Below are 112,897 nucleotides of genomic sequence, written 5' to 3'. Positions count from 1 at the left end.
TTTTACTTCAGTTCGCCGCGCCTTTCGCGCCGCCAACCACCCTGCCAACCCCGCAACCCTTGTCCCGCCTGCTTTGCAGCGCGGTAGTTGTGTTGCGAGGGGGCGAATCTTAAGGGAGCCCCTCGGCCATGGCAAGCGTTTTCTGAAATTTCTTCAGAGCGGTTTGTGACGCTGTGATGAAGCCGGCTGCCGAGCCCCGGCGCAGGGCAGCTTCCGCGTGGCTGCAATCTATTAGAATCAACGGATGCCTGACCTCTCCATCTACCAGCCCTCGCGCCAGCCGGCCAACACGCCCTGGCACCTGGATGCGCAAGCGCTGGCCGACGCACTCTCCCGCCCCATCGTCTTTGTCGACCTGGAAACAACCGGCGCCGACGCCACCCGGGACCGCATCACCGAGATCGGCGTGGTGGAAGTGGGGCCGGACGGTATTGTCGAATGGGATACCCTGGTCGATCCCGGGATCGGCATCCCACCCTTCATCCAGCAACTGACGGGTATCACCGATGCCATGGTGCGCGGCAAGCCAAGCTTCGAGTCGCTGGCGGAGAGCCTGGCGGAGCGGCTGCAGGGCAAGCTCTTCGTCGCCCATAACGCACGCTTCGACTATGGCTTTCTCAAGAATGAATTCCGCCGCGTTGGCGTGACGTTCCGCGCCGACGTATTGTGCACCGTGCGCCTCTCGCGCTCGCTGTTTCCGTCGGTGGCGCGGCACGGCCTGGATGCCTTGATCGCCCGGTTCGAATTGCAGCCCAAGGGCCGGCACCGGGCCCTGGCCGATGCCGAACTGCTGTGGCAGTTCTGGCAGAAGATCCACGAGCTCTATACGGTCGATCTGGTCGAATCGGCGGTGCGGTCCCTGGTCAAGCGCGCAAGCCTGCCCGCCGGCCTGGAGGAAACCGCCCTGGATGACGTGCCCGATACCGCCGGTGTGTATCTCTTCTACGGCGACCAGGATATGCCTCTCTATATAGGGAAGAGCATCCACCTGCGCCAGCGCATTGGCGCGCACTTTTCCAGCGATCATCGCGCCGCCCTGGAAATGCGGCTGGCGCGCGCCGTGCGCCGGGTGGAGTGGCGGGAGACTGGTGGCGAAGCGGGAGCGCTGCTGCTGGAAGCGCACCTGATCAAGACGCTGCAACCACTGCACAACCAGAAGCTGCGGCAGACTGCAGGGTTGTTTTCCTGGGAACTGGCGCCCGGGCTGAGCGCGCCTATGCTGCGCTCGGATCGCGACACGGATTTCAGCCGCCACCCTAACTTATATGGCGCCTTTCCCAGCCGGGCGAGCGCCGAGGCGCGCCTGGCCGAACTGGCGCAAGCCCATCAGCTTTGCCAAGCCGCGCTCGCCCTGGAAAAGACGGTGCGGCGGGGCCTGCCCTGCTTCGCCCGCCAGCTGCACCGTTGCCTGGGGGCATGCACGGGCGACGAATCGCTGGCGTCGCACCGCGAGCGTGCCGTGATGGCCCTGGCGGACCTGTCGCTGCGGCCCTGGCCTTTCGCGGGTGCCGTGGCGTGGCGCGAGCAGGATGGCGCCAAGGCGTGGTGGCATGTGCTCGAGGACTGGTGCTACCTGGGCACCGTGTCCACGCTGGATGAAGCAGCCGGCCTGTTGTGCGCGCCCGCACGCTTCGACCCGGACACCTACCAGATCCTGGCGCCCAGGCTGGCGGCTTTGCTGGCCAGCGCCGTGCCGCTGGAACACGTCCGGCAATTCGAGCTTCAGGCGCCCTCGATGCCGCGGCGCGAAACGCAGCGGACAGCCCCCGTATCCCCAACCGGCACACGCCGGCGCCGGCCATCCAGCCCGGACCAGCAAACCCTGTCCTTCTTCGAGCACTAGTAGTACCCCAAGGCGGAGCGAGACCATGGCCAAGCAAAGCGACTATCTCAGCCTCGGCATCGATATCGATCTGCCTGCCGCCACCGTCTCCGCCTTCCTTGCGGTCCCCGAGAACTATCCCCGCTGGGCCAGCGGGCTAGGGGAGCTGTCGCAGCAGGCGGATGGCACCTGGTCAACGCTCACGCCCCAAGGCCCGATGCAGGTCCGGTTCACGCCCCCCAACCCCTATGGCGTCGCCGACCACTATGTGCAGCCGGCGCAGGGCGAGGAAATCTATATCCCGATGCGCGTGATCGCCAATGGCGACGGGGCCACCCTGCTGTTTACCTTGCTGCGCAGTCCGGGCGTCAGCGATGCCCAACTGCAAGCGGACGCGGAGTGGGTCCGGCGCGACCTTGCCGCATTGAAGGCGTTGCTCGAACAGCGGTAGTGCTCCTGGCCGGCTATCCTCAAACCGCTCAAGCCAAAACGGTATACCAAAATCGCAAAAGACGCGCCCTATCAAGGTGCGCATCCTCCGCGCGGACTCGCTTTCCAGCGCCGAATTTGTGCCGCTTTCTGTTGCATTGCACCAGAAAGCGGCGGTTCGCGGCGGTCTGAATATTTGCCTTGCCCTCTGCAAATCAATGAATATAGTATACCGAATTCGCGGAATCCCGACAGCCCCCAATCCCGTGCCTCGTTGGCAAGGGACCCCACAAAACGGAGCGCCAGCGTGACGCGGCAAGATATTCCAACGACCGATGTCCAGCAGCCAGAAGGGTGTTTCCTGCCCTTGTGGGAAGCCGCCGAGCTACTGGCCAAAGGCCATGCCAGCGCGCAAGACCTAGTGAACTGGTGCGAAGCCGCCTATACCGCCTCGCACCACGAGATCAACGCCATCATCCTGGCGGATTTCCCCAACGCCCGCGCCGCGGCCAAGGCCAGCGACGAACGCCGCCGTCGTGGAGCGCCGCTTGGCGATCTGGACGGCATCCCCTTCTCCATCAAGGAGTCCTTCGACGTAGCCGGCTGGCCCACCACATGCGGCAGCCCGGCCCAGCGCGGCAACATCGCGGCCAACGACTCCGCTGTCGTCGAGCGTTTGCGCGCGGCCGGCGCCGTACTGCTGGGCAAGACCAATGTGCCGATCGGGCTGCGCGACTGGCAAAGCTACAACGCCGTCTACGGCACCACCCGCAACCCGCATGATCCGGGCCGCACCCCTGGTGGCTCGTCCGGCGGCAGCGCCGCGGCGGTCTGCGCTGGCATGAGCTTCTTCGACGTGGGCTCCGACATCGGCTCCTCGCTGCGCAACCCGGCGCATTACTGCGGCGTGTTCTCCCACAAGAGCAGCCACGGGCTGGTGCCGCTACGCGGCCACGGCATCGGCCACGGCTATGGTGAGCAGGAGATCAACGTGGCGGGCCCGGTCGCGCGCAGTGCGCGGGATCTCGAACTGCTGCTGCACGCACTCGCGGGGCCGGACGGCAGCGACGCACTGGCCTATCGCCTGGCGTTGCCGCCCTGTGACAAGCACACGCTGGCCGACTTCCGCGTCGCCGTGCTATCCAGCCATCCGCTTTGCGAGGCCGACACGGAAGTCAGCGACGAGATCGAAAGGCTGGGACGCTGGCTGGAGAGCCAGGGCGCGCAGGTACGGTGGAATGCCCGCCCGGACTTCGATGCCGCAGCCCTGTGGCACGCCTATGTGCTGATGCTGCGGGCGACGACGTCGATCCATATGGATGACACCAGCTTCGACACCGCGCTGGCCCATGCCGCCGGCGCCGCGCCCGAAGACCATAGCTATGCGACGCTGCAATTCACGGGCGCCGGCATCCGGCATCGGCAATGGCTTCAACTGCAGCAGGCTCGGGCCACCTTCGCGCAGTCCTGGCAACGTTTCTTCGGCGAGGTGGACGTGCTGCTTTGTCCGGCCGCCGCCACCACGGCCTTTGCCCTGGACGAGGCGGGCGAGCCGTGGCAGCGCACGCTCCAGGTCAACGGCCGGGCGCAACCGCTCACCAGCCAGTTGTTCTGGGCCGGGCACTCCGGCCTGTGCGGCCTGCCCTCGACGGTGGCACCGGTCGGCCCGGGCCGCGGCGGCCTGCCGGTGGGGGTGCAGATCGTCGCCGGACGCTTCGCCGACCTGACCTCGCTGCGTTTTGCCCAGTTGCTCGAAGCAGCGGGTTTTGCCTTCCGGCCACCGCCGGTCCAGTCCCTCAAGGTGCCACGCGCCCCGGCGCGATAACAAAACCAACGCACCGCCCCCCAATTCGAAACGATTCGAAGGAGAGATCATGTTCGCCTGGTTCAAGGATTTATCGACAATGGAGCGCAAGGGCTTTTACGGCGCGTTCCTCGGTCATGCGGTCGACGTGTTCGACTTCATGATCTACTCCTTCCTGATTTCGACCCTGCTGACCCAGTGGGGCATGAGCAAGTCGACCGCCGGCGCCATCGTCACGTGGACCCTGGTGTCTTCGCTGGTGGGCGCCATCGGTGCGGGCATCCTGGCCGACCGCTACGGCCGGGTGCGTGTGCTGCGCTGGACCATCGTGGTGTTCGCCGTGGCCTGCTTCCTGTGCGGACTGGCCAGCACGCCCGAGCAGTTGCTGGTCTTCCGGATGCTGCAGGGCCTGGGCTTTGGTGGCGAATCCTCTCTGTGCATGGTGCTGGTGACGGAGATGATCCGCAACCCCGCGCACCGCGGCAAGTATTCCGGCTTCACCGCCAGCAGCTATTCCTTCGGCTGGGGCGCGGCGGCGATTGCCTACGCCATCACCTTCAGCCTGTTCCCGGCTGAAACCGCCTGGCGCGTCTGTTTCTTCCTGGGCATCCTGCCGGCGCTGGTGGTGATCTACCTGCGCCGCAACCTGGAAGAGCCGGAGGTCTTCATCAAGAGCCAGGCCGAACGCGCCGCGGGCGGTGCGGCCGATGCCCCTTCCGCATGGCAGCAACTGGCGCGCCTGGGCCGCCGGCCGTTGCTGGGCAAGACGCTGTTGTGCAGCCTGTTGTCGGGCGGCATGCTCGGCGCCTACTATGCGATTGCCACCTGGCTGCCAACGTTCCTCAAGACCGAGCGCGGGCTTTCCGTGTTTGGCACGAGTTCCTACCTGGCGATGACCATCTTTGGCTCCCTGGTGGGTTATGTGGCGGGCGCCTATGCCACCGACCGCTGGGGCCGCCGCCTGACCTACATCGCCTTTGCCGCGGGCGCCTTCGTCATGGCGCTGGTCTATATGGTGATCCCGGTTTCAAACACGTCGATGCTGTTCCTGGGTTTCCCGCTCGGCGTGCTGATGCAAGGCGTGTTCGCCGGCATCGGCGCCACCATCTCGGAGTCTTATCCCAACGACATCCGCGCCACGGGCTATGGGGTGTCATACAACATAGGGCGCGTGATCGGTTCGCTCTTCCCGCTGACGGTGGGATGGCTGAGCACCGGCCGTACCTCGCTGCCGCTGGCCATCGCCATCGTCGCCGGCGTGGGCTACATGATGGTGATGGGCGCCGCCTTGCTGCTGCCGGAAACCAGGGGCATGGATCTCGGCCAGGCCGGAGGCGGCGACAACCCGCACGAGCCGTCCGCGGACGCGGACAAGATCGTGCTGGCGCCTTCTGTGGGCAAACCCGCATAAGCGGCGCCGGGTTGCTTGCGGCGGGGCGGGGCGCTGGGATAGTCTGCGCAGAGGGGGTTGCCCCCTCTGGAGCCGCCATGTCCGCTGTCCGCCGTCTCGCCGCCTCTCCTCGTTTCCTGCTGACACCATTGGCCGCCATCGCCCTGGGCGGCTGCGCGAGCGTCGAAGAATCCGCCATGCAGCGCGTGCTGGCTTCCTGGAAGTCGGCGCCGATCGAGCAGGCCAAGGCCCAGTGGGGCCCCCCGCAGGCGGTGCAGGCCGTGCCGGGCGGCACCGCTTACCTGTGGACCGAGGAAGTGCCGCCGGCTCGCGCGCCGGGCAGCGGCCCGCGCGATGCGCGCGCGCCCACGTCGCCCGAACCATTGCAGACGCCAGGCCAGTGCCAGCGCCGCCTGATCGCCGGCCCCAACGGCATGGTCATTGGCGGCGACTGGTCAGGCAACGCCTGCTGCCTCACCACCATGGTCGGCCGCTGCGGCGCGCTGGTCAGGAACAGTACCGGCAGCTGAGCAGCGGCCGCGCGCGGCGCACACCGATCTGGTGCATGCATCGCACCGCGCATGACCCAACATGCACCATGGCTATCCGGCGGCGCCAGCCAGCATGTGCAGTCTCTTGCCGTGGGTGTTGGCACAGCTCTTGCTGAACAACCTGTCGAGTAGAAGCGGTTAACGCCGACGCGTTCCCCAAGCGGGCAAATGCGTACCGGCGTGGGACATTGCTCTCGCGACCATTTGGTCGCACGCCCAGTTGCCTCGCCAGGCGAGACATCCGGGCGTTTGGATCCGGTCACAAGGCCGGGACGAGAGAAAAGAGAGCGCCCACGATGTCCCTCATCCTCAAGCCCTTATTCCATTGCGCAGGCGCATTGCGCGGCAATCCCTCCGCTCGCGTTGCGCCAGCGCATGACCATGCGCGGCGCACGCTCGCCGGTGCCACCCCGCCTGTTGCAGCCCTCGCCAGCATTTGCCCCACACCTGTCCGCCAAGGAGCCCCCATGAAGACGCCCTCCCCATTGCGCCGCCTGTTGATCGCCGGCGCTTGCGCCATGCTCACGTTCGCGGCCGTCCCCGCCACCGCGCTGGCCGCCGACAAGGTGACCTTCCTCACTTCCTGGTATGCCCAGGCCGAACACGGCGGCTTCTACCAGGCCGTGGCCAAGGGCATCTACAAGAAATACGACCTGGATGTCACCGTCCGCATGGGCGGCCCGCAGGTCAACGGCATGCAGATCCTCACCAGCGGGCAGGCCGATTTCCTGATGGGCTACGACTTGCAGGTGTTGAAGGGCGTGGAGCAAGGCGTGCCCGTGACCACCGTAGCAACCTCCTTCCAGACCGACCTGCAAGGCATGATGACCCATGAGGACGTCAAAAGCCTGGCAGACCTGAAAACCCGCACGGTGCTGGTTTCCACCTCCGGACGCACCACGTGGTGGCCGTGGCTCAAGGGCAAGTACAAGCTCGAAGAATCCCAGTCCCGCGTCTACACGTTCAATCTGCAGCCCTTCTTCGCCGACCCGCATTCGGCGCAGCAGGCCTATGCCTCGTCAGAGGTGTTCTCGGCCAGCAAGGCCGGCGCCAAGACGCGCTTCTTCCTGTTTGCCGACGATGGCTATCCGCCCTATGGCACCACCATTGTCACCATGCGGAAAACCGTCAAGGAGAAGCCGGACGTCATTGCCCGCTTCGTCAAGGCGACCATGGAAGGCTGGAAAAGCTACCTCGCGGACCCCGCCCCTGCCAATGCGCTGATCAAGCAGGAGAACCCGAACATGAAGGACGACCAGCTCGCCTGGGGCGTGGACAAGCTCAAGGAGTACCGCATGGTGAGCGGCGGCGACGCGGCCCGCTACGGCATCGGCGTGATGACCGATGCGCGCTGGCAGAAGACGCGCGACTTCATGGTCGGCGCCGGCCTGCTCAAAGCCGATACCGACTGGAAGCAAGCCTACACCACGCAGTTCGTGAAGGACCTGAAGATCATGCCCTGATGCCGTGATGCCGTAACGCACTGCGCGGCACCGCTGTCCGAGATCAAAGATCACCCCCCATACAAGGATTCTGCAATGCTGGTCACTCAACAACCCGTCCTGCGCCGCTTCTGGTACGCCCTGATGCCCATCGCCATGCTCGACGACGGCCCCAGGCCCTTCACCCTGCTGGGCGAAAACCTGGTGCTGTGGAAAGGTGCCGACGGCAAGCCCGCTGCCCTGCAGAACCGTTGCTGCCACCGCACCGCCCGTCTCTCCAAGGGCTGGGTCAACGACCGCGGCGACATCGTCTGCGGCTACCACGGCTGGGAATACAACTGCGCCGGCGCCTGCGTGCGGATTCCGCAGGCGCCGGATAACGCCATCCCGTCTGGCGCGAAGGTGCAGGCCTATCACGCGCAGGAAAAGTATGGCTACGTCTGGGTGGCGCTGGAAGATCCGCTGCAGCCCATCCCCGATTTTCCGGAGGATGGCGATCCCGCTTACCGCCGCATCTTCCAGTTCTACGAGAAATGGAACACCAGCCCGCTGCGCGTGATGGAGAACGCCTTCGACAACTCGCACTTCAGCTTCGTGCACCGCGCCAACTTCGGCCTGTCCGAACAGCCCAAGCCCGAGAAGTACGACTTGCAGGCACGCGAATGGGGCTTCGAGGCCGAGACGCTGGTGCCGATCCGCAACATCGAGGCCGGCCACCGCGTTACCGGCACCACCGAGCCGATCACGCACCGGCATATGTTCAACCGCTGGGACCTGCCCTTCACGCGTCGCTTTGGTTGCATCTATCCGGCCAGCGGGCGCCACCACATCATCTACAACTGCGCCACGCCGATCGACGACAAGAGCGTGATGCTGTCGCAATGGCTGTACCGCAACGACAGCGAGGAAGACTGCTCGACCCAGGAACTGATCGACTGGGATGCGCCCATCGTCGGCGAGGACCGCGAGATCCTGGAAGCCACCGACTACGACGCCTGCGTCGACACGCGCCGCCGCGTTGAATTCCACATGGAGTCCGACAAGCCCGGCCTGTTGATGCGCAAGATGCTGATGGCGCTGTTCACGCAGCACGGTGAGAAGGAAGCGTTCCGCATTCCCGTGGTACGCGGCTGAACCGGGTAGCCCCGCACAGACTCAATACGGAGACCGTCATGAGCGCCCTCTTTCGCAGTGCCATGCAGACCCCAGGCCCGGGCCCCGGTGGCATCGTGTCCGGCATCGCCCGCGATGCCGGCGCGCCCCTGCTGCTCGCCAACCAGGTCGAGAAGACCTACCCCAACGGCACCGTGGCGCTGGAACGCGTCAGGCTGGCGATCAAGCCCGGCGAGTTCGTCTCGCTGCTGGGCCCGTCCGGCTGCGGCAAGAGCACCTTGCTCAAGCTGTTTGCCGGGCTGGAAACGCCCTCGGCGGGACATCTGCGCTGGTGGGGCAATCCTGCCCTGCCCACCGCCTCCGATGCCGCCGGGCGCACGCTGGCGATGGTGTTTCAGGAAGCCACCCTGATGCCGTGGGCGCGCGTGGCCGACAACGTGCGGCTGCCGCTGGACCTGGCACGCATGCCGCGCGCCGAGGCCGGCGAGCGCGTCCAGCGCGCACTGGCGCTGGTGGGACTGGGCCGCTTCGGCACGGTCTATCCGCGCGAATTGTCCGGCGGCATGCAGATGCGCGTGTCGATCGCGCGGGCACTGGCGACCAACCCCGATCTGCTGCTGATGGACGAACCCTTCGGCGCGCTCGACGAGTTCACCCGCAACAGGCTCGATGCAGACCTGCGCGCGCTGTGGGCAGAACGCGGCCTCACCGTGGTCTTCGTCACGCATAGCATCTACGAGGCGGTCTACCTGTCGAGCCGGGTGGTGGTCATGGCGGCGCGTCCGGGCCGGGTGATCGCCGATGTGACGATCGAAGGCCCCGAGACGCGCGACGAAGCCTTCCGCGTCTCGCCCGCCTTCATGCAGTACTGCGCGCAGTTGTCGGCGCTGCTCACGCAGGCCAACACCGGCATCGATCCGGACGCACACCCGCGATAACCAGGAGCCCCTCCATGAATCCCCCGCTACTGTCGCGCCCCGCCGTACAGCGCGTGGCCGCCCCGCTTGCCGTCGGCGCGCTGCTATTGCTGGCGTGGCAAGGCATCTGCACGGCGCTCGCCGTCCCCGCCTACCTGGTGCCCACGCCCGCCGCCATCGGCCATGCGCTGGTGGAAGACTGGAGCCTGCTGTCCGGCTCGCTGTGGGTGACGCTGCGCATCACGATGCTGGCGTTCGCGCTGGCGGTGGTGGCCGGTACCGCCGCGGCCTTTGTGTTCGTGCAAAGCCGGCTGATCGAGGCCAGCCTGTTTCCCTATGCCATCCTGCTGCAGGTAACACCGGTGGTGGCGATCGCGCCACTGATCATCATCTGGGTCAAGGAGCCGACGCTGGCGCTGGTGATCTGCGCCACCATGGTGGCGGTGTTCCCCATCATCTCCAACACGGTGCTGGGCCTGCGCAGTGTCAACCCCGGGCTGCTCAACCTGTTCCGCATCAACCGCGCGAGCCGCTGGGACACCCTGCGCCGGCTGCGCATCCCGAGCGCGCTGCCGTACTTCTTCGGCGGGCTGCGCATTTCGTGCGGGCTGGCATTGATCGGCGCGGTGGTGGCGGAATTCGTGGCGGGCACCGGGGGCACCGGCGCGGGCCTGGCTTACCAGATCCTGCAAGCGGGTTTCGCCCTCAATATCCCGCGCCTGTTCGCCGCCCTGTTCCTGATCACGGTGACGGGCGTCGCGCTGTTTGGCGCAATGGTGGTGATATCGCGCATGGCGCTGTCCCACTGGCACGAAAGCGAGCTCGCATGAAGCCGAACCCCACCATCCTGATCCGCAACGCCACCGCCATCCTCACCGGCCTTGCCGGCGCGGGCGAGCGCCATGCCGGGCCGGACCTGCGCGTGGCCGGCTGCACCATCGAAGCCATCGGCCGGCTCGACCCGCGCCCCGGCGAGCAGGTCATCGACGCCACGGATTGCGTGATCTACCCGGCTTGGGTCAACACCCATCATCATCTGTTCCAGTCGCTGCTCAAGGGGGATCCGCCGGGGCTGGACCTGACGCTCACGCCCTGGCTGGGCGCCACGCCCTACCGCTTCCGCGGCGCCTTCGACGAAGCGTCCTTCCGGCTTGCGGCCCGCATCGGCCTGGTGGAACTGGTGCGCAGCGGCTGCGGCACCGTCGCCGATCACAACTATCTCTACTATCCGGGCATGCCCTACGACAGCTCGGCCATCCTGTTCGAGGAGGCCGAGGCGCTGGGACTGCGCTTTGTCCTGTGCCGCGGCGGCGCAACCCGCACGAGGCAGCTCGAAATCGACCTGCCGCAGGCGCTCCGCCCCGAAACGCTCGACCAGTTCCTGGGCGATTGCGAGCGGCTCACCGCGCGCTACCACCAGGCCGCGCCGGACGCGATGCGCCGCGTGGTGATGGCACCCACCACGCCGCTCTACTCGATGTCGCCCAACGAATTGCGCACCAGCGCGCGCACCGCGCGCCAGCTGGGCATCCGCCTGCACAGCCATTTGTCGGAGACAGTGGAGTACCAGAACGCCGCGTGGGAAAAATACCAGACCACGCCGGTGGCCTTCTGCGGCGAGCACGAATGGCTGGGGCCCGATGTGTGGTTCGCCCATCTGGTCAAGCTGGGCGCCGGCGAAATCCGCCAGCTCGGTGCCACCGGCACGGGCATTGCGCACTGCCCGCAGAGCAATGGCCGGCTGGGCAGCGGCATCGCCGATATCCCGGCGCTGGAAGCCGCAGGCGTGCCAGTGTCGATCGGCGTGGACGGTGCCGCCTCCAACGAAGCGGCCGACATGATTTCGGAAACACATGCCGCCTGGCTGCTGCAGCGCGCGCGGCGTGGCCACGGCGCGCTGCCGCGCGCCGAAGGAGGCAGCCATGAGGGCGGCGCCGATGCCGCGCGCGTGGAGGACGTGGTGCGCTGGGGCACGGCCGGCGGTGCGGCCGTGCTTGGCCTGGATGCGGTCGGCACGCTGCAGCCGGGCAAGGCGGCCGACCTTGCCGTCTACCGCCTCGACGACCCGCGCTGCTTCGGCTTGCACGATCCGGCCATCGCGCCGGTGGCCAGCGGCGGGAGGCCGGCGCTGCGCGCGCTGCTGGTGGGCGGGCGCGTGGTGGCAGAGCACGACGCGATTCCGGGCCTCGACCTTGCGGAGCTTGGCGCGCAGGCGCGCGAGGCGGTGCGGCGCTTGCAACAGCGCGCGGCGGAGCTTGCCGCCTGACAGGAGGCGGCGTTCACGCCGGAGCCGGACGCGGGCCGACATAGGCCGCGCGCGGCCGGATCAGCTCGTCATCGGAGCGCTGCTCCAATCCGTGCGCGATCCAGCCGACCGAACGCCCGAGCGCAAACAGGCCGAAGGCCGCGCCGGGCGGAAGGCCCAGATGCCTGCGCAGCGCCACCAGCGCGAAATCGATCGATGGCCGCTGCCCCACCAGGGAAAAAGCGACGTCGATCAGTGCCTGCCATTCGGGATGATGCGGGAGTATCCGCGACAGCAGGCCAATGGCCCGGATATCGCCGGCAGGATAGAGGTGATGGCCAAAACCCGGCAGGCCCTCGCCGCGGGCGAGCCGCTCGCGCAGCTTTGCGGCGGGCCGGAGGTCGCCCAGCTCATCCCAGAGTGCCTCCACGCGCGCCGTTGCACCGCCGTGCCGGCCGCCGGTCAGCGCGGCCAGGCCAGCCACCACCGAAGCGCGCAGGCTGGCGCCGGTGGACGCCACGCAGCGGGCCGTGAAGCTCGACGCGTTCAGCTCATGGTCGGCGCATAGCACCAGCGCCATGCGGATCAGCGCCGCACCCTCGTCGTCCACCTGCCAGGCACTGGCGCACTGCCGGTGCACGGGGGTGCTGGCGGGCGCCGTGCCCAGCAGGCAGGCGGCCAGCAGCCGCACCAGGACGCCGCAGCCCGCGGCAAGCCGCTCCGGCGATGCCTGCCACTGCGCGGTGGGGTCGTCCTCGCTGGCGATGGTGAACAGGGGCAACAGCGCCTCCTCGCAGCGTTGGCCGGCGAAGGCCGCCTGCATCGCGGCAAGGTGCGCCGGCGGCGATGGCGGCACGGCGCCAAAGGCGGCCTCCACAGGACATTGCCAAAGCCGCGCCGCCACCGCTTCCACCGTGTCGGATGCGGCGAGCGCCACGGCATTGTTGCCGCGGTAGTAAAGCTGCCCGTCCTCGATCAGCGTGATCCGCGATTCCAGCACCGGCAAACCCCAGTTCAACGTGGCCTTGGCCACTTCGCGGGGCTTGCGGCCGCGCGTGCGCTGGCCCGCCAGGCGCTCCACGTCCTCCGCGAGATAGCGGCTTTCGCGATGGGTTTCCCCGTCGTGCGCGTGCAGCAGGCCGCGGCTGACATAGGCGTAGAGCGTCTGGCGGGACACGCCAAGCGCGGCGGCGGCTTCGCCGGAACTCAGGTAGCGGGACATGGCGGTCCAAGTGGAAAGGAGCAACTAGTTGATTAAGATAATCAATATTGACTATTAAGACAAGAAGCCTATCCTGCAAAGCACTTAGCCGCTGACCCACCACCGAACGACAAGCGAGAGCCGTCATGCCAAACCCCGAATACTCCCCGCCATCGGCCCCGAACACGGCGAAAGCAGGCACCAACTTCCTGGGCGAGATCTGGCAGGGCATGCACGGTGACGCCGCCTGGCCCGAGCACGTCGCCATGACCGGTACGGGCAACCTGCCGTCGGTCTTTCCGGTCACCCCCCTGGCCACGGCGGCCGTCGGCGCCGCCGGGCTCGCCGTTGCCGGATTGATCCACCAGGCGCACGGACGGATGCCGCGGGTCGAGGCGGACCAGCGGCTGGCATCGCTGTGGTTCGGCACTTCGCTGCGGCCGCAAGGCTGGGAACTGCCGCCGCAATGGGATGCCGTGGCCGGCGACTACAGGGCGGCCGACGGCTGGATCCGGCTGCACACCAACGCCCCGCATCACCGCGACGCCGCCCTCGCGGTGCTCGGCGTGCCGGCCGACAAGGCGGCGGTCGCTCGGGCCGTCGCGCAATGGGAAGCCAGCGCCCTGGAAACCGCCATCGTCGGCAACGGCGGGTGTTCGGCAGCGATGCGTACGCAGGCGGAATGGGTGGCACATCCGCAGGGAAGGGCCGTCAACAGCGAACCGCTCCTGCACTGGACGACCCACGCCACCGGCGACCGGCCGGACTGGGCCATTGCGCCGGACCGCCCCTTGCGCGGCATTCGCGTGCTGGACCTGACCCGGATCCTGGCCGGCCCCGTCGCCACCCGCTTCCTGGCCGGATTTGGCGCCGATGTTCTCCGCATCGATCCGCCCGGCTGGGAAGAGCCCGGCACGGTTCCGGAAGTCGTTCCCGGCAAGCGTTGTGCCCGGCTCGACCTGAAAAACGCGGCGGACCGGCATGTGCTTGAGCGGCTGCTAAGCCAGGCCGACGTACTCGTGCACGGCTACCGGCGCGAGGCTCTGGCGCGTCTTGGCCTGGACGCGCGGCGGCGCAGGGAGATCAATCCCGGACTGGTAGACGTGTCGCTCGATGCATATGGGTGGACCGGTCCGTGGACAGGCCGGCGCGGCTTCGACAGCCTGGTGCAGATGAGCACCGGCATTGCCGATGCGGGCATGCGCGCCGCGGGGCTGGACCGCCCCGGGCCGCTGCCCGTGCAGGCGATCGATCACGCGACTGGCTACCTGATGGCGGCAGCGGCAGTGCGCGGTCTGGCGCAGCGCATCGCCACAGGCGCCGGCTGCGAAGTGCGGGCATCGCTGGCGCGCACCGCGCATCTGCTGGTGTCGGGTAGCGCCACGCAGGGCGAAGCAGCGGCGCTGGCAGCCGAAACGCCTGCCGATCTGGCGAACACCGTGGAGGAAACCGCATGGGGACCGGCGCTACGCATCAAGCCGCCGGTCATGGTGCAGGGCGCACCGATGCACTGGGAGCGTCCGGCGGGGCGGCTGGGCACCTCGCCTGCGCAGTGGTAGCGGGCGTCTCTCAGGCAGCCTTGCTGCGCAGCCGGAGCATGCCCAGGCCAAGGGCGACAAAAGCGCCACCGGAAATACGGTTGAACAGCCGCACGCGGCGGACATCGGAAAAACCGCGCTTCATGCCGCGCGCCACCAGCACATAAAAGGTATGCGACAGCAAGGTGCAGACGGAGAAGGTCGCGGTCAGTACCAGGAACTGCTCCAGCACCGGTGCGTTGCGCGTCAGGAACTGCGGGAACAGTGCCGAGAAGAACAGGATGCTCTTCGGATTGGTCACGGCCACGAGCACGCCGTGGCCGAAGAGCCGCATCGACGCACGCAAGCCCGTGGCCTGGCCGGGCCGGTCGACCACGGCGAACGCATTCGCGCCGCTGCGCCACTGCTTCACGCCGAGATAGATGAGGTAAGCCGCGCCGAGCACTTTCAAGGCGATAAATGCCGCGGCGGAACTGGTCAGCACCACGCCGAGGCCGGCCATGGCGACCGCCGACACCATGAACACCCCGGCGGCATTGCCAAAGGAGCCGAGCATGGCTCGCGATGGTCCCACCGACACGGAATTGGACACCGCCAGCAGCACCGCCGGGCCAGGCGTAAACGCCATGAACAGCGAGACGCCGCAAAAGACAAGCCAGTTGGACAAATGCATTTCCGCTCCTTGAAAGAGCTCCGGATGTTAAACCGGAATTCGCGCAACCGCATTCACCCCGACCGGCGTAGTGTCTTGGAGCGGCCACCTGCGCTTAGTCGATCTTCGCGCCCGAAGTCTTGATCACCTGTCCCCAGCGCTTCTGCTCCGCGGCAATGGTCTGCCCGAATGCGTCCGGGCCCTGCCAGGCTGCCTCGGCGCCTTGCTGCTCCAGCTTGGCGCGGGTGTCGGCCTCGCCCAGTACCGTCTGCAGCGCGCCCGACAGCCTGGCCACCACGTCCTTGGGCGTGCCGGCCGGCGCCAGCATGCCGTAGAAACCCACCACCTCGAAGTTCTTCAGCCCGGCCTCTTCCATGGTCGGCACATCGGGCAACGCGGGAGAACGGTGCTTCGAGGTCACCGCCAGCGCCCGCACCTTGCCGGCCTTGATGTACTGCGTGAAAAGCGGGATCGAATCGGCCATCATCTGCGCCTGGCCGCCCATCACGTCGGTCAGGGCCGGGGCGCTGCCCTTGTAGGGAATGTGGACAATGAACGTGCCGGAGGCCTGCTTGAACATCTCCGGCATCAAATGCGAGATGCCGCCGTTGCCACCTGAGGCAAAATTGAGCTTGCCCGGATTGGCGCGCGCGTAGGCGATGAACTCCTTGAGGTTGCGCGCCGGCACATTGTTATTGACCACCATCACCAGCGGAATCAGCGCGGTGCGGGCCACGGGTGCGAAATCCTGGGGCATGGCGTACGGCAGCTTGGGATAAAGCGAGCCGTTGATGGCCATCTGGCCGGTATTTGCCAGCAATAGCGTGTAGCCATCCGGTGCCGCCTTGGCGACAGCGTCCGAGCCGATATTGCCGGCCGCGCCGGCTTTATAGTCCAGCACCACCGACTGGCCCAGGATAGGCTGGAGCTTTTCGGCCAGGATGCGCGCGTGGGTGTCGACCGGGCCGCCCGGCGGAAAGCCCACCACCAGGCGGATCGGCTTTTCCGGCCAGGCGGCGGCGGCGGGAGCCGCGCCCAGAGCCAGTGGCAATGCGGCGCAGGCCAGCAGGCCGGGCAGGAATCCCATATTTAGTGTGTACTTTGTCATTTCGTCATTTCTCCTCGTATATATTGCGGCCTTGCCTTGCACGGCATCGACCGCCGCCGGCGCCGGCCTGGCTCGTGACCGGACACCCGATATTGTGACGTTTTTATTACATCAGGCCATGCCAGAGACCCTTGCCCGGGCTTATGATGCCCCTGCCCAGCCGCACCGGCAGGTCAGCCAACGTGCAGCCGGCATACCAGCCGATGGCCTGGCGCCGCATCAGAGCCAGGGACTCAGCCAAGGAAAGCCAACGTGAATCCAACCAACCGAGCGACCAATCGGGCCGTCGTCCTGTTTTTGTGGGCGGCGCTTTACTTCTGCTCCGGCTATATCTCGCACAAGCTCAATGGCCCGTTCTCAGCCACCGGCTATATCTGGCTGCCGGCCGGCGTGACCGTGGCCGCATTCATGCTGACGCCGATGCCGCGCTGGCTGGCGGTGGGGCTGGCCTTCTTTGCCGCGCAGATGCTGCTGGGCTGGGTGGAGGGACGCGACACCTTGCGGCTGATCCTGTTCTCGCTCGACGAAATCGGCAGTGCCGCGCTGGCGGTGGCGCTGGTCAGGCGCACGCACTTCTCGCTGGAAGGGCTGGCCTTCGTGCGCGGGCTGCTGATCGCCGGGGTGGTCAGCAGCGCCGTCAGCGCCGCGATCGGCGCGGGCTGGTTCACGATCATGCAGGACGTGCCGTTCTGGCGCACCGCGCGCGTGTGGGGCGCCGCCGACCTGGTGGGCGTGCTGATCGTCACGCCGGTACTGGCCGGCTGGTCGCGTTTTCGCGCCATGCGCTCAGGCGGCATGAGCGGCGGCGATTTCCTGTTCGGCCTGGGCGCCTTTGCCGCGCTGGTGCTGACCACCTTCTTTATCTTCGACAGGGAGATCCTGGCGCCGGTACCGAGAGGCGTGCTCTTTGCGCTGACCTATATCCCGTTGTTCTTCGCCGCGGTGGTGACGCTGCTGTGGGGAGGCCGGGGCGGTTCGGTGGCGGTGGCGATCCTGGCGCTCTTCGTGCTGGTCAATACCGGCCAGGGCGATGGCCCGTTCGCGGAAAGCGCGGCTCACCACGGCCGCTCCCTGCTCGAAGCCCAGCTCTACCTGGCCGTGGCGGCGTTGCTGACGCTCCTGATCAGCACGCTGCGCACCAGCCGGGAGCAGCTGCACGCGCAATCGGCACGGCGCCAGAACGATGTCACGCTGGCCCTGGCAGCCAGCAACCAGTTGGTCTACTGCCTGGACCCGCGCAGCGGCACGCTGCGCTGGAGCGGCGACGTGGAACGCACGCTGGGGGTACGCGAGGATACCTTCGCCAGCCTCGACGACGTGCTGGCCCACGTGCACCCCGACGACCGTGCCCAGGTACGCAGCCGCTGGCTGCGCGAGAGCGACGGCGAGAACCGCACCGACCTGCAGTTTCGCCTGATGCTGCCGGCCGGCGACTGCACCATGGTGCTCGATATGAGCGGCCCGCTGCTGGACGGCGACGAGTCCGTGGCCGTCATCGCCGGCGCATGGCGCCTGCAGGGCGCGGCCATCTTCGAGGAGCGCGACGCAGCATGACGGCTCCCAAGAGCGGCGGCACCGGTGCCCTGCTCATCCACGGCCTGGGCGGCACGCAGTTCGACCTCGGCCCGATGCACAAGGCCCTGCGGCGCGCCGGGGTGGAAACCCACGCGGTGACGCTGCCCGGCCACGCCGGCCGACCCGAGGACCTGGTGCCGGTGCGCGCCGAGCAATGGCTCGACACGGTCACGCAGGCCTACGACGAACTGGCCGCGCAATACGAGACATTCCATGTCATGGGCATGTGCCTGGGCGGCCTGCTGGCCCTGGCACTGGCCGAGCGCCGCCAGCACCGCAAGGGCCGGCTGGTGGCACTGGCCGCGCCGGTATATATCGACGGCTGGTCTACCCCCTGGTACCGCGCGCTGCGGCACGTGGTCTACCACATCCCCACGCTGCCCGCGCGCATGCGGGTGGAGGAAGATGAACCGTTCGGCATCAAGAACGATCTGGTGCGCGCCATCGTCAAGGCCAAGTTCGAGCGCGGCGACAACTTCCACTACCGCTGGGTGCCGCTGGCCTGCATCCGCCAGGTCGACCGGCTGCGCGGCTGGGTGCTGCGCGGCGCCCACCGCATCGCCTGCCCCACGCTGGTGGTGAATGCCCGCGAGGACGAGCTGACCAGCCTGCGCTCCGCCGACTTCCTGGACTCGGCGGTCCCCGACGTGCGCAAGGTGGTGGTGGAAAACAGCTATCACATGATCTGCGTGGACAACGACCGCGAGCAGGTGGTCAGCAGCGTGCTGGAGTTCCTCGGGTTCGATCCGGCGCAGGCGCGCCGCCCCGCGCGCGCCAGGGTCGAAGTGCCGATGAGCGAGGAAGCCGTCGCCGCGGTGGTCAACGAATACCTGCAGGCCCTTACCAGCGGCCACTTCGAGGCCATCTTCCCGCTGCTGGAGCCCGGCGTGCGCTGGCGTCACCACGGCGAGCATCCGCTGGCAGGCAGCTACGACGACCGCGACGCGGTGATCGGCATGTTCGCCAGGCTGCAGGCGCTGGCCGGCAAGACGGTGCGCATCGCCGTCACCGCGCCGCCGCGCATCGAGGGCAGTACCGCGGAAATCGACCTGGAGGCCTCCTCGGTCATGGACGGCGAAGCGCGCCACAGCCAGGGCACGCAAACCCTGCGCATGCGCAATGGCCGCATTTCGGCGGTGACTTTCCGGCCAAGCGATAGCACCGTAGCCGCCGCCGAAGCGCTGCCCGCGCCCGCGGGCTAGAACACGCGGCCCAGCTGCAGGTAGAGGTTCCACACGCCCTGCGGCGCCGCGGCAAAGCCGAAGTACAGCGGGCCGATCACGCTATTGCCGCCGATAAACAGGCTGGCACTGGTCTTGAACGGCCCGTTGCCGAAATTCCGGCGCCGCAGCCAGACATCGCCCGCCTCTAGGCTGGCGCCCACCACGGTGGTGCGCAGGCCCGGCAGGATGAACTCCCGCAAGTCGTTCAGGTAGGTCACGCGGCCGTACAGCAGGTAGTTGCCGGAAAACTGGTCTTGCGCATAGGCGGAAAGATGCTGGAAACCGCCCAGCGTAAAGCCCAGGCCGCCGCTGAAGCTGCTGTCGCTGCGATGGTCGCCATAGGTAACCGCGGCCTCGGCTGCCAGGTTCAGGGTGTGGCGGCCATAGCTGGTGGCCCACAGTGCCTTCGCATGGGCATCGTTGAAACGGTTGTCGGCGCCGCCGAAAGCCAGCTCGTTGGTCGCCAGCAGGTAGTAGCCTGTGCGCGGGAAGAGCGGATCGTCGAGCTGGTCGATGGTGAGCTGGGCACGCACGGTGGGCTGGCGCACACGGGCGTAGGGGAACAGCCGGCTGTTGCCGATGGGCAGGTTATAGACGGGCGAGTAGTAGACCTGTTGGTAGTTCACGCCCGCCCGGAACTCGCCCAGCCGGCCCAGCGGCACGCCCAGGTCCAGGCCCGCGACGGCGGTCTCGATCTGGTAGGCGGTGATCGGCTGGGTATTGCGGTTGGGCGCGCTGTCGCCATAGAGATCGATGTGCTTGCGCCCGTATTCCGCGTAGGGAGCGAGATAGAAGCCGAGCCGGTCGAATACCGGCTGGCGCAACTCGGTGTGCCACCTGGCCTGCTTGCTGCCCAGCACGATGTCATTGCGCCACTCCAGCCCGCCTTGCGTGAGCCACGGATAGCGATGCCCCAGTTGCAGGTTGAACACGCCCTGGCCATTGAAGGTGGTGGACACGCCAAAGCCGAACAGCAGGAACTGCGGACCCCAGGATTTCTGCTGCGCGTCGACCTTCAGCACATTGCGGCCATCCTCGGTGACGAGCTCCTGCGTCACGCTTTCGAAATCGCCCGATGTGGAGAGCTGCGCCATCTCGCGGTTAAGCGTGACCCCGTCGTAGTTGTCGCCCTCGTTCACGCCCAGGTATTTGCGAATGAAACTTGGCGGGATGCGGCCTTGCGACTGGATCTGGATGGCATCGATACGCACCGGACCCGCCATCGTCCCGGCTCCCTTGCGGGCCGCCAGGTGGGCCTGCCAGGCGTCGGCCGGCATCGCCAGCGACGCCAGCCGGGGCTCGGCCGCCAGCACCGCGTTCCAGCCGCCCTGGATGCCATCGTTGGCGCGCGAGAAGTCGGTGAAGGAAAGGTCGCCCAGCTGGGGCTCGATCAGCACGTCGCCCCGCCTGAGCTGCCCCTTCTGCGCACCCACGTTCTGGTTCATCAGGATGGTGACCATCTGTTGCGTCACCGCCGCCGGCGAGTCCAGGCTGTCGGGGTCGTCCAGCGGCGAAGCGATATTGACCGCGATGACCACATCCGCGCCCATGTCGCGCGCCAGTTGCACCGGCAGGTTGCTGACCAGCCCGCCGTCGACCAGCGTGCGCCCGTTCACCTTGATCGGCGCGAACAATCCCGGCACCGCCACGCTGGCGCGGATGGCGCGCGGCAGCGAGCCATGGTCGAGCACCACCGGGGCCCCCGTGCCCAGGTCGGTGGCAATGGTGCGAAACGGCGTCGGCAGCTTGTCGAAGCTGGCTTCGGCCGGCACCTGCACCGTCCAGTTCTGCAGCAGCGCCAGCAGGCGGTTGCCCTGCACCAGGCCGGTGGGCAGCTTGATCTTGCCGTCGCCGTAGCCGGCCGAGATCCCGATCGGGTATTGCAGGTCGTCCTCGCGCTGCGATTGCGGCAGTTCGGCACGCTCGTTGCGGTCGAAAGCGATATCGCTCAGGTTGATATGCGACAACCGCGCCTCCAGCTCGTCGGCCGACAAGCCGCTGGCGTACAAGCCGCCCACCACCGCGCCCATGCTGGTGGCGGCGATGCAGTCGATCGGCACCTGCATCTTCTCGAGCGCCTTGATCACGCCGATATGCGCATAGCCGCGCGCGCCGCCCCCGGACAGCACCAGGCACACGCGCGGGCGATGGCCCGGCGCGGGCGCGTCGGCAACGCCGGGTATGGCGGCGGATTCGACGGCATGTTCGGCGACATGCCCGGCGGCCGGAGCGGACTGCGGCGCCACGGCGAGCGCCGCGGCCAGGGCCAGCAGCACCGGGAGCACCGGATAACCGCGCACCAGCGAGCGCAGGCGGCAGGCAACGCGTGAAAGATAGCGGGACATGGACAAACCGCGGCAAAACGGGACAAGACGGTGAAATCGCCGCGCAGATGTGGCGGGGAAGGACGTCACGATAGGGCAATTGCCCGAGCTTGAACAGCAGCGCATGCACCGGGAAAGTGCCGCGATTCCAACACTTGCGCCAGCACCCGCCTCGCTGCCGCGCGGCAGCAAGGCGGAGTGCGCCCCGGCGCACAGCCTGGCAAGGGCGTCAAATGTATGCCGGATACAACAAAAGGAGCCGCTGGCAAGCCCGCCAGGGCCCCGTGCGCCGCCTCAGTGCTCCGCCGCAGCCTCCCAGCTGCCGGTTTGCGCCACCCACGGCGACATAGCCTCGAACTGCCAGCGCAGCGGCAGCACCCCCGAGCGCCTCACCACGCGCTCCACATGCAGGCGCACCAGCCGCTCGGCACCGTCAAAGCGCTCGACCTCCGGGCCTTCCCAGACGATTTCGCTGTGCCCGCTCAGGTGCAGCAGGCCGCCGCGCTCGAAATCCGGTACCAGCAGCCCGGCGCGCGGGTTGGCCACAAGGTTGCCAACGGTATTGAAGTAGTTGTTGCCGTTGAAATCCGGAAAGGTCACGGTCCGGGCGCCGTCGACCCGGACAAAGCCCGGCTTGCCGCCCCGGTGCGACACGTCCGCCCCGCCGCTGTGGCCAGACGCGGCATCGTGATGATGGGTGGCGATAAAGATCGTGTCGGCAGCGCGCAGCGCCTCCACAGCCTTGGTATCCAGGGCGTCGCCGTGCCACACGGCAGCGGTCCCGCTCTCGTCCGCGCCGGCCTCGCGCCAGTGCCGCAGCTGGATGTAGCGCGGGCAATTGCCGAAGCTCTGCTCCACCGCCACCGTCAGGCCGGTCTCGTCCTCCGCCGCAATGCGGCCGTTCATGCGGTTGCGGCGGCGCGTATGCAGCTCGATGCCGAGCAGGCCGATGTGGGCGCCGGCGCCCAGGGCATGCGCCAGCGGATCGTCCGCCAGCGGCCGCGCGGCAATGCGCAGGTGGTCGGGATCCGGCGCCTGCATAAAGCCCGGCGCGCCGCTCAGCACGGTGGCCCAGGGCATGCCCGCGGCGTCCACGGCCCCCACCACCACGAACGGCAACTGGGCGAAGAACAGGCGATGCTGCTCGGGCATGGCGGGCCGGACCACTCGCCGTCCGGCCACCTCCATCTTCTCGCGGCTGCCGGCGCGCTGCTGCACGGCCTGCTCCCCGGCATGAAAAGGCGATTCGGCATGCGGCCATCCTTGCAGGTCCATTTCATCCTCCTTTGCGGTGCGGTGCGGTGCGGGGCGGGGCGGGGCGGGGCGGGGCGGGGCGGCGCCTAAGCGACAGCCGCGAGGCCCACCGCCGAAACAGGCATCGGCACGAACCCCGGCAGCGCCTCCATCCTGTGCAGCCAGGCGCCCAGCGCGGGATACGGCGCCAGCGAGACATTGCCCTCCTCGGCACGCGCGATATAACTGTAGGCGGCCACATCGGCCAGCGTGGGCGACGCGCCGGCGAGGAACGGCGCCGCGGCCAGGATCGGCTCCATCACCGCGAACAGCCGCTGCGCGCGCGCAATGGCGTCATCGGCCGCCACCGGGGCACCGAACAAGGTTGCCAGCCGTGCCCGGGCAGGCCCGAAGGCGATCTCGCCCGCCGCCACCGACAGCCAGCGCTGCACCGCTGCCGCGCCCACCGGATCGCGCGGCAGCCAGCGGCCGTCGTCGTAGCGCATGGCCAGGTAGACCAGGATGGCATTGGAGTCGGCCAGCACGGTACCGTTGTCGTCGAGCACCGGAACCTGGCCAAAGGGGTTGAGCTTGAGAAAGGGCTCGCGGCGATGCTCGCCGCCCCGCAGGTCAACCTCCACGAGGCGGTACGGCAGTCCCAGCAGCGACAGCAGCAGGCGCACCCGGTGTGCGTGGCCGGACAGAGACATGTGATAGAGCACCAGCGGCTCGGCGGGGGGAGCGATCGTGGTGCTATCTGGGGGCGTGGCGGACATCTCGGTTCCTGGTGGTTGGGGGGATGAAGGTCATTCTGGGCGCCTTCCAGGATGCAATAAATGGGGCAGAATGCAGTTGACTACTCCATAAACCGTAGTAATGTGACACGCATGGACAAACTCCGCGCCATGCAGACTTTCGTCAAGGTGGTCGACGAAGGCAGCCTCACCGCTGCCGCCAGCGCCCTGCACACTTCCCTGCCGGCGGTGGTGCGCACGCTCGCCGCGCTGGAGGCGGAACTGCAGGTCCGGCTGCTCAACCGCACCACGCGCCGCCAGTCGCTCACCGACGAAGGGCGCACCTACCTGGATAGCTGCCGCCGCATCCTCGCCACCATCGACGAAGCCGAGGCCGTGCTGAGCGCGCGCCATGTCGAGCCGACCGGACAACTGGTACTGACCGCGCCGGTGCTGTTCGGCCAGATGCACGTGGCGCCGGCGGTAACCCGCTTTGTGCAGCGCTACCCCGCGGTGCACTGCCGGATGGAGTTCAGCGATCGCGTGGTCAACCTGCTGGAGGAACAGATCGACGTGGGCGTGCGCATCGGCCCGCTCGCGGACTCGACGCTGGTGGCCCGGCAGGTCGGCCGCATCCGCCGCGTGGTGGTAGCCACCCCGGACTTCCTGCGCGAGCATGGCGTGCCCGCCCACCCCGACGCACTGAGCCATGCCAGTTGCGTGCGCTTCATCGGCAATGCGGCGCACTGGTGGACTTTCCAGCAGGAAGGCCGCCCCTTCTACGTCGCCGTCAGCGGCAATCTCGAATTCAACCAGACGGCGCCCGCGGTGGCGGCCTGCGCCGCCGGCGCGGGCTTCGGGAATTTCCTGTCTTACCAGGTGGCGCCGCTGGTGGCCGAGGGAAAGCTGCGCATCGTGCTGGAAGCATTCGAGCAGCCGCCCTGGCCGCTGTCGCTGATCTATCCGAACGCGCGGCTGCTGCCGGCGCGCACGCGCGTTTTCGTGGACTGGATGAAGGACGAGCTGAGCCCGCAGTTCGGCTGAGGCGACAGCGCGTCCACGCCACGCCTTATTCGAGCTTGATCCCCGCCGACCTGATCAGCGGCCCCCACTTCGCCACCTCGGCATCGATAAACCGCGCGAACGAAGCACTGTCGCCCGCCTCCGGCTGCAACCCCAACCCGAGCAGCTTGCTGCGCATCTGCGCATCGGCCAGCACCGCGTTGGCATCGCGGTTGAGTTGCTGCACCACGGCCGCCGGCGTGCCGGCGGGCGCCATCAGGCCGAACCAGCCGTATCCGACCACGCCGGGAAATCCCTGCTCGCCAAACGTGGGCGCGTCCGGATAGACCGGCGTGCGCTGCTCCGCGGACACCGCGATCACGCGCAGCTTGCCGGCCTTGATAAACGGCAGCGCGGTGGTGATGGCGGTCAGCGTGGCATCGACCCGGCCGGCCAGCAGCTCGGTGTAGGCGGTGGAGTCGCCCCGGTAATGTACGTTGAGGCTCTTGAATTTCGCCTGGGCCGCAAAGAGTTCGGCGGTCAGGTGCGGGCCCGAGCCGACGCCCGGCGAGGCGAAAGTCACGCCGTCCTTCTTCTCGCGCGCCATGCGCACAAAGTCGGCCACCGTGCGCACCGGCGAATCGGCGTTGACGATCAGGAAGACCGGCCCCAGCACGCGCGGCCCCACGGCGACGAAATCCTTGTGGATGTCGTAGTGCTGCGAGAGTCCCGCGGCGGCATTGATGGCAAACGGCGCCGCCACCCACAGCAGCGTGTAGCCGTCCGGCGTAGCGCGGGCGAGCTGCTCGTTGGCCACGCGCGTGCCGGCGCCGGGCTTGTTCTCCACCACGAACTGTTGCTTGTACTTCCGGCTGAGCCCTTCGCCGAGCAAACGCGCCGAGATGTCGTTGGAACCACCGGGGCCGTAGGGCGAAATCAGGCGCACCGGGCGCGACGGATAGTCCTCGGCATGCAGCGGCGTCAGCATGGTGCCGCCCGCCGCGAACACCAAGGCGTTGCACGCCGCCTTGAGCACGCGCCGCCTTTGCGGATCCGGCTTCATGATGGCTCCCCGGCCGAACCCGCGCCAGCCAGCGGACGGATTGGCGGATAGACGAAGGTCTTGTCGAGATGCGCGGGCTGCGGCACGTACAGCCGCAGCGTCACGTAGAACGGGCCCGCGGGCGCCGGCAGCCAGTTGCCCTCGGCTGCGGGATCGGCCGGCGGCGACGCCGACAGGCGCAGCCGCAGGCTGCCGTCGGCGTCGTAGCGCAGGCTCGGCGAGCGGTCGCCCAGCGAGTAGCGTCCGAGCGCGTTGTCCACCAGCATGCAGTCGGTCTTGTCGTACATGGTGAGCGACCAGAACGCGCCTACCTGTGGCAGCGCATCCGCGGCAAAGGCCAGTTCGTAGCCGGCGCGGCCATCCAGCGGTGCGCCCTCGCTGTCGCGATCGGCCATGACGTACATCGCCTCTTCCACGCCAAGCGCGCCAATATAGTTGCGCGCTACCAGCGCGCGCTCGGCAAAGCGCGCGCCGAACGATTCGCGGATTTCCACCGGCAGGGTCCAGCCACCGCCAAGCTCGGAGGGCAGCGGCGCCGCCAGTTCGGCGAGCACCTCCTTGATCGCGGTGCCCAAACGCGCCAGCACGGCGTCGCCAGGCGCGGACCCGCCGCAATCCGCGCCGATGCCGGACTGCGCGAAGCCTGCCACCAGCGCGGCTTCGGCCGCCGGCGGCGGACTCTCGCGCAACGCCTGGTTGACCACTTCAGCGTAGCGACGCGGATCGCCCAGGTGCTCGCCCGGCTGCATGCCGACATCGAAGGGCCGCGCGGCGGGCGCGCCTTCGAGCGTGCTCAGGCGAAACTGGTCCTGCAGCGCGTGCACGGCCGGCAGGTCGGCCTCGCCGTCCACCAGCACGCGGCCGAGCAGCCAGACCGCGTCGGTCGGGCAGGCGATTGCGGTGGCACCCGCCGGCACGTCGCCGTGCCAGCGCGGACCATGCAGCAGGAAGCGCCCGCGCCCGTTGCCGGTGGTGCGGGTGCCGATGTAGCCGAAGGGGTTGGTATAGAAGTCGAGCAGTCCGAGCACGTAGTAGCGCCCTGCGCTGTCGGGCACGTCCAGCAGCAGCGGCCCTTGCGACAGGTCGAGCCAGGCGTTGCTGTAAAGCGTGTCGTTGTTGGGCGTGACCACCTGGCGATGCTGCGGGCCGAGCAACTGGCGGGTGTGGATGAAATGATTGATCCAGCGCACCGTGGCATCGGGCTGCGGCGCGGCGAAGGCACCCGCGCTGTTGCGGCGCGGACAGGTGGCGGCACGCATGCGCGCCATCTCGTAGAGTGGCAGCGTGTAGCGCACCGCATCATGGGCGGGAGTGGCGGTTCCGGTACGGGTCATGGTGGCTTCCATTGCAGGCTCCTATCAGTCGATGCGGCGCACGGCCGGGATGGTGTACTGGCCGTCCAGGAACGACCGGGCCGGATGGTAGAGCCGCAGGATCAGGTAGAACGGCCCCGCGGGCGCGGGCAGCCAGTTGTCCTCCTGCAGCGGGCGCGCATGCGAGATGGGAAGCACCAGGCTGCCGTCCGCCTCCATGCGCAGGCCCGGCGTGCGATCCCCCACCGCGTAGCGCCCGATCTCGTTGGCGCTGAAATAGCGGTCCTCGCCATACAGCGATACCGACCAGAATGCCTGCGCGGGCGGCACCATGCCGGGTGCGAAGCGCAGTTCGTAGCGGTGACGGCCATCGAGCGGCTGGCCATCGGCGTCGAAATCGGCCATGGCGTAGATCGCCTCGTCGGCACGCAGGGCGCCGAGCCCCTTCATCGCGGTGCAGGCGCGCTGCAGCCAGTCGTCGCCGTACATGCCGAGCTTCAGGCTGTAGCCCCAGCTCTTGCGGCCCTGGCTGCGCGTATGCGCCTCGATCACCGCCATGGCCTGCGCGTAGGCGCTCTCCAGCCCGGCCACCACGGCCGGGCGCAATGCCGCCAGGTCGGTCTCGTCTTCCAGCCGGATGCCCGCTTTGCGCAGCAGGGTCAGCAGGCCGAGTTCCTCCGCCGCCGGCGGAAACTCGCGCAGCGCATTGAAAAGGTTGTGGAAGAAGTCCAGCGCGGGCCGGCCGCTGTCGCGCCATTGCGCCACGCAGCGCGGGCGCGCGGCGCCCGGCGTGCGGGTGAGCGCGAAGCCCTGCTCGAAAGCACGCGCCGCCGGCAGGTCCTGCGGCCCCTGCACCAGCACGCGGCCGAGCAGCCAGACCAGCGAGCTGGGGCATTGCACCGCGTGCTTGCCGCTGGCCTGCTCGCCCGGGCCGGTCAGCTCGATCTCGCCGCCTTCGGCAGCGACGTTACGCGGGCCCAGGTTCTCGAAGTTGTTGGTGTGGACGTCGAGCAGCTCGATCACGTAGTAGCGCCCCGCGTCGGGCAGCGGCGGAATGCGCAGCGTCACCGGGCCCTCGGCCAGGTTGATCCACCCGCAGAAGTACAGCAGGTCGTTGGCCGGGGTGACGATGTCGCGGTCCTCGTGCGTCCACTGGCGCTCGCTGGCCGACAGGGCATTCATCGGCGCGCGGCCGTAGCCCGTGGCCGCGTCGACCGAGGTCTGCAGGCGGCAGGTACGCAGCGTTTCGATCAGCGCGTAGCCATAGATCGCGAGCGGAAAGGCCGCGCCGGCGACGAGGGCCTGCTGCGGGCTGGCGTGGGTTGCCGGGGCGAGGGGCGGATTCATGTTCATGCGTTTGGCTCCTGACGATGTTATTCGAGCGCGGCACCGCTCGTCTTGACGAGGGCGGCCCAGGCGCGGATGTCTTGCTGCATTTGCGCGGCAAAGGCGGCGCGCGGCTGCTGGGTGAAGCGCATGCCCAGCGTTGCGGCCTGCGCCTGCATGGCGGGCTCGGCCATGATGGCGTCGACGGCGTGCTCCAGCCGGTCGACGATGGCCGCCGGCGTGCGGGCCGGCGCGAACAGCGCGAACCAGCTATCGATGCGGAACGGCACGCCGGACTCGGCGAAGGTCGGCACGTCGGGCAGCGCCACCGAGCGCTCCGATCCGGTGACCGCCAGCGCCCTGACCTTGCCGCTGCGGATCAGCGGCAAGGTGCCGGCCAGGTCGGACATGGCCACCGGCAGCGTGCCGCCCATCACGTCGGTCAGCATCGGGCTGACACCCTTGTACGGGATATGGCGCAGATGGATGCCGCTGCTCACGTTCAGGCTCTCGCCGGCCAGGTGGCCGCCAGAGCCGGGTCCCCAGGAGCCATAGGCCAGGTCCGCGCCGGGACGCCTGGCCTGCGCGATCAGCGCCGGCAGGTCCTTGCCCGTGAAGGCCGGGCCCGCCACCAGCACATTGCCGCCGTAGGCGAGGCGCCCCACCGGCACGAAATCGCGCACGGGATCGTAGGGCAGCCGGGGGAAGATCGCCGGCGCGATCGCATGCGTGGCGGAGATGCCCAGCAATAGCGTGTAGCCGTCCGGTGCGGCGCGCGCGACCTGCGCGGAGCCGATGGTGCCCGTGGCGCCCGCCACGTTCTCCACCAGCACGGTGCCGCCCAGCGCGGTCGAAAGCCTGGCGGCCACCAGCCGCCCGATCACGTCGGTGCCGCCGCCTGGCGGGAAAGGCACGACGAGGCGGATCGGCCGGTCGGGGAATTTGCCGGATTCCGCTGGCGCCGCATGCGCCGGTGCGGCGGTGAACGCGATCAGCATGGCGCAGGCGCCGATGGTGCGGGGAATGCTGGACGCCGGCGCGCATGCGGCCCTTGCTGCTTGCAAATGCATGATGGTTGTCTCCTGTTTTTGTCCGAGCCCATCCGCGCGCCCGGTCTGTGCCGGTCTGTGGTTGCGCGGTGGCGGTACGTTGCCTTGCTACGCCATCTCGCTCACGCCGGTGCGCCAGCCGGCAGCAAGGTGATCACGGCATCCGCCGCGACCGGCCCTTCGGCGCCGACGATGAAAGGATTGATTTCCAGCGTATCGAGCCGGGGCCCGAGCGCGGCGGCCAACTGCGATACCCGCACCAGCAAGCCGGCAGCCTGCGCCAGCGGCAGCACAGGGTTGCCGCGATGGCCCGCGAACAGCACCGCCGCGCGGCTTTGCTCCAGCATGGCAAGCGCGCGCTCCGGCGACAGCGGTGCGAGGCCGAAGGCCATCTGCCGGAAAATCTCCACGGCGGTGCCGCCGATGCCGGCCAGCACCACCAGCCCGAACACCGGATCGCGCCGCACGCCCACCATCAGCTCGCCCCAGCCGCGCACCATGCGCGCCACCAGCACGCCCTCGAAGGGCAAGGTGGCATCGGCCCGGGCCAGTGCCGCCTGCATCTGCGCAAAGGCCTGGCGCACGGCGCCGGCGTCCGTCAGGTTGAGGGCCACGCCGCCCACGTCGCTCTTGTGCAGCACCTGCGCCGAGCACAGCTTCACAACGACCGGGTAGCCGACGCGCTGCGCCAGGGCCACGGCCTCGTCGGCATTGCGGGCCAGGCCGTGCGGCGCCACCGGCACGCCGGCGTCCGCCAGCAGGCGCATGGATTCGAACTCGGACAGTGCGCTGGCGTCTTCCGGCACATCGCGCAACAGCGGAGCCATTGACACAACACGCTCGGTGGCCGACGGGCTTGCGGCCGCCGCCTCCAACGCCGCCGCGCGGGCCAGCGCGGCCACGGCCTCGATGGCGTGGGCCGGCTCGCGAAACACCAGGCAGCCGTGCGCTTCCAGCCAGGCGCGCTTGTCGTCGTCGACCACGCCGGACAGCAGCAGCGGCGCGGCGCGCTGGTCCTCGTGCAGCACGCCGATGGTGCGCTGGAGTTCTTCCCACAGGCGCGGTGCGTTGGCGCCGCCGGCCAGGAAAGCCACCACGCAGCCGTACTCGCCGCAGGTAGCCACGCCGGCCATCGCATCGAGCAGCACGGCGGGCTGGGCTACCACCTGGCCCGTGACATCGATCGGATTGGCGGTGCTGGCAAAGGGAATGCTCTTGCGCAGCGCCTGCGCGGCCGCCTCCGGCATGGGTGGCATCGGCATGCCGAGTTCCTCGGCGCGATCGGCCATCATGATGCCGACTCCGCCAGACACCGTGAGGATGGCCACCGGCGTCACGGCGTCCGCGACCAGGCCGCCCGGGCTGCTCCAGCGCGCCGGCCGCCGCCCGCGCGACAAGGTGTAGCCGAGCCGGAAGAAATCTTCCAGCGTATGGGCGCGGTGCACGCCGTATTCGTCGAACACGGCCTGGTAGACCGCATCCTCGCCGGCCAGGCTGGCCGTGTGCGATTGCGCCGAGCGCGCGCCGGCCTCGGTGGTGCCCACCTTGGTGATCACCACCGGCTTGCCGGCGGCGCGGGCGGCGGCCAGCGCCTGGCGCAGACGGTGGCCGTCGCGGCAGCCTTCCATATAGGCCAGGATCACGCGCGTGTCGTCGTCCTGCGCCATCCATTCGATCACGTCGGCCACTTGCAGCCCGGCCTCGTTGCCGGTGGTCACCCAGTGGCTCAGCCCCAGCCCGGCCTCGCGCGCCAGCGCGAAGGCATAGGCGCCGAACGCGCCGCTCTGGCTGACCAGGCCCACATCCCCCACCGGCGGCGCGCCGGTCAGCGGGATCGGCGAGAAGGTGGCGAACAGGCGCGCGCGCAGGTTCATCGCGCCCAGGCAATTGGGGCCCAGCAGTGCCACGCGGTGCCGGCGCGCGCTGTCGGCCAGCGCGAGCTGCATGGCCTGGCCTTCCTCGCCCACTTCGGCAAAGCCCGAGGTAAAGAAGATCGCGGCGCGCGTACCGTTCTGCGCCAGTTGCGCCATCACAGACTCCGTCGCCACGGCCGGCACGGCCACGATGGCAAGGTCGACGGGCTCGCCGATGGCGGCCATCGACGGGTACGCGGGCAAGCCCTGGATCTCGCCGGCGCTGGGGTGCACGGGATAGATGCGCCCGGCATAGCCAAGCTCGCGCAGCAGGCGGATGGGCATGCCGCCCACTTTGTCGGGCTGCGTGGACGCGCCGATGACCGCGACCGAACGCGGTTTCAGCAGGGAATCTAGATCGGGCATGGCTTAGTCTCCGGGTTGCCTTGAAGGCTTGATTCAGGATGGACGCCTGTACCGGCGCTGCCTGTGTGTCGTCTGGCGCGCGGCGCGGCTATTGCCGCAGCCCGGTCACCGATTCGATCGAACGCGTCATCTCCATCAGCATCGGCGCGATTTTTTTCTCCAGCATGCCGCGCCGCAATTGCGACGCCGCAACGGCGCAGTTGAACAGCAGCGGGCGGTTCAGGTAGACGATGCGCGAATACACGCCAACGCCATGCACGCCGCTGCCCGCGTCGCCTAAGTTGATGGCGAAGCCGCGCTTGGGGTAATGGGCTACGTTGTGGCAAACAGTGTTGTAGCAGGCCGCGTATTCCTCGGGACGCTCGCGCTGCGCGGCTTGCATCAGGGTTTCGAATTCCGCCTTGGACAAGGTGCTCAGGAAGGCGCGGCCCATGCCGGTGCTCAGCACCGAGCGCACCGCGCCCACGCCAGGGCGTGCGGGCGTGCCCTCGTTATGCGTGCAGGTCAGCAGGTAGGTCACGTCGAGCCGGTGCGCCACGCCCATCGACACCGCGCCCTCGATGCGGTCCGCCAGCGCCTGCATCAGCGGTCGCGCCACATGGCGCACCTGCAGGCCGGCCAGGTAGGGGTAGCCCAGCGCCAGCACCTGGGCGCCGACGAAGTACTTGTCCAGTTTGGGGTCCCAGTCCAGGTAGCCCAGTTCGAACAAGGTGCGGCAGATGCGCGACACCGTGGCGCGGGGCAGTTGCAGGCGTTCGGATAGTTCGCCGTTGCCCAGCGGCCGCGGCTCGTCGATGAAGCAGCGCAGCAGGGCAAACCCCTTGGCCAGCAGCCCGCCGAAAGAGGGGTCGTCTTTCCTGCGCTCGGCAATGAATTGTTCGACCGGCGTGTTCATCTTGTCTCCTTGCACTGTAGTGTGGGTGCGGTTTTTTTCTGTGTCAAAGATCGGAATTGATTTCCATATATTGGAAATATAGTCCTGCTCTTGACGAAACGCAGTGGTAACCATATGGTTCACAAAACCGAATCCGAATTCTCATACGGAATTTGCCATGCCTATCTCGTCCTCTGCAGCGTCCCCCGCCAAGCCCTCCAAGGGGACATCCGCGTTCCCCACCGTAGCCACCCCTTCGATCCTGCAGCCGCCGCGCCAGCGGCGTGCCCGCGAGACGGAACAAGCACTGCTCGATGCGGGCCGCGAGTTGCTGGCACAGCGGGATTTCACGGCGGTTTCCGTGGCGCAGATCGCCTCCGCCTGCGAAGTCTCCGTGGGCGCCTTCTACGGCCGCTTCCGCGACAAGCAAGCGTTCTTCGAGTCGCTGCGTACGCTGGTGATGCGGGAAACCGGAGAATCCGTGTCGCGTTACCTGCGCGTGGAGCGCTGGGAGGAAGTGTCCACCGACGTCATGCTCGAAAAAATCATGCGTTACGTGGTGCTGGGCTGCCACGCCAATCGCGGTGTGATCAAGGCTTCGCTCAAGCATGCCTCGATCCGTCCGGAGGAATGGCTGCCGCACCGGGAAAGCGGCCAGGCGGTGGTGGAGCGCATGGTGGCCCTGCTGGTGCCGCGCCTGCCGATGCCGCCCGAGCAGGCCGAACTGCGTGTGCGCTTTGCCATGCAGGCCGTGTTCAGCATCGTGGTCAATGCCATCCTCAACGATGCCGGCCCGCTGCCGCTCGACGACGAGCGCCTCCCTGGCGAAATGACCCGGCTCGTGGCCGGCTACCTGGCAATGCCCGGCTGACGCCACAACGCTCAGCTGGCATGCCGCCCCGCCCATGACTCCCGCCTGAAAGACTTCCACGGCGCGCGCACTCGCTCGGAGCGCGCGCCGGATCCAATAAAAACCCGAGGAGACAAACCATGACATTACGCAGCCCGTTCTGCGGGAAAGCTGCTGCCCTGCTCGCGTGCGCGTGCGCGGCACTGCTGCCGCTGGCCGCGCAAGCCCAGGCCGGCTACCCCAACAAACCCCTGCACCTGATCGTGCCCTACCCCGCCGGCGGCCTGACCGACACGCTCTCGCGCACGCTGGCGGAAGGCCTGGGCAAGCGGCTGGGTCAGACCGTGGTGGTAGTGAACAAAGGCGGCGCCGGCGGCATCATCGGCACCGACTATGTAGCCAAGTCCGCACCCGATGGCTACACGCTGCTGCTGACGATCCCCGGCCCCATCACCGCCAACCTGGCCCTTTACAAGAAGCTGCCCTACGATCCGCGCACCGACCTGCGGCAGGTATCCGACGTGGCGACGGCGCGCACGGTGCTGGCCGTCAACGGCGCGCTGCCGGTGAAGACGGTGGCCGAGCTGATCGCCTATGCCAGGAAGGAACCCGGCAAGCTGCGCATGGGCTCGTGGGGACCCGGCACCCAGCCGCACACCATCCAGGCCTACCTGGACAAGACCTACGGCATCGATATCCTGCACGTGCCCTATCGCGGCGAGGGTCCCATGGTGACGGACCTGCTGGCGGGCCAGGTCAATGTGACGGTCGGCTCGGTGACGTCGCTGAAGCAGCACTTCGCCAGCGGCAAGCTGCGCCCGCTGGCCGTCACCGGCAGCCGGCGCGCCAAGGCGCTGCCTGACGTGCCGACCTTTGCCGAGGCCGGCTACCCCGACGAGCCGTACAAGCTGGTCGGCCCCATCACGCTGCTGGCGCCCTCGCGCACGCCGAACGATATCGTCGAGCGCCTGGGCCGCGAGGTAAGCGCGCTGGTGAAATCGCCGGAGATCAGCCAGCGTATCGAGGACATGGGCGCCGAGCCGATCGGCAACCTGCCCGCCGAGGCCGTGAGCGCCTACAAGGCCTACCTGCCGGGGGTGCTCAAGCTGACCGCCGATACCGGGGTGACGCTGGATTAACGCCGGCCGGCGGCGGGATAATGCAGCGCGGAAATGGCCGCTATGAATCCGCCGGTGCTTCCCTTGGCCGCCATGCCCCGCGCCCATACAATGCCTGCTTCTCGCGCGGCGCCACCGCGCCGCGTGCCGATTCCCGCATTACCGCTTCCGGCGGTGCCTTCCGGCGCCGACATCACGCATGGCAACGCTCTTCCTGGTACGGCACGGTCAGGCCTCATTCGGCGCCGCCAACTACGACTGCCTCTCCGACACCGGACGGCAGCAAGCCCGCTGGCTGGGCGAGTATTTCCGCGAGCGCGGTATCTCGTTCAAGCGAGTGGTGGCCGGTTCGCTGGTGCGCCAGCAGGACACGGCGATGGAGATCCTGGCCGGCATGGGGGCTGGCGATGTGCCGGTCCAGACGGACCGGGGCGCGGTCACCACGGGCATCGAAACCCACCCCGGACTTAACGAATACGATGGCGAAGCGCTGTATCGCAGCCATACCGGTGGGGCGGATCATCGGACCCATCAGAATACGGATTACAACGACTACTGGCGGACGTTTCGCGCGGCGTATCAGGCGTGGACGATGGATCAGCTGGCGGGCATGCCGGAGTCGTGGGCTGAGTTTGGGCGGCGGATTCGCGATGGTTTGTTGCATGCGACGGACGGGGCTTCGCGAGAGGATGCGGTGTTGGTTGTTAGTTCTGGCGGGGCTATCGGGCGGGCTACCGCGGATTTGCTGGGTGCGCCGGCGCAGACTGCGATTGAGTTGAATCTGCAGTTTCGGAATACGGCTTTTTGCGAGATTATTTCTGGGCGTGGGATGCTGCGGTTGCTGAGTTTTAATGGTTTGCCGCATTTGGATCGGGTTGATCGGCGGGATGCCATTACGTTTGCTTGAGGGGTGGGTGGGGTGGTTTGCTGTTGGGGGTGGTGTTTTTTGAGCGGCGTTGGTTGTTGCACCCAACAGCGTACGACATCCCCCTGCGGGGGACGCCGGTCACTCTTCTTTGCCTCGGCAAAGAAGACTAACGAGAAGAAAGCACGACCCTGCCGGGGGCAGAGCAATCAGGCTTATGTGGGGCCGGTGGTTGCGTCGTACGGCCCTGAGTGTTGGCTAGTGTGTTCTACCGGCTTGAAGGGCAGCGCAATGGCCTGACCCATGGTTTTCGTGGTGAGGCCCCTGACCTCGTATGCGGTGCCCATTCCCGCATCTGCCGTTCGCGAGGCCAAAGGTCGCGATCCTGCCAGCCTTGCCGGTTTCGTGGTTTTGTCTCGGAGGGCGCGCGCGGTGACAGGCGAGCGCGGCCCTCGCGGACCTGGCCGTGGTGCATACCACGAATGATCAGGCGGCGATGTGGGCCTTCGCTGTTTCTTTTTGCGGCGTTGGTTGTTGCACCCAACAGCGTACGACATCCCCCTGCGGGGGACGCCGGTCACTCTTCTTTGCCTCGGCAAAGAAGACTAACGAGAAGAAAGCCGACCCTGCCGGGGGCAGAGCAATCAGGCTTATGTGGGCCGGTGGTTGCGTCGTACGGCCCTGAGTGTTGGCTAGCGTGTTCTACCGGCTTGAAGGGCATCGCAATGGCCTGACCCATGGGTTTCATGGTGGGGCCCCTGACCTCGTGCGCGGTGCCCACTCCCCCATCTGCCGTTCGCGAGGCCAAAGGTCGCGATCCTGCCAGCCCCGCTGGTTTCGTGGTTTTGTCTCTGGCGGCGAGCGCCCGGCCATTTGAGGCCCTGCCGTACCGGCGCTGACAGCTCCTTGCTATCAACTCCCTTGGTATCGTGGTGGGCATCGTGGCCCGGTTCGCGAGGGGGTGCTGCCATCAGGCGCTTGCCCTGTGAGACAAAACCACGAAACCAGCCACACCCGAAACGGCGCAGCCCCTCGCACCGCGAACGGCAGATGGGGGAATGGGCACCGCATACGAGGTCGGGGGCCCCACCACGAAACCCATGGGTCAGGCCATTGCGATACCCTGCAAGCCGGTACGGCAGATGCCAGCAGAACCGCTGGCCATACGACGAAACCAGCACCCTGCGCACCCGCGATTGCTCTGCCCCCGGCAGGGTCGGCTTTCTTCTCGTTAGTCTTCTTTGCCGAAGCAAAGAAGAGTGACCGGCGTCCCCCGCAGGGGGATGTCGTACGCTCTTGGGTGCAACAACCAACGCCGCAAAAAGAAGCAGCGAAGGCAACCCAACAGCCAACAACCTACAGCCGCTCAACAATAGTCACATTAGCCATCCCACCACCCTCACACATCGTCTGCAACCCATACCGCTTACCCTGCGCATGCAGCGCATGCACAAGCGTAGTCATCAGCTTCGCCCCCGACCCCCCAAGCGGATGCCCCAACGCAATCGCCCCGCCATTCACATTCATCCGCGCCGGATCCGCACCCGTGGTCCGCAGCCACGCCAGCGGCACCGGCGCAAACGCCTCATTGATCTCGAACAGATCGATATCACCGATCTTCATGCCGGCCTTCTCCAGCGCCCGCAACGTAGCCGGCAACGGCGCTTCCAGCATGATCACAGGATCATGGCCCAGCACCGACATATGGTGAATGCGTGCCAGCGGCTTGACGCCCAGCTTCTTCAGCCCCGCTTCGCTGACCACCATCAGCCCGGCCGCGCCATCGCAGATCTGGCTGGCGCTGGCGGCGGTAACGGTGCCGCCTTCCTCGATCAGCTTGACGCTGGAGATGGACTCCAGGCTCGCTTCAAAGCGGATGCCTTCATCCACCGTGTGCAACTCGCCATTGCTGCTGCCATCAGCGGCGCGCACCGCCACCGGCACGATTTCGTCCTTGAAGCGCCCCGCCTGCGTAGCGGCGATGGCACGGCGATGGCTTTCCAGCGCGTAGCGGTCGAGATCGTCGCGCGTGAGGCCGTACTTGCGCGACATCATCTCGGCGCCGGTGAACTGGCTGAACTTCACGCCGGGATAGCGCTCCTGCATGGCCGGGCTCATCGAACTGCCAAAGCCGTTCTTGAACGGCAGCGTGGACGGCAGGCCCATCGGCACGCGCGTCATGCTTTCCACGCCGGCGGCGATGACGATGTCCATGGTGCCCGACATCACCGCCTGCGCGGCGAAGTGCAGGGCTTGTTGCGACGAGCCGCACTGGCGGTCGACCGAGGTGCCGGGCACGCTTTCCGGCAGGCGCGAGGCCAGCACGGCATTGCGCGCCACATTGCCAGCCTGTTCGCCGGCCTGCCCCACGCAGCCCATGATCACGTCGTCGATCAGCGCCGGGTCCGCGCCGCTGCGTTCCACCAGCGCGTTCAGTACCTGCGCGGCGAGATCGGCCGGATGCCAGCCCGCCAGCTTGCCGCCCTTGCGCCCGCCCGCGGTCCGCGCGGCCGCTACGATGTATGCCTCTGCCATGTGTTCTCCTCTTATCGTTGCAGGCGGTTCCGCCCGTGGTGGCCGCGCGCCGGGAATGGCACGGCAAGCCTCGCTAACCTGTTGCGGATTCTGGCGCAGCAGCCGGGCGCCCGGCGTCGTCGGAAGCGACGATTGCGCGGTGCCGGCGATCGCGCCAGCGCCGGTTGCCGCTCTTCAGGTGCGGAGCGCCAGCACCGAGAAAATGGCCGTGGCGCGCAGCAGGCAGCGCTCGCCGGCCATCACGCGGCAATGGCCGAAGCGCAGCCGCGAACCCATCTTGTCGAACTCGACATGCGCCTCGATCCACTCGCCGAGGCGGGCGGCATCGAAATAGTCCAGGCTGAGATTGACGGTCACGGCGGGCGGCATGCGCTCGCCCTCCATCAGCATCATCATGCCGATGGCGGTATCGGCCAGCGTGGCCAGCATGCCGCCATGCGGGATGCCGAGCGGGTTGAGGTGATGCTTGCCGATGCGCACGCCCACCGCGCGCTGCCCGCTGTCCACGTAGAGCTGGCCGAGATGGGCAAGAAAGCCGCCACTGGGACGCATGGCCTTGAAGCCCGGCGGGACCGCGTCGGCAGCGTCGGCGGCATCGGCACCAGCGGCGCCGGAAGATTGGTTGGATTCAGCCATGCCAGTCCCGCCGCCTCACGCCGCGAAATAGCGCGACGCCACGCCGAGCTGCTCGCGGCATTCGGCCACCATGCGCTCGATCAGCTCGGCACAGGTCGGGATATCGTCGATCAGGCCCACGCACTGGCCGGCGCTGATGATGCCGCCATCGGTCTCGCCGGCGGCGAGCGCGGCCTTGCCGCGCACGCCCGCCACCAGGTGCTTGACGTCCTCGAACTGGGCGCCGCCGGGCTGGCGTTCGATGGTGACGACTTCATCGGAGACCGCGTTCTTGAGCACGCGCGCCGTGTTGTGCAGCGTGCGGAAGATCAGGTTGGTGTCGCGCTCGCTCGCGTCCACCAGCGCCTGCTTGACGTTGTAGTGGATCGGCGCCTCGCGGGTGGCGCAGAAGCGCGTGCCCATGTTGACGCCTTCGGCGCCCAGCACCAGTGCCGCGGCCATGCCCCGCCCGTCGGCGATGCCGCCGGAAGCGATCACCGGAATGCCCAGCCGGCGCGCCGCCAGCGGGATCAGCACCATGCCCGGCACGTCGTCCTCGCCGGGATGGCCCGCGCACTCGAAACCGTCGATCGACACCGCGTCCACACCCAGGCGCTCGGCCGACAGCGCATGGCGGATCGCCACGCATTTGTGGATCACCTTGATGCCGGCGGCCTTGGCGCGCGCGATATGCTCCCTGGGATTGTTGCCGGCGGTTTCCAGCACCTTGATGCCGCTTTCGATGATCACGTCGAGGTAGCGCGCGTACGGCGGCGGGTTGATCGAGGGCAGCAGCGTCAGGTTGACGCCGAAGGGCTGGTCGGTCAGCTCGCGGGTGCGGCGGATCTCGGCGGCCAGGGCCTCGGGCGTGGGCTGGGTCAGCGCGGTCAGCACGCCGAGCCCGCCGGCGTTGGATACCGCGGCGGCCATCTCGGCATAGCCTACCCACTGCATGCCGCCCTGGATGATCGGGTAACGGGTGCCCAGCAATTCGGTAATGCGCGTCTTCATGAGGTTCCTTCTCGCTTCTTGTCTTTCAGGTTCTTTGCCTTGCCTGCCATGCCTGCGCCGCCAGGCCTCCTGGCGCCAGTCTACGGCGGGGCGGTGGCGGCGACCTCGTCGGATTCGACGATTGCAGGCGCACGATTCTGCACTACCTTAACTACCAACCCTTTCGAGCAGCCAAGGCCAGCCATGAGCAATTCCAGTTCCACGACTCCTCCCAGCTTCGAAACCCTGCAATACGCCGTCGACCGGGGTGTCGCCACCATCACCCTGCACCGCCCGGACAAGCTCAATGCCTTCACCGCGCAGATGATGCAGGAGCTGATCGATGCCTTCGACGCCACCGACGCCGACGACAACGTCCGCGCGGTGATCGTTACCGGCTCCGGGCGCGCCTTCTGCGCCGGCGCCGACCTGTCCTCGGGCGGCTCCACCTTCGACTACGAAAAGCGCTACGGCGCCAGCAAGGAAGCGGCGCACCGCGACGGCGGCGGGCGCGTGGCGCTACGTATCTTCCGCAGCCTCAAGCCGGTGATCGCCGCGGTCAACGGGCCCGCGGTGGGCATCGGCGTGACCATGCAACTGCCGATGGATATCCGCCTGGCCTCCACCGACGCCAAGTTCGGCTTTGTGTTCGCGCGCCGCGGCATCACGCCGGAGGCGGCATCGTCGTGGTTCCTGTCGCGCGTGGTCGGCATCTCGACGGCGCTTGAGTGGTGCTATACCGGCCGCGTGTTCTCGGCGCAGGAAGCGCTGGAGCGCGGGCTGGTGCGCTCGCTGCACGCGCCCGAAGACCTGCTGCCGGCCGCGCAGGCGCTGGCCCGCGAGATCGCGGACAATGCCGCGCCGGTATCCGTCGCCATCTCGCGCCAGCTGATCTGGCGCATGGCGGGCGCCAGCCACCCGATGGAAGCGCACCGCCTGGACAGCCGCGCGATCCAGTCGCGCGGCCAGTCGGCGGACGTCAAGGAGGGCGTCAGCGCCTTCCTGGAGAAACGCCCGGCCAGCTTTCCGGAGCGCGTGTCGCAGGACATGCCGGACTTCTTCGACTGGGGCAGCGAACCGCCCTTTATCTGATGCCGTCGATCCACCGCCGAGCCCCAAGGAAAACAGCGTGAAAGTCAGCATGGCAGTCCAGACCCGCAAATCGGTACGCGGCTTCCTTCCCGCGCCGGTACCGCCGGAGATCATCCGCGACGTGCTGGAGCAGGCCGCGCGCGCGCCGTCGGGCGGCAACCTGCAACCCTGGCACCTGCACGTGGTGGGCGGCGAGCCGCTGGAGCGGCTCAAGGCCACCATGCGCGAGCGCATCGCCGGCATGCCCGGCGGCGAAGGGAGCGAGTACGACATCTACCCGCGCGAGCTGGTCTCGCCCTATCGCGAGCGCCGCTTCCAGGTGGGCGAGGACCTCTATCGCTGCCTGGGCATCCCGCGCGAGAACAAGCGGGCGCGCATGGCCCAGTTTGCCAATAATTTCACGTTCTTCGGCGCGCCGCTGGCCTTGTTCTGCACCGTGGACCGCCGCATGGGCCCGCCGCAATGGTCGGACCTGGGCATGTACCTGCAAACGGTGATGCTGCTGCTACGCGAGCATGGGCTGGACAGCTGCGCGCAGGAATGCTGGGCGATCTACCCGGAAACCATCTCGGGTTTTCTCGCCATTCCGCCCGAACGCATGCTGTTTACCGGCATGGCGATTGGCTATGAAGACACGGAAGCACCGGTCAACCAGCTGCGCGCCACGCGCGCGCCGCTCGCCGAGTTCACCGAGTTCATCGGTATCTGAGGCCCCTGCGGCAAGCAGTGGGCAGCGGCTTGCCACTATGCCGATTTCGTCATCGCCGCTGGGGAAAGGCGACAAGCCGGCAGGGGGCGGCCATGCCACGCTGTAGGGGTCATCCACACTTGGCCCCCTGGGCATTCCCGCCATGCATCCCAGCGCCCCGCCTTCCACCGCAAGCTCCACGGTGTCTTCACCGCCCGCTCCCCGCCAGATCAGGGTGATCGACTCCCACACCGGCGGCGAACCCACCCGGCTGGTCATCGACGGTTTCCCCGATCCGGGCAGCGGCGGCATGGCCGCGCGGCTGGAGCGGCTCGCGCGCGAGCACGACCGCTGGCGCGCCGCCACCGTGCTGGAGCCGCGCGGCAGCGACGTGATGGTCGGCGCGCTGCTGTGCCCGCCGGTTTCCGCCGGTGCCTGCGCGGGCGTGATCTTCTTCAACAACAGCGGCTACCTGGGCATGTGCGGCCACGGCACCATCGGGCTGGTGGCCTCGCTGGCGCATCTCGGGCGCATCGCGCCGGGCCGGCACAGCATCGATACGCCGGTGGGCACGGTGGAGGCCACGCTGCATGAGGACGGCACGGTCGGTGTGCGCAACGTGCCCGCCTGGCGCTACCGGCATGCGGTGGCCGTCGACGTGCCGGGCCACGGCCGTGTCTCCGGCGACATCGCCTGGGGCGGCAACTGGTTCTTCCTGATCGAAGCCCATGGCCAGCGCATCGAGCGCAACAACCTGGAGGCGCTGACCGCATTCGCATGGGCCGTGCGGCAGGCGCTCGAACAGGCGGGCATCGCGGCACCGGACGGCGCGCCGGTCGACCATATCGAACTGTTCTGCACGCCCGACGATGCCGATGAAGCCGACAGCCGCAATTTCGTGCTGTGCCCAGGCAAGGCGTACGACCGCTCTCCCTGCGGCACCGGCACCAGCGCCAAGCTCGCCTGCCTGGCAGCGGACGGCAAGCTCGCGCCCGGCGCACCCTGGCGCCAGGCCAGCGTGACCGGCAGCCGCTTCGTGGCGCACTATGCGCCCGCCGATGAACCCGGCCGCATCATCCCGACCATCCACGGCCGCGCGCATGTGTATGCCGAGACCACGCTGCTGATCGCGCACGACGATCCCTTCGCCTGGGGCATCGGCGCATGAGGCCCGCGCAGGCTTGCGGCGATGTCATCGTGATCGGCGCCGGGATCGTCGGCGCGGCCTGCGCCTTCGAACTGGCCGGGCACGGGCTGGATGTCTGCGTGCTGGACAGCCGCGCAGGCGGCGCCACCCACGCCGGCATGGGCCATCTGGTGATGATGGACGACACCGCCGCCGAGCGTGACCTGTGCGCCTGCTCGCTCAGGCTCTGGCGGGAGCTCGCCCGCGACATGCCGGCCAGCTGCGCCTATCGCCAGTGCGGCACGCTGTGGGTGGCCAGCGACGCCGCGGAAATGGACCTGGCCCGCCAGCGGCAAGACGCGCTGCTGGCGCAGGGCATCCCGTGCGCCACGCTGGATGCCGGCGAACTGGCGTGCCAGGAGCCGATGCTGAGCTCGGGCTTGGCGGGCGCGCTCAAGGTCGCGGGCGATGCCATCGTCTACGCCCCGGCCGTGGCGTCATGGCTGCTCGCGCAGAGGGCATCGCGGATAAACGTTCTGCACGCCACGGTGAGCGCGGTGGAGGCAAACCATGTCACCCTGGAAGACGGCAGGCGGCTGACCGCCACCGCGGTCGTCGTCGCCAACGGCATCCAGGCCACGCAACTGCTGCCCGCGCTGCCGATCCGCGCCAGGAAGGGACATCTCGTCATTACCGACCGCTACCCGGCCTGCGTGAACCATCAACTGGTCGAACTCGGCTATGCCGCGAGCGCGCACCACAGCGACGGGACCTCGGTTGCCTTCAATGTGCAGCCGCGCCCCACGGGCCAGTTGCTGATCGGCTCGTCGCGCCAGTTCGACAGCCTCGACACGGCCGTGGATAACCAGGTCATGGCCCGCATGCTCCAGCGCGCCGCCGCCTACCTGCCCGCCCTCGCCGGCATGAACGCGATCCGCTGCTGGACCGGCTTTCGCGCCGCCACGCCCGACGGGCTGCCCATCGTCGGCGCCCACCCCGGTCAGCCGGGCCTGTGGCTGGCGGTGGGCCACGAGGGGCTGGGCGTGACCACCGCGCCCGGCAGCGCGCGCCTGCTGGCGGCGCTGCTGCTAGGCCAGCGGGTCCCGATAGATCCGGCGCCATTTTCCTTCAGCCGCTTCGCCGCAGCCACGGAGACCGCTCCTGGCCCTGGCACGGAGAATACGCATGAAACGCAACCGGGCCGCTAACCCGACCGTGAACGTCCTCCTGGATGGCAGCGCGCTGCGGGTGCCGGCGGGCATCTCCGTGGCGGCGGCCATGGCCTATAGCGACCGTCCGTTCACCCGCCGCTCCTGTGGCGGCGAGCAGCGCGCGCCGTTTTGCGGCATGGGCGTTTGCCAGGAATGCCGCATGACCATCGACGGCCGGCGCCGGCTGGCGTGCCAGACCACGTGCCGGGATGGCATGGTGCTGGAGCGCACGCCATGAGCGCGCGGCACATGGGCACCGGGCAAGCACTTGCCGCTTGCCAGCGCCGCTACGACGTATTGATCGTCGGCGCCGGGCCCGCCGGCATGGCGGCGGCGCGCGCGGCGGCCGGGAGCGGCTGCAGCGTCGCGCTCATTGACGACAACCCGGCGCCCGGCGGGCAGATCTGGCGCGATGGGCCAGGCGTGCGGCTGCCATCGCAGGCGCGCAGCCTGCGCCACGCCATCGCCGCGCACGGCCGCATCGCGCTGTACGCCTCGACGCGCGTGATCGCGGCGCCTGCGTCCCACACGCTGCTGGTCGAGAACGACGAGCGCGCCATGCACCTGCAATTCCGCAACCTGATCCTGTGCACCGGGGCGCGCGAACTGCTGCTGCCTTTTCCCGGCTGGACCCTGCCCGGCGTGACCGGAGCGGGCGGGTTGCAGGCCCTGGTCAAGGCGGGCGCGCCGGTCAGGGGCGAGCGCATCGTCATTGCCGGCAGCGGGCCACTGCTGCTGGCGACGGCCGCCACGGCGCGACGGCACGGCGCGCATGTCGCGCGCGTCGCCGAGCAGGCACCGCTGTCACGCCTGACGCGCTTCGCCGGCGCGCTGTGGCGCTGGCCGTCCAAGGCGGCACAGGCCGTCGCCCTGCTGGATGGCCACTATCGGGCGGGCTCCCATGTGGTGGAGGCACTGGGCGACGAGCGCCTGCGCGCGGTGCGCATCCGCCAGGGCGGCCGTACCGTGGCGCTTGCCTGCGACCGGCTGGCGTGCGGCTTCGGGCTGGTGCCGAATACCGGGCTGGCCGCGCTGCTGGGCTGCCCGCTCGACCCCGTATCGGATGCGATTGCCGTCGATGCGCTCCAGCGCACCGGCATGCACCACGTCTATGCGGCGGGCGAATGCACTGGTATCGGCGGCGGCGAGCTGGCCCTGCTCGAAGGCAGGATCGCCGGCTACGCGGCAGCGGGCGCCGACGACCGGGCTGGCGCGCTGGCGGCAACGCGCGCCCGCTGGCATGCGTTCGCGGAACAGGTGCGGACCACGTTCGCGCTCGACCCCGCGCTCAAGACCCTGGCCCGCGCCGACACACCGCTGTGCCGCTGCGAGGATGTGCCGCTATCGGCCATCCAGGCGTATCCGGATGCCTGGATGGCCAGGATGCAGACCCGCTGCGGCATGGGCGCCTGCCAGGGACGCGTCTGCGCCACGGCCGGGCGGGTCCTGTTCGGCTGGACGCAGCCCACGCCGCGCCCGCCGCTGTCTCCCGCCCGGATCGGCACATTGATGCTGGACGAGAACGGGCGAAGCTGACAGGCTGTGCCAACGCGGCTTGGAGCGCCCACCGGTAGATCCGTGGATCGACGCACACGGAAGTCCGATGAAGTAAGAAGCCATCAGGAGACAATATGCCGCCATCGCCCACCCTCTCCGCCGCCCCCTTCCCGGCCCGGCAACCCTCGCCGGCACCGGCGAGCCAGCACGAGGCCGGCAACATCGCCCACCTCGCCGACATCTGCGCGGGCATATCGAAGCAGCGCCCGCGCGACATGGCCACCCTGCTCGATACCCTCTCGCTGATCACGCCGTTGCTGAACGCCATCCCCAACGTGGTGTTCTTCATCAAGGACCGCCAGGCGCGCTACCTGGTCGCCAACCTGACGCTGGCTACCCGCTGCGGCTTCAAGCGGATCGAACCCCTGCTTGGCAAGACGTCGGCCGAGGTCTTTCCCGCCCATCTTGGCCAGCGCTACACGGAGCAGGACCGGCGCGTCCTGGATACCGGCTGCGCCATTGCGCAGCAGCTTGAGCTCCATCTCTATCCCGCGCGCGATGCGGGCTGGTGCATGACCTGCAAGCACCCCCTGCTGGATCGCGACGGCCGCATCATCGGCATGGCCGGCATCTCCCACGACCTGCAGTGCGCCAGGGACACGCATCCGGCCTACCAGCGGCTGGCGGCGGTGGACACCTATATCCGCGAGCACTACATGCGCCCCATCCTGCTGTCCGAACTGACCGGGCTGACCGGCCTGTCGGCGGCGCAACTGGAGCGCTACTGCAAGCGCATCTTCCACCTGACGCCGCGTCAAATGATCCACAAGGCGAGGCTGGAGCGCGCGTCCGAGCTGCTGTCCACCGATATGCCGATCACCGACATCGCGCTCGAGTGCGGCTATACCGATCACAGCGCCTTCACCCGGCAGTTCAAGGCCCTGACCGGACTCACGCCGCGGCAGGTCAGGCCGCCGGCCGGCAAGCCCGGCGCGCACGATTGAACGGGGAGCGCGCAACGGGCCGCTCCCGTCAAGCCCGCTTGCGCGGCCTCGCCCGATGCGGGCTCGTATTGTGCCGATTTCGTCTACCTGCTTTGCGGAAAGTCTCAAGCCCGAACGGCGCGCAACTGCGAACCTGAAGGCTGGTGGCCAGGTGATGCCCTGCCGGCACACCCCACGCACACAAAAGGAGACGATATGAGCCGCAACGCCATCCACTGGACCGGTGTATTCCCCGCCGTCAGCACGCAGTTCAAGGCCGACTACTCGCTGGATATCGAAGCCACCCACAAGGTGATGCGCAACCTGGTCGCCGACGGGGTCTCCGGCCTGGTGGTGTGCGGCACCGTGGGCGAGAACACATCGATGTCCACCCTGGAAAAGCTTGCCGTCATCGAAGCGGCGAAAGACGCCGCCAGGGGCCGCATCCCGGTCATCGCGGGCATTGCCGAATTCACCACCGCCTTCGCCCGGGACATGGTGAACGAAGCGGCGCGGGTCGGCGTCGACGGCGTGATGGTAATGCCGGCGCTGGTCTACTCCGCCAAGCCGCACGAAGCCGCCGCGCACTTCCGCGACATCGCCACCGCCACGGACCTGCCGGTCATGCTCTACAACAACCCGCTGGTCTACCGCAGCGACATCACGCCGGACATCCTGGTCTCGCTCGCCGATTGCGAGAACATCGTCTGCTTCAAGGATTCCTCCGGCGATACGCGCCGCTTCATCGACCTGCGCAACGCCGTGGGCGACCGCTTCGTGCTGTTCGCCGGGCTGGACGACGTGGTGCTGGAGAGCATTGCCGTGGGGGCCGAGGGCTGGATCTCGGGCATGTCCAACGCCTTCCCGAAGGAAGGCGAGACGCTGTTCCGCCTGGCCCGCCAACGGCGCTTCGACGAGGCGCTGGCGCTGTACCGCTGGTTCATGCCGCTGCTGCACCTGGACTCGCGCCCGGACCTGGTCCAGTGCATCAAGCTGTGCGAGGAACTCGCCGGGCGCGGGAGCGCCGTCACGCGGCCTCCGCGCTTGCCGCTGCAAGGCGAGGCACTGGAACAGGTGATGACGGTGGTCGCGCAGGCCATGGCCACGCGCCCGGTGCTGCCGGACGTCGGCCTGCGGGCCTGAGACTGCGCCGCCGGCCCGCGCGGCCGCCATCCGCCCGCCCGCCGCCCGCGTTCGCGGGCGGATGGCCGCATCGTCCGGACGGCCATCACCCGATGACCAAGGAGTCCCCATGTCTCCAGTGCAAGGCAAGTTCAAGCGGCAGCTCACCCTGACCGATCTCACCTTTATCGGCCTGGGTGCGATCTTCGGGTCGGGATGGCTGTTCGCCGCCAGCCACGTATCCGCCATCGCCGGGCCGGCCGGCATCGTCTCCTGGCTGCTGGGCGGCTTTGCCGTGCTGCTGCTCGGCATCGTCTACTGCGAGCTGGGCGCGGCGCTGCCGCGCGCGGGCGGCATCATCCGCTACCCGGTTTTTTCCCACGGCGAGCTGATGGGCTATCTGATGGGCCTGATCACGCTGATCGCCTTCTCCAGCCTGATCGCCATCGAAGTCGTGGCCGCGCGCCAGTATGCGGCGGCCTGGTTCCCCTTCCTGAGCCAGCCGGGATCGAGCGATCCCACCCCGCTCGGCTGGGCGGCGCAGTTCGCGATGCTGTGCCTGTTCTTCGTGCTCAACTACTACAGCGTCAAGACCTTCGCGCGCGCCAACAACATCGTCAGCGTGTTCAAGTTCGTGGTGCCGCTGCTGGTCATCGTGGTGCTGTTCACGCATTTCAAGCCGGCCAACCTGCAGATGCATGGCTTCGCGCCGTTCGGGCTGTCCGGCATCCAGGCCGCCGTTTCCGCCGGGGGCATCATCTTTGCCTACCTCGGGCTGACGCCGATCATCTCGGTGGCCAGCGAAGTCCGCTCGCCACAGCGCACCATTCCCATCGCGCTGATCCTGTCGGTATTGCTGTCCACCCTGATCTACGTGCTGCTGCAGATCGCCTTCCTCGGCGGCGTGCCGACCGAGACGCTGTCGGATGGCTGGCGTGGCGTCGGCAAGGCGTTCGCGCTGCCTTACCGCGATATCGCGCTGGCGCTCGGCGTGGGCTGGCTGGCCTTCCTGGTGGTCTCGGACGCGGTGATCTCGCCCAGCGGCACCGGCAATATCTACATGAACGCCACGCCCCGCGTGGTCTACGGCTGGGCGCGCGGCGGCACCTTTTTCAAGCTGTTCTCCCGTATCGATGCGCCCTCGGGTATTCCGCGGCCGGCCTTGTGGCTGACCTTCGCGCTGTCCGTGTTCTGGACCCTGCCCTTTCCCTCGTGGGAGGCCATGATCAACGTGGTGTCGGCCGCGCTGGTGCTGAGCTATGCGGTCGCGCCCGTCACGGTGGCCGCATTGCGCCGCAACGCGCCCGGCCTGCACCGGCCGTTCCGGGTCCGGTGGCTGGCGGTGCTCGGCCCGCTCTCGTTCATCATCGCCGCGCTGATCGTGTACTGGTCCGGCTGGGGCACGGTGTCCTGGCTGCTGGGACTGCAGATCGCCATGTTCGTGGTCTACCTGCTTTGCAGGCGCGCGGTACCCACCCATCGCCTGAGCCTGGCGCAACAGGTGAAGTCCTCGCTGTGGCTGATCGCCTTTTATGTGCTGATCATCGTGGCCTCCTACCTGGGTTCCTTCGGCGGCATCGGCGCGATCGGCCATCCGTGGGACACCGCACTGGTGGCGCTTATCGCGCTGGGGATCTATGGCTGGGGAGCCCGCACCGGCATACCTTCCGCGCTGATGGATCTCGGCGCTGACGATGACGAATAGCGCTTGCCTCAACCTCAACCTCAACCCCCACCTCAACCCGGAGCCCCGATGAACGATCCCGTCGCCCCACCGCAGCACAGGCAGGCGCGCGGCACTGCCACCGAGCGCCTCTCCCTGCGCGAAGTCCGCGCGCTGGCCATCGCCGTGCTGCGGCATCACGGGTTCAGCGATCCGCATGTCGAGGCCGTGGCCGATACGCTGGTCGCCGGCGAGCGCGACGGCTGCGCTTCCCATGGCCTCTACCGGCTGCTCGGCTGCATCGCCACGCTCAAGGCCGGCAAGGTGTCGCCGGACGCCATGCCCAAGCTGCACGAGATGGCGCCCGCGCTGCTGCGGGCCGATGCCATGCGCGGCTTCTCGCAGGTGGCCTACAAGACGGCGCTGCCGCACCTGATCGGCAAGGCCCGCTCGCAGGGCATCGCGGCGCTGGGCATCAACCGCTGCGTGCATTTCTCCGCCTTGTGGGCGGACATCGAACCGCTGACCGACGCCGGCCTGGTCGCCCTGGCCTGCACGCCCAGCCATGCCTGGGTCACGCCCGCGGGCGGCAGCAAGCCGCTGTTCGGCACCAATCCGCTGGCCTTCGGCTGGCCGCGCGCCGGCCAGCCCGCTTTCATCTTCGACTTCGCCACCAGTGCGGTGGCGCGCGGCGAGATCGAACTGCATCGCCGCGCGGGCAAGCCGATCCCCGAGGGCTGGGGCATCGATGCCGACGGGAAATCCTGTACCGATGCCGCCACCGTGCTGGACCACGGCGCCATGCTGACCTTCGGCGGCCACAAGGGCGCAGCCCTCGCCGCCATGGTCGAACTGCTCGCCGGTCCGCTGATCGCCGACATGACCAGCATGGATTCGCTGGCCTACGATGCGGGCACGAAGTCGTCGCCGATGGGGGGCGAGCTGATCATCGCCATCGATCCCGCGCGCTTTCTAGGCGCGCAGTGCGAGGCGGAGCTGGCGCGGGCGGAAAGCCTGTTCGAGGCGATGCTCGGACAAGGGGCGCGGCTGCCTTCGCAGCGCCGCTATCGGGCGCGCGAAGCCAGCCTGCGCCATGGCGTGCTCATCCCGCGCGCGCTGTATGACGACGTCGTGGCCCTGCTTCCGCGCAGCGCGGCCTGAGGATCGCTACAGCAAACCCAGCTGCCGCGCGATAGCCACCGCCTGCGTGCGGTTGCTGGCGCGCAGCTTGGCGCTGATATTGCGCAGGTGGGTGCGCACTGTGGTCTCCGAGACAAAGAGCCGGTCAGCCATCGCCACATTGGAGAAGCCCTCGGCCAGCAGCTGCAGCACCTTCTGCTCCTTGGGCGTGAGCGGCTCCAGCAGGCCGTGGCGGGCCTGCATGGCGGCGGGGTCGGCTGGCTCCGGGGCGCCGCCGCAAGCCTGCAGCAACCGCTCGACGTAGCCCGCGGACAGCGCGCTGCCCTGGCGCACGCAGGCCTCGCCCACCAGCCGCCGGATCTCGGCGCTCTCGTCGGCGAAGATGCGGATAAAGCCTTCCGCCGCCCCGAAGCGCAGTGCCTCGCCCATCGTCAGCAGCGCTCGCGCGGCATCGCCGCTGCGCTGGCAGGCCAGCGCCAGCAGGATGCGCAGCTTGAGCGCGCGCCGCATCAGTTGCGCCCGCTCGGCGGCAGCGAGTTCTTTCTCGATCGCCTCGCGCGTGGCGGCCGAGGGCTCGGTGAACAGTGCCAGCCGCAGCCGCCCCATGGGCACGTCTTCCACGTCGTTGGCAAAGGAACTGACGGCGCTGACGCCGGGCCGCGCCCGCCACAGTGCCGGGTCCGCCGCATGCAGCAGCGCCTCCTCCGCCGCATGCTGGTTGCCCTGCAGCAGGGCCAGCCGGGCGCGCTCCAGCATGGCGCCCAGCACCAGCCGCGGCAGGCCGCGATGATGGCCGAGGTGCTCGAGCGCGGCCAGCCATTCGTGCGCGCCGTCCACGTCGCCACGATCGCAGGCGATGCGGGCCAGCACGGTATGGCCGGTGATGATCTGGTCGGGCAGGCCGAGGTCGCGCGCCAGCGGTACGTACACATTAAGCAGGCGCTCCGCGCGCTCGCGCTCGTTGATCTCGTAGAGCGCTTCGGCCAGCAGGATGCCGGCCATGGCGTTGCCGTTGGTGGGACCATAGCGGTTCGGCAGCATGGTGCTGGCGGCAATGCGGAAACGCGCCAGCGCTTGCTGCAGGCGCCCCTGGCGCAGGTCGATCAGCCCCTCCACCGATTCCGAGAAAATCTTGTTGAAATTGCTGTCGGAACCGCGCACCACCTGGCGGGCCACGCCCAGCAGCCGGCGCGCCTCGCGGTAGTCGCCGGTCACCGCGGCCATGCGCGCCATCGAGGTGGCAAGGATGGAATCCGGGAACGGGTAGCCCATCGGCAGCGGCAGGGGATCATCGCGGCTGTAGGCGCGCGCCTCGTCGAAGCGGTCCATCATGTTCAGCAGCATATGGCGCAGCGCGCGCACGTGGGCCAGCAGGTCGCCCTCGGCGCCGGCCAGCGGGATGGTCTGCAGCAGCGCGATGGCGTCCGCCGGTCCGCGCGTAAACGACAAGGCCCAGACATGGGCGATCTGCAGCTTGGGCCACGCCGCCAGCGCGTCGGCCGGCACGGCGTCCAGCCAGCGCGTCAGCAGGCGCATGCGCCCCTGCGCCAGCAGGTCGTCCACGGAGCCCGCCAGCAGCGGCAGCGCGTGGCCGACCGCGCCGGCCGCCAGCGCATGTTCGATGGCGGGCACAGGGCGGCCCTGCGCCTCGTACCAGCGCGAGGCGGCCATCTGCAGCGCCGGCACCTCGTCCGGCATGCCCTGCTGGAGTTGCGCGCGCAGGAAGCTGGAGAACAGGCTGTGATAACGGTACCAGCGCGCATTGGGTTGGGCGGGACGCTCGGCGCCGCCGTGGCGTTCGCCGTCCAGCGGCATCAGGAACAGGTTGGCCCGCTCCAGCCAGGCGAGGATTTCCTCGCTGTCGGCGGTGCCGCAGACGGCGTCGCACAGCGGCCCGCTGAGCTGGTCGAGGATGGAGGTGCGCAGCAGGAAAGCGCGCACCGCATCGGGCAGGTGCAGGTAGACGTCCTCGACGAGGTAATCGGCAACGGCTGCGTTGGAGCCGGAAAAGCCGGCGATGAAGGCGTCCGGCTGGCCGCGCCGCTCCAGCGCCACCGAGGCCAGCCACAGCGCCGTGGCCCAGCCTTCGGTACGGCGGTGCAGCGTGGAGATGGCCGCGGGTTGCAGCGCCAGGCCGCGCGCGCGGCGCAGGAAATGATCGGTTTCGTCGGCGGTAAAGCGCAGCTGGGCAGGCTCGATCTCCAGCAGTTCGCCGCGCGCGCGCAGGCGTGCCAGCCCGGAATCCGGCACCCAGCGCGTGCCGACCACCAGCCGGCCGCCAGGCGGCAATTGCTCCACCACCTGCCAGACCAGGCCGGCAACGGCGGGATTCTGCAAGGCCTCGAAGTCGTCCAGGAACAGGGTAAAGGGGCGGTCGTGGCCCGCCATGCGGTCGATCAGCGCCAGAGCCTGCTCGCCCACCGGCCGAGGCGCCGGCTGGCTGGCGGCGAGCGGCGCGCCCCCCTTGCGCAGCACCAGCTCGAAAGCGGCTTCCAGCGAGCCGAGAAACCGCGTGGCGTCGTTGTCCGCGCGGTCCAGCGTGAGCCAGGCGGTGGCAACGCCGTCGGCATCCAGCCGCGCGCGGCATTGCAGCATGGCGGTGGTCTTGCCGAAACCGGCCGGCGCGCGCACCAGCACCAGCTTGACGAAGCCGGCCGCGCACACCGCGTCGCAAATGGCGCGGCGTTCCACCTGGAACGGGGTCAGCATGGGCGGGCGCAGCTTTGCCACCAGCGTGGCCGCGCGGGCGGCGCCCCCGTGGCCCGCGCTGGTCTCCTCGATTATTGCCATTCGCCGTGTCTTCCTGTTGGCGGCGGCATCCGCGCCGGGCGGATGCCGCGCGATCGGCACCGGCTTATGGTTGCCGGCTGCTGGCGCCACATGCGCCAGGGATCGAACGGCTGATTATGGCGTAAACGACCGCCTGGCACCCGGCGCACCCATGCGCGCCGGTGCCGCTGCCTAGACGAGCTTGTTCTCCCGTCCCGCCCAGTAGCGCTCGCGCAGCAGCCGCTTGAGCAGCTTGCCGGTCGGCAGCCGCGGCAGTTCGTCGGCAAAGTCCACCGAGCGCGGGCACTTGATGGGCGAAAGGTGCGTGCGGCAAAAGGCAAGCAATTCGTCGGCCAGCGCCGGGCTGGCGTGCGCCATGTCGAGTGGCTGCACCACCGCTTTGACTTCCTCCCCGAAGTCCTCGTTGGGCACGCCGATCACCGCCACGTCCATCACCTTGGGATGGGTCATCAGCAGGTTCTCGGCCTCCTGCGGATAGATGTTGACGCCGCCGGAGATGATCATGTTGGCTTTGCGGTCGGTCAGGTAGAGATAGCCGTCCTCGTCCACGTAGCCGACATCGCCCAGCGTGGTCCAGCCCGCATGCACGGGGTGGCGCGACTGCACGGTCTTCTCGGGATCGTTGTGATAGACAAAGCTGCGCCCCTCGGCGAAGTAGATGATGCCCGGCTCGCCCGGCGGCAACACGGCGCCGCTGTCGTCGCAGATACGCAACTCGCCCACCGACGCGCGGCCCACCGTGCCCTTGTGGCTGAGCCAGTCGGCGGAACCGACCGCGGTGGACCCGTTGCCCTCCGTGCCGGCGTAGTACTCCCAGATGATCGGGCCCCACCATTCGATCATCTGCTCCTTGACGGCCACCGGACAGGGCGCGGCGGCATGCACGGCAAAGCGCAACGAGGAAACATCGTGGCGCTGGCGCACCGCCCCGGACAGCTTGAGCATGCGCGAGAACATCGTCGGCACGACCTGGGTGTGTGTGATGCGGTGCGCGGCCACCAGCCGCAGGAATGCTTCCGCGTCGAAATGCTCCATCACCACCGAGGTGCCGCCGAGTTGCTGCACCGCCATGTTGTAGCGCAGCGGCGCCGCATGATAGAGCGGTGCGGGCGAGAGGTAGCGCATGTCCGGGCCGAACTGGTAGAGCGACTGGCACATCAGCGCCAGCCTGCCCGGCACGTCGATCTGCGGGTTGGCCGGCGGCGTGAATACGCCCTTGGGGCGGCCGGTGGTGCCGGAGGAGTACAGCATGTCCGTGCCCGCGCATTCGTCCTCGATGCGCCAGCCGGGGTATTGCGCCAGGGTGGTCTCATAAGCGATGAAGCCGGGCACGGCGCCGTCCATCATCAGGCGCGCGCCCAGGCCCGGCGCTTTGGCCGCCAGCCCCTGCGCCACCGCGGCCTGCGCGTGGGAGGTGACGAGCATCCTGGCGCCGCTGTCGGCCACGATGTGCGCCGCGTCGTCCACATTGAGCCGCGTGCTGATACAGACGTAGATCAGCCCCGAGCGCTGCGCGCCCCAGCACAGCTCGAACAGGCGCGGATGGTTCTCCAGCAGGAAGGCCACGCGGTCGCCGGGCTGCAAGCCGTGATCGCGGAACAAGCGCGCCACCTGGTTGGAGCGCTCGTCAAGCTCGCGGTAGGTGACGACGGTGCCGCCCGCCATGATGATGGCCGGCTTGTCCGGGGTGCGCTGCGCGTGAACATGCGGGTGCATGACTGACCCTCCTGGAAGTGGGTGTGGCAGAACTGGCTGACTGGATGGATGCCGCGGAATCCGGCATGGAATACGACGACCCACATTGTCCGGACACGCGGCCGTCCCGGGCATCGTCCGAAGCGACGAACGCGCCTTGACGCGGTGCCGCAATCGATGCGCAGGCGCGCTTGCGCGCCGGGGACGATTCGTCGCATCGGACGATGCAGCGCCGCAGCCGCTTCGCATAATGGCAGGTGCCCTAAAGCAACCGCGCCGAGGACCCACAGTGGATTTCCAATTCAGCGAAGAACAATCAATGCTGCGCGACACGCTCGCGCGCTACCTGGCCGATCACTACGACTTCGAAACGCGCCAGGCGGCGCTCCGCTCGCCGGCCGGCTGGCGGCCCGCATGCTGGAAGGCGCTGGCGCAGGAACTGGGCCTGCTCGGCGCGGCGTTCCCGGAACGCTTCGGCGGGCTGGGCGGCGGCGCCATCGAACACATGATCGTGATGGAGCAGTTTGGCCGCCACCTGGTGGTAGAGCCCTACCTGTCAACCGTAGTGCTTGGCGGCGGCGCCTTGCTGCATGGCAGCGAAACGCTGGCGGCCAACTGGCTGCCCGCCATCATCGGCGGCGAAGCCACGGTAGCCTGGGCGCACGGCGAACCGCGCAGCCGCTATTGCCTGCACGACGTCGCGACCAGCGCCACGCGTGGCGAAGGCGGCTGGCGCCTGAGCGGGCACAAGGCCGTGGCGGTGGCCGCGCCGTGGGCCACGCACCTGGTGGTCAGCGCGCGCACCGCCGGCCAGCGCCGCGACCGCGCCGGCATCAGCTTGTTCTGGATCGAACGCAACGCGCCGGGCGTGACGCTGCTGGAATACCCCACGGTGGACGGCTCGCGCGCCGCCGACATCCTGCTCGACAACGTCTTCGTGCCGGACAGCGCCCGGCTGGGCGCCGAGGGCGACGCGCTGGCGCTGATCGAGCGCCTGAGCGACGACGCCGCCGTGGCGCTGTGCGCCGAAGCCGGCGGCGCGATGAGCCGGATGCTCGCCGATACGGTCGACTACGCGCGCCAGCGCAAGCAGTTCGGCGTGCCGATCGCCACCTTCCAGGTGCTGCAGCACCGCATGGCCGACATGTATGTGCAGCTCGAACAAACCGTGGCGCTGACCCAGGTCGCCGCCATGCAGGCAGGCGCCGATCCCACACAGCGCGCGCTTGCCGCCAGCGCCGCCAAGGCGCAGGCCGGACAGGCCGGCAAGTTCGTGGGCCAGGCCGCGGTGCAGATCCACGGTGGCATGGGCGTGACCGAAGAGCTTGCCGTCGGGCATTACTTCAAGCGCGTCACCGCCATCGACCTGCAGTTTGGCTCGGCCGAACATCACCTGCGCCGCTACGCCGACCTGCTGTATCCGGCTGCCGCGTGAGCGCACGCATCCCTGCCCGCACCGACGAACATCCCGAGGCCCACCGATGAATCTCGATTTCTCCCCGCAAGAACTGCAGTTCCGCGACGAGGTCCGCGCCTGGATCACCGAGGCCTTCGACCCCGGCCTCAAGGCCCTGATGGCGCGCACCAAGAATGGCTACCTCGACAAGGAAGGCCAGGTGCGCTGGCAGAAGAAACTGTTCGAGCGCGGCTGGGCCGCGCCCAACTGGCCCGAGGAATACGGCGGCCCCGGCTGGACGCCGGCGCAGCGCTACCTGTTCCAGGCCGAGACCGCCGCCGCCGGCTGCCCGACCGTATCGCCGATGGGCCTGAAGATGGTGGCGCCGGTGATCATGAAATACGGCAGCCCCGAGCAGAAGGCGCGTTTCCTGCCGCCCATCCTGCGCTCCGACATCTGGTGGTGCCAGGGCTACTCCGAACCCAACTCCGGCTCCGACCTGGCCTCCCTGCAGATGCGCGCCGAGCGCGGGCGCGATCAGGACGGCGAGCACTATGTCCTCAACGGCTCCAAGATCTGGACCACGCACGCGCAATGGGCCGACTGGATGTTCTGCCTGGTACGCACCAGCCGCGACGCACGCCGCCAGGACGGCATCTCCTTCGTGCTGGTGGACATGCGCACGCCCGGCATCACCGTGGCGCCGCTGCCCACGCTGGACGGCCCGGTCGCGGGCCAGCAGGAAGTCAACCAGGTCTTCTTTGAAAACGTGCGCGTGCCGGTCGAAAACCGCATCGGCGAAGAAGGCCTCGGCTGGACCTACGCCAAGTACCTGCTCGAATTCGAACGCGGCGGCAGCTATGGTCCGATGCTGCGCCAGCAACTGACCAAGGTAGCGCGCATCGCGGCGAACGAACCCGGCGAAGATGGCGGCCGCCTGCTCGACGATCCCGGCTTCCGCCGCAAACTGGCCGAGCTGCATGTACGCGCCGCCGCGCTGGAAGCGAACGAGCTGCGGCTGTTCTCCAGCGTAGCGTCGGGCACCTCGATCGGCGCCGCCTCCAGCATGCTCAAGCTGGCAGGCACCGAAACCATCCAGGCCATCAGCGAACTGGCGGTGGAAGCCGCCGGACCTTACGCGCTGCCCTTCGTGCAGGACGGATGGGCGGAACAGCAGGGACGCCCCGCGGGGCCGCAGATAGGCCCCGACTACGCCGCACCGCTCGCGCCGCGCTACTTCAACTATCGCAAGGCATCGATCTACGCCGGCTCCAACGAAATCCAGCGCAACATCATCGCGAAGCTGGTGCTGGGGCTCTAAGGTTGAGAGCCTCGGCAGCAATCGCATGAACGGCGGACACGAGCCACCGGAAGCAAATCCGGTGGCCTCTCCAGCGCGACGACATAACGAGCGCCCGCCCTCTCCCCCGACCCCTCTCCCGCAGGCGGGAGAGGGGAGCGAACCGGCGGACCGATCGATATCACCACGCGAAAATTCGGTGTAGCCGTGCGGAGCGCCCCCAAGGGCGGGCCGCACCCCAGCGCGATGCGAAGCGAGCCGTGAAGGTGTACCAGGCCGTATGGGGCGCCTTGTTTGCCTACTTTCTTGGCAAGACAAGAAAGTAGGTCGCCCCCCGCAGGGGGGTGAAACCGCCTTTGACTTTAGGCTTTTAGGTTTTCAGGGCTTTTAAAGCTAACCCCCCCCCTCAATTAACCCTCCGCTCAAACCCCTCCCAATAAGGCTCCCTCAACTTCCTCCTCAACAACTTCCCCGACGGATTCCGCGGCAACGCATCCACAAACTCAATACTCTTGGGAATCTTGAACCCAGCCAACCGCTCCCGCGCCCAAGCCACAATGCCATCGCGGTCAGCAACCTGCCCCGCCTTTAGCACGACAATCGCCTTGACCGCCTCGCCCCACTTCTCGTCGGGCACCCCGATCACCGCCACGTCGGCCACCTGCGGGTGGCCATAGATGGCACTCTCCACCTCAGCCGGATAGACGTTCTCCCCCCCGCTGATGATCATGTCCTTGACCCGGTCGTGGATATAAACATAACCCTCGGCGTCGAGATAGCCCGCATCGCCGGTCCGCAACCACCCGTCCGCATCGATCGTCCGCGCAGTCTCATCAGGCTGCTTCCAGTACCCCGCCATATTCTGCGGCGACCGGATCATCAGTTCCCCGACTTCCCCGGGCGGCAACCGCCGGCCCTCCCAGTCCACCACCACTACCTCGACATCGGGCAAAGGCTTGCCCGCGGCCCGCATACGCGGCACATCCTCGGTCGTATGGTCCTCCGGTGGCAACGCCACCACCGTGCCGGTGGTTTCGGTCATCCCGTACTGTTGCGCGAAGCCGCACCCGAATACCTCGATGCCTTCACGCAGCAACGCCGCGGGAATCGGAGCAGCCCCGTACAGCAAGGTCTTCAGGCGGGAGTAATCGATGCTGCGCGCGCGCGGATCGCGCAATACGAACTGCATCGCGGCAGGCACCAGGAACAGCTTGCTGACACGCTCGCGCTCGAAGAAATCCAGCACCGCGGCAGGATCGAAATCGCGCGCGACCACGCCCTTGGCCCCCGCCAGCAAGCTGCGCAACCCCCAGCCGGACCCACCGATATGCGCGACCGGCATCGCCACCAGCGAGACATCGTCATCCGTCCAGCGCGACCAAGGGATATCCTCGCGCTCGCTCGCCTCGGTGCCGGCGGTGAGGTTGCGATGGGTCAGCATGGCGCCCTTGGGGCGGCCCGTGGTGCCGGAGGTGTAAAGCTGCAGCACCACGTCGTGCGCGGCAGGCTGGTGCGCCGGCGGCACGGGTGCATGCGCGTCGCGCCACGCGGCATAGGCGGGCCAGTCCGCCTGGCCGCCTTCCATGGCGATCACGCCGCGCACCAGCGGCAACGCCGGCAGCAGCTTGCGCACCAGTTCCACCGATTCCGGCCCGGCGAACAACAGCGCGGCATCGGAGTGGCCGACGATATAGCCGACCTCCGGGGGCGCCAGGCGCCAGCTTGCCGGCGCCATCACGGCGCCGATCTTGGCGGCGCCCAGCAGCAACTCGAAATAGTGATCGCAGTTCTTGCCGATATAGCCGATACGGTCCCCCGGCCCGATGCCCGCGGCCAGCAGCGCCTGGGCGACGCTGTCGGTGTGGCGGTCGAACTCGCGGTACGTCGTGAGCCTGCCCTCGAAGGCATAGGCCACGGCATCGGGCCGCCGCTGCGCGAAGTGACGCAACGCGTGCGGCAATGTCGTCAGGTAACTGAAATCCATCAGCGCCTCCTTCTCTCGGTCCTGCTGCATGCGCGCGTCCTTTTCCTTGGGGTGAGAGATCAGCGCGGCGCCATGCGGATGGCGCCGTCGAGCCTTACCGATTCGCCGTTGAAATAGCTGTTGCGGCACATCTCCAGCGCGAGCGAGGCAAACTCTTCCGGCGCGCCGAGCCGCTTCGGAAACGGCACCGAGGCGGCCAGCGCTGCCTTGACGTGCTCCTGCGCGCCTTGCAGCAGCGGCGTATTGAAGATGCCGGGCATGATGGTGTTGACGCGAATGCCTTCGCCGGACAGGTCGCGCGCAATGGGCAGGGTCATGCCGACCACGCCGGCCTTGGAGGCGGAGTACGCGGCCTGGCCCATCTGCCCGTCCTGCGCCGCCACCGAGGCGGTGTTGATGATGACGCCGCGATCGCCGTCGCGCGCGTCCAGTGTCAGCATGCCGGCGGCCGAACGCGCGAGGCAGCGGAAGGATCCGATCAGGTTGATCTGGATGATGCGCTCGAACGCATCCGAGGCAAAGAAGCGGATCTGGTCCGGCGCTTCCTTGGCCCGCGATGCGGTCTTGATGGCGTTGCCGGTGCCGGCGCAGTTGACCAGGATACGTTCCTGGCCCAGCGCCGCGCGTGCCTTGGCGAAGCCGGCTTCGACCTCGGCCTCCGAGGTCACGTTGACCTGGCAGAACACGCCGCCCAGTTCGCGTGCCACGGCTTCGCCCTTTTCCGCATTCATGTCGAACAGCGCGACGCGCACGCCGTGCGCCGCCAGCGCGCGCGCGGTGGCTTCGCCCAGGCCCGAGGCGCCACCCGTGATGACTGCCGTTACCGTTGCATCGAGTTCCATCTCTTCTCCACGTTTTCCCGTATCTGCTGAATCATTCCCGTCGGCGCGCGGCGATGCGCGGGCGGTGGAATGCCTGCGTCCGGCAGACCGCGAAGCGGCCCGGCCAGCGTGGTATGGAGATTCGGGGATGGCGGCGCGGCACGCATCGTCGGAAGCGACGAATGCATGAAAACACACCGGACGCCGCATGGCAGCGCCCATGCCGTCGCGCACGGGATGCTCCCGTGCGCAACGGCTTGCTGCGGCCTTGCGAATGGACGAACGGACGAATGGACGAGTTAATGAACTGACGAGCCGACGGACGCGCGTGTGCCCCGGAACCTAGCGCCTCGTCGCCAGGTGATACAGCAGCAACAGGATGACCGCGCCCACCACGGCACCGATAAAGCCGGCCGACTGTCCAGTCCGGTACCAGCCCAGCGCTTGCCCGAGGAACGTCGCGGCCAGCGAGCCGACAACGCCCAGGCCGGCGGTGAGGAAGAAGCCGCTCGGTCCGCGGCCCGGCGTTAGCATGCGCGCAACCAGCCCGGCGAGAAAGCCGATTAGAACGACCCAGATCAAGTGCATGTCATGCCCCCCGGCAGCGATGTTCGTTGCTCACTTGCATGCCTTGCCGTGATCCGCATGGAAGCCTTGCGCGGTAGCATCGGCTTCACTCATGTAGGCGCCGCTCTTGGTCTTGCCATAGTACTTCGTGCCGGGGCAGTGATAGACCTTGGAACTCTTGTTGACCCATACCTGACCGGGCCCGCCACCCGGTGCGGCGGCACCGGACGCGGCGGCAGCGGGCGCGGCCGGCTTGGCCATCGGTGCGGTGGTGGCGGGCGCGGCAGGCTTGGCCATCGGCGGGGCGGCCGCGGGAGCGGCCGGAGCCGCCGGCGCGGCCTGGGCACGCGCCAGGTGCGGGATCGAGACGAAGAGCGCGGCGGCCAGCAGCATGGGCAAGCCGACGCGCCGGCTGAACATGGCGGGCGAGACGGTGACGGCTTTCATAGCATTCATGACAGGCTCCTGCGGTAACAATGCCAATGGGACAAGGAAACGACAGGGCTGCAGACAGCCGCAACCCGACCGACACGCAATACCTCACTCAACGGCCCGCATCGCCACTGCGTTGACCGCGAGCCCGGCACCGCACGCGTGCCCCGGCTTTGGGAGGGATCGGCCACACGTACGATGTGCCTCTGAATGCCCATGACGGCAAAGCGCTGGCCGAACAGGGGTGCGGTATCCGCGATGCGCTACAGTGTCAGGCATTCCCCGGCTAGGACCGGCAGCCCTCTACGTGCATGCGATGACGCTCCTGAACAGGTCCCCGAAAACGCCAATGGCCACCACCCGCGCCAGTGGCGCCGCACTGGTTCCGCTGCTGCTTGGGCTGTGGCTCGCGCTGGCCGGCGCCTTGCTGGCGCGCCCGGCGCTCGCGGCGCCGCCCGGACTGGCCACGCTGGCGGCAGCCGTCAAGGCCGACGCCGCGCCGGCCTCGCACCCCGCCGCCAGCGAGCCGCTTGCCCAGTCGCTTGATCAGGTCATCACCACGTTGCAGAGCGACAAGGATCGCAAGGCCCTGGTGGAGCAGTTGCAGACGCTGCGCCAGGGTGTCGATGCGGCCAGCGCGGCGTCGGCGCCGCAGCCGGGCCTGCTCGGGGCGATTGCCGAGGCGGTGGACCACCTCGACGCGACACTGGGCAAGGACAAGGGGCCATGGCATTACTGGCGCTGGCGGATCGATTTCGCCGGCGAGGAGTGGCAGGCCGCGCTGACCGTCAACGGGACCCGCTCGCCGTGGCAATCGGCGCGGGAGTTCTGCACGGTGCTCTCGGCCTGGTTCCTGGCCGGATGGCTGCTGCTGGAGGTCGTCAGGCGGGTGCGCCACCGGCGCATCCGGCCGGCCGTGCGCCACGAGTTGCCGACAGTACCGTCCTGGATGGACGTCGGGCTGTACATGTTGCGCAGGGTGGCGCCGTGGGTCGCGGCCTTCGCCCTGGCGATGCTGCTCTCCAGCAGCATGTTCGAGCGCTCGCCCGCCAGCGTGGCCGGCATGGTGATCGCTTATTCGGTGGTGGCGGGAGCCGTGATGGGTGCGGTGTGCCAGGTCATCTTCGCGCTGTTCAGGTCCGCGCATCGCTCCCACGCGGTGCATGACCTGCTGCTGCACTCGCGCGGGCTGCTGTTCGCCACCGGCGTCCTGGCGGCACTGGGCGACGTCACCAACGACGCCCGGGTGATCGCCTCGCTCGGCACCAACCTCTCGGCGCTGATCTCCACCGTGGCCAATATCGCCGCGGCGCTGCTGATCGCCTGTTTCACGCTGCGCTTTCGCCGGCAGATCGGCCAGATCATCGGCAACCGGCCGCTCGCCTTCCGCCAGGAACATCCCGCCATCATGGATCTGTTGCGCCTGGTGGGCTCGACCTGGCACCTGCCGGTGCTGGCGGTGGTGGTGGCCTCGGTGGCCGGCACAGTGCTGGCCACCGGCCACGCCGACATCTTCCTGCGGCGCACGGTGGGCTCGGTAGCGTTGTTCGTCGCCGCGCTGCTGCTGACGCTCATCACCGGCCGCTCGCCCAAGGCCGCGCACCGCGCGCCACGCTTTCGCGACCGCCAGCGCTCGGCCTACCTGGCGCGTTTCGGGCGCTTCGCCGTGGCGCTGGTACGGGTGGTGATCTGGTTCGCCTACTTCGAACTGGCCAGCCGCATCTGGGGCATATCGCTGCTCTCGCTGATCGAGTCGACGCCGGTCGGCAAGCGCATCGGCGAGGCGGTGTTCAGCGTGACCAGCACGGTGCTGATGTCCTGGCTGCTGTGGCTGCTGATCGATACGGCCATCACGCAAACGCTGACGCCTGCCTATGGCCGCGGGCAGGCGCCCAGCCTGCGGGCCAAGACCATCCTGCCGCTGGTGCGCAATGCCTTGTTCGTGGCGCTGCTGGTCATCACGCTGATCGTGGTGCTGGCCAACCTCGGCGTCAATGTGACACCGCTGCTGGCCGGCGCCGGCGTGGTCGGCCTGGCGATCGGCTTCGGCGCGCAGAGCCTGGTGCAGGATCTGATCACCGGATTGTTTATCGTGGTGGAAGACTCCATCGCGATCGGCGATTCGGTGGAACTGCCCGACCATGCCGGCACGGTGGAGGCCATGACCATCCGCACCGTGAAGCTGCGCGACGGCAAGGGCGCGCTTCACGTGCTGCCGTACAGCCAGATCAAGGCCATCAAGAACATGTCGCGCGGCTATGCCTATGCCGTGTTCAACATCGGCGTGGCCTATGGCAGCGATCTCGATCGCGCCATCGAACTGATCCGCGAGACCGGCAACGAAGTAGCACGCGATTTCCGTTACGCCCGCAACCTGCTGTCCGGCCTCGATATCCTTGGCCTCGATCGCTTCGACCCCGGCGGGTCGGTGGTGCTGGCCCAGTTCAAGACCCGGCCGCTGACCCAGGCGGAAATCACGCGCGCCTTCAACCTCCGGCTCAAACGCAAGTTTGACCAGCACGGCATCAGCATGGCCACCCAACGGGTGACGGTGCAGGTCGAAGGCGGAACACTCGCCGCTGGCCAGGCAGTTCAGGCCGATGACCTGGCAGCTGGTGCCGCCGCCGCCCGCACGCCAGGCGCGCCCGCCGCCGGCTGAGCCTGCGACGGGATGCACAAGACGCACGCAGAAACGGGTACGCCTTGCCGGCCCGTGTGCCGGGCGGCGGTATTTCAGCGCTGAAATATTTTGAAATAATCGGCAAAACAACAGCTTATACAACACTGCCGTTTGCGAAGTTATGCTCGGATACGCATAATGCCGCCAGCGGTAACGCAGAGAAACGGCGCCCTGTAAAACGGGCGACCCGATCCTGTCCGGTGGCGCACGCCACATCGGAGCCGGCCATCGCGAGCCAGCCGTACCAGCTGGCCAGGAAAAAGCGCAAAGCGGAATCGGGCGAAAGCCACCGGGGAGAAAAACAATATGGGCTACCATCCATCGGCGGACGAAGACTTCCATCGTCTGATCGATTCGATCTATGAGTCGGCGCTTGATGTCACCGCCATGCCTGCCGCGCTCGGCCTCTTCTCCAGCTACACCGACACCGACAGCCCGCATTACCTGGTATGGGACAAGTTGTCCGGGCAGGCACGCCTCGGCGTCACCCCGCACGGCTGCTTCTCGGCGCAAGGCACGCATGTCCCGGAGGGCCTGCACGCGCTGGCGAACCTGCCGGCGCGCACGCTCGCCGTCGCCCACGCGGGCGAAGGCGAGGACGAAGCACCCTGGCGAGCGCCGGCGCATGGCGCCGACCTGGAGCAAGGCATCCGCCTGCTCGATACCGCCGAGGTCTGCGTGCTGATGGGCGGCACCGGCCGCGACGGCCGGCAGGGCGCCGGTTTCGGTGGCACGGACGCCTCGGCCTGCCGCAGCCGGCGTCTGGCGCGCGTGCTGCCGCACTGGGCACGCGCCGCGCGCATGCAGCAGCGCAACTTCGAACTGAGCGGCCTGGCCGCCCTTGGCCTGGCCGGGCTCGATTCGCTCGACTTCGGCGTGATGGTGCTGCAGGCCGACATGCGTGTGCGCTACGCCAATATCTGGGCCGAAGCGCTGGTGCAGGCCGACAGCCAGCTGGCGCTGGAAAGCGGCGTGCTCACCGCCCACGATCCCAACCTGCACGTCACGCTGCACAAGCTGCTGGAGCGCGCCATGCATCCCCGCAGTGGCGAGGCGGCGGCCGGCTCGTGGATGCATATCACTTCGGGCGGCCAGCCCGTGCCCATCATCGTGCTGCCGCTGGTGGCGCGCCAGCCGGTGGAAGGCCCGTGGCAACTGCCGTTCGCCATGGTGCTGATGGGCAATTCGGAATCGCGCTCGGTGCTCGACACCTCGGTGCTGACCTCGCTGTTCGGCCTGTCGCGCAAGGAAAGCATCGTCGCCATCCGCCTTGCGGCCGGCGAAACCCTCAACGAAATCGCCGAACGCGAGTTTGTTTCTCCGCATACGGTACGCGTGCATATCCGCGACATCCTGCGCAAGACCGGCACCCACCGCCAAAGCGAACTGGTGCGCCTGCTACACCTGCTGCCGGGCGTGGCGCTGGAACGCGCCGGCACGCCGCGTGGCGGCCGGGTGTCCATCTGATCCAGGCCACGAGCCCGGCCTAGCCGGCCGCGGCGCGGGCTACCTCCAGCAGGCGCTGCACCTGGCGATCGTCGCTGTCGGTGGGCGTGGCCAGCGCAATGCCGATGCGCGCGGCCGGCCGCGGACTGGTCAGCCGCAGGAAACGCACGCGTCGGTTGGTATAGCGCGCCGCCACGCTGGGCACCAGCGCCACCCCCAGGCCGCTCTCCACCAGGCTGACGATGGTCTGCACCTGCACCGCCTCTTGCGTCACACGCGGCACGAAGCCCGCTTGCTGGCAAAGCATCATGGCCACCGCCTGGAGGTTTGGCACATCCGCGATCGGATGCATGATGAAGGGCTCGCCAGCGAGTGCCTTGAGCGCGATCGCATCGCTCGCGGCAAAGCGGCTGTCGGCCGGCACCGCGGCCACGAATTCGTCGGTCTCCAGCGGCATGAGCGTATAGCCGCCACTGCTCAGGATGGGAAAGCGCACCAGCCCGGCATCGAGCTGATGGCGCTCCAGCCGGTCCAGGATCGCCGCCGAGGTGGATTCATGCAGGATCAGCTCGATGCCAGGGTGGGCCGCGCGGAACGCCGGGATCAGCCTGGGCAGCAAGGCATAGGTAGCCGATCCGACAAAGCCCACGCGCAACGCGCCGCGTTCGCCATGCGCCGCGGCCAGCGCCGCCGCACGCGCCTGGGCCACGTGGAACAGCGCGCGCCGGGCATCGTGCAGCGCGGCCTCGCCGGCCTGGGTCAGCCGCACCCCGCGCGAAGTGCGCACGAACAGCGGCGTGCCGAGCGAATCCTCCAGCTTGCGGATCGAAATGGATAGTGGCGGCTGCGCCATGTGCAGGCGCTCGGCCGCGCGATGGAAGTTCCCGGTCTCGGCCAGGGCAACGAACTGCTGAATTTGACGAAGGTCCACGTTGATATCCGCTGAATATCGGATCCTAAAAATCTAATATTAGACGCAAACCATTGCCCTGTTCTACCCTGTGACCATCGGCATTCGCACGGCCACACCCGGCCGCAAGCGGCAACCGGCACAAGAACAGACAGGAGACCCCAGGCATGTTGCCCCTCTCAGGCATCCGCGTGATCGACCTATCCACGGTCGTGATGGGCCCGTACGCCAGCCAGTGGCTGGCCGACCTCGGCGCCGAAGTGATCAAGGTGGAACCCCCCGAAGGCGATTCCACGCGGCGCACCGGCCCCGCCGCCGAAGACGGCATGTCGGCCATCTTCCTGGGCGTGAACCGCAGCAAGAAGAGCGTGGCGCTCAATCTCAAGCTGCCCGCGGCCCAGGCCGCGCTGGAGCGCCTGCTGGCGAGCGCCGATGTGTTCGTGCACAGCATGCGCCCGCAGAAGCTGGGCGGTCTGGGGCTGGAACCCGCCGCCGTGATGGCGCGCCATCCGCGCCTGGTCTACGTCAGCTTGCTGGGCTTTGCCGAGGAGGGTCCCTATGGCGGCCGCCCGGCCTACGACGACATCATCCAGGGCTTGTCCGGCAACGCCGCGCTGATGGCGGCGCAAACCGGCACTGTGCGCTATTTCCCCACCATCGCGGCCGACAAGACCAGTGGCCTGGTGGCGGCGCTGTCGATCTCGGCCGCCCTTGCCGGGCGCGAGCGCCAGGGCGGCAAGGGCACGCTGGTGGAAGTGCCGATGTTCGAGTCGATGGTGGCCTTCAACCTGGTCGAACATCTGTACGGCCAGCATTTCGAACCGCCGCGCGGGCCTGCCGGCTATCCGCGCGTGCTGGCGCCACTGCGCCGGCCGTACCAGACCGCCGACGGCCACGTCTGCATGATGCCGTACACCGATGCGCACTGGCGTGACTTCTTTACCGCCGCGGGCCGTCCCGACCTGGCGGCCGACGCGCGTTTCACCGGCATCGCCGCGCGCACGCAGCATATCGAAACGCTGTACGAACTGACCGGCGAAATCGTGCGCGCGCGCACCACCGACGCCTGGCTGGCGCTGTGCGAAACGCTGCAGATCCCGGTCGCGCGCGTCAACCAGCTCGCCGAACTGGTGGACGACCCGCACCTGCGCGCCACCGGCTTCTTCGACATGCTGGACGACCCGGCCATGGGCACGCTGCGCTTTCCCGGCGCACCGGTGCGGTTCGACGGTGAACGCGCGGCGCCGGCACTGCCGCCGCGCCTGGGGGAGCACACCCGCGGACTGCTCGGCGAGGCGGGCCTGACCACCCAGCAGATCGACGAGCTGGGACGGGACGGCGCAGCCTATTGCGCGCCCCCGGCCGCCGACGCCTAACCCCTGCCCCATTCCCGCTCCTAACATAAAGGAAGCCGGCCGCCGATGGCGGCCCTCACCAGGAGACGCCGTGCCCCATACCCAACTTCCCCGCCTCGGCCAGGGCTTTTATTGGCAGGACATCAAGGAAGGCCAGGCCTTCCAGACCTTTCGCCGCACCGTGACCGAGACCGACCTGGTCAACTTCATCTCGGTCACCGGCATGCTGGAGGCCATCTTTATCGAAGCGGGCTACGACGGCGGCGCCATTCATGGCCGGCCCGTGCCCGCCGCGCTGACCTACGCGATGATCGAGGGCTTCATCCTGCAGACCATGATCCAGGGCACCGGGCTGGCCATGCTGGAGCTGACCCAGAAAATCCTGGCCCCGGTGGTGGTAGGCGACACGATCTGGGCCACCGTCACCGTGACGGGCATCCGCCCGACCTCGCGCAACGGCCGCGCCGTGGTGGACTCGGACATCGAGGTCTTTAACCAGCGCCATGAACGCGTCATGACCTATTCCGCCCGGCGCCTGCTGGCCGGCCGCTAGCCCGTTGGCCCAGTTAGCCCGCGGCGCGAGCCGCCAACACCGGAGGAGACTGCATGCCAGGACAAGGCAAGAAGAAAAACGACAAGACGGATAAAGGGACCAGCGCGGCGATTCGCCGCCGCAGCCGCAGGCTCGCCCTGCTGGCCCCAGCGATCCTGGTGCTCGGCGCATTCGCAACCCCTGCCCGCGCCGCCGGCTATCCCGCCCACCCCGTCAAGCTGGTGGTGCCGTTTCCGCCGGGCGGGCCCACCGACCTGGTGTCGCGCGTCATCGCCAGGAAGATGTCGGAGGAACTGGGCCAGCAGGTGATCGTGGACAACCGGCCCGGCGCCAATGGCAATATCGCCGCGGAGCTGGTCGCCAAATCGCCGGCGGATGGCTACACGGTGCTCTACAACACCTCGTCGATCGCGCTAAGCCCGGCGTTGTACAAGCATCTGTCCTACGACGTGCGGCGCGACTTCGCCCCGGTGGCGATGACGGCGATGGTGCCGCTGGTGCTGGAGGTCAACGCCCAGGTACCGGCCACCAACCTGGCCGAGTTCATCCAGTACCTGAAAGCCAACCCCGGCAAGCTGACCTACGGCTCGGCCGGCAACGGCAACGTGACCCACCTCGCGGCTTTCCTGTTCCTGCAGGCCAACGGCCTGTCGGCGGTGCACGCGCCCTACAAGGGCAGCGCGCCGGCGCTGACCGACCTGGCCGGCGGCCAGGTGCAGTTCATGACCGACACCATCAACTCCTCGCTGCCGTTTATCCGCGACAAGCGCATGAAGGCGCTCGCGGTGACCAGCATCACGCGCAGCGCGCAACTGCCCGATGTGCCGACCGTGGCCGAGACCGTGATGCCTGGCTTTGAGGTGGGCGCCTGGCAAGGCATGCTGGTGCCGGCCAGGACGCCGCCCGAGATCGTGCAAAAACTCAACGCCGCCACGCTCAAGGCGCTGGCCGCGCCGGACGTGCGCGCCAGCCTGGCCGCGCAGGGCGCCGAGCCGCGCGGCAACAGCCCCGAAGCCTACGGGAAGTACCTGGCGCAGGAAATCACGCGCTGGCAAAAGGTGGTGAAGGACTCCGGCGTGACGCTGGAATGATCCGCCCCTTCCCCATCGCGCGCACCGCCTGTCACGGAGAACCGTCTTGACTTCCCTGCTGAGTACCTTCCAACTCACCGCCCTGCCACCGGCGGCTGCCGCCTTCCGGCGCGAGGTGAAAGCCTTCCTCGCCGAACATCTGCCCGAACTGCCGCCCGAGAAGCGCGCGCGCTCCTGGATGGGCTTCAACGCCGGTTTCAGCCGCGCGCTCGCGGGCCGCGGCTGGGTGGGCATCACCTTGCCCGCGCAATACGGCGGCGCCGGACTCGATCCGTTCTCGCGCTTCGTGCTGGTGGAGGAACTGCTGGCCTGCGGCGCCCCGGTTTCGGCCCACTGGATTGCCGACCGCCAAAGCGGGCCGCTGATCCTGCGCTACGGCAGCGACGAGCAGAAAGCCTTCTACCTGCCCCGCATCTGCAAGGGCGAGGCCTTCTTCTGCATCGGCATGAGCGAGCCCAACTCCGGCTCCGACCTCGCCAGCGTGGCCACCCGCGCCGTGCCCGAGCCGGACGGCGGCTGGCGCCTGAACGGCCGCAAGATCTGGACGACCAATGCCGACCGCTGCCACTACATGCTGGCGCTGGTGCGCACCTCCGGCAATGCCGAGGACCGCCAGCGCGGTTTGTCGCAGGTCATCGTCGACCTGTCCGCGCCAGGCGTCACGGTGCGCCCGATTCATGACCTGGCGGGCGATGCGCACTTCTCCGAAGTCAGCTTCGAGGACGTGATGCTGCCCGCGCAGGCACTGGTCGGCCGCGAAGGCAGCGGCTGGGAACAGGTCAACGCGGAGCTGGCCTTCGAGCGCAGCGGGCCGGAACGGCTGTATTCCAGCGTGGTGCTGCTCGATACCTGGATCGCGGCGCTGCGGCGCGTGCCGGAGGCGCGGCGCGACACCGTCACCATCGGCCGGCTGGCGGCCAGGCTGGCGGTGCTGCGCGCCATGTCGCTGGCGGTCACGGCCCGGCTCGCCGCTGGCGAAAGCCCGGTGGTGGAAGCCGCGCTGGTCAAGGACCTTGGCACGGAGTTCGAACAGTCCATCCCCGCGCTGGCCGAAGCCGCGCTGGGCGCCGACCCGCAACTCGCCGCCGATCCCGGCCTGTACCGCACCCTGGCCTATGTCAGCCAGGTCGCACCATCCTATTCGCTGCGCGGTGGCACGCGCGAGATCCTGCGCGGCATGATCGCCCGGGGCCTTGGCCTGCGCTGAACCGGAGTTCCAACATGCATAACGCTTACTCGGACGCGCTCGATACCGTGCTGCGCGACTGCTGCACGCCCGCCGCAGTCCGCGCCGTGGAACGCGGCGAAGATCACCAGCCGCTATGGCAGGCGCTGCAAGACAGCGGCTTTGCCGACTGCCTGCTGCCGGAGGACGCCGGCGGCGCCGGCCTGCCGCTGGACGACCTGGCGCCGGTGTTGTTTACGCTGGGCCGTCATGCGGTGCCCTTGCCGCTGGGCCAGACGCTGTTCGCCCGCGCGCTGCTGCATGCCGCCGGGCTGGCGGTGCCGCCCGAGCCCATCGCGCTCGCGAGCTTCGACAGCGGCGCGGATACCGCGCTGGTACCCGGGGGCGCGCAGGCGGCGTGGTTCCTGGTGCAGGAAGACACGCACTGCGTGCTGCTGCCGCGCGCCCAGGCACAGGCCAGCGCGACCGGCGTCCATGCGGACCTCGCCGTGAGCCTGCCGCGCCCCCCGCGCGATGGCTTGCCCGCCTTCACGCTGCCGGCCGGTGCCCTGCGCCAGACCGGCGCCTGCCTGCATGCCGCGCAACTGGCTGGCGCGATGTCGCATGTATTCGAGATGACGCTGCAATATGCCAACGACCGCCAGCAGTTCGGCCGCGCCATTGGCAAGTTCCAGGCCATCCAGCACCAGATCAGCATCATGGCCGAGCACGTCACCGCCGCGCGCATGGCCGCGCAGATCGCCTGCGCCGCCGGTGGCTGGCGGCCGGACCCGCTGCGCGCGGCCATCGGCAAGCTCAACGCCAGCGAGGCCGTCACGCCGGTGGCTGCCATCGCGCACGCCGTGCACGGCGCCATCGGCATCACCGAGGAATACGACCTGCAACTCTATACGCGCCGCCTGCATGCCTGGCGGCTGGCAGACGGGTCGGAAACGTACTGGGCGCGGGTGGTGGGTGAACTGGTGTGCGGCCAGGCCGGGCCAGGGGTGGTGGATACGGTGCGTGGCTGGAGTACCGACGCGGCCTGAACCGCAGAGCCGGCCAGGCCGGCCTAGCCGGCTTCCGGCTCGCGCTGCAGCAGGCCCCAGCACTGGCGAACGAGTTCGTCCTCCAGCGCAGGGCTGCCGAGCAGGGGCGAGCGCTCCAGCGAGGCCGCCCGCACCACGCCGAACAAGGCGCGGGTCAGCGCAAACATCTGGGCCGGGGCAGGCACCCGCAGCGCGCCCATGCCGAGCGCCTGCAGTTGCGCGCCAATCCGTTCGCTGGCCATGCGCAGCGCCGCCACGGCGTCTTCGTCGCGGTCGTGGCGCCAGGCCAGGCGGGCCAGCGCGCGGGTGTGGTCATCGTACCCGCCGAAACTGAGCACATAAGCCTGTACATAGGCGCGCAGCGCGGCGCGGGCGGCTTCCTTCCCGGACATGCCCGCCGTGGCCGGCACCGCCGCCATGCGCTCGGCCAGCATCGTTTCCAGCGCGATCATGGCGGCGTCGCGCTGTTGCTCGATCAAGGCCCGGAGGATGGCCGCGCGGTCGGCGAAGTACTGGTAGAGCGAGCCGACCGATACGCCCGCCAGGGCGGCGATCTGCTCGGTGGTAGGTTCGGGCTGGCCACGCATCTCGTGTTCCGCGAACAATTTCGCCGCGGCCTGCAAGATGGCTTGCACGGTATGTTGCGCGCGCTGCTGCGAGGGCTGGCGGCGCTTGGGCGGTTCGGTGGCGGCGGGCATGATGGAATCTGAGCGGAAAGCGAATTGGCCGGCATGCGGTAAGCCGCTAGATTGTCGCACGCTGCCCGTCACGCACGGGCCATCGAGACAGGTCCCAGATCATGCATGCCGCTTCCTCGCCGTCACCCGTTCCACCAACATCGACAGAGCCGGCTTACGCCCCCGGCGTGCACCGCGCGCCTACCGCGATCGTAGCCGGCGCCGGCATTGCCGGCCTGTGCGCGGCGGATGCACTCGCGCGTGCCGGCGTGCAGGTGCGCGTGTTCGAAGCCGCCCAGGAGGCTGGCGGCCGCATGCGCACTGAAACCTTCGGACGGCATGTGATCGAATGCGGCGCGCAGTTCCTGTCCACTGGCTATACGGTGCTAGCGGCACTGGCGCGGCAGCTAGGCCTGGCTGGCGGCCTGCGCGCAGCCAGCCAGGTCAACGCGGTGATACGGCAAGGCCGCCCGTGCCGCGTGCGCGCGCAGAGCATGCTGGACCCGCTGCGCAGCGGCCTGCTGGGACTGCCAGCCTGGCTGCGCCTGGGGCTGGCGCTGGGCCGTGAAGGCCGCGCACTGCGCACGCTGCCGCTCAACGACCTGGGCCAATGGGCTCGCTACGACGAGGAATCCGCCAGCGAGTGGCTTGACCGCCGTGGCTGCGGCGAAGCGCTCGCCTACGTCACGGAGCCGTTGCTGCAAGGCTTCTATTTCCTCACGCCGGAAACATCGTCCGCGGCGCTGATGCTGCTGGCCAGCGGCTTCGGCGCGCGCCGCTGCAGCACCACCTCGCTGGCCGGCGGCATGCAGAGCCTGCCGCGCGCGCTGGCGGGCCCGCTACGTGTGGAAACAGGACGGCGTGTCGATGCCATCCGCCAGCAAGACACCGGCGTGGTAGTGAGCGGTGCGGGCTTCGAAGCCCGCGCCGACTTTGTCGTGTGCGCGTTACCGGCACCATTCGCCCGGCAAGCCTGGCCGGGCGCGGACGCGCTGGAGCGCCGCCTGCTCGCCACCGGCTACAGCCGCACCATCAACCTGTCGCTGCTCGCGCGGCCTGATTTCCGTGTGCCGCGGGCCCTGGCGGGCACCTATGGCGTGCTGGTGCCGCGTGCCGAGCGCCGCCATGTGGCCGCACTGGCACTGGATGCGGGAAAGCACCACCTTGGCGACCCCGCCAACGGACACGGACAGGTGATCCAGGTCATGCTGGAAGACCGCCCCGCCGCCGACCGGCTGGGCGCAAGCGATGCGCAAATCCTCGCCGACGTGCTGCCCGAGGTCGAGCGCCACCTGCCGGGGATTTCACGTCAGATAGAGGACTGCCTGGTCACGCGCTGGGCGCAGGCGATGCCCGCCGTGCCGGTCGGCCGCGCCGCCGATGTGCGGGCGTACCGCAGCCGTCCGCCTGCACCACGGCAACGGGTCTTCCTGGCGGGGGACTATATGAACGCGCCCTTCACGGAGGCTGCCGCGGCGACCGGGCACTGGGCCGCGGAGGCCATCATGCGGACGCTTCAGGCGGCGGCACGGGCCGGCGCGCGGCCGGCGTGACGCCGCGCGCGGACAACCGACAGCAGCCGCCCGCGCGGTAACGAAGCGATCAAGCGGCCTTGCGATGCCGGCGTTCCGGCTTGCATTCGTACTTGGATTCGCGGCGGCCGTCTTCGTAGGCCACCTCCAGCCGCACCGTGAAACCCCACAGCCGCGTGACGTGGCGGATCACCTCATCGAAGTTCTGCGCCAGCGGACGGCGGTCGTTCTGCAGGTGGCGCAGCGTCAGCGAGCGGTCGCCGCCCACATCCACGTTGGTGATCTGGATATTGGGCTCCATGTTCGACAAGTCGTACTGGTTGGCCAGCAACTGCCGGATATTCCGGTAGCCCTCGTCGTCATGGATGGCGGTCACGCGCAGCTTGCCTTCGCGGTCGTCGTCGAGCACGGAGAACAGCTTGAGCTCACGGATCACGCGCGGCGACAGGAACTGCAGCAGGAAGCTCTCGTCCTTGAAGTTGCGCATGGCGAAATCGAGCGTCTTGCGCCAGTCGCTGCCGGCGAATTCCGGAGCCCAGCGATAGTCTTCCTCGGTCGGGTTCTCGCACATGCGGCGCAGGTCCTGGAACATCAGGAAACCCACGGTGTACGGGTTGAGGCCGCTGTAGTACGGGCTGTTGTACGGCGGCTGGTAAATCACGTTGGTGTGCGCCTGCAGCAATTCCATCATGAAGGCGTCGTTGACCAGGCCTTCTTCATATAGCTGGTGCAGGATGGTGTAGTGCCAGAACGTGGCCCAGCCTTCGTTCATGACCTTGGTCTGGCGCTGCGGATAGAAGTACTGCGCGATCTTGCGCACGATGCGCACGATCTCGCGCTGCCAGGGCGCGAGCTTGGGCGCATTCTTCTCGATGAAGTAGAGCAGGTTTTCCTGCGGCTCCGGCGGGAAGGGCACATCGCGCTCCAGCCCTTCATCGTCTTCGAGCGCGTGCGCGCGGTGCTTGGGCAGGGTGCGCCACAGGTCGTTGACCTGCGTCTGCAGGTAATTCTCCCGCTCGGTCTGGCGCGCCTGCTCCTCGGCAATGGATAGCTTCTTGGGGCGCTTGTAGCGATCCACGCCGTAGTTCTGCAGCGCGTGGCAGGAATCCAGCAACTGTTCCACTTCCTGCTCGCCGTAACGCTGCTCGCATTCGGCTACATAGTTCTTGGCGAACAGCAGGTAGTCGATGATGGCGTCCGCATTGGTCCAGGTGCGGAACAGGTAGTTGCCCTTGAAGAAGGAGTTGTGGCCATAGCAGGCGTGCGCGATTGTCAGCGCCTGCATTGGCATGGTGTTCTCCTCCATCAGGTAGGCAATGCAGGGATTCGAGTTGATCACGATCTCGTAGGCCAGCCCCATATGCCCGCGCTGGTAGCTGCGCTCCGACGCCAGGAAATGCTTGCCATACGACCAGTGGTTGTAGCCGACGGGCAGCCCGGACGACGCGTACGCGTCGAGCATCTGCTCGGCGGTAATGATCTCGACCTGATTGGGATAGGTGTCCAGGCCGAAATCGCCGGCAATGCGGGCGATTTCGCGGTCATAGCGCTGGATCAGCTCGAAGGTCCACTCCGAGCCGGTGGAGAGATATGCCATTTACGACCCCCGTTGCGGGTGAAGCCCATGCCCGCGTGTCAGTCTCAAAACGACCTTGGGTTGTTCCCCTCTCCCGCGAGCGGGAGAGGGGCCGGGGAAGAGGGCGGGTGCATCGACGAAGCGTCCGCGCCTGAAAACCATCCCTCTCCCCTACCTCTCCCCAGAGGGGAGAGGGGGAAAACCTGCCTCAGCGGCTCGACGGCCAGGCCGCTTTCTTCTGGAACAGGTCATGCAGCACGGGATAGATCTCGTCCGGCCCGATGATGCGCTGCATGGCGAAGTTCTCGTAGCGCTCCTTCACCGCCAGATACTCTTCCCAGAGATTCTGCGGTTCCTCCGAAGCCACCTCCACATAGGCGTAATACTGCACCAGCGGCAGGATGGACTCGCGCAGCAAGCGCCCGCACAACTCCGAATCGCCCGCCCAGTTGTCGCCGTCCGACGCCTGGGCGCAGTAGATATTCCACTGGCTGGCGGGGTAGCGGTCGTGGATCACCTCGACCATCAGCTTGAGCGCGCTGGATACAACCGTACCACCGGATTCGCGCGAATGGAAGAAATCCTCCTCGTTGACTTCCTTCGCCACCGTGTGATGGCGAATGAACACCACGTCGATGCGATCGTAGTTGCGCTTGAGGAATAGATACAGAAGCATGAAGAAGCGCTTGGCGAGATCCTTGCGGCTCTCGTCCATGGAACCCGAGACGTCCATCAGGCAGAACATCACCGCCTGCGCCTGCGGCCGCTTCTTCAGCACGCGGTTGTTGTACCGCAGGTCGAGCTTCTCGATAAAGGGCACGCGTTCCACGCAGGAGCGCAGGTGGCGCATCTCCTTCATCAGTTCCAGCGCGCGTGCCGAATAAGGCCCGTCCTGCTCCAGCACCTCGCCATATTCCTGCTCCAGCAGCACGAGTTTTTTCTGGTAGGGGCTCGACAAGGCGATGCGCCGCCCGAGCGAGCTTCGCATCGTGCGCAGGATGGACAGATTGGAAGGGGTACCGTCGATGGAGAAGCCAGCCCTGACCTTGCGGACCTCGGCGATCTTGGCGAGGTGGCGCTTGGCCATGTCCGGCAGCGCCATGTCCTCGAAAAAGAAGTTGAGGAAATCCTCGCGCGACAGGGTGAAGACGAAATCATCCTCGCCTTCGCCCGAATCGCTCGCCTTGGAGCCGCCTCCACCGCCGCCTTGCTGCTGGCGGTCGAAGCTATCCCCCCGGACAAATTTCTTGTTGCCCGGATGGATCCACTCCCGCCGGCCGCCCTGGCCGTGGTGGAAGGCAGGTTCGGAGATGTCCTTGACCGGAATGGACACCTGCCCGCTTTGCTCGATGTCCATGATCTTCCGGCCGGACACCGCCTTCGCTACCGCCTGGCGTATCTGCTCGCGGTAGCGTTTGATGAAGCGTTGCTGGTTGACGGCACTCTTGTTGCCGCCGTTCTCGCGCCGATCGATGACCGTGGCCATATGCTTGCCCTCTTGGAGAGGCCTCGTCCAGGCGCCGTTACGATGATTTTCTTACGCGCAAATACCACTCCACAAGTAAGCGGACCTGCTTCGCCGTGTAGCCTTTCTCAACCATGCGGTTGACGAAATTCGCGTGCTTGTCCTGGTCCTCGCGAGAGGACTTGGCGTTGAACGAGATCACGGGCAGCAAGTCTTCGGTGGTGGAGAACATGCGCTTCTCGATCACCATGCGCAACTTCTCGTAGCTGGTCCACGCGGGGTTCTTGCCCGCGTTGTTGGCCCGCGCCCGCAGCACGAAGTTGACGATCTCGTTGCGGAAGTCCTTGGGGTTGGATATCCCCGCGGGTTTTTCCACTTTCTCCAGCTCGTCGTTCAGCGCATTGCGGTCGAGAATCTCGCCGGTGTTCGGGTCGCGATATTCCTGGTCCTGGATCCACAGGTCGGCAAACACCACGTAGCGGTCGAAGATGTTCTGGCCGTATTCGGAGTACGACTCCAGGTAAGCAGTCTGGATCTCCTTGCCGATGAAATCCACGAACGGCGCGGTCAGATACTCCTTGATGTAAGACCGCAGCTTGGCCTCCTGTTCCGGCGGGAACTGCTCGCGCTCGATCTGTTGCTCGAGCACATAGAGCAGGTGCACCGGATTGGCGGCCACCTCGGTGTTGTCGAAATTGAAGACCTTGGACAAGACCTTGAAGGCAAAGCGCGTGGACAAGCCGTTCATGCCTTCGTCGATGCCGGCGTAGTCGCGGTACTCCTGGTACGACTTGGCCTTTGGGTCGACGTCCTTCAGGCTCTCGCCGTCATAGACGCGCATCTTGGAGAAGATGTTCGAATTCTCCGGCTCCTTGATGCGGGTGAGCACGGCGAACTGTCCCATCATCTTCAAGGTGTTGGGCGCGCAGGGCGCGGCCGACAGCGAACTGCTGCGCAGCAGCTTGTCATAGATCTTCACCTCGTCCGACACGCGCAGGCAGTACGGCACCTTGACGATGTAGATCCGGTCGAGGAAAGCCTCGTTGTTCTTGTCCGCCTTGAAGGTCGTCCACTCGGCCTCGTTCGAGTGCGCCAGGATGACGCCGTCGAAGGGGATCGCGCCGAAGCCTTCGGTACCCTTGTAGTTTCCTTCCTGGGTGGCGGTCAGCAACGGGTGCAGGACCTTGATAGGCGCCTTGAACATTTCGACGAACTCGAGCAACCCGCGGTTGGCCAGGCAGAGGCCTCCGGAGTACGAGTAAGCATCTGGATCGTCCTGCGGGAAATCTTCCAGCTTGCGGATATCGACCTTACCGACCAGCGAGGAGATGTCCTGGTTGTTTTCATCGCCGGGCTCCGTCTTCGAGATCGCGATCTGCGAGAGCACCGAGGGACGCAGCTTGACCACACGGAAGCGCGTGATGTCACCGTTGAACTCGTGCAGGCGCTTGACGGCCCATGGCGAGGCGATGGTGTTGAGATAACGCACCGGGATGCCATAGTCCTCTTCCAGAATCTTGCCGTCCTCCTCGGGCGAGAACAGCCCGAGCGGCGATTCATGGATCGGCGAGCCCTTCAATGCGTAGATGGGAACCTGCTCCATCAGCGCCTTGAGTTTTTCCGCCAGCGAGGACTTGCCACCGCCCGGAGGCCCGAGCAGGTAGAGGATCTGCTTGCGTTCCTCGAGACCCTGGGCGGCATGCTTGAAGAACGCGACGATCTGCTCGATCGTGTCTTCCATGCCGTAGAACTCGCGGAAGGCCGGATAGATCCTGATGACCTTGTTGAAGAACAGGCGGGACAGCCGAGGATCGTGGTGGGTGTCCACCAGTTCAGGCTGACCGATGGCGGCGAGCATGCGCTCGGCCGCGGTCGCATAGGCGGAAGGATCCTTCTTGCAGATATCCAGATACTCCTGGATGCTGTATTCCTCTTCCTTGCGAGCTTCGAAGCGTGTGGCGTAGTGGCCGAAAATGTCCATACCTCACTCCCGTCAGAGTCCCGTCCGAGGCGATGGTAGATCTACTACATCTACTACAACTCAAGATTCCGCGGCAGCGCTTGCGGCTCCGCCACCCCGGCTTGGCGGTGCTGCCATGTTGCGAAATCTTTACTTAATCATAGTCAAATAACGGCAGGAACTGAGACTCGGTTGACGAACTTTGCAACTGTGCAACGGATCCGCTCGACTCACCGTACCACCACCCCAGGCCCCGCTCGCGACGGGCATTTGAACCATGTCTTGTGACACACATTACACCTTTCCTGTACTCCCTGCACAGTTGGTTTTGTAACGAGAAGCACGCATCGATACCTCCAACCCTCGCTGCGCCGGGCTTTGCGGGCAGCCTACTTCCAACGTCCTACGGCATTGGCATGAGTGGCTGCCCGCATGGCCCCTCGCGCATCAAAGCGTGCGCGCCACCAGCTCCTTCATGATCTCGTTGGAGCCGCCGTAAATCTTGCTGACCCGCGCGTTCGCATACATGCGGGCGATCGGGTATTCGAGCATATAGCCGTACCCGCCATGCAGCTGCAGGCATTCGTCGATGATTTCGCAGTTCTTCTGCGAGCACCACCACTTCGCCATCGCCGCGGTGGGGGCATCGAGTTCGCCGGCGAGCAACCGCACCATGCAATCATCGACGAAGGTTGCGGCGATGGTTGCCTCGGTCTTGCACTCCGCGAGCTTGAAGCGCGTGTTTTGCATATCGATCAGCGGTTTTCCGAACACCTGCCGCTCGCGTACGTAGTCGGTCGTGAGTTCGATGGCGCGCTGCATGCTCGCCACCGCACCGAGCGCGATGATCATGCGCTCCTGCGGCAGTTGCTGCATCAATTGATAAAAACCCTGCCCCTCCACTTCGCCCAGCAGGTTATCCACCGGCACGCAGACATCGTCGAAGAACAGCTCGGCGGTGTCCTGGCCCTTCTGTCCGATTTTTTCAAGGATACGTCCACGCCTGAAGCCGGGCAGGTCCCGGGTCTCGACCATGATGAGAGAGACGCCGCGCGCGCCGGCTTCGGGATCCGTCTTGGCCACCACGCAGATCAGGTCGGCGTGGTAGCCGTTGGTGATAAAGGTTTTTGCACCGTTGATGCGATAGATGTCTCCGTTCTGGGTCTTTTCACGCACCGCTCGGGTGCGTACCGACTTCAGATCGGAGCCCGCGCCGGGCTCCGACATGGCGATGGCGGCCACCATGGCGCCTGACGCCATCTGGGGCAGCCATTTGCGCTTCTGCGCCTCGGTACCGTAGTTGAGCAAGTAATGGGCCACGATGCCACTGTGCACGCCGTTGCCCAGGCTGGTGGCGATGGCACGCGCCATTTCGATACAGATCACCGCCTCGTGCGCAAAGTTCCCACCGCCGCCGCCGTACTCTTCCGGAATGCTGGCGCACAGCAGGCCGACTTCGCCCGCGCGGTTCCAGACTTCGCGGTCGATGTAGCCGCGTTCGGCCCAGCGGGCTTCGTTCGGCACCAGCTCGCGCTCGACGAAGCGGCGCACGGTGTCCTGGAACATGCCCAGCTCTTCATTCATCCAGGGCACCTTGCGGGCTGCCATCGCCATGTTCTTGTCGGTATTTCCCATGATGTCTCCTTGATGGATATTGCGTTGCGCGGCACGAACGAGGGTCCGCGCTGCCTGTTGCCTTCCTTTCTTCAAGCCGGTACGAGCCGTGTTGCGTTGCAGTTCCGCCTGCCCGGTCTCGCGGTCAATCAGCGCATATGTGTTGAAGGCGGCATAAATCCGCTGCCTCAGTCGAGCTGGATGTGCGCGTCGCGCACGATGCGGGCCCACTTGGGGGTATCCGTCGCGACCAACGCCGCCAGCTCTTCGGAAGAGGACCCGACCGGCTGCAGCCCCATCGCCGAGAGCTTCTGCGAGACTTCGGGCAGGCGCACAATGCGGCCGATCTCGGTCGAGAGCCGATTGACCACGTCGCGCGGCGTATTGGCCGGCAGGAACACCGAGAACCAGCCGCTTGGCTCAAACCCGGCGAAACCGGCCTCCGCGAAGGTCGGCACGGCCGCCAGCGATTTGTAGCGCTGGGTGCCGGTGATGGCGAGAATCCTGAACTTCCCGCTATTCAGATGGCTGTTGGCGGAGGTCACGTCGACGAAGGCCGAATCCACCTGCCCGCCAAGCACGTCGCTCATCAGCGGCGCGGCGCCCTTGTATGGAATGTGCGTCAGCTCCAGCCCCGCCTGCATCTTCAACAGCTCGCCGTGCAGGTGCGAGGAAGTGCCGTTGCCGTAGGAGCCGTAGCTGAGCTTGCCGGATTTGGCCAGGGCGACGAACTCGGCCAATGTATTGGCCGGCACCCGGTTGGGCACCACGAACAGGTCGGAGGACCTGGCAATCAGCGAGACCGGCGCGAAATCGCGCGTCACGTCATAGGGAATGCGCTTGTACAGGCTGGGCGACTGGATCATGGCGGTAATGCCGAGCAGCACCGTGTAGCCGTCTGGTGGCGCCTTGGCCACGATGTCGTTGCCGAGCATGCCGCTGGCGCCGGGCTTGTTGTCGACCACGACCGGCTGGCCCCAGGCCTCGGTCAGGCGCTGGCCGATCATGCGCGCGATAGTGTCGGTGCCGCCGCCGGCGGGATAAGGCACCACCATGCGAATGGGCCGTGCCGGATAGTTGCCCTGCGCCAGTGCCGGCCATTGCCATCCGGCCAGCAGCACGCCGCTGCCCAGTGCTGCCGCCTGGCCCAGCCAGTTGCGTCTCGTTGCTTTCATGCTGTCTCCTCTTGTAGCGTTCAGGCCGCGCGTCCGGCGGCTTCCGGTTGCGGCGGCGGGTCCTGATCTTGTCCCTGCTCCTGCTCCTGCTCCTGCAGCGCCCGCCACTGGATCTTGCCGGTGGCGGACTTGGGCAGGGCATCGACGAAAGTGACGATGCGCGGCACCTTGTAGGCGGCCAGGCGCTCGCGGCACCACGCCATGATCTGCTCGGCGCTGGCCTCGGGCGTGCCGCGCGCGCCCGGCTTGAGCGCCACCACCGCCTTCACGGTCTCGCCCCGGCGCGCATCGCGCGCGGCGATCACGCAGGCTTCGTGGATGGCTGGATGCCCGTAGAGCAGGTTCTCCACCTCGGCCGGCCAGACCTTGAAGCCGGACGCATTGATCATGCGCTTGAGCCGGTCGCGCATGAAGAAGTAGCCTTCGGCATCCATGAAACCCAGGTCACCGGTGCGCAGGAAGCGCTTGCCATCGATCTCGACGAACGATTCGGCATCGGCCTGCGGGTTGCGCCAGTAGCCGCGCATCACCTGCGCGCCGTGGGTCACGATCTCGCCCAGTTCGCCCTGCGGCAACTCGGCCAGCGTGTGTGGGTCGATCACGCGCGCGTCCACGCCGAAGGTGGCGATGCCCAGGCATTCGCGCTTGGGCCGGTGGCGCGGGTTGGACAGCAGGAAGGCGGCGGTTTCGGTCAGGCCGTAAGCCTCCACGTAGGGCAGCCCGAAGCGCTCCTGCAGCATGGTCGCCACGGCGTCGGGCATGGCGGCGCCGCCGCCGCCCAGGTAGGCGAGGCTGGAAAGATCGCGCTCGGCGATGCCGGGCTGCGCGAAGAAGTCCACCAGCATGGCGGGTGGGGCGCCCCACGTGGAAACCTGGTAGCGCTCGATCAGGTCTGCTGCCAGCGCGCGATCCCAGCGCGGCAGCAGCACAATGGTGGCGCCCAGGTAAAGCGGTGCATGGATGCCGTTCTGCATCCCGAGCAGGTGGAACATCGGCGCGACCGACAGTGACACGCCTTCCGGGCTGGCGCCACGCCACAACTGCGAGCCCACCGCAGCGCTCATCAGCGATCCGTGCGTATGCATGCAGCCCTTCGGGTTGCCGGTGGTGCCGGATGTATAGGCCAGCATGCACAGGGTGTCGTAGCCAGCCTGGTGCTCGCGCGGGACATGGCCCGCGGCGTCGGCCTGCGTCCACTGCGCCAGCGTGGCGTTTTCCGGCACGGATGCGGGCAGCGGGGCGCGCTCGTAAAGCCAGGCGGGTATGCCGTCGGTGCCGCAGGCGCTGTCGAGCATGTCGCCGTACTGGTGCACGATCACATGCGGCAGCCTGGCGCCATGCAGCGGCGCGATGCGCGGATACAGCTCGGCCGCGACGAAGGCCGCCACCGCGCCGCTGTCCTCCACCACATGCTCCAGTTCGCCGGTCAGCCACATCGGGTTGGCAGGCACCACCACGGCCTCGGCGCGCAGGATGGCGTAGTACGCCACGATGAACTGGGGGCAGTTCTGGCTGAACAGCACCACCCGGTCGCCCGGCGCCACTCCAACTTGCTGCAGGTAGCCGGCCATGCGTTCGATCTGCGTGTGCAGGCTGGCGTAGGTGATGGGGGTATGGAGGTACTGGATCGCGGTCTTGCCGGGATAGCGCCGGGCGGCGACCTCGACGTTATAAACCAGGCTGGTGCGTGGAACGCGCACCTCGGCCGGCATGCCGGGCGGCCAGAAGGGAGAGCGGTAGGCCGGGGAGGGAGAAGCGCAAGCAACTTGATTCATGGCGAACACAAAGTAAGGAAATCGCCGGCCGCCGCCGGCGCGGCTCTAGTCAAGGCGGATATTCCGGGTGCGGATGACCTTGCCCCAGCGCGCGTAGTCGCTGCGCATGGTGTCGCCGAAGGCGTCCGGCGTGCTGCCCATGAGCACCACGCCCATCTCGCTCATGCGGCCGCGCACGGCGGGCATCGCCAGCACGCGGTTGACGTCGGCGGAGAACTTCTCCACCACCGGGCGCGGCGCGGCGGCCGGCAGCAACAGCCCGAACCAGCCCATCGCATCCATGCCCGCGATGCCGCACTCGCGGAAGGTCGGCACGTCTGGCAATTGCGGTGCGCGCGCCGGCCCGGTCACCGCGAGCGCGCGCAGCCGTCCGGTGGCGGTGTGCGGGCGGGCGCCCATGACGGAGATGATGGCGGCAGGCACCTGGCCGCCAAGCAGGTCGTTCAGCTCGGGCGCCTCGCCTTTGTAGGACACATGGGTCATGTCGAGCCCGGCGGCGTCGTTGAAGACTTCCCCGAAGAGATGGCCGCTGGAGCCGGTGCCGAAGGAGCCGTAGTTGAATTGCTTCGGCCTGGACTTCACCAGCGCGATGAACTCGGCCAGCGTGGTGGCGGGCACCGAGTTGTGCACCGCGAATACCAGGCTGGTAGTGCCAAGGTTGGACACCGGCGCAAAATCGCGCACCGGGTCGAAAGGCGCCTTGGCGTACAGGCTCGGCGCCTGGACCAGGGTGGTGATGGTCAGCAGCGCGGTATGGCCGTCGGCATCGGCCTTGGCCACCGCGTCGGCACCAATCATGCCGCTGGCGCCGGGGCGGTTTTCCACCACGATGGGACGCTGCCACATCTTGCCGAGCGGCTCGGCAATGGCGCGCGCCAGCACATCGGTGGCACCGCCCGCCGGATAGGGCACGACCAGCCGCACCGGCTTGGCCGGGAAGCTATCTGCGCGGGCCGGGCGCAAGCCTAGCCCGAGGCCACCGGCGGCGAGGGCGCCGGCTCCGATCTGCTGCAATGCCTTGCGGCGCTTGTGCTGCATCGCTGCTCCTGTCAGGTCGGTTCCAGAGGGGACCGGAGAATGCCGCCGGCTCAGTCGAGCCGGATATTGAGTTTGCGGATCACGCCGGCCCAGTAAGCCTGGTCGGCACGCGCCACCTCGGTGAACTCCTGCGGCCGCGACCCTTTCACGATCAAGCCGAGGTCGGTCATGCGCTGCTGGATATCGGGGCTGGCCAGGATGGCGTTCACATCCGCCGAAACCTTGTCCACGATGGGCCGGGGCGTGCCGGCCGGGGCGAACAGGCCGAACCAGCCGGGGCCGTCGAGGCCGCGGTAGCCCAGTTCCTGGAAGGTCGGCACATCCGGCAGCAGGGGCGCGCGAGTGTTGCCCACCACCGCCAGCGCGCGCAGTTTGCCGGTCCGCAAGTGCGGCTTGATTCCCATCACGGAAATCGTGCCCAGCGACACCTGGCCACCCAGCAGATCGTTGAGCAGCGGCGCCTCGCCTTTGTATGGCACATGGACCATGTCCAGGCCGGCCGTGCCGGTGAACACCTCCATATAGAGATGGGCACCGCTGCCGGTGCCGTAGGTGCCGTAGGAATAAGCCTTGGGACGGCTCTTCGCCAACTGCACCATCTCGGCAAGGTTGCCTGGCATGGACGAGTTGGCAGCCACCACGAGGTGCGTGGTCGCCAGTTCCGACACGGCGGTCAGGTCGCGCACGGGGTCGAAGGGCGGCTTGGCGTACTGGCTGGGCAATTGCACCACGCTGGTCAGCGTCAGCAACAGCGTGTAGCCGTCGGGAGCGGCCTTGACCACCGCGTCGGCGCCGATCATGCCGCTGGCGCCGGGGCGGTTCTCCACCACCACCGTGCGTTGCCACTGCTGGCCGAGCGGAGCGGCAATGGCGCGCGCGAGCACATCGGTGGCGCCACCGGCCGGATACGGCACGACCAGACGCACGGGCCGGGCCGGATAGCCGGACGCCCCGGTGCCTTGCGCGAGCGCGCTGGCCAGCCCGGCGAAGCCGCCACCCGCGGCCAGCGAGGCCGCGCCAAACCGCAACAGGGTCCTGCGACGTTCTGACTGCATCCTGCCTCCCATCGTTGAAGCGCCCGCCACGCCCCAATGGCCTGGTGCCGGCAAGAGATGAGATTGCGCGATGCTGCACTGCGTGGACAATGACCATTCGGCCCAAAATGATTGGCCGAATCGCTCAGGAAAAAGCCTGCCTTTGGTAAATCCGGATTGTGCAGGTGCGCCGCTTCGGGCTAACTGGCGAGCATGGCCGGCAGAGAACCGGCACCGAACCGGTACATGACGGGCAACGATCCGTCCGTGCGCCTGGCGCGCTGCGGTGCAGCGAAGGCGCGGATGGCCGGACTGACCGGGGCGTCCAACGAGGACAAGGAGACCATGCATATCGCCGTACTCAGAGCGCCCGCGCCGTCATCGATGCCGGTGCCGCTCGGCTCCCGCCCGGCCGGCGCGATGGCCGCGCGACTGCCGCGCGTGCACGAGGCGCCGCGCGCCGGCCAGCCGCCCGCACGCCATACCATCGCGGTCCTGCAAGTGCACCAGATCATTCAGGGGGCAAGGCGCCTGGGCTGCGACATCGACGCCTTGCTGCGCCGCGCGGCCATCTCGCCGGCCTTGCTGCAATCGCCCAGCGCGCGCGTGACCCAGGGCCAGTTTGCCGCGCTGATGCGATCCATGCGCCGCGTCATGCGCGACGAATTCTGGGGATTGCTCAGCCGACCGGTGGCGCCGGGCGTGTTCGCGCAGGCCTGCCAGGCACTGATCCATTGCGCCACGCTGGAAGACGCCCTGCACGCCGGCCTGCACCAGTACCGCCTGCACCTGGACGATTTCGTCCCGCGGTTGCAGCAGCGCGGCGGCGTCGCCACCCTGCTGCTGCTGCCGCGCGCGCCCGCCACGCCCTGCCGGCACTACGCGGAATCCACGTTTGCCTTCCAGGCCTACGGCGTGGCCAACTGGCTGGCGGCGCAGCGCATCCCGCTCGCCGGCGTGGACATGGCCGCGTCAGCCACGGGCCAGACTGGCGGACAGTCCCGCCTGACGGACACCGAACGGGTCTTCAACACGCGGGTCCGCTACGGCCAGCCGTACACCGCACTGCACTTCGATGCCGGCTGGCTGCGCCTGCCGGTAGTACAGGACGCGGGCAGCCTGCGGGAGTTCCTCCATGACACGCCGCGCAACCTGCTGACCCGCTACCGCGACGACTCCTGCCTGGCCGAGCGTATCCGCCGCCACCTGCGCTGCCACCTGGACGGCGAGTTGCCCTCGCTGGAGCAGATGGCCGAGACGCTGCGCCTGACGCCGCAAACGCTGCGCCGCCGCCTGCGCGACGAAGGCCGCGGCTACCAGAGCATTAAGGACAGCCTGCGCCGCGATGCCGCCATTGCCTTCCTGGAACACACGGACTTGCCGCTGCAGCAGGTGGCGCTGCGCGTAGGATTCTCCGAGCCCAGCACCTTCCACCGGGCATTCAAGAAATGGACCGGCGTGGCGCCGGGGGAATACCGGCAGCGGCAGATGATGGAATGCGCGGCCTGAGCCGCCGGGAGATGGCCTTATGGCGGAGCGCCCGATGGTCCGCGCAGGGGGATAGCGTGAACGAGGGGGAGGTGGTGGCGGTGGTGGGGGGAGTAGCGGCGCCAGGTTGCACAAGGGCGGTCCGCTGGCATTGACCTTCCGATACGCTGCGTCTCACCCGCAAGCGGGCGAGACGCAAGCCGCCCTCAGCGGAACACCACCACCGGGATATCGCTATGTGTCAGCACTTTCTGGGTCTCGCTGCCGAGCAGCAGGCCGCTGATGCCGCGCCGTCCATGCGAGGCCATGAAGATAACGTCGCAACCCAGCTCCGTCGCCGTGGCGATGATGCCCCGATAGGGCGCGGCCGCAATGGAGGTGGCACCTGTACACGGTACGCCCGCCTGCGCCGCGGCGGCTTCGATCTTCGCCAGTTCCTCGCGCGCTGCCGCCTCGATGCGATGCTCGAAAACCGATCTCTTCTCATGGCCCGCGTCGCTGGACTGCAGGAAGGGATATTCCTCCAGGCAAATGTAGGGCGTCAGTTTGGCGCCGGTCGTCCGTGCAAACTCGATGGCCGCCGGGGTTGCCTTTTGCGAGAGTTCCGACCCGTCAACGGGAAGCAGGATGTGTTTGAACATGTGATGGCCTTTGGTTGGCGGAGATGGAATTGGCGTCAGGAAGCCGAAGCTTTGCGCAGTATGACGTAGAGCTGGTCCTTCAAGTGTAGCTTCTCCTTCTTGAGGACTTCGATGGCGACGCCGTCGGCGGGCACCACGCCCGCCTCCATGTTCTTGATCTCCTGGTCCAGCTCGTTGTGGCGGGAAAACAGCCGCGCGAAGTGGGCGTCTTGTGTTTTGAGGATGGATATCTGGTCGCGGAATTCCGGGAACATGGGCCTCACCTTGGGTGGGAGTTGGAAGGCTTGCAATTCAGGAACATTCTGCCGGGAACCGGGCACGCCCGGCTTGATATGGATCATGTCCGGTGGACAAGCAACCGGCGGCAACGCCGGCCCGCGCTGCCCCTCAAACCACGCCTTTCCCCCGCAACGCCTTGATCCTCTCGGCCGACATCCCGAGAATCTCGCCTAGCACCGCCTCGGTATGCTCTCCCAGCCGCGGCGGCGCCGAGTCGTACCGCACCGGGGTAGCCGACAGCCGTAGCGGGCTCTTCACCGTGGGGCACACACCGCCGTCGCTGCGCAGCATATCCACCTGCAGTTCGCGATACCGGACCTGCGGATCTTCAAGCACCTGCGCATAGTCGTTGATCGGCCCGCAAGGAATCCCCTCGCGCTCCAGTGCTTCCACCCATTGCGCGGTAGTGCCCGTGCGCATATGGGCCTCCAGCAGCGGCACCAGCATGTCGCGATTGACGATGCGGCCCGTACCGGTGGTGAAGCGTTCGTCCTGGGCCAGGTCCGGGCGCCGCACACCGCGGCAATATCCCTGCCACTGCCCGTCGTTGCCGGCCGCCACGATCATGTACCCGTCGGCAGTGGCAAACACGTGATACGGCACCATGTTGGCGTGCGCGTTGCCGAAGCGCTGCGGCGTCTTGCCGGTGATCTTCTGCGCAAGGATGGGCGTGGCGCCGACCGCGACCACCGCATCGAGCAGCGCCATGTCGATACGCTGGCCTTCGCCGGTACGCTCCGCATGGCGCAGTGCGGCCAGCACGGCCACGGTGGCATACATGCCGGTGAGCATATCCACCACCGCCACGCCAACCTTCTGCGGCCCGCCGCCGGGCAGGTCGTCGCGTTCGCCGGTAATGCTCATCAGCCCGCCGATGCCCTGGAAGATGAAGTCGTAGCCCGGCTTGTGCGCGCTCGGGCCTTCCTGCCCGTAGCCGGTGATGGAGCAATAGACCAGCGACGGGTTGATGGCCTTGAGGCTGTCGTAGTCGAGCCCGTAGCGCTTCAGGTCGCCGACCTTGTAGTTCTCCAGCACGATCTGCGATTTCGCCGCCAGCTCGCGCACGATGGCCTGCCCTTCGGCGCTGGCGATATCGAGCGTGACCGAGCGCTTGCCGCGGTTGGCGCCGGCGTAATAGCTCGCATCGCGCGAGGGTTTTCCCTCCCCATCCGGCAGCCAGGGCGGGCCCCAGGAACGGGTGTCGTCGCCCACGCCGGGGCGCTCCACCTTGATCACCTCGGCGCCGAGATCCGCCAGGTTCTGCGCGCACCACGGGCCGGCCAGGATGCGGGAGAGGTCCAGCACGCGCACGCCGTCAAGCGCGCTCTTCATTGTTGTTGTCGTTGTCGTCATGCACGGAACTCCGCTACGCCGTTGCTGAGCACGGTGACGTCGCGCGCGGGCACCCGAGCGTCGAACAGCACGCGGCCGGCGCCTTCGCGCCACATGCGCACTTCGAGGGTTTCGCCGGGGAATACCGGCCGGGAGAAGCGCACGTTGAGCTCGAGCAGGCGGTCGCCATCGCCATCGGCAAGGGTATCGACCAGCGCACGGGCGGCAACGCCATAGGTGCACAGCCCATGCAGGATGGGCTTGTCGAAGCCGGCGGCGCGCGCCACTTCGGGATCGGCGTGCAGCGGGTTGGGATCGGCATTGAGGCGGTAGAGCAGCGCGGCTTGCGGCAGGATCGCCAGGCTGCGCTGCGCGTCCGGTGCGCGTGCCGGCGCCGCAGGAAGCGCCTCGGGCGCGGTATCGCCCTGGCCGAAGCCGCCATCGGCGCGGCAGAACGTGGTGTGGTTCACGGTAGCCAGTTCGGCACCGGTGGCGTCGTCCACCAGCGTGCGTTCCACGATCACCAGCGCGCCCTTGTCGGCGCCCTTGTCGATCACATGCGTCACCCGTGCGCGGGCGCGCACGGTACCGGCCGCCGGCAGCGGACGATGCAGGCGCAGGCGCTGTTCGCCGTGCACGATGCGGACCCAGTCGATGCCGCTCTTCGGGTCCTGCATCCAGAAGCCAGGGTAGGCCAGCACCACGGCCTGCGTGGGAAACGCCTTGAGCCGCGCCTCGTAGACGTAGCGCAACTGGCGCGGATCGGTGGGTTGTTCGCCCAGGCCAAGGCCCAGCGCGTAGAGGATGGAATCCTTCTCGCCGTAGGTCTGCCTGACCTCCGGAAAGTCCCAGTTCTTGATGCGTTCGTAGTCGAGCGGCATGGCGTCAGATCGGGTCCCAGTTGATCACGTCGGGCGAGCGTTCGAGCTTGAAAAAGCTGTTGCGCATGGCGGGGATGGCGATCTCGGCGATGGATTCCGGGGTCCAGCCTTCGCTCATATGCACCGAGCGCACCGGACGCGGCTGGCTCATCAGCATGATCTCGTTGGCGCGCACGGCAAAGATCTGCGCATTGACTTCATGCGCGGCATCGCTGGCGAGAAAGGCGGCCATCGGCGCGACCTTGTTGGCTTCCATCTTTTGCAGCTTGAGCACGCGGGCTTTCTCTTCCGGGGTCTCGGAAGGAATCGAGCTGGTCATGCGGCTCCACGCAAACGGCGCGATGCAGTTCGAGCGCACGTTGAAGCGGGCCATATCCAGCGCGATCGACTTGGACAGCGCGGCAATGCCAAGCTTGGCGGCCGAATAATTGGCCTGGCCCAGGTTGCCGATCAGGCCGGAGGTGGAGGTCATGTGCACGTAGGCGCCACTTTCCTGGTCCTTGAAGTGGTTGGCGGCGGCGCGGCTGACAAAGAAAGTGCCGTTGAGGTGGACGTCGATCACCGAGCGCCATTCCTCTTCGTTCATCTTGAAGAACATGCGGTCGCGCAGGTTGCCGGCGTTGTTGACCACGGCGTCGATGCGGCCGAAGTTGTCGATCGCGCATTGCACGATGGCGTTGGCGCCCTGCCAGCTCGACACGCTGTCGGTATTGGCCACCGCGATGCCGCCGGCGGCAACGATCTCGTCGACCACGCGCTGCGCGGGTCCGGCATCGCCGCCTTCGCCGGTGAGCGATACGCCGATGTCGTTGACCACCACCTTGGCGCCCGCCTTGGCCAGTTCCAGCGCGACGCCGCGCCCGATGCCACCGCCCGCGCCGGTCACCAGCGCTACCTTGCCTGCCATCATTCCACTCATGCTTTGACTCCTGTCTACAGATTTGTACGGATTTGCTCGGCGGCCTGGCGCTCGCCAGGCCGGGTATTCAGTAGCTCACGTTTCACTCCAGCCGCGCGCCGGACTCCTTCACCACCTTGCTCCAGCGCGCGATCTCGGCATCGATATGCGCGCCCAGCGCGGCCGGCGTGGAGCCCACCGGCTCGTAGCCGTTGGCCGCCAGGTTGGCGCGCAGTTCGGGCTGGGCCAGCACCGCCGCGATCTCCTGGCTGAGCCGGTCGATAATCGCTGGCGGCGTGCCGGCCGGCGCCAGCACTGCGTACCAGCCGTTGATGTCGAAGCCCGGCACGCCGGCCTCCGCCAGCGTGGGCACCTCGGGCGCCAGCGTGGCGCGCCTGGCGCTGGTCACGGCCAGCGCTTTCAGGCGCCCGCTGCGGATATGCGGCATCGAGGTGGAGATGCTGTCGAAAGTCAGCTGCACCTCGCCCGCCAGCATGGCGTTGACCACCTGGGCGCTGCCCTTGTACGGCACATGGGTCATCTTGACGCCGGCCAGGCTGTCGAACAGTTCGCCGGCCAGGTGGCCGGTGTTGCCGTTGCCGGCGGAAGCAAAGGTGAGCTGTCCCGGCGCCGCCCTGGCCGCGGCGATCAGCTCCGGTACCGTCCTGGCTTTCAAGGAGGGGCTGCCGGCCAGGATCAGCGGCAGGTTGGCCACCAGCGACACCGGCGCGAAATCCTTGCGCGTGTCGTACGGCAGCTTGGGATAGAGGCTGGCGTTGATGGCATGCGCGGCCAGCACCAGGATCAGCGTATTGCCATCCGGCCTGGCGCGCGCGAGTTGCTGGCTGGCGATGGTGCCGCCGGCGCCCGGCCGGTAGTCGAGCACCACCGGCTGCCCGAGGCGCTCCTGCAGCTTGGCCGCCACCGGGCGCGCCAGCAGGTCGGCGCTGCCGCCCGGCGGATAGGGGATCAGCAGCTGGATCGGCTTGCTGGGCCAGGTGTCGGCGAGGGCAGCCGCGCTGGCGCCCAGCAGGGCCGCCGCGAAGGGGGCGATCAGCATGCCCCGGAGCCATGACCTGCGGTGGCGCGCTTTCGATGTTTCCATCATGCCTTGTCCCCTTGTTGTGTCGTGATCATGCGCGCCGTTCCGCGGCACGCCTTCATTGCTGCGGAATGCCCGTATCCTTGACCACCTTGGCCCAGCGCACCCGCTCCGCGTCGATAAACTTGCCGAAATGCTCGGGTGTGTCGCCGCCCGGCACACCGCCCAGTTCGGCCAGGCGGGTCTTGACTTCGGGCTCGGCCAGGATGCCGGCCACCATCTTCTGCAAGCGCGTGACAACTGCCGGCGGCGTGCCGGCCGGCGCCACCAGCCCGAACCATGCGGTCACCTGGAAATCGTCCAGCCCGGCCTCCTTCATGGTCGGCACGTCGGGCAACTCGGCCACGCGGGTGGCGCTGGTTACGGCCAGCGCGCGCAGCTTGCCGGACTGGATATGCGGCAGGGAGCTGGGCAGGTTGTCCACCATCATGGTCACCTGGCCGGCGATCAGGTCGGCCACGGCCGGAGCGGCACCCTTGTACGGCACATGGATGATGTCGATGCCGGTGCGTTTCTTGAACAGCTCGCCGGACAGATGCACCGACTGGCCGGTGCCCGAAGAGGCGAACGACAACTTGCCCGGCTGGGACTTCGCCAGCGCCACCAGCTCGGCCACGTTGCGGGCGGGCACCTTGGCGTTGACCACCAGCACATTGGGCACCGATACCACCATGGTGACCGGCGTGAAGTCCTCGGCACGGTAGGGAAGTTGCTTGTACAGGCCGTAGTTGATGGCATTGGGGCCGATATTGCCCATCATCAGGGTGTAGCCGTCCGGCGCGGCCTGGCGCAGCGCCTGCACGCCGACGATGCCGGCGGCGCCGGCCCGGTTCTCCACCACCACGGGCTGGCCCAGGATCTCGCCCAGCCGCTTGCCGACGAGGCGCGAGGCGATATCGGTGGTGCCGCCCGCCGCCGCGGGCACGATCAGGCGCACGGGCTTGTCGGGATACTCGGCGGCGGCAACGCCGGCGCTCATGAATGCCAGGCCCAGCATGGCGGCCAGGGCCGCCCGCCTGCGTGCGCTGTAGCGCCGAACTGTCATTTGTCGTCCTCCTGGGCGGCTTGCGGCGGCGCGGGAATTCCGCCCCGCTCGTACGGGCCTATCCGGTATTCGCCCGCGCAATACGGACGAAGCGGCCTTTCTGGTTCTATTGCCACCGCGAATACGATAAATTGATGGCGGGGACATTGCTATTCACGATTCACAATAGAGGCCTTTGGCCCAGCGAAACACATGCATTACGACCTGACCGACCTGCGCCTCTTCCTCAACGTCGGCGAAACCGAAAACCTGACCCGCGCCGCCGAGCGCAGCTTCCTTTCCCTGCCCGCCGCCAGCACCCGCATCAAGCAGCTGGAAGAAGCCTTTCAGACCCAGTTGCTGATCCGCCAGGTCAAGGGCGTGCGGCTGACGCCCGCCGGCGACGCGTTGCTGCGCCATGCGCGGGAAGTGTTCCGCGAACTGGAATGCCTGCACTCGGACCTGCGCCCCTACGCCAAGGGCGTCAAGGGCCGCGTGCGCCTGCTGGCCAACACCACCGCCACCAACTCCTTCCTCGCCACCGCGCTGTCGCGCTTCCTGGCCGAGAACCCGGACGTGGACATCGAACTGGAAGAGCAGCTTTCCCAGGCCATCGTCTCGTCCATCAGCGCCGGTGCGGCGGACCTTGGCATCGTCGCCGGCGAGGTAGCCACCAATGACCTCGAAGTCATGCAGCTATGCAGCGACGAGCTGATCGTGATCGCGCCGGTCAACCACCCGCTGCCGCAATTCACCAGCCTGCATTTCGCCGACCTGCTGGATACCTGCCGCTTTGTCGGCCTCAACCAGTTCAGCGCGATCCAGTCTTTCCTGGACCGGATCGCCAGCGGCATGGGCAAGCGCATCAGCCTGCGGATCCAGTTGGGCAGCTTCGACGCGGTGTGCCGGATGGTGGAAGCGGGCGCTGGGATCGCCATCGTGCCCAACAGCTGCGCGCGACGCTATGCAAGCCGCAAGGTGCTGCGGTTTATCCCGCTGGAAGATGAATGGGCGAAGCGCGACCTGCGCCTGGTGCGGCGGCCGGGAAGGGAACTGCCGCAGTTTGCGGAGACGCTGATCCAGTATTTGACGGAGGCGGCGCGGGAGCCGGTTTGACAAAGGAGCGGCCAGCCTGGGACGGTCCCGTCATATCGGGCATCGATACCTCAGATCATTCTTTGACCTTCTTCTTCCTGTCGCGCTCTAGCTGCTTGATGCTTTCCTTGGGTGTCGGCAGGGCTTCCGGCATGGTGCCACCCAACTCGGCAATGGTCTGGCGCACTTTCTTGCCAACCTCGAAATGCGTCTGCTTGGCCTGTTGCTTGCCACGCACCAGGTCTCGCCGCAGCTTGTCATCAGTCTGCGTGGCGCGGAATAGATTCGCCGCAAGTTCGGTGCTACCCATGTGGTCGAGAATCTTCTGGCTCTTCTTCAAGCCCTTGATGGCGTGAATGTCCTTGGCCGCTTTGCCACCATACAGCCCCTTGTGGCCATGATCCTGAAAGATCGCGTAGTCCAGGGGCGTCTCGACACCCGCGTCCCTGGCCGCCGCCGCCAAGTGCTTGTTGTGAGCGGCTAGCTCGTTACGGATCGCCAGCCGCTTCTCATCTTCAGTCAGCCGCGCGAAGGCCTCGTCGTCGCGAAGTTCCTGGCGACGGGTCTGCAAGGCAAAATAGGTCTGGCCATTCGCGATGACCGGCTTGCCGGGGTCACCGTTCTGGACGATCAGGTAGCAGGCATAGCGCGAGAGGCGGATGTCGGCGATCTGTCGCCTGGCCCCCAGCCGATCCCGACCATTTCGAGGACATCCTCGAAATGGTTCGCCACCGGCTGGCCGCTGTTGCGGCAGGCCTCTGTGTCAGCGACTTACCACGCCATGGTGAATCGGCCCTTCTAACGCTGAGCAGCCAGCACGCCGGCTCCCACTCGCTCAGAGCGTCAACGTTAGTTTTCCAGTCAGTGCGCCAGGGAGCAGGGCGGAGTCGGTTTGCCGCTCACCATACGTACTGCTCGACACCCGCAACTGCCGCTCGCTCGTCAGCGCCTCCAGATGCTCGCCCAGGAAGCTGTAGATGCTGTCGTCGAACCGCATCGTGCCCAGCGGCGCCTGGATGCGGCCATCCTCCACCCAGAACGTCGCGAAGCGTGTCATGCCGGTCATGCGGCCCGCCGGCGCATCGGACCAGTTCAGGTACCAGAGATTGCCGATATAAAGACCCGTGCCCAGGGCCGCCAGCACGTCGGCCTGGGCCAGTTCGCCAGCGTCCATCGCAAGGGATAGCGGCGTTTCGCGGGCACTGGCGCAATTGGCAGCCAGATCGTACTCGCGCGCGCTGCGCGGATAGACCAGCCGGCCGGCAGGTTGTCCCGCGCGTACCAGCGTGACATCGCTGCGCGGAATGCCTTCTGGCCCGAAGGCGGGCGCCAGCATGCCACTCGCCCGCTCGTCCAGATCCAGCAGCCGGCTAAGTTGGGCGCCGCCGTCGTACAGGCGTTGCAGCGGACTTTCCTTCTGCGCCAGCGCGCGGGCCGAGAAGCCGCCCCAGGAGAGCATGCCCACCACCTCCTCGAGCGCGGCGGGGGCCAGATAAGCGCGGTAGTCGCCCGGCGACAGGACGCGCCGCGGCTTGCCCAGGTGTTCCAGTTGCCGGCGCGCATCCGCAAAGCGGCTGGCAAACTCCGCCGCGTCCCAGCGCGCGCCCGCGTAGTCGGCCTTTACCGCCTGACCGTTGGCATGGAACAGGCTCCAGTCGAAATGGAAGCCCTGCGCGGCATGCCAGCCGAAGGCGCCGAAGCTGTTGGCAAAGCCCCGGTACAGCGGGCCGGCGGCATAGATGCCCACCAGGTCGAGCCCATGCGCGGCTGCCTCGATCTGCGCCAGTACCTCCGAACTGTCTGGCGGCGCTGCCGCATTGGCCAGCACGCGCTGCCACGGGTCGCGCTCCAGCAGCAGGTAGGGGTCGGGCTGCAACTGGGCAATTGCCTCGCGCAGTTGCAGCAGCCCATCGGCAAGGCGCTGGCGATCGGTCGCCGGCTCGCCGGACAGCGCGATGCCGATGTCGGCATGACGGCCATCGCGAACCAGCTTGAGGCTCGCCGTGGCTTGCCGCACCTGCCCGGCCTGGCGCACCCGCGCCCGGTTGAAGCGAATGAACTCGGACGCCTCGGCGCTGTACCACAGGGTGAAGGCTTCACCCTCGCCCAGCGCGGCGCGCACATCTTCGGCAAGCGCCGCGAACAACGATTCCGCATCCGCCATCACGCGGCCCCTCCAAAGACTTCCACTTGCCGGAACACGCAGGCCGGCGATGCATGACCGACGCGCACCACCTGGTTGGGCTCGCCCTTGCCGCAGTAAGGCGTGCCATGCACCTCGAAGGTACTGGCGTCGCCCACGGCGGCCAGGCTGCGCCAGAAGTTGGCGGAAACGCCACGATAGTTCGGGTTCTTGACCACGCCCTTGAGCTCGCCGTCTTCGATCAGGCGCCCCCATTCGCAGCCGAACTGGAACTTGTTGCGCGCATCGTCGATGGACCATGAGCGGTTGGACGACATCAGGATGCCGCGCTCGATGCCGCCGACCAGTTGCGCCATGGTGCGGTCGCCCGGCTCCAGGTTGAGGTTGGCCATGCGGTCGATGGGCGGCCGGTTCCAGTTGCAGGCCCGGCTGTTGGCCACGCCCGGCAACCCGCTGCGCCACTGCGACAGCGCGCCGCCGAGCGGACGCAGCAGCAAGCCATCGCGGATCAGGAATTCCTTTTGCGCGGGCTGGCCCTCGTCGTCGTGGCCGTAGCTGGCCAGTTCCTCGGGGATGCCGGGGTCGAAGCTGATATTGAGCAGGGGCGAGCCATATTGATAACGGCCGAAGTCCTCCAGCCCGATAAAGCTGGCGCCGGCATAGTTGCGCTCGTCCCCGAGGATGCGGTCCAGTTCCAGCGGATGGCCGATGGATTCGTGGATCTGCAGCATCATCTGGTCCGGCATCAGCAACAGGTCGGTGGCGCCGCTGGGGGCGTTGGGTGCCAGCAGCAACTGCAGCGCCTCGTCCGCTACACGAGATGCGGCGCCGGCAAAGCCGAGACGCGCCATGACCTCGGCGCCGCCCTGCTGGCCGCTGCCGAAGCCGCCGAAGCTGCGGGTCTGGCTGTCGCCGCCGTCGAAAGCGGTCACGCTGATACCGGGATAGACAAAGCGCAGCGCCTGCCATTGCTCGGCGCCCGCGCTATTGAGGTAAAGCTGCTCGTGGCGCTGGTGATCGAGATAAACGATCCAGTTCACCAGGCGCGAATCGGCGGGCACGGTAGCGGAGACCTCCGCCAGCAGCGCGAAGCGCTCGGCGAGACCGGGGAATTGGCCGTGCAGGCCGGGGGATTCGTAGCGGGCGTGGCCTGTCGGCGGTTCCAGTCCGCGCAGGTCGACCAGGCCGTGCGCGGCGATTCGCCGGGCGAGCGCTTCGGCGCTGTCGAGCGCGCCCTGCAGCCCGGCCAGGCTGAGATCGCTGGTGGCGGCGTAGGCTTCCACGCCATCCAGGCGCACGCTGAGCATGGCGCCCATGTCCTGCGTCAAGGAGGGCGGTTCGGCGATCCCGCGCCGCAGCATGCAATGCTCGCCGGTCTGCCTGACAAGGCGCAGCGAGTGAAACCCGGCGCGGGTGGTCAGCGCGGCGAAGTTCTGTCTGGCGCGTTCGAACAAAGAGGGCTCCGGGAACGGTTGCGGGCGAGCCAGTACTGGCCTGATCTGCTTCCAGACCGCAGCAAACGCTGACTCAGGGATCGGGAAATATTACTACCTTTGCACCGATCCGCCCCCCCCCCGCCTGCACTCGGCAACCCCATCACGATGCACGCGCCCAGCGCGATGGTCGGTCGCGCACACCGCCTCGTCTTGTCAATCCGCCTTCACCCCCGCCGCCTTGATAATCGGCGACCATTTCTCGATCTCCGACTTCAGCCACGTACGCAGCCCTTCCGGCGTTTGCTTATCCTCCGGCACGATCTCGGCCCCCAGATCGGCGAGCCGCGCGGCCACCGCCGGGTCCTTCAACGCGGTGCGCAGCGCCCCGTTGAGCCGGTCGATGACCGCCGGCGGCGTGCCGCGCGGCGCGTAGATGCCGTGCCAGACCTTGACCTCGAAGCCCTTGATCCCGCTTTCCGCCAGCGTCGCGGTGTCAGGCAATGCCTTGATGCGCGAGGTGGTGGTGACGCCGTAGAGCCTGACCTTGTCGGCCTTGATTTGCGGCAGCGTCTGGGTGGTCTGGTCGCACAGGATATCGACCTGGCTGCCCAGCAGGGCCGTCATCGCTGGCGCGGTGCCCTGGTAGGGAATCGCGGTGAGCTCAACCCCGATGGCTTTCTGGAACAGCATGCCGCAAAGCTGCGAGACGGCGCCAAGCCCGGCATTGGCCAGGTTGACCTTGCCCTGGTTCTGGCGGATGTACGTGATCAGTTCCGGCAGCGTCCTGGCCGGCAGGTCATGACGGCCAAGCAGGGTCATGGGCACGTCGGCCACCTGGCCGACGAAGCTGAAATCCGTCAACGGCTTGTAGGATAGCTTGCTGTACAGCGCCGGCGCGGTGGCCATGCCATTGTGGTGGATCAGGATGGTGTAGCCGTCCGGCGCGGCCTTGGCCACGTAGGCGGCGGACACGGTGCCGCCCGCGCCAAGGCGGTTCTCCACCACCACGCTCTGGCCCAGGGTCTTCGACATGGCCGCGGCCATGGTGCGCGCCACCACGTCGGTGGGGCCGCCCGCCGCAAAGGGCACCACCATGGTAATTGGCTTGGCGGGATAGGCATCGGTGGCGCGCGCCGGGGAAGGCAGCGTGAGCGTGACCGCCGCGCCCAGCGCGGCCAGCGCCATCCAGCGCCAGGGCGCCACTTTTGCGCGGGTCCGCAATGCATTCCCGCCACCAGCCTGCCACGCTTGACCCTGTTTCTTGCTACCTGCCATGGTTTTTGTCTCCTTGGACTAAGTTGGCCGGCTGATGCCGGCTCGCGCTCGCCTGCGTCGGCCCGAGGGCGGGCACGCGCGGCGTTGTGTTTGCAGGCAAGCGTGGCGACAAAGCGATGCGCACGCAATACGGATTTGCCTAAGGGTGGGCAAGGCAGGCCGGAAGGCGCCGGCGCCGTGGCGCCGCCGGGCAAGCGCGGGTGCCAGAAAGCGCACACAGCGGCTTATCCCCGCGCCCTCCTGTCGCTGTCCTGCCCCTTTATGACCCCCTGGCCATCCGCTTCCGGGGGCGCTAAGCCGCTCTTTCGCAAATCCGAATTACCGCGCGGCAGGCCCTCGGGAATAATGGCCGCAAGCTGAATCCAGTATCGTCCGTCGTCCGTCGCGTCCGTCGCGTCCGTCATTCCGCTGACTTCCATCATTTCCACAACGGGGCCCCATTTCATGTTCGCAGAACAATCGCACGACCAGCCGTATCCCGACATCCGCGAGGCCGTGCGCGCACTGTGCGCCGGCTTCGACTCCGCCTACTGGCAACGCGTGGAGGAGCAGAATGCCTTCCCTGAAGAATTCGTCATCGCGCTGACCAAGGCCGGCTGGCTGTCGGCGCTGATCCCCGAGGAATTCGGCGGCTCGGGCCTGCCGCTGACCGCGGCGTCCGTCATCATGGAAGAAATCAACCGCAACGGCGGCAATTCCGGCGCCTGCCACGGCCAGATGTATGTGATGGGTTGCCTGCTGCGCCACGGCTCAGAGGCGCAGAAGCAGCGCTGGCTGCCCGGCATCGCTTCGGGCGAGCTGCGCATGCAGTCGATGGCGGTGACCGAGCCCACCACCGGCACCGACACCACCAAGCTCAAGACCACCGCTGTCAAGAAAGGCGACCGCTACGTCATCAACGGCCAGAAGGTGTGGATCTCGCGGGTGCAACATTCGGACCTGATGCTGCTGCTGGCGCGCACCACGCCGCTGGACCAGGTCAAGCGCAAGTCGGAAGGGCTGTCGGTGTTCGTGGTGGACCTGCGTGAAGCCATCGGCAAGGGCCTGACCGTGCGGCCCATCCGCAATATGGTCAACCACGAGACCAACGAACTGTTCTTCGACAACCTGGAGATCCCCGCCGAGAACCTGATCGGCGAGGAAGGCAAGGGGCTCAAGTACATCCTTGACGGCCTGAACGCCGAGCGCATCCTGATCGCTTCCGAATGCGTGGGCGACGGCTACTGGTTTATCGAGCGCGCCAGCGGCTATGCGCGCGAGCGCATCGTGTTCGACCGCCCCATCGGCCAGAACCAGGGCATCCAGTTCCCCATCGCGCGTGCCTATGTCAACGTGGAGGCCGCCAGCCTGATGCGCTACAAGGCCGCCGCGCTGTTCGACGCCGGCAAGGCCTGCGGCAAGGAGGCCAATATCTCCAAGCTGCTGGCGGCCGATGCCTCGTGGGAAGCGGCCAACGTCTGCCTGCAGACGCACGGCGGCTTCGGCTTCGCCGCCGAATACGATATCGAGCGCAAGTTCCGCGAGACGCGCCTGTACCAGGTGGCGCCGATCTCCACCAACCTGATCCTGTCGTATGTGGCCGAGCACGTGCTCGACCTGCCGCGTTCGTTCTGAGGCCCACGCATATGCTCGCTTCGCACCAGGGCATCCGCCCGCTGGACGGCATTCGCGTCGTCTCCCTCGAACATGCCGTGGCCGCGCCCTTTGCCACGCGCCAGCTGGCCGATCTCGGCGCGCGCGTGGTCAAGGTGGAGCGCCCCGGCGTGGGTGATTTCGCGCGCGGCTACGACGAGACCGTCAATGGCCAGGCTTCGCACTTCGTCTGGCTCAACCGCGGCAAGGAGAGCCTGACGCTCGACCTCAAGCAGGACGAGGCGCAATCCGTGCTGCACCGCCTGCTGGCCGATGCCGACGTGCTGGTGCAGAACCTGGCTCCCGGCGCGGCAGCGCGCATGGGACTGGATTTCGATACGCTGCACCCGCGCTACGGCAAGCTGATCGTCTGCGATATCTCGGGCTACGGCGATGCCGGGCCCTATCGCGACAAGAAGGCGTACGACCTGCTGATCCAGGCCGCCGCCGGGCTGATCGGCATCACGGGCAGCGCGGACGAACCATCGCGCGCGGGCATTTCGATTGCCGACATCGCGGCCGGCATGTACGCCTACAGCGGCATCCTCTCCGCGCTGCTGCAGCGCGGGCGCACGGGCCAGGGCCTGCGCGTGGAAGTAACCATGCTGGAGGCGCTGACCGAGTGGATGAACTACGCGCTGTACTTCGGCCACTACGGCGGCAACGCTCCGGCGCGCTTCGGCGCCTCGCATCCGGCCATCGCGCCTTACGGCGTGCACCGCACCGGCGACGGCGGCAGCGTGATCTTCGGGCTGCAGAACGAGCGCGAATGGCAGGCCTTCTGCAACAAGGTGCTGGCGCAGCCCGAATTGCTAAAGGACGAGCGTTTCTCCTCCAACTCGGGGCGCGTGAAGAATCGCGGCGAACTGACCGCGCTGATCGAGGCACGCTTCGCGCCAATGACGGTGACGCAGGTGGAAGCGCTGCTCGACGAAGCGCAGATCGCCAACGCGCCGATGAACGACATCGAGGCCGTGTGGAACCACCCGCAACTGGCGGCACGCGGGCGCTGGCGCGAAGTGGCCAGCCCCGGCGGCCCCATCGGCGCGCTGCTGCCGCCGGCCAACCTGTCGGGTGTGGAACCGGTGATGGGCGACGTGCCGGCGCTCGGCGCGCATAGCGCGGTCATCCTGGCGGAGCTGGGCTACGGCGCGGACGAAATCGCCAGGATGGCGGACAGCAAGACGATTTGAGCCTCGGAACCAGGCCATGACGTCTGCGCACAATTTCGCGCAGGCGTGGCTCCCCTCTCCCGCTGGTGTGGGAAAGGGGAGGAAAACAGAAAGACGAACAACCACCCCGAACACCGTCCGGAGCCGGCATGAGCCAAGCCACTGACCACCCCTACCCTACCCGCCAGCTGTGCGAGTTCCTGGCCCGCTTCACGCTGGCCGACGTGCCCGCCGAAGTGGTGGAGCGCACCAAGGACCTCTTCCTCGACTGGATTGCCTCGGCCATCGCCGGCAAGGACGCTCCCGCCGTGCGCAAGCTGCAGGAGTTCGTCGCCGCCATGGGCCCGCAGCAGGGCCCGGCCGAAGTGCTGGTGGACCGCCGCCGCACTTCGCCCTACTTCGCCGCGCTGATCAACGGCGCGTCCTCGCACGTGGTGGAGCAGGACGACGTGCACAACAGCTCGGTGCTGCATCCCGCCGCCGTGGTGTTCCCCGCGGTGATCGCCGCCGCCCAGACTGAAGGCAAGAGCGGCGCGGACGTGCTGCTGGCCTCCATCGCCGGCTACGAAGCGGGCATCCGCATCGGCGAATTCATGGGCCGTTCGCACTATCGCGTGTTCCACACCACCGGCACCGTCGGCACGCTGGCGGCGGCCGCGGCCGTGGCCAAGCTCTACGGCATGGATGCCGAGGGCATCAACCAGGCGCTCGGCTCGGCCGGCACCCAGGCCGCCGGCCTGTGGGAATTCCTGCGCGACGCCGCGGACTCAAAGCAACTGCACACCGCCAAGGCCGCCGCCGACGGCCTGATGTCCGCGTGGATCGCGCGCGCGGGCTTCACCGGCGCCAGGCGTATCCTGGAAGGCCCGCAGGGCATGGCCGCCGGGATGTCCAGCGACGCCAACCCGGCCGCGCTGACCGACGGCCTGGGCAAGCGCTGGGCCACCGCCGAAACCTCCTTCAAGTTCTTCGCCTCGTGCCGCCACACGCACCCGGCGGCCGATGCCCTCAAGGACCTGATGCTGCGCGAGGCACTCCGCGCGGACCAGATCGCCGGCGTGACCGCGCACGTGCACCAGGGCGCCATCGACGTGCTTGGCCCGGTGACCGATCCCAAGACCATCCACCAGGCCAAGTTCTCCATGGGTACGGTACTGGGACTGGTGGCGGTGCACGCGCACGCCGGCCTGGGCGAATTCGAGGACCATGCGCTGCAGGACGCAAAGGTAGCCGCCTTCCGCGACAAGGTGGAGATGGTGCTGGACGACGAGATCAATGCCGCTTACCCGCGCCAGTGGATCGGCCGCGTTACGGTGAAGACCACCGACGGCCGCACGCTGGCGGGCCGCGTGGATGTGCCGAAGGGCGATCCGGGCAATACGCTGTCGCGCCCGGAACTCGAAGCCAAGGCGCTGCAGCTGGGCGCCTTCCGCCACGGCGCGGGCGAGGCCGAGATGCGTGCGATCATTGCCCGCGTGTGGGCGCTGGAAAAACAGGCGAACGTCAACGACTGGCTGCCCGTCACCAAGTAACGCCCCATCCTGACGAGACCCGCTTCATGTCCACCGCCATCACCTACCTGTTCGTGCCGGGCGACCGGCCCGAACGCTTCGACAAAGCGGCCGCCGCCGCGCCAGACGCGCTGATCCTCGATCTCGAGGATGCCGTGCATCCGGACGCCAAGCCAGCCGCGCGCACGGCCATTACCTCGTGGTTGCTTGAACGTGGCGCACAGGCGCAGGCCTATGTGCGCATCAACGACACCAGCTCCGCCGCCTTCGCCGCCGATATGGACTGGCTGCGCGCGCTGCCGTCCGACGCGCCGCTGGCGGGCCTGCTGGTGCCCAAGGCCGAAGACCCGGCCGCGCTTGGCGAGATCGCCCGGGCGCTGGCGCAGGTCAACCCGCAAGGCCGCATCGTGGCGATCATCGAAAGCGCGCGCGGGCTGCACGGCATCGACGCGGTCGCCACCGCGCGCGGCGTGTCGCGGCTGGCTTTCGGCTCCCTGGACTTCGCCGTGGACCTCGGCTGCGCCCATACGCGTGAAGCCTTGCTGATGGCGCGCTCGCGCATCGTGCTGGCCTCGCGCGTGGCGGCACTGCCGCCGCCCGTGGACGGCGTCACCACCGCGCTCAAGGACGAAGCCGTGCTGGCCGACGACGTGGCGCACGCGCGCGCGCTCGGCTTTGCCGCCAAGCTGTGCATCCACCCCGCCCAGCTTGCCGCGGTGCGCGCTGGCTTCCTGCCCACGGCGGAGCAACTGGACTGGGCGCAGCGCGTGCTGGCCGCCACCGCCAGTGGCAGCCACGCGGTACAGGTCGACGGCAAGATGGTCGACCGCCCCGTCATCGAACAGGCCCGGCGCATCCTCGCGCTGGCAAACCACCCCGCAGCGAACCAGCCATGACCCAACTCGAAACCCTGCGCGCCTGGATCGGCCGCAGTGAAAGCCGCACCGAGACCCTTGCCCCCGAGCCCGTGATCGGCCTCGCGGCCACCCTGGACCTCGATGGCGAAGCGCTGGTACGCGGCCCGTTGTCGCCGCTGTGGCACTGGCTCTACTTCCTGCCGCGCGCGCCGCAGCGCGAGCTCGGGCGGGACGGCCACCCGGCGCTGGGCGGCTTTATGCCGCCGGTGCCGCTGCCGCGCCGCATGTGGGCCGGCGGCGAGCTGGATTTCCACAAGCCGCTGCGGGTGGGCGATACCGTCACCCGCACGTCCACTGTGCGCAATGTCGAGCACAAGAGCGGGCGCAGCGGCGAGCTGTGGTTCGTCACCGTGGAACATGCGCTGACGGTCGACGGCGAGACCGCGCTGAGCGAGCGTCACGACCTGGTCTACCGCGCCATGCCGGAACCGGGACAGCCGCTGCCGCCGCGCCCGCGCCTGGCGCATCAGGCCCAGTGGCAGCGCCAGTTGCGCGCCGACCCGGTCATGCTGTTCCGCTTCTCGGCGCTCACCTTCAACGGCCACCGCATCCACTACGACCACGACTATGTGCGCGACGTGGAAGGCTACCCCGGCCTGGTCGTGCACGGCCCGCTGCAGGCCATGCTCACGCTGGACCTGCTGGCGCGCGAGATGCCCGGCGCCACGGTGCGCCGCTTCGGCTTCCGCGGGCTGGCGCCGATGTTCGATCACGACCTGGTGACCGTAGGCGGCACGCTCGATGCCGCCACACCTGGCAAGGTCACGCTGTGGACCGGCGACGATGCCGGCGGCCAGTCGATGGAGGCATGGGCCGTGGTGGAGAACTGACCGGCACGCAGGCGAAGGACAGCAGGACATCTACAACATCGGGGTAACGGGGAACCACATCAACAGGAGAATTCCGATGCATGCAGTCCGCAACACCCGGTCCCACATCCGGCGCAGAATCCGGCACATCGCCAGCGCCGCCCTCGTCCTGTGCGGCGCCACGCCTGCGCTCGCGCAGCCAGCGCAGCAAGCCCAGTCCTACCCCACCCGCCCGGTGACGCTGATCGTGCCCTACGCGCCCGGCGGCACCACCGACGTGGTGGTGCGCCAGTTCGCCGTGGCCTTGCAAAAGGCGCTGGGCCAGACCGTGGTGGTCGACAACAAGCCCGGCGTGGCCGGCACCATGGGCGCGCTCGCGCTCAGGCAGGCGAAGCCCGACGGCTATACGCTCTCGATGATGCCGGTGACCGTATTCCGCCAGCCCTTCATCCAGAAGACCGCCTTCGATCCGGCACACGATTTCACCTACCTCTCGCGCATCACCGGCTACACCTTCGGCGTGGTGGTGCGGGCCGATTCACCGTGGAAGAACTGGAGCGATTTCCTGCGCGACGCGCGCGCCCGGCCGGGCACCGTCAGCTACGGCTCGCCGGGCCAGTTCAGCTCGCCGCATATCACCATGATCGAGCTGGTCACCAAGGAGAAGCTGACGGTCAACCACGTCCCGTTCAAGGGCGATGCCGATTGCCTGAACTCTCTGATGGGCAACCATGTGCAGCTTTGCGCAGCCGGCAGTTCCGCCGGCACGCTGGTCGATGCGGGCAAGCTGCGCTGGATCAACCTGTGGACGGCGCAACGCTCGCCGCGCTGGCCCGACGCCCCTACGCTGCGCGAGCTGGGCTACGACATCGTCTCCAACTCGCCCTACGGCGTGGCCGGCCCGAAAGGCATGGACCCGAAAGTGGTCGGCATCCTGCAGGATGCGCTGCGGCGGGCTGCCGAAGACCCGCAGCACCTTGCCGCGCTAAAGCGGCAGGATCAGGACCTGATGTACCTGGACAGCGCCGGCTACACCCGCTTTGCCATGCAGCAGATCGCACAGGAGAAAGCGCTGGTGGAACGGCTGGGCATCAAGCCCGATTGATCCATCGCCCTCGCCGCGCCAGGCCGTGGCGCAGCGCGGGTTCTTCTGCTTGCGCGCTTCTTCGCGCCACCAACCCCGACACCAACCGATGACCATCAAGCCCTCCGCAGCGAACCCCGAAGCTGCCAGCTTCGACCCGCGCAGCCACCGCATGTGCGAACAACGCTATTTCGAAGATTTCGTGCCCGGCGAACGCTTTGTGCTTCCCTCGCGCACCATGACCGAGGCGCTGTTCGCCGCCTTCCAGCTGGCTAGCGGCGACAACCATCCCGTGCATTACGACGCGGAGTACTGCCGCGCCCACGGCATGCCGCACATGCTGGCGCACGGCTACCAGGTACTGATCCAGACCGCGGCGGGCGCCGGGCTGTTCCCGCACATGGTGGAAGAGTCGTTGAAGGGCTTTCTCGACCAGAGCAGCCGCTTCCTGCATCCGGTCTACGCGGGAGACACGCTGTACAGCACGCTGGAAGTCAGCGAACTCGCGCCGAACCGCTCCACTGGCGTGCTGACCTTGCGCTCGACGGTACACAACCAGCACGGCGTGCTGGTGCTCGACGGCGTGCAGCGCTACCTGCTGCGCAAGCGCGCACCGGCCGCCTGAACGGCGCCGGGAAAAAAAGGGTTCATTCGACCGCTGCCGTAGCTCCCCTCTCCCACAATTCGGGGAGGGGAACCATCCGGCCTCAATCCACCTGGATATTCGCCGTCTTCACCACCCCGCCCCACAGCTTCAGTTCGCGCTGGATACGATCGGCCAGCGGCTTCGGCCCGGTGATATTGAGGTCATAGCCGCCCTGCGTCATGCGCTGCTGAAAGGCAGGATCATCGCCGATGGCCTTTTGCGCCTTGACCAGCTTGTCCACCACGTCGGCGGGCATTTTCTGCGGGCCGATCAGCGCGTACCAGCCGGTCAGGTCGTAATTCTTCATGCCGGACTCGACCATCGTCGGCACCGTCGGCAGCGCCGCGTTGCGCGTCTTCGACGTCACCGCCAGCGCGCGCACCTTGCCGCCCTGGATATAGCCGATGGCGGTGCCCGTGATATCGAACATGAACGTGACCTTGCCGCCGATCACATCGGCCATCGCAGGCGAATTGCCCTTGTACGGCACATGCAGCATCTTGACCCCGCTCATCTGCGCCAGCCACTCGGCCGACAAGTGGTTCGAGGCGCCGACACCGGCCGAGCCGAAGCTCACGCCCTCGGGATGCTTGCGCGCGTACTCGACCAGCTCGCCTACGTCCTTCGCCGGGAAGTCCTTGTTGATCAGCAATACGTTGGTGTAATCGGTGATCAGGCCGATGTAGGTGAAATCCTTGTTCGGGTTGAAGTTCACCGACTTCTGGATCAGCGGCGTCATGGTCATGGTCGGGCTGGCCACGAAGTAGAGCGTGTAGCCGTCCGGCGTCGCGCGCGCGGTCAGGTCCGCGGCGATGGCGCCGCTGGCGCCGGCGCGGTTGTCCACCACCACCGGCTGCTTGAGCGCGCGGCCCAGGTAATCGGCATAGATGCGCGCGGCGGTATCGACCGGACCGCCAGGGGCGTAGCCCACGATCAGCTTCACGGGCCGCGTGGGATAGCTGTCCGCCATTGCCGTGCCTTGCACCAGCGCCAGCAGCGCGCCAGCCATCATCATCCATCGTTTCATCTGTCTCCTCCTTGTTGTGTGTTCTGCCAGCCCCCGGTTTGCCGGGGCGCTGGCGGCTAGTACGCTTCGACCCGCGGCGAAGCGGTGGCGGCGGCACCGGCCGCCGCAGGTCATGCCGCTACGGCGCCGCCGTCCAGCATGGCGCGCAGCGGCTGCTTCAGGAGCTTGCCGCTGGCGGTGGTGGGAATGGTCTCGATCACGCGGATCTGCGCGGGCCGCTTGTACGGCGCCAGGCTTTCCCGCAGGTAGGCTTCCAGGGCGGCGAGGTCCAGTTTCACGCCCGGTTGCGTTTCAACAAAGGCCACGACTTCTTCGTTGCCGTCGGCTGCCGCGCGCCCGACCACGGCGGACTGGCGCACGCCGGGGAAGGCATTGATGACGGACTCCACCTCGATCGGGTAGACGTTGAAGCCCGAGCGGATGATCAGGTCCTTGGAGCGGCCCACGATAAACAACGCGCCGTCTTCACCGAGGAAACCGAGATCTCCGGTGTTGAGCCAGCCGCCCGGCAGCAGCGCCTCGGCGGTCTGCTCCGCGTTGCGGAAATAGCCGCGCATCACGCCGGGGCCGCGCACGCGGATCTGGCCGCGTTCGCCGGCGGGCATCGGCTCGCCCTGCTCGTTGGTGATGTTGATCTCCACGCCTTCGACGATGTAGCCGGCCGAGCAATCGGCGCGCGGCGCATCCATGCGGGTGATGAACAGCGAACCGGCGTATTCGGTGATGCCGTAGCCGTGATGCAGCGGCTGGCCGAACCATGCCTCGGTGTCGCGCTTGAGGGTCGGGTCCAGCGGCGCGCCGCCGGTATAGAGATAGCGCAGGCGGGGAAACGCCGCGGCGCCGCTCTCCAGCGACGACTCCCGCGCCACCGCCATGATGCGCGTGAACATGGTCGGCACGCCTTGCAGCATGGTGACACCGGGCGATGCCAGCGCGGCGAAGACATCGGCGGCATCGAAGCGGGGGCGCATCACCAGGCTGGCGCCGGCGTACAGCGTGGCCATCAGCACGGTGGCGATGCCGAAGATGTGCGACAGCGGCAGCGCGCAGTAGGCGATATCGTCCGGCCCCAGGTTGCGCGAGGTTGCCGAGATCCGCGCGAAGACCGTCAGGCCGGCGTGCGGCACCATCACGCCCTTGGGCGCGCCGGTAGTGCCGGAGGTGTAGATCAGCGTGGCAACGTCGCGCGCCTGGGCGGCATCCACGCGCGCGGGCACCTGTTCGGCGCGCAGGCTGGCGAAGTCCGGATCGAGCGCGGCGCAACCGGTGGGCTGCGCCCCAAGCCGCCTGCCGTGGGCGGCGGCCACATCGGAGACATGGTTGGTAAAGAACGTCAGCAGCGGCTCGGCATGAGCGCGGATGCCGTCGATCTCGCGCGGCGAAAGCCGCGCGTTGACCTGGATCGGCCAGGCGTGCAGTGCGCTGCAGGCGAACAGCATCACCACCATCTCGGCGCAGTTCTCGCCCACCACCATCACGCGGTCGCCCTGCCCTACGCCTTGCGCGGCGAGCCAGTCGCGCGTGGCCGTGATGCGCTCCCACAGCGCGCCGTAGCTGAGCACGCCGCCGGTCTCGTACAGGCAGGGAGCCTGGGGCGATTGCTCGGCCCAGTGCCGGGGGATGTCATGGATGAACTCGGGACGGAAGGAGGACATGATGCGAGTGATGATGAGGTTGGAACCGGACGGACCCGGAAGAGACGCAGAGCAAGCTCACTGATCCAGGTGGATGTGAGCCGACTTGATCAGGCCGTCCCACTTCTGGTACTGGGTGCGCATATACGTACCGAACTGCGCCGGCGTGGAAGGAAAGGGCACGGTGCCCTGGCTTGCCAGCCGCGCCGCCAGCTCGGGCTGCGCGAGCGCAGCCACGATCTCGGCGTTGAGGCGGTCGACCACGGCCGCCGGCGTATTGGCGGGCGCCACCACACCGAACCACGCGGTCAGCTCGTAGCCGGGCACGCCGGCCGCCGCCAGCGTCGGCACGCCGGGCAACTGCCCGGACGGCGTGGCGGCGGTGACCGCCAGCGCCCGCACGCGGCCATCGCGCACATAGGGCAAGGCGGTGGAAATGCTGTCGAACATCATGGTGAGGCGCCCGCCGATGAGGTCGGTCATGGCCGGTGCGCTGCCCTTGTACGGCACATGCTCGATGCGCACGCCCGCCAGGTGGGTGAACAGTTCACCGGCGAGGTGCGAGGACGAACCGTTGCCGAAGGAGCCGTAGCTCAGCTTGCCGGGCTCGCGCCGCGCCAGCGCCAGCAGTTCGGCCACATTGCGCGCGGGCACCGCGGGGTGCACCACCAGTACGTTGGGCAGGTAGGCCACCGAGGCCACCGGCGCGAAATCCTTGAGCGGGTCGTAGCCGGGCTTGTCGTAGAGGCTCTTGTTCACGGCCAGCGAGCCGAAGGTGCCGAACAGCAGGGTGTAGCCGTCGGCCGGCGCGCGCGCCACCGCCACGGCGGCGATATTGCCGCCCGCGCCAGGCCGGTTCTCGATGACCACCGGCTGGCCCAGCCGTACTGAAAGTGCGTGGCTGACCTCGCGAGCCAGCAGGTCCGTGGCGCCACCCGGCGGGAAGGGCACGACCAGCCGCACCGGTTTGTCCGGATAGGCCGCAAACGCGCTCGCGGTGGCGGCAAGCCATCCGCAGAGCACGAACCATTTTGTCCAGCGTGACATCGCCCGTCTCCTCGGCGTTGATTGTGTTTTTGCTGCGATGGAACTGCGCCAGTGTGAGCCAGGCGCCGGTGGCGTGCTATTTGGATTTGGCTAAGGCCGTGTTCTGCCCGGCACGTGCGCCTGCGCAGGGCCGGCATCGGTTAGGAAGCGCAAAAGGACGGCTTTGTCATTCCGGAAGAAGCGAACGTCCGCCCCCCCATAGAATCGCAGCATCGTATCGAAGTGGCGGCCGGCGGCCAGCCTTTCCCAACCGAGGGGACAAGCAGATGGATTTGCGTTTCAACGCGGCGGAACAAGCGTTCCGCGAAGAGGTTCGGGGTTTTGTGCAGGGCAGCCTGCCCGCGGATATCCGGGACAAGGTGCTGGCCCACCAGCGCGTCGAGAAGGACGACTACGTGCGCTGGCACCGCATCCTGCACGCGCAGGGCTGGGGCGCGCCGACCTGGCCCACGGAATGGGGCGGCACGGGCTGGAACGCGCTGCAGCGTCTGATCTTCGAGATTGAGGCCTTCCGCGCGGGGGCGCCGCGCCTGCTGCCCTTCGGCCTGACCATGATCGGGCCGGTGCTGATGAAATATGCCAGCCAGGAACATAAGGAACGCTTCCTGCCGCGCATCCCCACGGTCGAGGATTTCTGGTGCCAGGGCTACTCCGAGCCCGGCTCCGGTTCCGACCTGGCCTCGCTCAAGACCCGCGCCGTGCGCCAGGGCGACCGCTACATCGTCAACGGCCAGAAAACCTGGACCACGATGGCGCACTTTGCCGACTGGATCTTCTGCCTGGTACGCACCGACACCGAAGCCAAGCCGCAGGAAGGCATCTCGATGCTGCTGATCGACATGAAGACGCCGGGCGTGACGGTGCGCCCGATCGTCACGCTCGACGGCGGCCACGACGTCAACGAAGTCTGGTTCGAGGACGTGGAAGTGCCCGTGGGCAACCTGCTGGGCGAGGAAAACCGCGGCTGGACCTACGCCAAATACCTGCTGGGCCACGAGCGCACCGGCATTGCCGGCATCGGCCACTGCAACCGCGAACTGCGCCAGCTCAAGCATTACGCCGCGCAAGCCACCGATGGCGCCGGCCGCCCGCTGATCGACGATGTACGCATGCGCGACAAGATCGCCCGCATCGAGATGGACATCATGGCGCTGGAAATGCTGCTGCTGCGCGTCGCCACGCAAGACGCGGGCCGCGGCCCCGGCCCGGAAGCCTCCATCGTCAAGATCCGCGGCTCCGAGATCCAGCAGGACCTGGCCATGCTGCAGATGGAAGTAGCCGGCCCCAATGCCTGGCCGTATTCGCCGCGCTGGCTCGAAGCCGGCGAAGCGCCGCCGGCCGATGCGCCGCTGCACGCCCCGGCGTGGGCCGCGCCCGCCGCCTCGACGTACTTCGACATGCGCAAGACATCGATCTACGGCGGCACCACGGAAGTACAAAAGAACATCATCTCCAAGATGATCCTGGGCTTCTGAAGCCACGGAAGACGTCAGAGACTCCGCAAAACCCGGGATTCAAGGAACAGGCACAGCCATGGACTTTAACTACAGCGAAGAGCAGCAGATGCTGGCGGACAGCCTGCGCCGCTTCATCGACACCGAATACACCTTCGACAAACGCCGCAAGAACGCCCGCGGCGGCGGCAGCTTCGACCGCGCCACCTGGGCACAGCTTGCCGAGATGGGTGTGCTGGGCCTGACCGTGCCCGGCGAGTACGGCGGCTTTGGCGAAAGCGCCGCAAGCCAGCTCGTGGTGCAGCGCGAACTCGGGCGCGGCCTGGTGCTGGAACCAGTCACGCCCACTGCCGTGATGTCCGCCGCCGTGCTGAACGCCTACGGCAGCCAAGCCCAGAAAGACGAATGGCTGCCCGCGATCGCCACCGGCGAACGCGTCGTCACCCTCGCCTACCTGGAGCCCACCACCCGCTACCGCCCCGAGACCGCGCGCGCCGGCGCCGAGCGCAAGGGCGACGGCTATGTACTCAACGGCAACAAGAGCCTGGCCTGGCACGGCGAAGCCGCCGACGCCTTCCTGCTCACCGCGCGCATCGCCGGCAGCAACGAACTGGCGCTGTTCCTGGTCCCGCGCGACGCCACCGGACTCACGGTGCGCGGCTACCCCACCATGGACGGCCTGCGCGCCGCCGACCTTGCCTTGCAGAACGTCGCGGTAGACGCCACCGCGCTGGTAGGAGACGCGGCCGACGGCCTGGCCGCCCTGCTCCACGGCATCGACCACGGCATTGCCGCGCTCTGCGCGGAAGCCGCCGGCGCGATGGAAAAACTGATCGAAATCACCGGCGAATACCTGCGCACGCGGCAGCAGTTCGGCAAACCGCTGGCGGCGTTCCAGGCCCTGCAGCACCGGATGGCCGACATGCTGGTACAGAAAGAACTGGCGCTGTCGATGGCGTATGTGGCAGCGCAAGCGCTGGACGAAAGCGACCCCGCGCAACGGCGGCGAATGCTGAGCGCCGCGAAGGTAACTGTGGCCAAGGCCGGGAGAATTGTCGGCCAGCAAGCGGTGCAGCTACACGGCGGCATGGGGATGACGGATGAGCTGGAGGTAGGGGATTACTTCAAGCGATTGACGATGATCGATCCGCTGCTGGGAGACAGTGATTACCACGTGCAGCGATATGGAGAAGTAATGACAGCATGAGGAATTGAACTGGATTTCATTAAAAAAATCCAGTTCAACTGCCCAGAAAAAAATGCAGGCCAAACGGCGCAACGATTATCCGTCCGGCCCTGCGGCAATCACGTCTCCGGCAGAAAAACGCATCAAAGCCTCGCAAGCCCCCCTCATCCCCGCAACGGGAAACAGGACCCAACGGGCGCGAATAAAGGCGAGGAAGCCAGGTCACAAGTCGGTGTAGCCGTGTGGAGCGCCCCCAAGGGCGGGCCACACCCCAACGCGATGCGAAGCGAGCCGTCAAGGTGTCCAGGCCGTATGGGGCGCCTCGTCGGCAGGCAAAAAGAGCGGAAAAGAGGGACCCATGTTTGAGTATCGCCTTAAGGCGATGCGAGTTTGGGTCCCGGC

93 protein-coding genes are annotated in these 112,897 nt (G+C 67.7%); 48 read left to right on the top strand and 45 right to left on the bottom strand.

Features of this window, described 5'->3' with window-relative positions; all coding sequences use genetic code 11:
- The first annotated feature begins 244 nt into the window (after window positions 1-244).
- From AC1DT6_RS17690 to AC1DT6_RS17645, 10 genes are all read left to right on the top strand, one after another.
- Window positions 245-1,843, top strand: a complete 1,599-nt coding sequence (locus tag AC1DT6_RS17690; RefSeq protein ID WP_441633318.1) for an exonuclease domain-containing protein — start codon at window positions 245-247, stop codon at window positions 1,841-1,843.
- A gap of 25 nt (window positions 1,844-1,868) precedes the next feature.
- Window positions 1,869-2,273 carry an SRPBCC family protein gene (locus tag AC1DT6_RS17685; protein WP_441633316.1) on the top strand — a complete coding sequence of 135 codons (405 nt, stop codon included), beginning with the start codon at window positions 1,869-1,871 and terminating at the stop codon, window positions 2,271-2,273.
- 285 nt (window positions 2,274-2,558) lie between these two features.
- Complete coding sequence (locus AC1DT6_RS17680; RefSeq protein ID WP_441633314.1) at window positions 2,559-4,076, top strand: amidase; 1,518 nt, start codon at window positions 2,559-2,561, stop codon at window positions 4,074-4,076.
- Window positions 4,077-4,125: 49 nt separating this feature from the next.
- Window positions 4,126-5,466, top strand: coding sequence for an MFS transporter (locus AC1DT6_RS17675; protein WP_035860456.1), 1,341 nt, complete (start codon window positions 4,126-4,128; stop codon window positions 5,464-5,466).
- A gap of 77 nt (window positions 5,467-5,543) precedes the next feature.
- Window positions 5,544-5,975 carry a hypothetical protein gene (locus tag AC1DT6_RS17670; RefSeq protein WP_441633312.1) on the top strand — a complete coding sequence of 144 codons (432 nt, stop codon included), beginning with the start codon at window positions 5,544-5,546 and terminating at the stop codon, window positions 5,973-5,975.
- A 488-nt stretch (window positions 5,976-6,463) separates the two neighbouring features.
- Complete coding sequence (locus AC1DT6_RS17665; protein ID WP_441633310.1) at window positions 6,464-7,459, top strand: ABC transporter substrate-binding protein; 996 nt, start codon at window positions 6,464-6,466, stop codon at window positions 7,457-7,459.
- 75 nt (window positions 7,460-7,534) lie between these two features.
- Complete coding sequence (locus AC1DT6_RS17660; RefSeq protein ID WP_441633308.1) at window positions 7,535-8,572, top strand: aromatic ring-hydroxylating dioxygenase subunit alpha; 1,038 nt, start codon at window positions 7,535-7,537, stop codon at window positions 8,570-8,572.
- A gap of 62 nt (window positions 8,573-8,634) precedes the next feature.
- Window positions 8,635-9,489 carry an ABC transporter ATP-binding protein gene (locus AC1DT6_RS17655; protein ID WP_441633323.1) on the top strand — a complete coding sequence of 285 codons (855 nt, stop codon included), beginning with the start codon at window positions 8,635-8,637 and terminating at the stop codon, window positions 9,487-9,489.
- Window positions 9,490-9,503: 14 nt separating this feature from the next.
- Window positions 9,504-10,298, top strand: a complete 795-nt coding sequence (locus AC1DT6_RS17650) for an ABC transporter permease (protein WP_441633306.1) — start codon at window positions 9,504-9,506, stop codon at window positions 10,296-10,298.
- Window positions 10,295-11,734 carry an amidohydrolase family protein gene (locus tag AC1DT6_RS17645; RefSeq protein ID WP_441633304.1) on the top strand — a complete coding sequence of 480 codons (1,440 nt, stop codon included), beginning with the start codon at window positions 10,295-10,297 and terminating at the stop codon, window positions 11,732-11,734. The genes AC1DT6_RS17650 and AC1DT6_RS17645 overlap by 4 nt, the downstream gene beginning before the upstream one ends.
- 13 nt (window positions 11,735-11,747) lie before the next feature.
- Here AC1DT6_RS17645 and AC1DT6_RS17640 read toward each other — a convergent pair whose 3' ends face one another.
- Window positions 11,748-12,935, bottom strand: coding sequence for a citrate synthase family protein (locus AC1DT6_RS17640; RefSeq protein WP_441633302.1), 1,188 nt, complete (start codon window positions 12,933-12,935; stop codon window positions 11,748-11,750).
- Window positions 12,936-13,060: 125 nt separating this feature from the next.
- Here AC1DT6_RS17640 and AC1DT6_RS17635 point away from each other — a divergent pair, with 125 nt between their 5' ends.
- Entirely contained in the window at window positions 13,061-14,473 is a 1,413-nt protein-coding gene (locus AC1DT6_RS17635; RefSeq protein ID WP_441633300.1) for a CoA transferase, read from the top strand.
- A gap of 10 nt (window positions 14,474-14,483) precedes the next feature.
- Here AC1DT6_RS17635 and AC1DT6_RS17630 read toward each other — a convergent pair whose 3' ends face one another.
- Window positions 14,484-15,125: a LysE family translocator gene (locus AC1DT6_RS17630; protein WP_441633298.1), complete on the bottom strand. Its 642-nt coding sequence runs from the start codon at window positions 15,123-15,125 to the stop codon at window positions 14,484-14,486.
- A gap of 94 nt (window positions 15,126-15,219) precedes the next feature.
- Window positions 15,220-16,212: a Bug family tripartite tricarboxylate transporter substrate binding protein gene (locus AC1DT6_RS17625; protein ID WP_441633296.1), complete on the bottom strand. Its 993-nt coding sequence runs from the start codon at window positions 16,210-16,212 to the stop codon at window positions 15,220-15,222.
- 252 nt (window positions 16,213-16,464) lie between these two features.
- Between AC1DT6_RS17625 and AC1DT6_RS17620 the strand changes: the two genes are divergently transcribed.
- Together AC1DT6_RS17620 and AC1DT6_RS17615 are read left to right on the top strand one after the other, a co-directional pair.
- On the top strand, window positions 16,465-17,766 hold the full coding sequence (locus AC1DT6_RS17620; protein ID WP_441633294.1) for an MASE1 domain-containing protein: 1,302 nt from the start codon (window positions 16,465-16,467) through the stop codon (window positions 17,764-17,766).
- Complete coding sequence (locus AC1DT6_RS17615; RefSeq protein WP_477101864.1) at window positions 17,763-18,989, top strand: alpha/beta fold hydrolase; 1,227 nt, start codon at window positions 17,763-17,765, stop codon at window positions 18,987-18,989. The genes AC1DT6_RS17620 and AC1DT6_RS17615 overlap by 4 nt, the downstream gene beginning before the upstream one ends.
- On the opposite strand, the gene AC1DT6_RS17610 is transcribed toward AC1DT6_RS17615, so the two are convergent.
- The 3 genes from AC1DT6_RS17610 to AC1DT6_RS17600 all read right to left on the bottom strand — a co-directional run bounded on the left by AC1DT6_RS17610 (window position 18,986) and on the right by AC1DT6_RS17600 (window position 23,343).
- A complete protein-coding gene (locus AC1DT6_RS17610) occupies window positions 18,986-21,355 on the bottom strand; it encodes a patatin-like phospholipase family protein (protein WP_441633290.1) in 2,370 nt (789 codons plus the stop codon). The genes AC1DT6_RS17615 and AC1DT6_RS17610 overlap by 4 nt on opposite strands.
- Before the next feature lie 273 nt (window positions 21,356-21,628).
- On the bottom strand, window positions 21,629-22,609 hold the full coding sequence (locus AC1DT6_RS17605; RefSeq protein ID WP_441633288.1) for a pyridoxamine 5'-phosphate oxidase family protein: 981 nt from the start codon (window positions 22,607-22,609) through the stop codon (window positions 21,629-21,631).
- A 65-nt stretch (window positions 22,610-22,674) separates the two neighbouring features.
- Entirely contained in the window at window positions 22,675-23,343 is a 669-nt protein-coding gene (locus tag AC1DT6_RS17600) for a glutathione S-transferase family protein (RefSeq protein WP_441633286.1), read from the bottom strand.
- A 111-nt stretch (window positions 23,344-23,454) separates the two neighbouring features.
- Here AC1DT6_RS17600 and AC1DT6_RS17595 point away from each other — a divergent pair, with 111 nt between their 5' ends.
- Window positions 23,455-24,345: a LysR family transcriptional regulator gene (locus AC1DT6_RS17595; protein WP_441633284.1), complete on the top strand. Its 891-nt coding sequence runs from the start codon at window positions 23,455-23,457 to the stop codon at window positions 24,343-24,345.
- A gap of 25 nt (window positions 24,346-24,370) precedes the next feature.
- On the opposite strand, the gene AC1DT6_RS17590 is transcribed toward AC1DT6_RS17595, so the two are convergent.
- From AC1DT6_RS17590 to AC1DT6_RS17565, 6 genes are all read right to left on the bottom strand, one after another.
- Window positions 24,371-25,291 (bottom strand): Bug family tripartite tricarboxylate transporter substrate binding protein, encoded by a 921-nt coding sequence (locus AC1DT6_RS17590; RefSeq protein WP_441633321.1) that lies wholly within the window; start codon window positions 25,289-25,291, stop codon window positions 24,371-24,373.
- Between the two features lie 71 nt (window positions 25,292-25,362).
- Window positions 25,363-26,712: a DUF1254 domain-containing protein gene (locus tag AC1DT6_RS17585; RefSeq protein ID WP_441633283.1), complete on the bottom strand. Its 1,350-nt coding sequence runs from the start codon at window positions 26,710-26,712 to the stop codon at window positions 25,363-25,365.
- A gap of 12 nt (window positions 26,713-26,724) precedes the next feature.
- Complete coding sequence (locus AC1DT6_RS17580; protein ID WP_477111159.1) at window positions 26,725-28,026, bottom strand: DUF1254 domain-containing protein; 1,302 nt, start codon at window positions 28,024-28,026, stop codon at window positions 26,725-26,727.
- Window positions 28,027-28,052: 26 nt separating this feature from the next.
- Window positions 28,053-29,075, bottom strand: a complete 1,023-nt coding sequence (locus AC1DT6_RS17575; protein ID WP_441633281.1) for a Bug family tripartite tricarboxylate transporter substrate binding protein — start codon at window positions 29,073-29,075, stop codon at window positions 28,053-28,055.
- Window positions 29,076-29,176: 101 nt separating this feature from the next.
- Window positions 29,177-31,333, bottom strand: coding sequence for an acetate--CoA ligase family protein (locus AC1DT6_RS17570; RefSeq protein ID WP_441633279.1), 2,157 nt, complete (start codon window positions 31,331-31,333; stop codon window positions 29,177-29,179).
- An 88-nt stretch (window positions 31,334-31,421) separates the two neighbouring features.
- Window positions 31,422-32,228: an IclR family transcriptional regulator gene (locus AC1DT6_RS17565; protein WP_477114792.1), complete on the bottom strand. Its 807-nt coding sequence runs from the start codon at window positions 32,226-32,228 to the stop codon at window positions 31,422-31,424.
- A 157-nt stretch (window positions 32,229-32,385) separates the two neighbouring features.
- On the opposite strand from AC1DT6_RS17565, the gene AC1DT6_RS17560 reads away from it, so the two are divergent.
- From AC1DT6_RS17560 to AC1DT6_RS17550, 3 genes are all read left to right on the top strand, one after another.
- Window positions 32,386-33,078, top strand: coding sequence for a TetR/AcrR family transcriptional regulator (locus tag AC1DT6_RS17560; protein ID WP_441633275.1), 693 nt, complete (start codon window positions 32,386-32,388; stop codon window positions 33,076-33,078).
- Window positions 33,079-33,197: 119 nt separating this feature from the next.
- Complete coding sequence (locus AC1DT6_RS17555; RefSeq protein WP_477111157.1) at window positions 33,198-34,196, top strand: Bug family tripartite tricarboxylate transporter substrate binding protein; 999 nt, start codon at window positions 33,198-33,200, stop codon at window positions 34,194-34,196.
- 178 nt (window positions 34,197-34,374) lie between these two features.
- Window positions 34,375-35,082, top strand: a complete 708-nt coding sequence (locus AC1DT6_RS17550) for a histidine phosphatase family protein (RefSeq protein ID WP_441633271.1) — start codon at window positions 34,375-34,377, stop codon at window positions 35,080-35,082.
- Window positions 35,083-36,396: 1,314 nt separating this feature from the next.
- Here the strand turns inward: AC1DT6_RS17550 and AC1DT6_RS17545 are convergent.
- From AC1DT6_RS17545 to AC1DT6_RS17535, 3 genes are all read right to left on the bottom strand, one after another.
- Complete coding sequence (locus tag AC1DT6_RS17545) at window positions 36,397-37,575, bottom strand: acetyl-CoA C-acetyltransferase (protein WP_441633269.1); 1,179 nt, start codon at window positions 37,573-37,575, stop codon at window positions 36,397-36,399.
- 174 nt (window positions 37,576-37,749) lie between these two features.
- On the bottom strand, window positions 37,750-38,211 hold the full coding sequence (locus AC1DT6_RS17540; protein ID WP_477111156.1) for a PaaI family thioesterase: 462 nt from the start codon (window positions 38,209-38,211) through the stop codon (window positions 37,750-37,752).
- 15 nt (window positions 38,212-38,226) lie between these two features.
- Window positions 38,227-39,201, bottom strand: a complete 975-nt coding sequence (locus tag AC1DT6_RS17535) for an NAD(P)H-dependent flavin oxidoreductase (RefSeq protein ID WP_441633265.1) — start codon at window positions 39,199-39,201, stop codon at window positions 38,227-38,229.
- A gap of 183 nt (window positions 39,202-39,384) precedes the next feature.
- Between AC1DT6_RS17535 and AC1DT6_RS17530 the strand changes: the two genes are divergently transcribed.
- The 10 genes from AC1DT6_RS17530 to AC1DT6_RS17485 all read left to right on the top strand — a co-directional run bounded on the left by AC1DT6_RS17530 (window position 39,385) and on the right by AC1DT6_RS17485 (window position 49,723).
- Window positions 39,385-40,272 (top strand): crotonase/enoyl-CoA hydratase family protein, encoded by an 888-nt coding sequence (locus AC1DT6_RS17530; RefSeq protein ID WP_441633263.1) that lies wholly within the window; start codon window positions 39,385-39,387, stop codon window positions 40,270-40,272.
- A 37-nt stretch (window positions 40,273-40,309) separates the two neighbouring features.
- On the top strand, window positions 40,310-40,981 hold the full coding sequence (locus tag AC1DT6_RS17525) for a nitroreductase (protein ID WP_441633261.1): 672 nt from the start codon (window positions 40,310-40,312) through the stop codon (window positions 40,979-40,981).
- A 142-nt stretch (window positions 40,982-41,123) separates the two neighbouring features.
- Window positions 41,124-42,128, top strand: coding sequence for a 4-hydroxyproline epimerase (locus tag AC1DT6_RS17520; RefSeq protein WP_477101855.1), 1,005 nt, complete (start codon window positions 41,124-41,126; stop codon window positions 42,126-42,128).
- On the top strand, window positions 42,125-43,294 hold the full coding sequence (locus tag AC1DT6_RS17515) for an NAD(P)/FAD-dependent oxidoreductase (RefSeq protein ID WP_441637699.1): 1,170 nt from the start codon (window positions 42,125-42,127) through the stop codon (window positions 43,292-43,294). The genes AC1DT6_RS17520 and AC1DT6_RS17515 overlap by 4 nt, the downstream gene beginning before the upstream one ends.
- On the top strand, window positions 43,272-43,535 hold the full coding sequence (locus AC1DT6_RS17510) for a (2Fe-2S)-binding protein (protein ID WP_441637697.1): 264 nt from the start codon (window positions 43,272-43,274) through the stop codon (window positions 43,533-43,535). The genes AC1DT6_RS17515 and AC1DT6_RS17510 overlap by 23 nt, the downstream gene beginning before the upstream one ends.
- Window positions 43,532-44,833: an FAD-dependent oxidoreductase gene (locus tag AC1DT6_RS17505; RefSeq protein WP_477111155.1), complete on the top strand. Its 1,302-nt coding sequence runs from the start codon at window positions 43,532-43,534 to the stop codon at window positions 44,831-44,833. Before AC1DT6_RS17510 ends, AC1DT6_RS17505 begins: the two co-directional genes overlap by 4 nt.
- A 95-nt stretch (window positions 44,834-44,928) precedes the next feature.
- Window positions 44,929-45,798, top strand: a complete 870-nt coding sequence (locus AC1DT6_RS17500) for a helix-turn-helix domain-containing protein (protein WP_441636155.1) — start codon at window positions 44,929-44,931, stop codon at window positions 45,796-45,798.
- Window positions 45,799-45,993: 195 nt separating this feature from the next.
- Window positions 45,994-46,920: a dihydrodipicolinate synthase family protein gene (locus AC1DT6_RS17495; RefSeq protein ID WP_441636153.1), complete on the top strand. Its 927-nt coding sequence runs from the start codon at window positions 45,994-45,996 to the stop codon at window positions 46,918-46,920.
- A 109-nt stretch (window positions 46,921-47,029) separates the two neighbouring features.
- Complete coding sequence (locus AC1DT6_RS17490) at window positions 47,030-48,604, top strand: APC family permease (protein WP_441636151.1); 1,575 nt, start codon at window positions 47,030-47,032, stop codon at window positions 48,602-48,604.
- Window positions 48,605-48,652: 48 nt separating this feature from the next.
- The gene (locus tag AC1DT6_RS17485; protein WP_441636149.1) at window positions 48,653-49,723 is read left to right on the top strand and encodes an Ldh family oxidoreductase; all 1,071 of its coding nucleotides are present in this window, start codon (window positions 48,653-48,655) and stop codon (window positions 49,721-49,723) included.
- 6 nt (window positions 49,724-49,729) lie between these two features.
- Here the strand turns inward: AC1DT6_RS17485 and AC1DT6_RS17480 are convergent, their stop codons facing one another.
- Both AC1DT6_RS17480 and AC1DT6_RS17475 read right to left on the bottom strand, forming a co-directional pair.
- On the bottom strand, window positions 49,730-52,492 hold the full coding sequence (locus tag AC1DT6_RS17480) for a winged helix-turn-helix domain-containing protein (RefSeq protein ID WP_477111154.1): 2,763 nt from the start codon (window positions 52,490-52,492) through the stop codon (window positions 49,730-49,732).
- A 171-nt stretch (window positions 52,493-52,663) separates the two neighbouring features.
- Window positions 52,664-54,208 carry an AMP-binding protein gene (locus AC1DT6_RS17475; RefSeq protein WP_441636145.1) on the bottom strand — a complete coding sequence of 515 codons (1,545 nt, stop codon included), beginning with the start codon at window positions 54,206-54,208 and terminating at the stop codon, window positions 52,664-52,666.
- Window positions 54,209-54,476: 268 nt separating this feature from the next.
- Between AC1DT6_RS17475 and AC1DT6_RS17470 the strand changes: the two genes are divergently transcribed.
- Window positions 54,477-55,622 (top strand): acyl-CoA dehydrogenase family protein, encoded by a 1,146-nt coding sequence (locus tag AC1DT6_RS17470; RefSeq protein WP_441636143.1) that lies wholly within the window; start codon window positions 54,477-54,479, stop codon window positions 55,620-55,622.
- A 46-nt stretch (window positions 55,623-55,668) separates the two neighbouring features.
- The gene (locus AC1DT6_RS17465; RefSeq protein WP_441636141.1) at window positions 55,669-56,904 is read left to right on the top strand and encodes an acyl-CoA dehydrogenase family protein; all 1,236 of its coding nucleotides are present in this window, start codon (window positions 55,669-55,671) and stop codon (window positions 56,902-56,904) included.
- Window positions 56,905-57,289: 385 nt separating this feature from the next.
- On the opposite strand, the gene AC1DT6_RS17460 is transcribed toward AC1DT6_RS17465, so the two are convergent.
- From AC1DT6_RS17460 to AC1DT6_RS17445, 4 genes are all read right to left on the bottom strand, one after another.
- Window positions 57,290-58,867 carry a fatty acid--CoA ligase gene (locus AC1DT6_RS17460; RefSeq protein WP_441636158.1) on the bottom strand — a complete coding sequence of 526 codons (1,578 nt, stop codon included), beginning with the start codon at window positions 58,865-58,867 and terminating at the stop codon, window positions 57,290-57,292.
- A 59-nt stretch (window positions 58,868-58,926) separates the two neighbouring features.
- The gene (locus AC1DT6_RS17455) at window positions 58,927-59,709 is read right to left on the bottom strand and encodes an SDR family NAD(P)-dependent oxidoreductase (protein ID WP_045235399.1); all 783 of its coding nucleotides are present in this window, start codon (window positions 59,707-59,709) and stop codon (window positions 58,927-58,929) included.
- Window positions 59,710-60,030: 321 nt separating this feature from the next.
- Window positions 60,031-60,276, bottom strand: coding sequence for a GlsB/YeaQ/YmgE family stress response membrane protein (locus tag AC1DT6_RS17450; protein ID WP_441636139.1), 246 nt, complete (start codon window positions 60,274-60,276; stop codon window positions 60,031-60,033).
- 30 nt (window positions 60,277-60,306) lie between these two features.
- The gene (locus AC1DT6_RS17445; RefSeq protein WP_447431580.1) at window positions 60,307-60,711 is read right to left on the bottom strand and encodes a hypothetical protein; all 405 of its coding nucleotides are present in this window, start codon (window positions 60,709-60,711) and stop codon (window positions 60,307-60,309) included.
- A gap of 325 nt (window positions 60,712-61,036) precedes the next feature.
- On the opposite strand from AC1DT6_RS17445, the gene AC1DT6_RS17440 reads away from it, so the two are divergent.
- Window positions 61,037-63,346 (top strand): mechanosensitive ion channel family protein, encoded by a 2,310-nt coding sequence (locus tag AC1DT6_RS17440; RefSeq protein ID WP_477111153.1) that lies wholly within the window; start codon window positions 61,037-61,039, stop codon window positions 63,344-63,346.
- Window positions 63,347-63,673: 327 nt separating this feature from the next.
- The gene (locus AC1DT6_RS17435) at window positions 63,674-64,834 is read left to right on the top strand and encodes a helix-turn-helix transcriptional regulator (RefSeq protein ID WP_441636867.1); all 1,161 of its coding nucleotides are present in this window, start codon (window positions 63,674-63,676) and stop codon (window positions 64,832-64,834) included.
- A gap of 19 nt (window positions 64,835-64,853) precedes the next feature.
- Here the strand turns inward: AC1DT6_RS17435 and AC1DT6_RS17430 are convergent, their stop codons facing one another.
- The gene (locus AC1DT6_RS17430) at window positions 64,854-65,744 is read right to left on the bottom strand and encodes a LysR family transcriptional regulator (protein WP_441636865.1); all 891 of its coding nucleotides are present in this window, start codon (window positions 65,742-65,744) and stop codon (window positions 64,854-64,856) included.
- Between the two features lie 146 nt (window positions 65,745-65,890).
- Between AC1DT6_RS17430 and AC1DT6_RS17425 the strand changes: the two genes are divergently transcribed.
- The 5 genes from AC1DT6_RS17425 to AC1DT6_RS17405 all read left to right on the top strand — a co-directional run bounded on the left by AC1DT6_RS17425 (window position 65,891) and on the right by AC1DT6_RS17405 (window position 70,936).
- A complete protein-coding gene (locus AC1DT6_RS17425) occupies window positions 65,891-67,099 on the top strand; it encodes a CaiB/BaiF CoA transferase family protein (protein ID WP_441636863.1) in 1,209 nt (402 codons plus the stop codon).
- Between the two features lie 70 nt (window positions 67,100-67,169).
- Entirely contained in the window at window positions 67,170-67,631 is a 462-nt protein-coding gene (locus tag AC1DT6_RS17420) for a MaoC family dehydratase (protein WP_035863165.1), read from the top strand.
- Between the two features lie 53 nt (window positions 67,632-67,684).
- Window positions 67,685-68,722: a Bug family tripartite tricarboxylate transporter substrate binding protein gene (locus tag AC1DT6_RS17415; RefSeq protein ID WP_441636861.1), complete on the top strand. Its 1,038-nt coding sequence runs from the start codon at window positions 67,685-67,687 to the stop codon at window positions 68,720-68,722.
- Between the two features lie 46 nt (window positions 68,723-68,768).
- Complete coding sequence (locus AC1DT6_RS17410) at window positions 68,769-69,929, top strand: acyl-CoA dehydrogenase family protein (protein ID WP_035863167.1); 1,161 nt, start codon at window positions 68,769-68,771, stop codon at window positions 69,927-69,929.
- A gap of 14 nt (window positions 69,930-69,943) precedes the next feature.
- Complete coding sequence (locus AC1DT6_RS17405; RefSeq protein WP_441636858.1) at window positions 69,944-70,936, top strand: acyl-CoA dehydrogenase family protein; 993 nt, start codon at window positions 69,944-69,946, stop codon at window positions 70,934-70,936.
- Between the two features lie 23 nt (window positions 70,937-70,959).
- On the opposite strand, the gene AC1DT6_RS17400 is transcribed toward AC1DT6_RS17405, so the two are convergent.
- The gene (locus tag AC1DT6_RS17400; protein WP_441636856.1) at window positions 70,960-71,634 is read right to left on the bottom strand and encodes a TetR/AcrR family transcriptional regulator; all 675 of its coding nucleotides are present in this window, start codon (window positions 71,632-71,634) and stop codon (window positions 70,960-70,962) included.
- Window positions 71,635-71,735: 101 nt separating this feature from the next.
- Here AC1DT6_RS17400 and AC1DT6_RS17395 point away from each other — a divergent pair, with 101 nt between their 5' ends.
- Window positions 71,736-73,166, top strand: coding sequence for a protoporphyrinogen/coproporphyrinogen oxidase (locus tag AC1DT6_RS17395; protein ID WP_477111152.1), 1,431 nt, complete (start codon window positions 71,736-71,738; stop codon window positions 73,164-73,166).
- Window positions 73,167-73,215: 49 nt separating this feature from the next.
- On the opposite strand, the gene AC1DT6_RS17390 is transcribed toward AC1DT6_RS17395, so the two are convergent.
- From AC1DT6_RS17390 to AC1DT6_RS17355, 8 genes are all read right to left on the bottom strand, one after another.
- Window positions 73,216-74,742 carry a SpoVR family protein gene (locus tag AC1DT6_RS17390; protein ID WP_035863177.1) on the bottom strand — a complete coding sequence of 509 codons (1,527 nt, stop codon included), beginning with the start codon at window positions 74,740-74,742 and terminating at the stop codon, window positions 73,216-73,218.
- Window positions 74,743-74,929: 187 nt separating this feature from the next.
- Window positions 74,930-76,207 (bottom strand): YeaH/YhbH family protein, encoded by a 1,278-nt coding sequence (locus AC1DT6_RS17385; protein ID WP_441630952.1) that lies wholly within the window; start codon window positions 76,205-76,207, stop codon window positions 74,930-74,932.
- A 37-nt stretch (window positions 76,208-76,244) separates the two neighbouring features.
- Window positions 76,245-78,167: a PrkA family serine protein kinase gene (locus tag AC1DT6_RS17380; protein WP_035863181.1), complete on the bottom strand. Its 1,923-nt coding sequence runs from the start codon at window positions 78,165-78,167 to the stop codon at window positions 76,245-76,247.
- A gap of 426 nt (window positions 78,168-78,593) precedes the next feature.
- A complete protein-coding gene (locus AC1DT6_RS17375) occupies window positions 78,594-79,754 on the bottom strand; it encodes an acyl-CoA dehydrogenase family protein (RefSeq protein WP_441630970.1) in 1,161 nt (386 codons plus the stop codon).
- Window positions 79,755-79,948: 194 nt separating this feature from the next.
- The gene (locus AC1DT6_RS17370; RefSeq protein ID WP_441630949.1) at window positions 79,949-80,935 is read right to left on the bottom strand and encodes a Bug family tripartite tricarboxylate transporter substrate binding protein; all 987 of its coding nucleotides are present in this window, start codon (window positions 80,933-80,935) and stop codon (window positions 79,949-79,951) included.
- Between the two features lie 20 nt (window positions 80,936-80,955).
- On the bottom strand, window positions 80,956-82,710 hold the full coding sequence (locus AC1DT6_RS17365; RefSeq protein ID WP_441630947.1) for a long-chain fatty acid--CoA ligase: 1,755 nt from the start codon (window positions 82,708-82,710) through the stop codon (window positions 80,956-80,958).
- Window positions 82,711-82,755: 45 nt separating this feature from the next.
- Window positions 82,756-83,748 (bottom strand): tripartite tricarboxylate transporter substrate binding protein, encoded by a 993-nt coding sequence (locus AC1DT6_RS17360; protein ID WP_441630945.1) that lies wholly within the window; start codon window positions 83,746-83,748, stop codon window positions 82,756-82,758.
- Window positions 83,749-83,798: 50 nt separating this feature from the next.
- Window positions 83,799-84,803 carry a tripartite tricarboxylate transporter substrate binding protein gene (locus AC1DT6_RS17355; protein WP_441630943.1) on the bottom strand — a complete coding sequence of 335 codons (1,005 nt, stop codon included), beginning with the start codon at window positions 84,801-84,803 and terminating at the stop codon, window positions 83,799-83,801.
- 324 nt (window positions 84,804-85,127) lie between these two features.
- Here AC1DT6_RS17355 and AC1DT6_RS17350 point away from each other — a divergent pair, with 324 nt between their 5' ends.
- Window positions 85,128-86,291, top strand: a complete 1,164-nt coding sequence (locus tag AC1DT6_RS17350; RefSeq protein ID WP_441630968.1) for an AraC family transcriptional regulator — start codon at window positions 85,128-85,130, stop codon at window positions 86,289-86,291.
- Window positions 86,292-86,476: 185 nt separating this feature from the next.
- On the opposite strand, the gene AC1DT6_RS17345 is transcribed toward AC1DT6_RS17350, so the two are convergent.
- From AC1DT6_RS17345 to AC1DT6_RS17315, 7 genes are all read right to left on the bottom strand, one after another.
- The gene (locus tag AC1DT6_RS17345) at window positions 86,477-86,911 is read right to left on the bottom strand and encodes a universal stress protein (RefSeq protein WP_045235416.1); all 435 of its coding nucleotides are present in this window, start codon (window positions 86,909-86,911) and stop codon (window positions 86,477-86,479) included.
- A gap of 35 nt (window positions 86,912-86,946) precedes the next feature.
- Window positions 86,947-87,165 (bottom strand): HP1242/YdcH family protein, encoded by a 219-nt coding sequence (locus tag AC1DT6_RS17340; protein ID WP_441630966.1) that lies wholly within the window; start codon window positions 87,163-87,165, stop codon window positions 86,947-86,949.
- A gap of 133 nt (window positions 87,166-87,298) precedes the next feature.
- A complete protein-coding gene (locus AC1DT6_RS17335; protein WP_477111151.1) occupies window positions 87,299-88,522 on the bottom strand; it encodes a CaiB/BaiF CoA transferase family protein in 1,224 nt (407 codons plus the stop codon).
- A gap of 17 nt (window positions 88,523-88,539) precedes the next feature.
- Complete coding sequence (locus tag AC1DT6_RS17330; protein WP_477111150.1) at window positions 88,540-89,403, bottom strand: MaoC/PaaZ C-terminal domain-containing protein; 864 nt, start codon at window positions 89,401-89,403, stop codon at window positions 88,540-88,542.
- A gap of 4 nt (window positions 89,404-89,407) precedes the next feature.
- Entirely contained in the window at window positions 89,408-90,322 is a 915-nt protein-coding gene (locus AC1DT6_RS17325; RefSeq protein WP_035863195.1) for an SDR family NAD(P)-dependent oxidoreductase, read from the bottom strand.
- 82 nt (window positions 90,323-90,404) lie between these two features.
- Window positions 90,405-91,361 carry a tripartite tricarboxylate transporter substrate binding protein gene (locus tag AC1DT6_RS17320; protein WP_441630936.1) on the bottom strand — a complete coding sequence of 319 codons (957 nt, stop codon included), beginning with the start codon at window positions 91,359-91,361 and terminating at the stop codon, window positions 90,405-90,407.
- A gap of 100 nt (window positions 91,362-91,461) precedes the next feature.
- Complete coding sequence (locus AC1DT6_RS17315) at window positions 91,462-92,448, bottom strand: Bug family tripartite tricarboxylate transporter substrate binding protein (protein ID WP_441630934.1); 987 nt, start codon at window positions 92,446-92,448, stop codon at window positions 91,462-91,464.
- A gap of 192 nt (window positions 92,449-92,640) precedes the next feature.
- Here AC1DT6_RS17315 and AC1DT6_RS17310 point away from each other — a divergent pair, with 192 nt between their 5' ends.
- Window positions 92,641-93,543, top strand: coding sequence for a LysR family transcriptional regulator (locus tag AC1DT6_RS17310; RefSeq protein ID WP_035863199.1), 903 nt, complete (start codon window positions 92,641-92,643; stop codon window positions 93,541-93,543).
- A gap of 55 nt (window positions 93,544-93,598) precedes the next feature.
- Here AC1DT6_RS17310 and dinD read toward each other — a convergent pair whose 3' ends face one another.
- The 4 genes from dinD to AC1DT6_RS17290 all read right to left on the bottom strand — a co-directional run bounded on the left by dinD (window position 93,599) and on the right by AC1DT6_RS17290 (window position 98,286).
- On the bottom strand, window positions 93,599-94,153 hold the full coding sequence (gene dinD / locus AC1DT6_RS17305; protein WP_441630964.1) for a DNA damage-inducible protein D: 555 nt from the start codon (window positions 94,151-94,153) through the stop codon (window positions 93,599-93,601).
- 204 nt (window positions 94,154-94,357) lie between these two features.
- Entirely contained in the window at window positions 94,358-95,686 is a 1,329-nt protein-coding gene (locus AC1DT6_RS17300) for a TldD/PmbA family protein (RefSeq protein WP_441630962.1), read from the bottom strand.
- Complete coding sequence (locus AC1DT6_RS17295) at window positions 95,686-97,119, bottom strand: TldD/PmbA family protein (protein WP_441630932.1); 1,434 nt, start codon at window positions 97,117-97,119, stop codon at window positions 95,686-95,688. The genes AC1DT6_RS17300 and AC1DT6_RS17295 overlap by 1 nt, the downstream gene beginning before the upstream one ends.
- Window positions 97,120-97,314: 195 nt before the next feature.
- Window positions 97,315-98,286 (bottom strand): tripartite tricarboxylate transporter substrate-binding protein, encoded by a 972-nt coding sequence (locus tag AC1DT6_RS17290; protein WP_441630960.1) that lies wholly within the window; start codon window positions 98,284-98,286, stop codon window positions 97,315-97,317.
- Window positions 98,287-98,820: 534 nt separating this feature from the next.
- Between AC1DT6_RS17290 and AC1DT6_RS17285 the strand changes: the two genes are divergently transcribed.
- From AC1DT6_RS17285 to AC1DT6_RS17255, 7 genes are all read left to right on the top strand, one after another.
- Window positions 98,821-99,990 carry an acyl-CoA dehydrogenase family protein gene (locus AC1DT6_RS17285; RefSeq protein WP_447432739.1) on the top strand — a complete coding sequence of 390 codons (1,170 nt, stop codon included), beginning with the start codon at window positions 98,821-98,823 and terminating at the stop codon, window positions 99,988-99,990.
- 11 nt (window positions 99,991-100,001) lie between these two features.
- The gene (locus AC1DT6_RS17280; protein ID WP_441630928.1) at window positions 100,002-101,201 is read left to right on the top strand and encodes a CaiB/BaiF CoA transferase family protein; all 1,200 of its coding nucleotides are present in this window, start codon (window positions 100,002-100,004) and stop codon (window positions 101,199-101,201) included.
- Between the two features lie 128 nt (window positions 101,202-101,329).
- Window positions 101,330-102,712 (top strand): MmgE/PrpD family protein, encoded by a 1,383-nt coding sequence (locus AC1DT6_RS17275; protein ID WP_441630926.1) that lies wholly within the window; start codon window positions 101,330-101,332, stop codon window positions 102,710-102,712.
- A gap of 26 nt (window positions 102,713-102,738) precedes the next feature.
- Window positions 102,739-103,587, top strand: a complete 849-nt coding sequence (locus tag AC1DT6_RS17270) for an HpcH/HpaI aldolase/citrate lyase family protein (RefSeq protein ID WP_441630924.1) — start codon at window positions 102,739-102,741, stop codon at window positions 103,585-103,587.
- The gene (locus AC1DT6_RS17265; protein WP_441630922.1) at window positions 103,584-104,438 is read left to right on the top strand and encodes an HTD2 family dehydratase; all 855 of its coding nucleotides are present in this window, start codon (window positions 103,584-103,586) and stop codon (window positions 104,436-104,438) included. The genes AC1DT6_RS17270 and AC1DT6_RS17265 overlap by 4 nt, the downstream gene beginning before the upstream one ends.
- Window positions 104,439-104,514: 76 nt before the next feature.
- The gene (locus AC1DT6_RS17260) at window positions 104,515-105,522 is read left to right on the top strand and encodes a tripartite tricarboxylate transporter substrate binding protein (protein WP_441630920.1); all 1,008 of its coding nucleotides are present in this window, start codon (window positions 104,515-104,517) and stop codon (window positions 105,520-105,522) included.
- An 88-nt stretch (window positions 105,523-105,610) separates the two neighbouring features.
- Window positions 105,611-106,126, top strand: a complete 516-nt coding sequence (locus tag AC1DT6_RS17255) for a MaoC family dehydratase (protein ID WP_441630919.1) — start codon at window positions 105,611-105,613, stop codon at window positions 106,124-106,126.
- Window positions 106,127-106,208: 82 nt separating this feature from the next.
- On the opposite strand, the gene AC1DT6_RS17250 is transcribed toward AC1DT6_RS17255, so the two are convergent.
- The 3 genes from AC1DT6_RS17250 to AC1DT6_RS17240 form a co-directional block, all read right to left on the bottom strand.
- Complete coding sequence (locus AC1DT6_RS17250) at window positions 106,209-107,174, bottom strand: Bug family tripartite tricarboxylate transporter substrate binding protein (RefSeq protein WP_441630917.1); 966 nt, start codon at window positions 107,172-107,174, stop codon at window positions 106,209-106,211.
- A 110-nt stretch (window positions 107,175-107,284) separates the two neighbouring features.
- On the bottom strand, window positions 107,285-108,829 hold the full coding sequence (locus AC1DT6_RS17245) for a class I adenylate-forming enzyme family protein (protein WP_441630915.1): 1,545 nt from the start codon (window positions 108,827-108,829) through the stop codon (window positions 107,285-107,287).
- A 57-nt stretch (window positions 108,830-108,886) separates the two neighbouring features.
- The gene (locus AC1DT6_RS17240) at window positions 108,887-109,855 is read right to left on the bottom strand and encodes a tripartite tricarboxylate transporter substrate binding protein (RefSeq protein WP_477111149.1); all 969 of its coding nucleotides are present in this window, start codon (window positions 109,853-109,855) and stop codon (window positions 108,887-108,889) included.
- A gap of 266 nt (window positions 109,856-110,121) precedes the next feature.
- On the opposite strand from AC1DT6_RS17240, the gene AC1DT6_RS17235 reads away from it, so the two are divergent.
- Together AC1DT6_RS17235 and AC1DT6_RS17230 are read left to right on the top strand one after the other, a co-directional pair.
- Window positions 110,122-111,330 (top strand): acyl-CoA dehydrogenase family protein, encoded by a 1,209-nt coding sequence (locus AC1DT6_RS17235; protein ID WP_441630911.1) that lies wholly within the window; start codon window positions 110,122-110,124, stop codon window positions 111,328-111,330.
- 58 nt (window positions 111,331-111,388) lie between these two features.
- Complete coding sequence (locus AC1DT6_RS17230) at window positions 111,389-112,516, top strand: acyl-CoA dehydrogenase family protein (protein ID WP_441630909.1); 1,128 nt, start codon at window positions 111,389-111,391, stop codon at window positions 112,514-112,516.
- Window positions 112,517-112,897 lie beyond the last annotated feature (381 nt).

Source organism: Cupriavidus sp. 01L45, assembly GCF_056399885.1.
Note: the sequence above shows the minus strand (reverse complement) of the source record. Positions and strands in the feature narration are given on the sequence as shown.

Excerpts from the sequence above, each read along its gene's own strand:
- AC1DT6_RS17505 (WP_477111155.1), top strand. The coding sequence starts at position 43,532 with ATGAGCGCGCGGCACATGGGCACCGGGCAAGCACTTGCCGCTTGCCAG.
- AC1DT6_RS17325 (WP_035863195.1), bottom strand. The coding sequence starts at position 90,322 with ATGAGTGGAATGATGGCAGGCAAGGTAGCGCTGGTGACCGGCGCGGGC.
- AC1DT6_RS17380 (WP_035863181.1), bottom strand. The coding sequence starts at position 78,167 with ATGGACATTTTCGGCCACTACGCCACACGCTTCGAAGCTCGCAAGGAA.
- AC1DT6_RS17390 (WP_035863177.1), bottom strand. The coding sequence starts at position 74,742 with ATGGCATATCTCTCCACCGGCTCGGAGTGGACCTTCGAGCTGATCCAG.
- AC1DT6_RS17240 (WP_477111149.1), bottom strand. The coding sequence starts at position 109,855 with ATGTCACGCTGGACAAAATGGTTCGTGCTCTGCGGATGGCTTGCCGCC.
- AC1DT6_RS17690 (WP_441633318.1), top strand. The coding sequence starts at position 245 with ATGCCTGACCTCTCCATCTACCAGCCCTCGCGCCAGCCGGCCAACACG.
- AC1DT6_RS17360 (WP_441630945.1), bottom strand. The coding sequence starts at position 83,748 with ATGCAGCACAAGCGCCGCAAGGCATTGCAGCAGATCGGAGCCGGCGCC.
- AC1DT6_RS17645 (WP_441633304.1), top strand. The coding sequence starts at position 10,295 with ATGAAGCCGAACCCCACCATCCTGATCCGCAACGCCACCGCCATCCTC.
- AC1DT6_RS17515 (WP_441637699.1), top strand. The coding sequence starts at position 42,125 with ATGAGGCCCGCGCAGGCTTGCGGCGATGTCATCGTGATCGGCGCCGGG.
- AC1DT6_RS17445 (WP_447431580.1), bottom strand. The coding sequence starts at position 60,711 with ATGAATGCTATGAAAGCCGTCACCGTCTCGCCCGCCATGTTCAGCCGG.
- AC1DT6_RS17510 (WP_441637697.1), top strand. The coding sequence starts at position 43,272 with ATGAAACGCAACCGGGCCGCTAACCCGACCGTGAACGTCCTCCTGGAT.
- AC1DT6_RS17625 (WP_441633296.1), bottom strand. The coding sequence starts at position 16,212 with ATGACAAAGTACACACTAAATATGGGATTCCTGCCCGGCCTGCTGGCC.
- AC1DT6_RS17275 (WP_441630926.1), top strand. The coding sequence starts at position 101,330 with ATGAGCCAAGCCACTGACCACCCCTACCCTACCCGCCAGCTGTGCGAG.
- AC1DT6_RS17640 (WP_441633302.1), bottom strand. The coding sequence starts at position 12,935 with ATGTCCCGCTACCTGAGTTCCGGCGAAGCCGCCGCCGCGCTTGGCGTG.
- AC1DT6_RS17530 (WP_441633263.1), top strand. The coding sequence starts at position 39,385 with ATGAGCAATTCCAGTTCCACGACTCCTCCCAGCTTCGAAACCCTGCAA.
- AC1DT6_RS17315 (WP_441630934.1), bottom strand. The coding sequence starts at position 92,448 with ATGACAGTTCGGCGCTACAGCGCACGCAGGCGGGCGGCCCTGGCCGCC.
- AC1DT6_RS17375 (WP_441630970.1), bottom strand. The coding sequence starts at position 79,754 with ATGGCAGCCCGCAAGGTGCCCTGGATGAATGAAGAGCTGGGCATGTTC.
- AC1DT6_RS17265 (WP_441630922.1), top strand. The coding sequence starts at position 103,584 with ATGACCCAACTCGAAACCCTGCGCGCCTGGATCGGCCGCAGTGAAAGC.
- AC1DT6_RS17685 (WP_441633316.1), top strand. The coding sequence starts at position 1,869 with ATGGCCAAGCAAAGCGACTATCTCAGCCTCGGCATCGATATCGATCTG.
- AC1DT6_RS17385 (WP_441630952.1), bottom strand. The coding sequence starts at position 76,207 with ATGGCCACGGTCATCGATCGGCGCGAGAACGGCGGCAACAAGAGTGCC.
- AC1DT6_RS17665 (WP_441633310.1), top strand. The coding sequence starts at position 6,464 with ATGAAGACGCCCTCCCCATTGCGCCGCCTGTTGATCGCCGGCGCTTGC.
- AC1DT6_RS17230 (WP_441630909.1), top strand. The coding sequence starts at position 111,389 with ATGGACTTTAACTACAGCGAAGAGCAGCAGATGCTGGCGGACAGCCTG.
- AC1DT6_RS17440 (WP_477111153.1), top strand. The coding sequence starts at position 61,037 with ATGGCCACCACCCGCGCCAGTGGCGCCGCACTGGTTCCGCTGCTGCTT.
- AC1DT6_RS17250 (WP_441630917.1), bottom strand. The coding sequence starts at position 107,174 with ATGAAACGATGGATGATGATGGCTGGCGCGCTGCTGGCGCTGGTGCAA.
- AC1DT6_RS17565 (WP_477114792.1), bottom strand. The coding sequence starts at position 32,228 with ATGAACACGCCGGTCGAACAATTCATTGCCGAGCGCAGGAAAGACGAC.
- AC1DT6_RS17455 (WP_045235399.1), bottom strand. The coding sequence starts at position 59,709 with ATGGAACTCGATGCAACGGTAACGGCAGTCATCACGGGTGGCGCCTCG.
- AC1DT6_RS17350 (WP_441630968.1), top strand. The coding sequence starts at position 85,128 with ATGCATATCGCCGTACTCAGAGCGCCCGCGCCGTCATCGATGCCGGTG.
- AC1DT6_RS17545 (WP_441633269.1), bottom strand. The coding sequence starts at position 37,575 with ATGGCAGAGGCATACATCGTAGCGGCCGCGCGGACCGCGGGCGGGCGC.
- AC1DT6_RS17255 (WP_441630919.1), top strand. The coding sequence starts at position 105,611 with ATGACCATCAAGCCCTCCGCAGCGAACCCCGAAGCTGCCAGCTTCGAC.
- AC1DT6_RS17605 (WP_441633288.1), bottom strand. The coding sequence starts at position 22,609 with ATGGACCTGCAAGGATGGCCGCATGCCGAATCGCCTTTTCATGCCGGG.
- AC1DT6_RS17270 (WP_441630924.1), top strand. The coding sequence starts at position 102,739 with ATGTCCACCGCCATCACCTACCTGTTCGTGCCGGGCGACCGGCCCGAA.
- AC1DT6_RS17235 (WP_441630911.1), top strand. The coding sequence starts at position 110,122 with ATGGATTTGCGTTTCAACGCGGCGGAACAAGCGTTCCGCGAAGAGGTT.
- AC1DT6_RS17405 (WP_441636858.1), top strand. The coding sequence starts at position 69,944 with ATGCATAACGCTTACTCGGACGCGCTCGATACCGTGCTGCGCGACTGC.
- AC1DT6_RS17480 (WP_477111154.1), bottom strand. The coding sequence starts at position 52,492 with ATGGCAATAATCGAGGAGACCAGCGCGGGCCACGGGGGCGCCGCCCGC.
- AC1DT6_RS17460 (WP_441636158.1), bottom strand. The coding sequence starts at position 58,867 with ATGGATTTCAGTTACCTGACGACATTGCCGCACGCGTTGCGTCACTTC.
- AC1DT6_RS17425 (WP_441636863.1), top strand. The coding sequence starts at position 65,891 with ATGTTGCCCCTCTCAGGCATCCGCGTGATCGACCTATCCACGGTCGTG.
- AC1DT6_RS17330 (WP_477111150.1), bottom strand. The coding sequence starts at position 89,403 with ATGCCGCTCGACTACGAACGCATCAAGAACTGGGACTTTCCGGAGGTC.
- AC1DT6_RS17400 (WP_441636856.1), bottom strand. The coding sequence starts at position 71,634 with ATGCCCGCCGCCACCGAACCGCCCAAGCGCCGCCAGCCCTCGCAGCAG.
- AC1DT6_RS17340 (WP_441630966.1), bottom strand. The coding sequence starts at position 87,165 with ATGTTCCCGGAATTCCGCGACCAGATATCCATCCTCAAAACACAAGAC.
- AC1DT6_RS17285 (WP_447432739.1), top strand. The coding sequence starts at position 98,821 with ATGTTCGCAGAACAATCGCACGACCAGCCGTATCCCGACATCCGCGAG.
- AC1DT6_RS17650 (WP_441633306.1), top strand. The coding sequence starts at position 9,504 with ATGAATCCCCCGCTACTGTCGCGCCCCGCCGTACAGCGCGTGGCCGCC.
- AC1DT6_RS17435 (WP_441636867.1), top strand. The coding sequence starts at position 63,674 with ATGGGCTACCATCCATCGGCGGACGAAGACTTCCATCGTCTGATCGAT.
- AC1DT6_RS17635 (WP_441633300.1), top strand. The coding sequence starts at position 13,061 with ATGCCAAACCCCGAATACTCCCCGCCATCGGCCCCGAACACGGCGAAA.
- AC1DT6_RS17610 (WP_441633290.1), bottom strand. The coding sequence starts at position 21,355 with ATGTCCCGCTATCTTTCACGCGTTGCCTGCCGCCTGCGCTCGCTGGTG.
- AC1DT6_RS17245 (WP_441630915.1), bottom strand. The coding sequence starts at position 108,829 with ATGTCCTCCTTCCGTCCCGAGTTCATCCATGACATCCCCCGGCACTGG.
- AC1DT6_RS17660 (WP_441633308.1), top strand. The coding sequence starts at position 7,535 with ATGCTGGTCACTCAACAACCCGTCCTGCGCCGCTTCTGGTACGCCCTG.
- AC1DT6_RS17335 (WP_477111151.1), bottom strand. The coding sequence starts at position 88,522 with ATGAAGAGCGCGCTTGACGGCGTGCGCGTGCTGGACCTCTCCCGCATC.
- AC1DT6_RS17675 (WP_035860456.1), top strand. The coding sequence starts at position 4,126 with ATGTTCGCCTGGTTCAAGGATTTATCGACAATGGAGCGCAAGGGCTTT.
- AC1DT6_RS17615 (WP_477101864.1), top strand. The coding sequence starts at position 17,763 with ATGACGGCTCCCAAGAGCGGCGGCACCGGTGCCCTGCTCATCCACGGC.
- AC1DT6_RS17655 (WP_441633323.1), top strand. The coding sequence starts at position 8,635 with ATGCAGACCCCAGGCCCGGGCCCCGGTGGCATCGTGTCCGGCATCGCC.
- AC1DT6_RS17570 (WP_441633279.1), bottom strand. The coding sequence starts at position 31,333 with ATGCCCGATCTAGATTCCCTGCTGAAACCGCGTTCGGTCGCGGTCATC.
- AC1DT6_RS17260 (WP_441630920.1), top strand. The coding sequence starts at position 104,515 with ATGCATGCAGTCCGCAACACCCGGTCCCACATCCGGCGCAGAATCCGG.
- AC1DT6_RS17355 (WP_441630943.1), bottom strand. The coding sequence starts at position 84,803 with ATGCAGTCAGAACGTCGCAGGACCCTGTTGCGGTTTGGCGCGGCCTCG.
- AC1DT6_RS17580 (WP_477111159.1), bottom strand. The coding sequence starts at position 28,026 with ATGAATCCGCCCCTCGCCCCGGCAACCCACGCCAGCCCGCAGCAGGCC.
- AC1DT6_RS17395 (WP_477111152.1), top strand. The coding sequence starts at position 71,736 with ATGCATGCCGCTTCCTCGCCGTCACCCGTTCCACCAACATCGACAGAG.
- AC1DT6_RS17575 (WP_441633281.1), bottom strand. The coding sequence starts at position 29,075 with ATGCATTTGCAAGCAGCAAGGGCCGCATGCGCGCCGGCGTCCAGCATT.
- AC1DT6_RS17490 (WP_441636151.1), top strand. The coding sequence starts at position 47,030 with ATGTCTCCAGTGCAAGGCAAGTTCAAGCGGCAGCTCACCCTGACCGAT.
- AC1DT6_RS17500 (WP_441636155.1), top strand. The coding sequence starts at position 44,929 with ATGCCGCCATCGCCCACCCTCTCCGCCGCCCCCTTCCCGGCCCGGCAA.
- AC1DT6_RS17310 (WP_035863199.1), top strand. The coding sequence starts at position 92,641 with ATGCATTACGACCTGACCGACCTGCGCCTCTTCCTCAACGTCGGCGAA.
- AC1DT6_RS17600 (WP_441633286.1), bottom strand. The coding sequence starts at position 23,343 with ATGTCCGCCACGCCCCCAGATAGCACCACGATCGCTCCCCCCGCCGAG.
- AC1DT6_RS17345 (WP_045235416.1), bottom strand. The coding sequence starts at position 86,911 with ATGTTCAAACACATCCTGCTTCCCGTTGACGGGTCGGAACTCTCGCAA.
- AC1DT6_RS17555 (WP_477111157.1), top strand. The coding sequence starts at position 33,198 with ATGACATTACGCAGCCCGTTCTGCGGGAAAGCTGCTGCCCTGCTCGCG.
- AC1DT6_RS17670 (WP_441633312.1), top strand. The coding sequence starts at position 5,544 with ATGTCCGCTGTCCGCCGTCTCGCCGCCTCTCCTCGTTTCCTGCTGACA.
- AC1DT6_RS17630 (WP_441633298.1), bottom strand. The coding sequence starts at position 15,125 with ATGCATTTGTCCAACTGGCTTGTCTTTTGCGGCGTCTCGCTGTTCATG.
- AC1DT6_RS17280 (WP_441630928.1), top strand. The coding sequence starts at position 100,002 with ATGCTCGCTTCGCACCAGGGCATCCGCCCGCTGGACGGCATTCGCGTC.
- AC1DT6_RS17450 (WP_441636139.1), bottom strand. The coding sequence starts at position 60,276 with ATGCACTTGATCTGGGTCGTTCTAATCGGCTTTCTCGCCGGGCTGGTT.
- AC1DT6_RS17540 (WP_477111156.1), bottom strand. The coding sequence starts at position 38,211 with ATGGCTGAATCCAACCAATCTTCCGGCGCCGCTGGTGCCGATGCCGCC.
- AC1DT6_RS17370 (WP_441630949.1), bottom strand. The coding sequence starts at position 80,935 with ATGAAAGCAACGAGACGCAACTGGCTGGGCCAGGCGGCAGCACTGGGC.
- AC1DT6_RS17520 (WP_477101855.1), top strand. The coding sequence starts at position 41,124 with ATGCATCCCAGCGCCCCGCCTTCCACCGCAAGCTCCACGGTGTCTTCA.
- AC1DT6_RS17465 (WP_441636141.1), top strand. The coding sequence starts at position 55,669 with ATGAATCTCGATTTCTCCCCGCAAGAACTGCAGTTCCGCGACGAGGTC.
- AC1DT6_RS17320 (WP_441630936.1), bottom strand. The coding sequence starts at position 91,361 with ATGCTGATCGCCCCCTTCGCGGCGGCCCTGCTGGGCGCCAGCGCGGCT.
- AC1DT6_RS17300 (WP_441630962.1), bottom strand. The coding sequence starts at position 95,686 with ATGGCGGATGCGGAATCGTTGTTCGCGGCGCTTGCCGAAGATGTGCGC.
- AC1DT6_RS17535 (WP_441633265.1), bottom strand. The coding sequence starts at position 39,201 with ATGAAGACGCGCATTACCGAATTGCTGGGCACCCGTTACCCGATCATC.
- AC1DT6_RS17475 (WP_441636145.1), bottom strand. The coding sequence starts at position 54,208 with ATGCACCCGCATGTTCACGCGCAGCGCACCCCGGACAAGCCGGCCATC.
- AC1DT6_RS17560 (WP_441633275.1), top strand. The coding sequence starts at position 32,386 with ATGCCTATCTCGTCCTCTGCAGCGTCCCCCGCCAAGCCCTCCAAGGGG.
- AC1DT6_RS17585 (WP_441633283.1), bottom strand. The coding sequence starts at position 26,712 with ATGGAAGCCACCATGACCCGTACCGGAACCGCCACTCCCGCCCATGAT.
- AC1DT6_RS17485 (WP_441636149.1), top strand. The coding sequence starts at position 48,653 with ATGAACGATCCCGTCGCCCCACCGCAGCACAGGCAGGCGCGCGGCACT.
- AC1DT6_RS17590 (WP_441633321.1), bottom strand. The coding sequence starts at position 25,291 with ATGCTGACGCCGCTGCATGCCGAGGACTATCCGTCGCGCCCGGTGCGC.
- AC1DT6_RS17365 (WP_441630947.1), bottom strand. The coding sequence starts at position 82,710 with ATGAATCAAGTTGCTTGCGCTTCTCCCTCCCCGGCCTACCGCTCTCCC.
- AC1DT6_RS17595 (WP_441633284.1), top strand. The coding sequence starts at position 23,455 with ATGGACAAACTCCGCGCCATGCAGACTTTCGTCAAGGTGGTCGACGAA.
- AC1DT6_RS17550 (WP_441633271.1), top strand. The coding sequence starts at position 34,375 with ATGGCAACGCTCTTCCTGGTACGGCACGGTCAGGCCTCATTCGGCGCC.
- AC1DT6_RS17415 (WP_441636861.1), top strand. The coding sequence starts at position 67,685 with ATGCCAGGACAAGGCAAGAAGAAAAACGACAAGACGGATAAAGGGACC.
- AC1DT6_RS17495 (WP_441636153.1), top strand. The coding sequence starts at position 45,994 with ATGAGCCGCAACGCCATCCACTGGACCGGTGTATTCCCCGCCGTCAGC.
- AC1DT6_RS17290 (WP_441630960.1), bottom strand. The coding sequence starts at position 98,286 with ATGGCGCTGGCCGCGCTGGGCGCGGCGGTCACGCTCACGCTGCCTTCC.